Raw genomic sequence first — 99,131 nt, 5'->3', positions numbered from 1 at the left:
TGGCGGCTTTAGCGCGGTGGTCCCACCTGACCCCATGCCGAACTCAGAAGTGAAACGCCGTAGCGCCGATGGTAGTGTGGGGTCTCCCCATGTGAGAGTAGGGAACTGCCAGGCATCAATTAAGTGAAGAGGCCATCCGAAAGGATGGCCTTTTTGCGTTTCCAGACTGCACAAACTATTCCCCCACAACCCGCTGCTTATACGGTAAACTACCTGCGTTTTTGCATCAGGATAGCGCCTATGAACCACTCCCTTAAGCCCTGGAATACCTTTGGTATTCAACGGAATGCTAATCAAATTGTACGCGCCGATACGGCCCAGCAACTGCTGGATGCATGGCAAAGCGCAACAGAAAACAACGAACCCGTACTGATTCTGGGCGAAGGCAGTAATGTCCTGTTTCTCGATGATTTTGCCGGGACGGTCATTATTAACCGCATCATGGGAATTGATGTCGAAGAGTGTGCCGATAGCTGGCGTTTGCACGTAGGTGCTGGCGAAAACTGGCATCAACTGGTGCAATATACCCTCGAAAACGGGATGCCGGGGCTGGAAAACCTGGCTCTCATCCCGGGCTGCGCGGGATCATCACCTATTCAAAATATCGGTGCGTATGGCATCGAACTCAAACACGTGTGTGACTATGTCGACTGCGTTGAGCTGGCGACCGGTACGGCCCAGCGTTTAACGGCAGAGCAGTGCCGTTTTGGCTATCGTGACAGCATTTTCAAACACGAATATCAGGATCGCTACGTTATTGTCGCCGTAGGCCTGCGTTTGTCTAAAACCTGGCAGCCGGTGCTGACCTATGGTGATTTAACGCGCCTCGATCCGGCAACCGTCACCCCTCGCGATGTGTTTGACTCGGTTTGCCACATGCGAATGACCAAACTGCCCGATCCCAAAGTAAACGGAAATGCTGGCAGTTTCTTCAAAAACCCCGTGATAAGCAGCGAAAATGCAAAAGCATTGCTGGCGGGATGGCCTTCAGCACCCCATTACCCGCAGGCGGATGGCAACGTCAAGCTGGCCGCAGGGTGGCTTATCGATCAATGCCAGCTAAAAGGCACAGCTGTAGGTGGCGCTGCAGTTCACCGCCAACAGGCACTGGTGCTGATTAATCAACACGATGCGACCAGTGACGACGTCGTGCAACTGGCGCATCAGGTGCGTCAGAAAGTAGGAGAAAAATTTAACGTCTGGCTGGAGCCGGAAGTCCGCTTCATAGGTCGTACGGGTGAAGTGAATGCCGTGGAGGTCATCGCGTGAAGGACAATACCATCCCGTTAACCCTGATTGGCATCCTTGCCGATGGTGAGTTTCATTCAGGGGAACAATTAGGCGAGCAGCTGGGTATGAGCCGTGCTGCCATTAATAAACATATTCAGACCCTCCGCGACTGGGGGGTTGATGTCTTCACCGTGCCCGGAAAAGGCTACAGTCTGCCGGAGCCCATTCAGCTTCTGAATGAAGAGCTCATCCGCAGCCAGATAGGGCATGGCAACGTGGCCGTATTGCCAGTAATCGATTCGACAAACCAGTACCTTCTGGAACGGATAAGCGAACTGGCATCAGGGGATGCCTGCGTTGCAGAGTACCAGCAGGCCGGGCGTGGTCGCCGTGGGCGCAAGTGGTTTTCACCGTTTGGCGCTAATCTCTATCTTTCCATGTACTGGCGCCTTGATCAGGGCCCTGCTGCCGCCGTAGGCCTCAGTCTGGTGATCGGGATTGTGATGGCGGAAGTTCTGCACGAACTTGGCGCGGATAAAGTACGGGTTAAATGGCCGAACGACCTCTACCTGAACGATCGTAAGCTTGCTGGTATCCTGGTCGAACTGACGGGAAAAACAGGCGATGCTGCGCAAATTGTCATTGGTGCCGGTCTCAACATGGTGATGCGAAATGTGCAAAGCGATGTGGTGAATCAGGCGTGGACCAATCTTCAGGAAGCGGGGATCACCATCGACCGCAATACGCTTGCCGTGCGTATGATTAAAGAGCTGCGTACCTCTCTGTCTCTCTTTGAACAAGAAGGGCTGGCATCGTTTCTGTCTCGTTGGGAAAAACTCGATAACTTTATCAACCGACCGGTGAAACTGCTGATTGGCGATAAAGAGATCTACGGTATCTCCCGCGGCATTGATGCGCAGGGCGCCCTGCTTCTGGAGCAGGATGGCGTCATCAAGCCCTGGGTAGGCGGTGAGATCTCCCTGCGCAGCGCGGAATAACCGGACTGAGTGAATGATGCGAAAATCTGTCTGCGCCACACTGGTCGTGATGAGTCTGCTGGTCTCTCCACTCTCTCATGCCGGTCAGGCCTGGGAGAGTTATAAAGCACGCTTCTTCAAACCGGAAGGACGCATTGTCGATACCGGCAATGGCAGCGTTTCGCATACCGAAGGTCAGGGATTCGCCATGCTGATGGCGGTGGCCAACGACGATAAAACCACGTTCGATACGCTCTGGAAGTGGACCGACAACACCCTTAAGAATAAACACAACGGTCTTTATTACTGGCGCTATAACCCCGCGGAAACTGACCCGGTCGCTGACAAAAATAACGCTTCCGATGGCGATGTACTGATTGCCTGGGCACTGTTAAAAGCGAACGCGCGCTGGCATGACCAACGCTACATCCGTGCGTCGGATGCCATCACGAAGGCGCTGGTTTCCCACAACGTCATCCGGTATGCGGGTTATCGCGTCATGTTGCCGGGCGTTCAGGGATTTAAGCTGGACAACGAGGTGGTGCTCAACCCCTCTTATTTCATTTTCCCGGCCTGGCAGGCGTTTGCCGAACGCAGTCATTTGCCGGTCTGGCGTGAATTGATGAAGGACGGGCAACAGCTACTGGCCCAAATGGGGTCGGGTAAAGCCGGGTTGCCCACGGACTGGGTCTCGCTGGACGCGAAAGGGAAGCTGGTACCCGCCAGTGCCTGGCCGCCACGTATGAGCTATGACGCCATCCGCATTCCGCTGTACGTCGCCTGGGCTGATAAAAAAAGCCCGCTGCTGACACCGTGGCGGACCTGGTTCGGCCAGTTCCCACGGGAACACACTCCCGCGTGGGTTAACGTCACCACGAATGAATATGCCCCCTATATGATGGCAGGCGGTCTGCTGGCTGTAAGGGATTTAACGATGGGGCAGTCAACCGGCGAACCCGAAATTACCCCCGAAGATGACTATTATTCCGCGAGCCTGAAGATGCTCGTCTGGCTCGCGGAACAATAATTCCCCCTCCCCAATGGGAAGAGGGTCGGTAGAACTTACTGCGGATAAGGGACCCAGTCTCCGCCGTTCAGGCGAACGTACGGTTTGTTCTGGTACTGAATCACGACCGCGTTAGCGTTCTCAGAGACTTCAGCGGTTTGCGGCAGATTACTGGTGAGCTGATCCCAGTTCACGCTATCTTCCACAAACAGCTTACCATCGACCGCGCGGGCCACAAGTTCTGAGATCGCCAGATAGCTGGTTGGCTGAGTGATCTCAATTGGCGCGCCCTGATGCGGTGCCTTCATGCCAAAGAATTTAATCCCGGCAGGCACGTTGGTAATGGACGGGCTGGGGATATCACGCAGACCGGATACCTGCATTCTGTCGCCTTTCAGCGCCCCACCGTGTTCTGGAACGACAACCACCATCACTTTACGGCCAGATTTTTCCAGTTCAGTGAAGAACGCATCCAGCTCATCAAAGAACTTTTGCGCACGCACTTTGTAATCTGCGGTTTTGCTCACGCCAGGGAAGTGGTTACCGTCGTGAAGCGGCAGGGTGTTATAGAACGTCGCGCTGCGCGGATTGCTGTCTTTTTCGATGGTTTGCAGCCAGCGCTGTAGCACGGCGGTATCGTCATAGACGGGTGAACCGTCGAAGCCCAACAGCGTAACCGGCAGACCGGTTTGATCCATCAGCGGTGCCTGCATACCCCCTTGTTCACGTACCTCTTTCAGGAAGTTACCGAACTGGCCGTTATGCCCCAGCATCAGGTGCTGCGTAAAGCCCAGTTTTGCCAGGTTATCGAACAGATAACACTGGTTGCCAGCGGGCTGATACAGATTCTTATGCGATGGCTGACCGCAGCTTGCACGCAGCAGACGAATTGCCGCCGGGCCGCTGTACGAGGTGGCAGAGTTAAAGTCTTTAAACTGGATATCGAAATGCGACCAGAGCGGGTGCGACATTAAACCAGCCGCGTCAACATCAGCCCAGGAGAGGGAACAGATGTTGATCACCAGCAGTTCAAACGGCTGGGCATCCGCCGGGAGCGCATCCGGGAATTTAGTCTGACGCTTATCTTCCGCCGTGTAGAAGCTGGAAAGCCAGGCGTTCAGGTTGGTTGAGGTTGGCGGCGCGGTCTGCGCTGGAATATCACCCACCACCGGCGTATCGCCTGCCGTGGTGACGGTTGCTGCCGCACTCCCGCCGGTAGTGGTCACCGTGCTGGTCGGTTGACCGGCTGGCCACAGGGAGAAACTTGGTCCTGCCAGCGTCAGAACGTTCAGCCAGATCATAATGGCGACGACAAACACCGTGACGCGGATCCACTGTGACAGAAACAGCCAGGCAACCAGCAGCACGAAGATCGCGCCAATCATCTGCCAGTTAATAAAGCGCTCGGTCAGGTCCAGCATATAGCTGGCGCTAAATCCCGCCACCTGAGAACCCTGGCTCATGATGCTGTCCGGCCCCGGTAGCCAGGTATCATGCCAGAACAGCGCAAAGCCCACGGGGATGGCAATCCAGTGACGTAAGCGATGCAGCCTGATGTTCGGCAGCGGCATCAACAGGAAGGCCATAAACACCAGGTTGAGCAGGGGATGGAAGTTGAGATAGCCAGCCCACAGCAGACCAAACTTCACCAGAAAGTAGAAGTTCCAGCCAGAAAGGCCGCGCCAGTATTGCCAGAGCGGCGATGGTGACGAAGCGGTATAAGTAGAATTAGTCATGTTTTCGGTCTGCCTTGACGTGTGATGCCCGTGTCAGTGTTCCGGCTGGTTTGACATAGCGAGGTTTGCCAAATACCACTCTGGACGTATCGCGAATACGGCGCAGTGAATGGCGTGCATAGTAACCAAGCGGGAAAAAGATCAGCGCACAGAATACGACCAGTTGAATGATATCGCTGATATTCATGATGGTGCGTTCTCCCCATTCTCAGTTAATAAGCGAAGGGGTTCCGGAACCCGACGCCAGACATGGCCGTCATGCCTTGCATTGAGGATCGGTTTTAAATCGCTTGCCGCAGGGAGCGGTTTAACCCAGTTTTCAGGCGCAAGGGTGCGCATCTGCACCAGCTCAGCGCTGATCAGATTGTCTTCGAACCAAATCATACGGTTCGAGAAAATATCCCCGGTAGGCAGGGGGAAGATATGGTTCAGCGCGGTATCGAGATCGTTCACCCGACAAAAGGACAAAAACAGCACCAGACGGTTGTCGCCAATCGTCATGATGTCCCCGGTACGGTTAGGACGACATAAAGTGAGCGCCTGTTCAACGCGGATCCCCGGCACAGGACGCAGGGCAACCATTACCCCTTTCCCGTCTGCAGGAAGCAGCGTGTTGTTCATCATGTTACCAACGGCATCACAGAAGGTATCCCATTTCTGGTAACCGCGCAGTTTCATTGGCTGGGTCATGGAAAGCAGCGTGGAAATATCTTCCGGTACGTGGCGGTTGAACTGCTGACCCTGCACACTTTCGATGAGCGTCAGGCAGCGTGAGAGTGGGGCATTCCACGGGATCACCATGTTTGCGCCACAGCCCAAAAGCAGACGCTCATCGGTGGCACGCAGGCTGGTATTGTTTTCGCGTACCACTATTTTTAACGCACTGCCGCGCTGACGACGTAAGGTATGAATTTGTCTTGCCAGCGTTTCAATCTGGTTATTCTGCATCAGCGAGAAAACCAGGGTGGCCGCCTGCGTCGTGCGGGCTTCATGAAAAAGCGCTTCATTGGAGTCAAACAGCGACCAGTTTTCAGACAGCGCGGGCGCGCCTTCCAGCACCGCGATATGGCTCAGGATCCGTTTTTCATCGCTGCGCGGTTGCACCACGGTTTCTTCTTGCTGGGCAAGGTGCCACTCACCGTCAATATGGTTAAGCGTTAGCTGTTGTCGGGCGCTCACCCCTTTTTCATTACACCAGAATGCAATATCGTAGAGATAGCTCCCCGCCTGGTCGCGAAGACTTGCCAGGCCGAAAAGAGATCGATATTCACCCATTAAAAGTGAGAACAGCTTATCGTTATTACTGCCGGGATTGATTATCAATAGCGTGCAATTTTGAAATCTTGCCCATTTATTGATTTTTTCCAGCCACTGCAGCAGTTTTTCAGCAGGGATATTTTGCAGGGCGTTATGTGAACATTTAAGAATCAATAAATAGTGATCCGGATCGATGGAGCACTGAATGTCGCGGGACAAAAAGTATAGACTATCTGCTTCTGAGGGCATGGAAAATAATCGCACCGTCTGTGGACCGCGGTCACGTTCCAGGGTGATAATTTTGTTGGGATCGTCGCCCATGCTAATGACCGCCACCCGGGCATCCTTGTTCTGGGCGGAAATTGTCTGGTTTACCAGACTGATAGCATCTTCATTGCGATCCGAATTAATCCACCAGACCCCTCCGACTGGCATGTGGCGCAATTCGTCCCATAATGACTGGATGCCAATAGAAAATATGGAGTCCACGGTGTCCCTCTTTTCGTCTAATTTATCTGTATATCAGTTTACTAGCGAAAGCGTAGAAATAAACCTAACATTGAAATTAAAGAGCATCAGATTTAGCATGTAAATGAAATTTCACCGGGCAGGAAGCCTCGCTACTTCTGAACGTGCGAAGATACTCAAAGGGATGGAAAAAAATGGATAATAATGAACCCGGAACCCCAGTCGATTCGACCCTGGGTTACACATTCCAAAACGATTTTCTGGCGCTGACGCAGGCCTTTTCTTTACCTGAAATAGATTACACCGATATTTCCCAGCGGGAACAGTTGGCCGCGGCTATTAAACGTTGGCCGTTATTAGCTGAATTTACCCAACAACAATAAGGGAGCCATTGATGGCCATACTCGGATTACAGGGCGTCCGTGGTGGAGTGGGTACAACATCCGTTACCGCGGCGCTGGCGTGGTCATTACAGCTTTTAGGTGAATCGGTGCTGGTAATTGATGCCTGCTCCGACAATTTGCTACGTATGTCATTTAACGTCGACTTTACCCGTACCGAGGGTTGGGCCCGCGCGTTGCTTGATGATAAAGACTGGCGTGATGCGGGTCTGCGTTACACCTCCCAGCTTGATTTACTGCCGTTTGGTCAACTGACCACGACGGAACGTGAAAACGAAGCAGCGTATCAACGCTTATTTTCACAATTCACGCTCGCGCTGCAGAGTCTGAAAGAAAAAGGCCATTATCAGTGGATCCTGCTGGATCTGCCACACGGCGCCGGCACGCTGACCCGACAGTTGATTGCACAATGTGACCATGTACTCTCCATTGTGAATGTCGATGCAAATTGCCATATCCGTTTGCATCAGCAAGGGTTGCCGCAGAATAGCCATATCCTGATCAACGATTTACGTATTGGCAGCCAGATCCAGGACGATCTGTATCAGGTTTGGCTGCAAAGCCAGCGCCGCCTGTTGCCGATTGTGATCCATCGTGATGAAGGCATGGCGGAATGTCTCGCCTCCAAACAGCCACTCGGCGAGTACCGCAGCGATTCACTGGCGGCAGAAGAGATCCTGACGCTGGCAAACTGGTGTCTGCTGCACTTCGCCAATGGGGCGGAACCTGCCAGGAGTACGGTATGAGCCGACTCTCCAGCTGGTTACTCATCCCACCGGTCAGTTCGCGCTTAAGCGACCATTACCGGCATTTTCGCCGACATGGCGCGTCGGCGTTTAGCGCCGCGTTCGGCTGTTTCTGGATGATTCTGGCCTGGATGTTCATTCCCCTGGAGCACCCTCGCTGGCAGCGCATTCGTGCGCGACACAGTGAATTGTATCCGCACATTAATCCTGACCGGCCCCGGCCTTTAGATCCGGCACGTTACATTATTCAGGCGATCTGGCTGGTGGTCACCTCTGCGCGTCATGAAAAAAAGACCCCGCACTGGCGTAGTTTCAGCCGGGTCCAGCTTTTACGTGAACGCTATCATCAGTGGCTGGACAGACTGCCTGACCGCGTGGGCGATAAGACCAGCCATCTGGATAACCATAAGGAGCTCGGGCATCTGCACCCGGGCTTACGGCGTTTTATTTTGGGCGTGATCGTTGTCTTCTCGCTCATTCTGGCGCTGGTCTGTATCACGCAACCCTTTAACCCGCTGGCGCAGTTCACCTTCCTGATCCTGCTGTGGGGCGTGGCGCTGCTGGTGCGGCGTATACCGGGGCGTTTCTCCGCTCTGATGCTGATTGTGTTGTCGCTGACCGTCTCCTGCCGCTATATCTGGTGGCGTTATACCTCAACGCTGAACTGGGACGACCCGGTTAGTCTGATATGCGGTCTGGTGCTGCTGTTTGCAGAAACCTACGCCTGGATCGTGCTGGTGCTGGGCTATTTCCAGGTGATCTGGCCGCTCAACCGCCAACCAGTTCCGCTGCCAAAAGATACGTCGACGTGGCCGACTGTCGATCTCTTTGTGCCGACCTATAACGAAGACCTGAGCGTGGTGAAAAATACCATTTATGCCGCGCTGGGCATCGACTGGCCCAAAGATAAGCTCAAAATCTGGATCCTGGATGACGGCGGTCGCGCCGCGTTCCGTCAGTTCGCAGAAGAGGTGGGCGTTGAGTATATCGCCCGTACCTCGCACGAGCATGCCAAAGCCGGGAACATCAACAACGCGCTGAAGTATGCAACAGGGGAGTTTGTCTCTATCTTTGACTGCGACCACGTGCCGACGCGCTCGTTCCTGCAGATGACGATGGGCTGGTTCCTGAAAGAGAAGGAGCTGGCGATGATGCAGACGCCGCACCATTTCTTCTCACCGGATCCGTTTGAACGTAACCTTGGTCGTTTCCGTAAAACCCCGAACGAAGGCACCCTGTTCTATGGTCTGGTGCAGGATGGCAACGACATGTGGGATGCGACCTTCTTCTGCGGTTCCTGTGCGGTTATCCGCCGTAAACCGCTGGATGAAATTGGCGGCATCGCGGTTGAAACGGTCACTGAAGATGCGCACACCTCGCTGCGCTTGCATCGCCGCGGCTATACCTCGGCCTATATGCGTATCCCTCAGGCGGCCGGTCTGGCGACGGAGTCACTGTCGGCGCATATCGGCCAGCGTATTCGCTGGGCGCGCGGCATGGTGCAGATTTTCCGTCTTGATAACCCGCTGCTGGGTAAAGGCCTCAAGCTGGCGCAACGTCTGTGCTACGTCAACGCCATGTTCCACTTCTTATCCGGTATCCCGCGGCTCATCTTCCTGACCGCGCCGCTGGCGTTCCTGCTCCTTCACGCCTATATCATCTACGCACCGGCCCTGATGATTGCGCTGTTTGTGCTGCCGCACATGATCCACGCGAGCCTGACGAACTCGAAGATTCAGGGGAAGTATCGCCATTCGTTCTGGAGTGAAATCTACGAAACGGTGCTGGCCTGGTATATCGCGCCGCCGACAATGGTGGCGCTGATTAACCCGCATAAAGGCAAATTCAACGTCACTGCGAAGGGTGGCCTGGTGGAAGAAGAGTATGTCGACTGGGTGATCTCCCGTCCGTACATCTTCCTGGTGCTGCTGAACATTGTGGGCGTGATTGCCGGTATCTGGCGCTACTTCTACGGTCCGGAAAACGAGATCCTGACGGTGTTCGTCAGTATGGCATGGGTATTCTACAACCTGATTATTCTCGGCGGTGCGGTGGCAGTATCGGTGGAGAGCAAGCAGGTACGTCGCGCACATCGCGTTGAAATCAGCATGCCTGCGGCGATAGCCCGTGAAGATGGCCATCTCTTCTCCTGTACCGTACACGACTTCTCCGACGGTGGTCTGGGTATCAAAATCAACGGTCAGGCGAAGGTGCTGGAAGGGCAGAAGGTCAACCTGCTGCTTAAGCGCGGCCAGCAGGAGTATGTCTTCCCGACACAGGTTGTGCGTGTGGCAGGCAATGAAGTGGGTCTGCAGCTGATGCCGCTGACCAGGAAGCAACATATTGATTTTGTGCAGTGTACGTTTGCCCGCGCGGATACGTGGGCTCTCTGGCAGGACAGCTTCCCGGAAGATAAACCTCTGGAAAGCCTGCTGGATATTCTGAAGCTGGGGTTCCGTGGCTATCGTCACCTTGCAGAATTTGCCCCGTCGTCGGTGAAAATAATTTTCCGGTCACTTACTTCGCTGGTTTCCTGGGTCGTGTCGTTCATTCCTCGTCGTCCTGAGCGGGATGAGGCGAAGCAGGCGGACCCGGTTATGGCTCAACAATGATGATAACGCGATGAAAACAAAACTTTCCTGGTTATGTGCAGTGGCAATGGGGATGAGTACGCTCCCCGCAACAATGGCTAACGCAGCGCCTGATAACGTCGCGGCCACGCCAGCTCCTACGGTGCCTGTGGTTGCGCAAGCGACCGAACCGGTTGTCACGGCGGCACCCGGGCAGACAGAAAACCTGGTGCCCAACCAGCCGACAGCGGGCAACACCTTGCCGGCAGATACGCAGGTTGTGGGGCAGGTGATGCCGGGCGTGCGGGGCGCTAACGCGCCGGTTGTCGCGGAGAATGCGCCGTCACGAGACGTGAAGCTCACCTTTGCGCAGATTGCGCCGCCTCCGGGCAGCATGGTGCTGCGCGGCGTTAACCCTGACGGCGGTATCGAGTTTGGCATGCGCAGCGATGAGGTTGTCTCTAACGCAGTGCTGAATCTCGAGTATACCCCGTCGCCATCGCTGTTGCCGACGCAGTCTCAGCTGAAGGTCTACCTCAATGATGAGCTGATGGACGTTCTGCCGGTCACCAAAGAGCAGTTGGGCAAGAAAACCCTGGCGCAGGTGCCGATCAACCCGCTGTTTATCACCGACTTTAACCGTATCCGTCTGGAATTTGTGGGCCACTACCGTGACGTCTGCGAAAACCCGGCCAGCAACACGCTGTGGATGGATATCGGGCGTAACTCATCGCTGCAGATGACCTACCAGTCTCTGGCGCTGAAAAACGATCTCTCAGCGTTCCCGGTGCCGTTCTTCGATCCGCGCGATAACCGTCCGCTCACCCTGCCGATGGTCTTTGCCTCCTCTCCGGATGTGACGGAACAACGCGCGGCGACCATTGTGGCCTCCTGGTTCGGCTCCCGTTCCGGCTGGCGCGGGCAGAACTTCCCGGTCATGTACGACAAAATCCCTGACAGAAATGCCATCATCTTCGCCACCAATGCGAAGCGTCCTGCATTCCTGCGCGAGCACCCGGACGTCAAAGCCCCGACCATTGAGATGATTAGCCACCCGGACAACCCGTATGTGAAGCTGCTGGTGGTCTTTGGCCGTGACGAAAAAGACCTGGTGCAGGCGGCAAAAGCGATTGCGCAGGGGAATATCCTGTTCCGCGGCAGCAGCGTGGTGGTCGATGAGGTCAAGCCGCTGCTGGCACGTAAACCGTATGACGCGCCAAACTGGGTGCGTACCGACCGGGCAGTGACCTTCGGTGAGCTGAAAACCTACGAAGAGCAGCTGCAGGCGACGGGGCTTGAGCCATCGCCTATCAGCCTGTCGCTGAACCTGCCGCCGGACCTGTATCTGCTGCGGACCAACGGCATTGATATCAACCTGAACTACCGTTACACCGCGCCGTCAACCAAAGACAGCTCGCGCATGGATATCAGCCTGAACAACCAGTTCCTGCAATCCTTTAGCCTGACCAGCACCCAGGACACTAACCGGCTGATGCTCCGTCTGCCGGTATTGCAGGGGCTGCTGGATGGTAAGACCGATGTCTCTATCCCGGCGCTGAAGCTCGGGGCGATAAACCAGCTGCGCTTTAATTTCCAGTACATGAACCCACTGCCTGGCGGTTCGGTGGACAACTGCATCACCTTCCAGCAGGTGCAGAACCACGTCGTGATTGGCGATGAGTCGACCATCGACTTCTCGAAGTACTATCACTTCCTCGCGATGCCGGATCTGCGGGCATTTGCCAACGCGGGCTTCCCGTTCAGCCGCATGGCGGACCTGTCTGAATCCATTGTTGTGATGCCAAAAGCGCCAAACGAAGAGCAGGTGACCACCCTGCTGGACACCATGGCGACCGTGGGCGCGCAAACGGGCCTGCCGGCGATTAACGTCACGTTGACTGACGATGGTGCGCAAATCCAGAACAAAGATGCAGACATCATGGTGATCGGGACCATCCCGGATAAGCTCAAAGATGAGAAGCGTGTCGATCTGCTGGTTCAGGCTGCTCAGTCCTGGGTTAACACGCCGCTGCGTCAGACCCAGTTCCCGAGCATCATGCCGGATATCAACGATCGTAAAGCCAGCGCGCAAACGGCGGTAACGTCTCAGGGCGCGATGGCGGCCGTGGTCGGTTTCCAGTCACCGTACAACGATCAGCGTAGCGTCATTGCCCTGCTGGCAGACAGCCCGCGCGGCTATGAACTGCTCAACAGCGCGATGAACGACAGCGGTAAACGTGCCTCCATGTTCGGTTCTGTCTCGGTGATCCGTGAGTCGGGCGTCAACAGCCTGCGCGTGGGCGATGTGTACTATGTAGGCCATCTGCCATGGTTCGAACGTCTGTGGTATGCGCTCTCTAACCATCCGGTTCTGCTGGCTATCCTGGCCGCCGTCAGCGTGGTGTTGCTGGCCTGGGTGCTGTGGCGTCTGCTGCGAATCATCAGCCGTCGTCGCCTGAATCCGGATCATGAGTAAGATGTGATGAAAGCCTTTCGCTGGTGTGTAGTCGGATTGATGCTGGCGGCGACGCCTCTTCGTGCCGCCTGCACCTGGCCTGCCTGGGAGCAGTTTAAACAGGATTACATCAGCGAGGGCGGGCGGGTCATTGACCCCAGTGACACGCGTAAAATCACCACCTCGGAAGGGCAAAGTTACGCGCTGTTCTTTGCCCTGGCCGCGAATGACCGTAAAGCGTTCGACCAGGTGCTGGCATGGACGCGGGATAATCTTGCCGGTGGGCATCTCGACGACATGCTCCCCGCCTGGCTATGGGGACAGAAAGACAAAGAGAACTGGGCGGTCATCGACACCAATTCCGCCTCGGATGCCGATGTCTGGATTGCCTGGTCACTGCTTGAAGCGGGCCGGTTATGGAAAGACGCCGACTACACCCGCACGGGTAAGGCGCTACTCAAACGCATTGCCCGCGAGGAAATGGTGAAAGTACCCGGTCTCGGCCTGATGTTGCTCCCGGGTAAAGTGGGTTTTGCCGATGAAAACGCCTGGCGTTTTAACCCCAGCTATCTTCCGCCTCAGCTGGCGAGCTATTTCACGCGTTTTGGTGCCCCGTGGACTACCCTGCGTGAAACCAACCTGCGCTTGCTGCAGGAGAGTGCGCCAAAAGGCTTTTCGCCGGACTGGGTGCAATACCAGAAAAACAAAGGCTGGCGGTTAAAGCAGGATCCGCCGCTGGTGGGAGGATACGATGCTATCCGCGTCTATCTTTGGGTGGGGATGATGAGCGATAACGATCCCCAGAAAGCCCGGCTACTGGCACGTTTCCAGCCGATGGCCGCCACGACAATAAAACAGGGTGTTCCGCCGGAGAAAGTGGATGTGGCGAGCGGGAAACGCACGGGCAATGGCCCGGTCGGCTTCTCTGCTGCCATGCTGCCTTTTTTACAGCAGCGTGACGCGCAGGCCGTTCAGCGTCAGCGTGTGGCTGACCATTTTCCCGGTAACAATGCCTATTACAGTTATGTACTGACTCTCTTTGGACAAGGATGGGATCAGCATCGTTTTCGCTTCACCACAAAAGGTGAATTAATACCGGATTGGGGCCAGGAATGCGCAAGTTCACAGTAAATCTACTCAGTTTATCGCTTGGCCTGGCGCTGATGCCGCTGGCTCAGGCCGTCAACTCCCCGCAGCAGCAACAACTGCTGGAACAGGTGCGCCTGGGGGAATCGACGCAGCGTGAGGATTTGGTGCGTCAGTCGCTCTATCGTCTTGAGCTGATTGATCCCAACAACCCTGACGTTATTGCCGCGCGTTTCCGCTATCTGCTTCGTCAGGGCGATAATGCCGGTGCGCAAAAAGAGCTGGATCGACTGAAAGGGATCGCACCCGGTTCCAGTGCGTATCAGTCCTCACGCAATACCATGCTGCTTTCCACGCCGGATGGCCGCCAGCAGTTACAGCAGGCCCGCTTACTCGCCACGACGGGTCACACCCAGGAGGCGATTGCCGCCTATGACAAGCTGTTCGACGGCAACCCGCCGGGCGGCGATGTGGCGACGGAATACTGGAATGTGGTGGCGAAAGATCCTGCCCGCCGCAATGCGGCCATTAATCAGCTGAAGAAGATTAACAGCAGCAGTCCTGGCAATACGCAACTGCAGTCGACGCTGGCCCAGCTGCTGTTCCAGACCGGACGCCGTGATGAAGGGTTTGCGGTGCTGCAGGAGATGGCCAAATCCAGCAATGGCCGCAGCCAGGCGTCGGATATGTGGTATGAGCAGATCAAAGACCAGCCGGTCAGCAGCGCCAGCGTCTCTGCGCTGCAAAAATACCTGAGCGTATTCAGTGACGGCGAGAACGTAGCGGCAGCGCGTTCACAGCTTGAAGCGCAGCAGAAACAGCTCGCCGACCCCACCTTCCGTGCCAAAGCGCAAGGCCTGGCGGCGGTAAATGCCGGGCAGGGTGATAAGGCGGTGGCCGAGCTGCAAAAGGCGGTCAGCGCAAACCACGCTGACAGCGAAGCCGTTGGCGCGCTGGGTCAGGCTTATTCCCAGAAAGGCGACCGCGCTCGCGCGGTGGCACAGTTTGAAAAGGCGATCGCCCTCGATCCGCAGAGCGATAATCGCGGTAAATGGGACAGTTTGCTGAAGGTGAACCGCTACTGGCTGCTGATCCAGCAGGGGGATGCGGCGCTGAAAGCGAATAATCCGGCGCAGGCGGAACGCTACTATCAGCAGGCGCGCAATATCGACAATAGCGACAGTTATGCGGTGCTGGGGCTGGGTGATGCCGCAGCGGCGCGTAAAGATAACGAAGCGGCCGAGCGCTATTATCGCCAGGCGTTGCGTATGGACAGCGGTAACAGCAACGCGGTTCGCGGGCTGGCCAATATTTATCGTGCCCAGTCGCCAGAGAAAGCCTCGCAGTTTATCCAGTCGCTCTCCGCCAGCCAGCGTCGCAGCATCGATGATATTGAACGTAGCCTGACCAACGAACAGCTCTCCGCGCAGGCTGAGCAGCTGGAGAACCAGGGCAAATACGCTCAGGCCGCCGGGATTCAGCGCCGTCGTCTGGCGCTCTCCCCAGGCGACGTGTGGATCACCTATCGTCTGTCGCGCGATCTCTACAGCGCAGGCCAGCGCAGCCAGGCGGATACCCTGATGCGTCAGCTTGCCAGCCAGAAACCGACCGACCCGGACCAGGTGTATGCTAACGGGCTCTATCTTTCCGGAAACGATCAGGATCGCGCCGCGCTGGCCCATCTGGAGACGCTGCCGCGTAGCCAGTGGAACGGCAATATTCAGGAGCTCGCCGATCGTCTGCAAAGCAATCAGGTGCTTGAAACCGCCAACCGCCTGCGCGACAGCGGCAAAGAGCAGGAGGCGGAAAATCTTCTGCGTCAGCAACCTGCCTCCACCCGTATCGACTTAACCCTGGCGGACTGGGCGCAGCAGCGTGGCGATCTCAACGCGGCGAAAACGGCTTACAGCGGCGTGCTGCAGCGTGAGCCACAAAACGAAGATGCGATCCTCGGTCTGACTGAAATCTACAGCGCGCAGGGCGACAAGGCCGCTGCACGCGCCGAGCTGGCGAAACTGCCTGCGGCGCAAAACGGTCAGCCGTTGTCGCTCAATATGCAGCGCCGCATCGCGATGGCGCAGGCGGGGCTGGGTGATTCTGCTGCCGCCGCGCAGACGTTTAACAAGATCATTCCGCAGGCTAAATCGCAGCCTGCGTCGATGGAAAACGCGCTGGTGCTGCGTGATGCGGCCCGTTTTCAGGCGCAAAACGGCCAGCCTCAGCAGGCGCTGGAGACCTATAAAGATGCGATGGTCTCCTCGGGTATCACCACCACCCGTCCGGCCGATAATGACAGCTTTACGCGTCTGACGCGTAACGATGAAAAAGATGACTGGCTGAAACGCGGCGTGCGTAGCGATGCCGGTGATTTATACCGCCAGCAGGATGTTAACGTCACGCTGCAGCACGATTACTGGGGCTCCAGCGGCACGGGCGGCTACTCCGATCTGAAAGCCCACACCACCATGCTGCAGGTGGATGCGCCGCTCTCTGATGGGCGGATGTTCTTCCGCAGCGATCTGGTCAATATGGATGCCGGTTCGTTTGCCACCAACAACGGCACCTACGATCCCAAATGGGGTACCTGTGCCGAAACGCCGTGTCGCGGCAACACCAACCAGACGTCAAATGGCGCAAGCGTGGCCGTGGGCTGGCAGAATAAAACCTGGGCATGGGATATCGGCACCACGCCGATGGGCTTTGACGTCGTCGACGTGGTGGGCGGCGTCAGTTACAGCAGCGATCTCGGTCCTATCGGCTATACCGTTAACGCTCATCGTCGTCCGATCTCCAGCTCGCTGCTGGCCTTCGCCGGGCAAAAAGATACCAACACCGGCACCACCTGGGGCGGCGTGCGCGCCACCGGTGGTGGCGTGAGCATAAGCTATGACAAAGGTGAGGCGAACGGCATCTGGTCAAGCCTGAACGCGGAATCGCTGACGGGCAAAAATGTGGAAGATAACTGGCGCGTCCGCTGGATGACCGGTTACTACTACAAGCTCATTAATAAAAACAACGAGCGCCTGACGGTCGGCGTCTCCAATATGCTCTGGCACTACGACAAAGATCTGAGTGGCTATACCCTGGGTCAGGGGGGGTATTACAGTCCGCAGGAGTATGTCTCCTTCGCGCTGCCGGTGACCTGGCGTAAACGCACGGAGAACTGGTCCTGGGAGCTGGGCGGGTCTGTATCCTGGTCTCACTCTAAAACCAACGATGTGCTGCGCTATCCGATTCAGGGACTTATCCCTGTCGATGAGCCAGGCCGCTATACCGACAGAGGCGATATGGAAACCGGCAGCAGTTCTTCCGGTACCGGTTATACCGCGCGGGCCATTATCGAGCGCCGGGTGACGTCCAACTGGTTTGTTGGGCTGGGTGTGGACATTCAGGAAGCGAAAGACTATACCCCAAGCCATGCGCTGCTTTATGTTCGCTACTCCGCCGCAGGCTGGCAGGGCGATATGGACTTACCGCCGCAGCCGCTTATTCCGTATGCGGACTGGTAATCGGATTTAACTTAATCCATTTGTAAGTCTCTCTTAAAAGTGCAGCGATCGGGTATACTCAGGCGCGCCAGGTTTACACCCTGGTGCGCCCTGCGCTTCGAGTTCTGTGGAGAGTCATTTTGCGTGTCAGCCGTTCCTTAACGATCAAACAGATGGCGATGGTTTCTGCCGTCACAATGCTGTTTGTACTGCTATTTTGCGTAATTTTGCTGTTTCATTCCGTGCAGCAGAATCGCTATAACACGGCTACACAATTAGAAAGTATTGCCCGCTCGGTGCGTGGCCCGCTCTCTGCTTCGATTCTGAAAGGCGATATTCCCGAAGCGGAAACCATTTTAAAACGCATTCAGCCTGCGGGCGTCGTCAGCCGCGCAGACGTGGTGCTGCCTAACCAGTTCCAGGCGCTGCGGATGAGTTTTATCCCTGAACGTCCCGTCCCGATGATGGTGATGCGTCTGTTTGAGCTGCCGGTACAAATTTCGCTCCCCATCTACTCGCTTGAACGCCCTGCGAATCCGCAGCCGCTGGCTTATCTTGTCCTGCAGGCGGACTCGTATCGCATGTATAAGTTCGTCATGAGCTGGTTTATCACGTTAGTGACCACTTGCTTACTTATGACGCTGATCCTCAGCGTGGCGCTGACCTGGTGCATTAACCGGCTGATTGTTCATCCGCTGCGCCGTATCGCCCGGGAGCTAAACTCGCTTTCTCCCCAGGACCAGATGGGACATCAGCTTGAGCTCCCGCGCCTTCATCATGACGATGAGATCGGCATGCTGGTGCGCAGCTACAACCTCAACCAGCAGCGCATTCAGCGTCAGCAGGATGAACTGAACAGTAGCGCCACCCGTTTCCCGGTGTCGGAGCTCCCCAATAAAGCGTTTCTGATGGCGATGCTGGAGCAGACCGTGGCCCGCCAGCAGACCACCGCGTTGATGGTCATCGCCTGTGAGACCCTGCAGGACACCGCTGGCGTGCTCAAGGAGAGCCAGCGTGAAATGCTGCTGCTGACGCTGGTGGAAAAGGTCAAATCTGTTCTTGCGCCGCGCATGGTGCTGACCCAGGTCAGCGGTTATGACCTGGTGGTGATTGCAAACGGCGTGAAAGAGCCGTGGCATGCCATCACACTAGGTCAGCAAGTACTCACTGTCATTAATGAGCGGCTGCCCATTCAGGGGATCCAGCTTCGCCCCAGCGCCAGTATTGGCATTGCGATGTTCTACGGCGATCTGACCGCAGAACAGCTTTATCGCCGCGCCTTCTCGGCGGCCTTTACCGCCCGCCGCAAAGGGAAAAACCAGATCCAGTTCTTCGACCCGGAACAGATGGAAAAGGCGCAGCAGCGTCTGACGGAAGAGAGCGACATTCTCACTGCGTTGGATAACCACCAGTTTGCCCTCTGGCTGCAACCGCAGGTCAACTTGCTGACGGGTGAAGTGAAAAGCGCGGAAGCGTTGCTGCGTGTGCAACAGCCGGATGGCTCCTGGGAGCTACCGGAAGGGTTGATCGACCGCATCGAATCCTGCGGCCTGATGGTCACCGTCGGCTACTGGGTGCTTGAGGAGTCCTGCCGCCAGCTCGCCGCCTGGCAGGAGCGTGGCGTGAACCTGCCGCTGTCGGTCAATCTCTCTGCCCTGCAGCTGATGCATCCGACCATGGTCTCGGAGATGCTGGAGCTCATCAATCGCTACCGGATCCAGCCGGATACGCTGATTCTGGAAGTAACGGAAAGCCGCCGTATCGACGACCCGAATGAGGCGGTCGCGATACTGAAACCGCTGCGTAACGCCGGTATTCGCATTGCGCTGGATGATTTTGGGATGGGCTATGCCGGACTGCGTCAGCTCCAGCACATGAAAACGCTGCCGGTGGATGTTCTGAAAATCGACAAAGCGTTTGTGGAAGGGTTGCCGGAAGACAGCAGCATGGTGCAGGCCATTATCCAGATGGCGCGCAGCCTCAACCTGAATCTGATTGCCGAGGGCATCGAGACGGAAGCACAGCGCCGCTGGCTGGCTGACGCGGGTGTCGAGAAGGGCCAGGGCTTCCTGTTTGCCCGCGCCGTCCCGTCGGATGTCTTTGAACAGCGATACCTTTCAGGCGCTGGCAATAACGCAAAAGTGTAATTTTGTTGCTGGCTTGTGCGAGCCAGCTCAAAGTTCTTAACATTTGTGTTTCAAATTTGAACTGAGTTTATTTCTGTCCTGTTATGCGGGTGTTATTTTAGAGCCGCAGGTTAACCATAACCTTACAAAGCCTGTGGTTTTTCTTCCCAAGGACATTCTATGAAAACCTCACTCTTCAAAAGTCTTTACTTTCAGGTCCTGACAGCCATCGCAATCGGTATTTTACTGGGGCACTACTACCCTGAACTGGGCGCGCAGATGAAACCGCTTGGCGACGCGTTCGTTAAGCTCATTAAAATGGTTATCGCCCCGGTGATCTTCTGTACGGTAGTGACCGGTATCGCTGGCATGGAAAGCATGAAGGCGGTAGGGCGTACCGGTGCTGTGGCGCTTCTCTATTTCGAAGTGGTCAGTACCCTGGCTCTGATTATCGGTCTGATCATTGTTAACGTGGTGCAGCCTGGCGCAGGTATGAACGTCGACCCGTCGACGCTGGATGCCAAAGCGGTGGCGGTCTACGCCGAGCAGGCGAAAGATCAGGGCGTGGTCGCCTTCCTGCTGGATGTCATTCCCGGCAGCGTGATCGGGGCGTTTGCCAGCGGCAACATCCTGCAGGTGCTGCTGTTCGCCGTCATGTTTGGTTTTGCCCTGCATCGTCTGGGCAGCAAAGGCCAGCTGATCTTTAACGTTATTGAAAGCTTCTCGCAGGTCATCTTCGGCATCATCAACATGATCATGCGTCTGGCGCCGATTGGTGCCTTCGGGGCAATGGCGTTCACCATCGGGAAATACGGCGTCGGCACGCTGGTACAGCTCGGCCAGCTGATCATCTGCTTCTATATCACCTGTATTCTGTTTGTGGTGGTGGTGCTGGGTTCTATTGCCCGCGCGGCCGGTTTCAGCATCTTCAAATTTATCCGCTATATCCGCGAAGAGCTGCTGATTGTGCTGGGGACCTCCTCCTCTGAGTCGGCGTTGCCGCGTATGCTCGATAAGATGGAGAAGCTGGGCTGTCGTAAATCAGTGGTGGGGCTGGTGATCCCGACGGGTTACTCCTTTAACCTCGACGGCACCTCGATATACCTGACCATGGCGGCAGTGTTTATCGCGCAGGCGACCAACAGCCATATGGATATCTTCCATCAGATCACCCTGCTGGTGGTGCTGTTGCTCTCATCGAAAGGGGCGGCGGGCGTAACGGGCAGTGGCTTTATCGTGCTGGCGGCAACCATTTCCGCGGTAGGGCATCTGCCGGTGGCGGGTCTGGCGTTGATTCTCGGTATTGACCGCTTTATGTCTGAGGCGCGTGCGTTAACCAACCTGGTGGGTAACGGCGTGGCGACGGTTGTGGTGGCAAAATGGGTTAAAGAGCTGGATCACAAAAAGCTCGACGATACGCTGAATAATCGCTCTTCTGATAGTAAAAACCCGGGTTTATCCTCCTGATTTTCCGCTAAATACCCGCATTCCCTTGTCGGAATGCGGGCTCCTGCGCATAATAACTGTTCGTACCTGTCATAATTCGACAAGATTTTTTTTGGGTATATTGCACTTCTCACCGTGACGTTTTGCCGAACGCGCGGTCTAATCGACGTGTTTTCATCGTCATCTTTTAGAGTGAAGCGCGTCGCGAGACACTCTTTTTAACCAGGAATGTTGATCAGGGGTTCACATGCAGGGCACAAAAATTCGACTCTTAACCGGCGGTTTGCTGATGATGGCAGCAGCCAGTTATGTGCAGGCAGATGCGCTCCAGCCAGACCCGGCCTGGCAACAAGGGACCCTGGCGAATGGTTTTCAGTGGCAGGTGTTAGCCACACCGCAGCGTCCCAGCGATCGTATTGAAATCCGTCTGTCTGTGAATACCGGCTCCCTCACTGAAAGCACCCAGCAGACCGGCTTTAGCCATTTTATTCCCCGACTGGCGCTCACCCAGAGCGGCAGTTTACAGGCTGTTCAGGTGCGTTCGCTCTGGCAGCAGGGCATCGACCCGAAGCGTCCATTGCCGCCGGCCGTTGTGTCATATGACTACACCATGTTTAACCTGAGCCTGCCGAATAACCGCAACGATCTGCTTAAAGAAGCGCTTACGTATCTCTCCGATGCCACCGGCAATCTGGCGATTACGCCGGAAACCGTCAATTATGCGTTGCGCAACAGCGATATGGTCGCGACCTGGCCGACAGACACCAAAGAGGGCTGGTGGCGCTATCGCCTGAAAGGCTCAGCGCTGCTTGGACACGATCCGGCAGAGCCACTGAAACAGCCGGTGGATGCCGAACAGGTAAAATCGTTCTATCAGAAATGGTACACCCCGGACGCGATGACGTTGATCGTGGTCGGGAATGTGGACAGCCGCGCGGTGGTAGAGCAGATTAACAAAGCCTTTGGCGAGCTGAAAGGCAAGCGTGAAACGCCAGCCCCCGTCCCGACGCTCTCTCCGCTGCGTACCGAGCCTGTCAGCATCACCACTGACGCCGTGCGTCAGGATCGACTCTCCATGATGTGGGATACCGCCTGGCAGCCTATCCGTGAATCCGCCGCGCTGTTGCGCTACTGGCGTGCCGATCTGACGCGTGAAGCGCTGTTCTGGCACGTTCAGCAGACCCTCAGTAAGAACGGTGTGAAGAATATTGCTCTGGGCTTTGACTGTCGTGTGCTGTTCCAGCGCGCGCAGTGCGCCATTAATATCGAATCGCCCGGCGATAAGCTGAATGCCAATCTGGGCGTGGTGGCGAAAGAGCTGGCAAAAGTGCGCAAAGAGGGGCTGTCAGAAGATGAGTTCAACGCGCTGGTGGCGCAGAAAAAACTCGAACTGCAGAAGCTGTTTGCCACCTATGCCCGCGCCGATACGGATATCCTGATCAGCCAGCGTATTCGCTCGTTGCAGAATCAGGTGGTGGACATCGCGCCGGAGCAGTACCAGAAGCTCCGTCAGGACTTCCTGAATGGGCTGACCGTCGATATGTTAAATCAGGATTTACGTCAGCAGCTGTCGCAGGATATGGGATTAGTCCTTCTGCAGCCGAAAGGCGAGCCGGAATACAACATGAAGGAGCTGCAGGCGACATGGGATTCAATCATGACCGCCGCGCCGCAACCAACCCAGGCGGCAACGTCTGATGATCTGCATCAGGACGCGACGGATATTCCGCAGGGGTAGTAATCCTAAAAATTTCCCTCTCCCGGTGGGAGAGGGTCAGGGTGAGGGCATCAGCCCGCACCCTATTTAAGCAGGCATCGCCTCACGCGGAATAATCGCCCCGCGATACTGGATCACCTTACTGGCTGTCAGGTGTCCGCGCTGTGCTGCCGCTTCAGGCGTTCCGCCCGTCAGACGCACTGCCAGATACCCCGCGCTGAAGGAATCCCCCGCTGCTGTAGTATCTACCACTTTGTCCTTCGCCAGTTTCACCGCCGGGACGTCAATCACCGCGTCACCTGCCACCGCCACCAGGCACGACGCCGCACCACGCTTAATCACCACTTCGCTCACGCCAGCGGCCTGGGTGCGTGCGATCACCTCATCAACCGGCTTCTCGCCCCACAGAGCATCTTCATCGTCGAGCGTCAGGAACGCGATATCGGTGCACTGCAGCATCTGCTGATAAACCTGCTGCGTCTCTTCCCGGCTGGCCCACAGGCGCGGACGGTAGTTGTTATCAAAAATGACCTTGCCGCCATTGGCGCGGCATTCGCGCAGCAGCGACAGCAGCTTTTCACGACTGGTCGGGCTTAAGATGGCGAGGCTAATCCCGCTCAGATAGAGATAATCAAACGTCGCCAGCGTTTCGCAAATGGCGTCTGCGCCGTCGCTCTCCAGCCAGTATTTGGCCGCGGCTTCGTTGCGCCAGTAGTAGAAGGTGCGCTCGCCGGTGTCATCGGTCTCGATGTAATACAAACCCGGCAGGCGGTTTTCCATGCGCTGAATCAGCGAGGTATCAATGTGTTCGCTCTGCCAGGCATCCAGCATTTGCTGGCTGAAACTGTCCGTACCCAGCGCGGTCACGTAATTCACGGTGAGCGCCTCAGGCGGCACCTGGCGGGCAATATAAACGGAGGTGTTTAGGGTATCGCCACCAAAACCGCGGCTAACGTCCGCGCCTTTTTGTGACAGCTCAATCATGCATTCGCCAATGACGGCAATTTTTTTGGACATAATCATGAACCTGAACAGAGTAATTAAAGGTAGTGTGCGCTGTGTGAATTATGCGGTCAACTATATTAAAACGACGTTCCATTATTTTTTTTGAGCCAGCGCGGGTTCCTGTTAATTTCTGTCATCTTAATTTCATTTTCCCGGTGAATTGAACATAAAGTTCTCAATTGTTGCGCCGATAACCCAGTGACGAGTCCAGAAAGGCCATCCCAACAACAGGACATCTGAAATGAAGTCAGAGCAGGTTATCCAGCGGCTGAGCACTACGCCTGAGGCAAGTATTGAGAACTTGCAGGAGCATCGCTACTGGCTGCAATGTGAGCGTGCGTACACCTATCAGCCAATCTATCGTACCGACGGTCGACTGATGGCGATTGAAATTTTGACGGTCGTTACGCACCCCTCAAACCCTTCACAGCGTATCGCGCCGGACCGCTATTTCGCCGAAGTTGCCGTTCGCCAGCGTCTGGACGTGCTGGAAGAGCAGTTGCGTATGCTGGCAACGAAACAGGCTTTTTTCGAACAGCACGATATTCTGGCCTCGGTCAACGTGGATGGCCCAACCCTGCTGGCGCTGCGCCAGAATGCGAACCTGCAGGAGCTTATCGCCACCCTGCCGTGGATGCGCTTTGAACTGGTGGAGCATGTCCGCCTGCCGCAGGAATCTTCTTTTGCCTCGATGTGTGAATTTGGCCCCCTGTGGCTGGATGACTTTGGCACCGGCATGGCGAACTTCTCCGCCCTCAGCGAGGTGCGATACGACTACATCAAAGTGGCCCGCGATCTGTTCATTATGCTGCGCCAGACCCCGGAAGGGCGGAATCTGTTTACGCTGTTATTGCAGCTGATGAACCGCTACTGCAAAGGGGTCATTGTGGAAGGTGTGGAAACGCTGGAAGAGTGGCGCGATGTGCAAAACTCACCTGCCGCCGCCGCGCAAGGCTATTACCTCTCGCGTCCGGTTCCCATGGATACCCTCGACACCGTGATAACACACCTCTGAACCGCCCGTTTCCCTTTGTCTGGACTATAGTTTTACAGGACAGGTCATCAGGAAAAGGGGATCAAAATGACTAAAACAACCAGGGTAATCTCCTGGACAGCAGGGATTTTCTTGTTGTTGATCGTGGTCGCTATCATCGTTATTGCGACATTCGACTGGAACCGCCTTAAGCCGACCATCAACCAGAAAGTCTCAACCGAACTGAACCGCCCCTTCGCGATACGCGGTGATTTAGGCGTGGTGTGGGAACGTCAGAAGGAGGAGACCGGCTGGCGAAGCTGGATCCCGTGGCCGCACGTTCACGCCGACGACATCATTCTGGGTAACCCGCCGGATATTCCTGCCGTCACCATGGTGCATCTCCCGCGGGTTGAAGCCACGCTGGCGCCGTTAGCGCTGCTTACGAAAACGGTCTACCTGCCGTGGATCAAGCTTCAGCAGCCCGATGCTCGCCTGATCCGCCTCTCGGAAAAAAACAACAACTGGACATTTAACCTCGCCAGCAGCGGCGAGAAAGATCCCAACGCCCAGCCCTCTTCGTGGTCATTCCGTCTCGATAACATTCTTTTCGATCGCGGACGGATCGCCATCGACGATAAGGTTAGCAAGGCTGATGTGGAGATCCTGGTCGATCCGCTGGGCAAACCGCTGCCGTTTAGCGAAGTGACCGGCACTAAAGCGAAAGGGGATAACGCCAGCGCGGGCGATTACGTTTTTGGCCTGCGGGCTAGCGGACGCTACAACGGACAACCGTTAACCGGCACCGGTAAAATTGGCGGCATGCTGGCGCTGCGAAGCGCAGGTACCCCGTTCCCGGTGCAGGCGGACTTCCGCTCCGGCAACACGCGAGTCGCCTTTACCGGTACGGTCAACGACCCCATGAACATGGGCGGGGTTGATTTGCAGCTCAAGTTTGCCGGAGATTCGCTGGGCGAACTGTATGAACTCACCGGCGTGCTGCTGCCGGATACGCCGCCGTTTGAGACGGACGGGCATCTGGTGGCCAAAATCGATACGGAAAAATCGTCTGTCTTTGACTATCGGGATTTCAACGGCCGTATCGGCGACAGCGATATCCACGGTACGCTGACTTACACCACCGGCAAACCGCGCCCGAAACTGGAAGGGGATGTGGAGTCCCGCCAGCTCAGGCTTGCCGATCTGGGCCCCCTGATCGGCGTTGATTCCGGCAAAGGCACGAAGTCGAAAGAGGTGAAAAAAGACCTGCAGCCCGCGGGGAAAGTGCTGCCCTACGATCGCTTTGAAACCGACAAGTGGGATGTAATGGATGCGGATGTGCGCTTCAAGGGGCGTAAAATCGAGCATGGCAGCACGCTACCCATCAGCAATCTCTCAACCCATATTCTGCTTAAAAATGCCGACCTGCGTCTGCAGCCGCTGAAATTTGGTATGGCGGGCGGAACCATCTCCTCGAACATTCATCTGGAAGGCGATAAAAAGCCGATGCAGGGCCGGGCTGATATTCAGGCACGCAGGCTCAAACTGAAAGAGCTGATGCCCAACGTGGAGCTGATGCAGAAAACCCTCGGTGAAATGAACGGCGATGCGGACATTCGCGGGGTGGGGAACTCCGTGGCGGCGCTGCTCGGGAGCAGTAACGGCAACCTCAAGCTGCTGATGAACGACGGGCTGGTGAGCCGCAACCTGATGGAGATCCTGGGACTGAACGTCGGGAACTATATCATCGGGCAGATCTTTGGTGATGATGAAGTGCGGGTGAACTGCGCGGCGGCGAATCTGGATCTGGTCAACGGCGTGGCGCGGCCGCAGATTTTTGCCTTCGACACGGAAAATGCGGTGATCAACGTGACCGGGACCGCCAGCATGGCCTCTGAGCAGCTTGATTTAACCATCGACCCGGAAAGCAAGGGGATCCGTATCATCACCCTGCGTTCGCCACTTTATGTGCGTGGCACCTTCAAAAATCCTCAGGCGGGGGTAAAACCCGGGCCGCTGATTGCGCGCGGTGCGGTGGCGGCAGCGCTCGCGACGCTGGTCACGCCAGCTGCGGCGCTGCTGGCGCTGATTTCGCCATCAGAAGGGGAAGCCAATCAGTGCCGGAACATTTTGTCGCAGATGAAGAAGTAGCTCCCTTTCTCCCTCTCCCTGTGGGAGAGGGCCGGGGTGAGGGCATCAGGCTGCAGTAAATTACAGAGCCTGATGCTTAGTCTCGTGCGTCAGCAGCAGCGCAATCAGCGTCAGTGCCGCCATGGCCGCCAGATACACGCCCACGTAGAACAGGCCATAATTTGCCTGCAGCCAGGTGGCGATGTATGGCGCAACGGAGGCACCCAGAATAGAAGAGACGTTATAGGAGAATGACGCGCCGGTATAACGCACTTCCGTCGGGAACAGCTCTGGCAGCAGCGCGCCCATCGGACCGAAGGTTAACCCCATCAGGCTCAGGCCAATCAGCAGATACGCCATCACCAGCGCCGGGCTACCCGAACCGAGCAGCGGCGGGAAGACAAACAGGGCGAACAGAATGATAAGCGTCGTGATGGTAATCATGCTGGAGCGACGGCCAAATTTATCCGCCAGCAGGCCAGCAATCGGCACCATGACGCCAAACCCAATCACCGCCATCATCAGCATCCACAGCACTTCATTACGCGGCAGGCCCAGCCCAACCGGCGCGGCAGCGGTGCTGTACGTCATGGAGTAGACGGTCATGATATAGAACAGCGTATAGGTGGCCAGCATGATAAACGTGCCCAGCACGGTCACGCGGACATGTTTGGTCAGCAGCGTGCCCAGCGGCACTTTTACCTGTTTTTTCGCCGCCGCCACTTTCGCGAACACCGGGGTTTCGTGCAGAGAAACGCGAACATACAGGCCAATCAGCACCAGTACGGCAGAGAAGACGAACGGAATACGCCAGCCCCAGCTCATGAACTGTTCATCCGTCAGCAGCCAGGAGAGCAGCAGGAAGGTGCCGTTCGCAAAGAAGAAGCCAATCGGTGCGCCAAGCTGCGGGAAGGAACCATACAGCGCACGCTTACGCGCCGGTGCGTTCTCGGTCGCCAACAGCGCCGCGCCGCCCCATTCGCCGCCCAGACCCAGACCCTGGCCAAAACGTGCCAGCGCCAGCAGCACCGGTGCCAGAATGCCAATACTCTCGTAGGTAGGCAGCAGGCCGATGGCGACGGTGGAAATGCCCATCGTCAGCAACGAAGCCACCAGCGTCACTTTACGCCCGATGCGATCGCCAAAATGACCAAACAGCGCCGAGCCAATCGGACGCGCGACGAAGGCGATAGCAAAGGTTGCCAGAGACTGCAGTGTGGCCGCCGTCGGGTCGCCCTGCGGGAAGAAGATATGCGGGAAGACAATAACCGCTGCGGTGGCGTAAATGTAAAAGTCGAAGAACTCGATGGCGGTGCCAATCAGCGAGGCGACGACGACTTTATTGCGTGAGTTGACCGGAACGTTTTCGCTCCCGGAATCGAGTGTTGTGGCGGTTGCTTGCATAATATTTTCTTATTTTTTGTCGGACGAAAGGCCATATTACGCACAGCAAAAGCGACATTTCAATCTGTAACAAAACGGCGAACCGGTGATAAAAGCAACAAAAAGCGGATAATGTTCAGCCCAGCCAAAACACTTCTATGAAATGCTTCACGGATTTTAAATATTAGTGGATAAAACTGGTTTTCAGTTAAATAAAAGTTACGGACTGGATATATATGCTGAAATGATGAATCGGGCTGAAACTTTCAGCCCGAAAGGGGGGTTAGCGGTGTGTTTTCCCCGGCATGCGCGTGTCGCCTTTGTATTCGGCGGTGGCGATCCACGCCGCACAGAACAGGGTCAGGCGGGCGAAGAAGTAGAAGAACGCCATCAGCCCCAGAACCGAGCCAAACGCGGCGCCAGAAGGGGATTTCACCAGTGACGGCAGGGTATACGTCATCACGATTTTAATCACCTCAAAGCCTATCGCCGCGAGCAGTGTTCCTCGGATCAGTGCTTTCTTGCGCGGGCGATGACGCGGCAAGCGCCAGAAGATCCAGAAGAACAGCAGGTAGTTGGCGAAAATGGAGATCGCCAGCCCGATGCCGCGCCACGCAGGCTTGAGCCAGTCGATGTAATCAAGATAGAGCGCGGAGATAATCATCTGCTGCGCGGAACCGGCGACCGAGGTAATGGAGAGCGTGACGACCAGCGCCACCAGCAGACCAATCAGCGAAACAAAATCGCGGAAATACTTAACCCAAATTTTCTCCTGATCCTGAGGCTTACGCTCCCACACCTCGCGCGACTGGGCGCGAATGGCCTCGCGCAGGTTACCCATCCAGTTCACGCCGGAATAGAGCGCAATCAGCAAACCGACAATACCCACCGTGGTGCGCTGCTGCACGGCAGTATTGATGGTGCTTTTTAGCGTGGTGGCGAGGGTCGGGTCACTGACGTTATTCAGGATCTTATTGAAAATATCCTGCAGCAGCGTCGGGTGAGACGCGAGCACAAAACCGGCTGCCGCGAACGAGACCATCAGGATCGGGATCATCGACAAAAAGGAAAAATAGGTAATCGCTGCACCAAACTGATTCCCCATCCGGTCGTTGAAACGTTCCGCGGCGCGTATCAGGTGCGCAATCACGGGGATCTGCTGAATTTTCTCCGCCAGCGTGGTGACCGTCCCCAGCGCTTTGCTGGCTTTGCCGGGTGTGCCGGGCTCTTCGGGCCCGGTCTCCATCTTCTTGATGGGATCGTAATCTAATTGTTGAGTGGGTCGTTGCGGGTTATTTTCCGGCGTCACGCGTTTTTTCCTTTTCGTTTGGCTGGATGTCATTGAATTATAGCTTGCGACTAATCCACGTAAGCTTTTGTGATTTCCGTAAGCCACTCCATAAACAGGTGCACCCGGCGGGAGAGGTTACGGCGGTGGGGGTAGATCAGGGAAACCGGCATGGGTTCCGCCCGGTACTGCGGCAGCACTTCAATCAGCTTTTTCGTGCGTAGAGAATCACGTACGCCCACGCGGGGAACCTGAATAATACCCAGCCCGGCGATACAGGCGGCATGGTAGGTCTCTGTACTGTTGACCGTCAAGACCCCGCCCGTTTTAACCCACTGGGTCGCGCTGCCGTTATAAAACTCAAAGCCTTGCGGGCGCGAACCCAGCATCGCGGCGTAGTGGATCACCGCGTGTGAGGCCAGGTCGTCGAGCGTTTCCGGATAACCAAACCGCGTCAGATAATCCGGGCTGGCACAGTTAATCACCGAAAGCTTGCCCAGCGGGCGGGCGATAAGCCCTGAATCCTTCAACGTGCCGACGCGCACCACGCAGTCAAACCCTTCGCGGATCACATCCACCAGACGATCGCTGCTGCTGAGCTCCAGTTCAATACCCGGATACTGCTGCAGAAACGCAGGCAGTTTTGGGATGACTAAATTTCGTGCAACGCCCACCGGCATATCGACGCGTAGCCGCCCGCTGATGCTGGAGGGATCGTGCTGGAACATGCCGTCCAGTTCATCGAGGTTCGACAGCAGATCTTTTGCCCGTTCGTAATAGACCATGCCGTCCTGGGTGAGGCTGACGCGGCGCGTGGTGCGGTGCAACAGCTGGGTGCCCAGCCGGTTTTCCAGCGCCTGAATCTGGCGCGAAACGCTGCCTCTCGGCAGGGTCAGCGTCTCCGCTGCCCGGGAAAAGCTCTCCAGTTCCGCGACACGAACAAACAGCTGCATTGCGTGAATTTTATCCATCGGTATCGCTCATTGTTGTTGAGAATGAAACAGTGAAGCGCGCTAGCCTGTCTTTATTGATCTTCTATCAGCTAATAAGCTCTTTCTCAATCTCCCTGATAACCGAAATGAGGTTTCTTATGACTGAACGTATCGCATTAGTGACCGGTGGCAGCCGTGGTCTGGGTAAAAACGCGGCTCTGAAGCTGGCAGCAGCGGGAACAGGAATCATCCTGACTTATCATCACAATCAGCAGGACGCGCTGGATGTGGTGCGTGAAATTCAGGAAAAAGGCATTAACGCGGCGGCATTACAGCTCAACGTCGGTGATATCACAGGTTTTGAGCATTTTGCCCAACAGCTGCAGGAAACCCTGAGAACCGTCTGGCAGCGTGATACCTTTGATTATTTATTGAACAATGCCGGAACGGGTTTATACGCCCCCTATACCGGGACGACAGAAGCGCAGTTCGATGAGGTAATGAATGTTCATTTCAAAGGGCCATTTTTCCTGACCCAGCGCCTGCTGCCTTTGCTGAATGATGGCGGACGGATCCTCAACGTCTCCAGCGGACTGGCCCGTTTTACTCAGCCAGGCTCCGCGACCTACGCGGCAATGAAGGGGGCGATGGAAGTGCTGACCCGCTATCAGGCCAAAGAGCTGGGCGCGCGCGGGATCTCCGTCAATATCATCGCGCCGGGGGCAATTGAAACCGATTTTGGCGGCGGACACGTACGCGATGACGCGCAGCTTAATCAGATGCTGGCGTCGCAAACGGCGCTGGGACGGGTTGGCCTGCCGGATGATATTGGTGATGCCATCGCGGCGCTGCTCAGCGATAAACTGGGCTGGATGAATGCGCAACGTATTGAAGTGTCTGGTGGGATGTTCCTGTAATGCATCTTCCTGAGGGGACGGAACCCCTTAAGGAAATCCTTAAGCAGAGTGTGTCCGGATACGGGCAGATATAAACATCGGCGGTGAATTTGTAACGTCTCCATTCATTGAGTTTTTTCTCAAATAACGCCTCTATACAATCCCCCCTCGCGATTCTCAGAGGGAGAAAAACGATGCGAGTAATCATGTTTGACAGGCAGTCGATATTTATTCATGGAGCGATAAACAGTCTGCGGAAGGTAATGCCGGAAATAAATATGACAGGGACCCGTCAGGCAGATGAATTACGGGCGCAGTTGTCCGCGTCACCGTCCGCTATCGTCATGATTGACGGAGAGTTAATTCATCACGAGGGCATCACATTTCTGGAAGACATTATCACGCGTTTCCCTGCGATACGTGTGGTGATGGTACTGGCGAAAAAAGAGCCCCGGTGGGCAAAACAGCTGTTGCAGTGCAACGTAATGGCAATTGTTCCCCGCAACGCGTCTGCAGAGCGGTTTTGCGCGGTGCTGGATTCGGTCTCCAGAGGGATGGTCTGTTTTCCCGGCGAGTGGCTGACGCAGCAGGCGTCTCACCAGACGTTGTTATCCTTAAGCGAGCGCCAGCGTGAAGTGCTGAAGTTACTCGCCGCCGGGGAGTCGAATAAAGAAATTGGCCGCACGCTGAATATCAGTGCGGCAACGGTGAAGGCCCATCTGGAGTTGCTCTTCCGGCGGCTGGATGTAAAAAATCGCACGCAGGCCGCGATGTGCTATACCCGGCTCACCGCCTGAGCGATGGCATTTATCGGGCAAGGTGTGTGACTAAAACTGAACATCAACAACACCAGCGCATCATGCTGGTGTTGTGTTAATGGCTGAGTAATATTTTCCTGAATTAACATCTCATAGATCTGAATATCGTTATCTAACAAGCGCTCTGCTTCAGCAACGGTAATAAGGCGATGGAATTTCTCCCATTGCTGAATGACATGACCATATCCAATGACCCCTGTACCGCGCTCGTCACGATATTTTTCCAGGGACAGTCCTTGCTGTTTTTTAATTAATTCAACGGCAGCAGAAGATAGCTTTAACATGGTATTTTCCTCTTTCAGACATCACTGTAGAGGAAATGCGCCACGAGACATATCCGCCAAATGGCCGTTGCTCAACCGTTATTTTCCAGATAGTCGCGCTGCAATAAACCAAACAGCCAGTCATTATGCCAGTGGCCGCCAAGGTAATAGCTCTCACGCAGCTCACCCTCCAGCCGGAAGCGGGCTTTTTCCAGCAGACGCCGGGAGGCGATATTCCCTGCCGTGACGGTGGCGGTGAGGCGGCGGATCCCCCCCTGGTGGAAGGCATAATCACAGAGTGCCTGCAGGGATTCATAGCCGTAACCTTTCCCCTGAGCCGCGGGGGCGAAAAGGAAACCGACTTCGACGCAATCCGCTTCGTGGTGTTGGTAGCCGGTCACCCCCAGCGGAGTCTGGCTGGCGTTATCGCGAACCACGAGGCAGAGCCAGTGCGCGCTGCCGGGTGTCCACGGCGTCAGCCGGGAATCAAAGGCGTCACGAATGTCCGCCACAGTGCGATCCTGCGCGACAAAACGCATCACATCCGGGTCTTGCTGTAGCGCCAGGAAAAAGGGCCAGTCATCTTCCTGTAACGGTGAGCAGGTAAGACGCGATGTTGTTAACTGAGGCATTCAGATTCTCCTGAAACAATGTCAATGATTTTGGTGCTGTCACTTTATTTCAACAGAAAGTCAGGTATGGTTAACCTCGTATAAATAAAAAGAAAAACGGCCGTTCCGGGCCCCTTTTGGATGTCTTCGTGGTCTTTTAAGGAAAACAATGACGCTCAGCACATCACACCATATCCGCGAACAGTTTGAACACTGTCTGGCGGTCATTCGTCAGGCCTCAGTGGAAATATTGCTTCTCCTGAATGTACATGTTTCTGAGGGAAAAGATCCACGCTGGTTCCTGGAGCAGCTGGACAGCGCGCGTTTAGGCCTGGGCGGGTGGGGCGCCGTGGCGAAGAAGCTCAACCTGAACGATGCTGAGATGTCGGAATTTACCCTGCAACTGCGCCTGCTGCAGCAGCGCGTTCCTCAGTACGAAAGCGGGCAGGATGTCAGTGAAAATCAGCTCATTGCGGCGATGCGGTTTGTCACCGCGCTGGAGCATCTTCGTCTGCAACAACCGCTCCTGACATACAGTACCGAACTGGCGCCCGGCAGTGAGCTTCAACAGCAGCAGGCACACAAGCAGGTGCGTGCGATTGAGCTGATGATTAAAGGGCTTATTCAGCAGGCGTGGCCCGATCAGGTGCGGCTGAATAACCATCTTAAGACCCTGTTTAACGCGGACCGCGTGCGGCGCTGGCTGAAGCTGGGTGACATCAACGACGTGCTGAGCGGAATGATGTTCAGCGAGCTGGCCCAGATGCTGGTGGATAAAAAAGAGTACAGCCGCTATTACGCGTCGCTGTTCAGCGATGCGTCCATGCTGACGCTGCTGGTAGAACCGCGCAAAACGCTGCAAACCTTCCTTGATGATATCCGCCAAATCCGCAACAACCTTACCGTCCAGAAAGCATTAACCTCGGCGCAAATCCAGCTGCTGGATAACTACTACACCCAGATCACCCGTCCCGTTCAGCGTGCGTTTGAAGAGGGGCGCACTCGCGTCAACCCGGCCGGGTTAATGGCGGTGGATGCCAGCGAGCTGCATGCTTTCTGGGAGAAAGCGCAGAAAATGGATCGGGTCACCGGCGGGGATCTGTTTGAAGTGCGTGACACGATTGAAAAACCGACCCAGCGCGCGCCGCGCACGCCTGAACAACGCGAGCAGCTCATCTCCGGCGTGTTATGGGGCGCGGTGGGCGTGATGGTCATTGCGATTGTCGCGGGAGGGTTCTGGCTGGTGACCAGCAGTTCGCCAGCAGAGACAGCGGTGGCCGCCACCGAAACGCCTGCGCCGCAGGAGATGCGGGAAACGCCCTCCTCGCGGGAGACGCTGACGCGCATGGGCATCACCTGGGACGAGAATAATTTCCGCTCGGCCATCAACCGCAACGACACCCGTATCGCGCAGCTCTTTTTACAGGGCGGAATGGACTGGAAGCTCTCATGGACCGAAGAGGCGATGTCATCCAACCATGACGACGTGCTGGAGCTAATGTTGCGCTACCGGCAAAACATGGTGGAAGAGAAGCCGTGCCGGCGGTTTATCAATACGCTCACCCACGCCATGGCGAATGGCGAATCGCTGACCGCCGTACGTAAACAGTACCTGAAAGCCTTTTGCACCGTCCCTGCCGTGGTAAAACGCCAGCAGCACGATTTGGATATGGCGACGCGCCGCGCCGAGTCACAGCCGAATGCCAGCACAAAAAAATGGCAGGCTATTCAGTCTGCCATTTATGAGGTGATCCGCTGATCGTATCTCCCTCTTCATGTGGGTTGAGGGCTCCCCGGTAATTCATAAACAGAAGCAATAACGTTGCTCTCAGAATGACTGAGGGCGTTCAGCGATGCCCTGGTCCGGCTGTAAATCGCTGAGGCGTTTCCTGCAGGCCGGGGCGAGGCGCATGGATGCGCCGAGAGGGCGGCCTTACAGGGACGTTACATCCGCCCGTCCCCGATAAGCCGGAAGGAATAAGCCGAGGGCACCGCGAAGCGGCGATTTACCGCCGGGAGCCCGGGTCGCCAGGGCGGTGGCGATTGAGCCGCCCTGGCACGTTCACGGGTCATGTTGTTACAGAGTAGCAAGGAACATAAAGTGAACGGAATGACCTCCACAGCCGTATGTTCCCCCTCACCCCAGCCCTCTCCCTCAAGGGAGAGGGGGCCGTCTGTGCAGGAATTATTTTATGGGGATCCCTCAACCGTTTGGGAGAGGGCCGGGGTGAGGGCACCAGACCGCACCCCACTCAAGGCTCCCCATACAACCCAATCAACCGCCGCACTACGCCATTCGTCCAGCCAAAGCCATCCTGCAATGGATACTCACCGCCGCCCCCTTCGCGTGGAGTACTGCTGGCGATGTGATACTTCTCAATCAGCTTATGGTGAGTCTGATAAAAATGGTTCACCGTGTGCAGCCAGCTCCAGGCGATCTCATCGCCCAGCGAGTCGTTGCCGTACTGCTTGAAGCCCTGAATGGCCATCCACTGCAGCGGCGCCCAGCCGTTGGGTTTATCCCACTGCTCGCCGGTTTCGTACTCGGTCGCGAGGATACCGCCTGGGGTGAGCAGACGTGATTTAACCGCATCAGACAAGCGTTCTGCCTGCTCATGGGTCGCCATTCCGACATACAGGGGCACGATGCTCGCCGCAGAGAACAGCGCCATAACTTCGCGTCGCCAGTCGTAATCCCGGTAGCAGCCATTCTCTTCATCCCACAGGTAGCGGTTTACCGCCGCCCGGCGATCGCTGGCTTTCTGGCGGAACAGGTCTGCCGTCTCTTTATCCCCTTTCGACGCCGAGATATTGGCGATAGCGCTTTCCAGCTTGAACAGGAAGGCGTTCAGGTCGATGGGGATAAACTGCGTGGTGCGAATGCTGGCCAGTCGGCCCGGTTCGCGCAGCCAGCGGGAGGAGTAATCCCAGCCGGAGGCCGCCCCCGCGCGCAGATCGCGATACACCTCATTGGGGGGGCGACCGGAATGGCGGGCCGTCTCCACGTCCTCAATCCACGATTCGTCGCGCGGGGTGTCACGGTCGTCCCAGTAGCGGTTCAGCAATGAGCCATCCGGCATACGCACCGCGCTGCGATAGGCCTGATTCAGCAGCAGCGACTCCGCGCCGTCCATCCAGAAGGCGTGCTCCATTTTGAGGTGCTCAAGGTAGCGCTTCGCACCGCGCACCCCGTCCTCTTCAAACAGCTCCACCATCAGGGCAAACACCGGCGGCTGGGAGCGGCTGAGGTAGTAGGTACGGTTGCCGTTCGGGATATGGCCGTAACGCTCGATAAGCCAGGCGAAGTTATCCGCCATACACTTCAGCAGGTCGTTACGACCACTCTCGGCCAGCCCCAGCATCGAGAAGTAGGAATCCCAGTAGTAGGTCTCGCTGAATCGCCCGCCGGGGACGATATAGGCCTGCGGCAGCGCCAGCAGGGAGGACCAGGGAATATGGTCCTGCGGCTCGCGCGTCAGCACGGGCCACAGGCTGTCGATATGCTCTTTAAGCGTCAGCCCCGGGTCGGACACATATTCCGTGCTGTAGGTTTCGGGCAGCCAGAAGTGATTCTCTACGAACTGGCGCAGGTCGAAATCCCGGTGGCGTCTTACCTTGCGATAGCGGATCAGAATATCCAGCGGATCCATCTTCGGTGCGCAGTCGGGAAAGGTTTTGCTGTCCGCAAACAGCCTTGTTGACTGCACATGTTCGAACAGCTCAAGGTAACGGTCAGCGGGCGTCAGGGCGTCGGAGGCGGGCAGCCCCTCGATCATTTCGGGCTCCGGCTCCGCCTCAATCATCTCATCCAGTTTCAACTCGCAGGGATCGGTCTCGTAGCGCAGCTCTTCTTCGATCCCGAACGCGATGTTCTCGGTAGCCTGTATCTTCTGGTTGAACATGGTGATAAGGACCTCCGGTTGTGTGTTCAAAAGACAGGTTTTTCCGGGCGTCCTATAAGCGTAGACACTCGCTTCGGTAGATGGGGAGGAATATGTGCGGTAGATCACTCTTTTCGGAGCATTCGTTTTGCAACGAATGATGTCATCAGGCCCGGACATGCCGTCGTCCGGGCGTCTTGCGGCGTTCAGTACAGATAATTCCGTTTTGCCAGATCCACCAGTTCCGCCAGGCGAGTCATATTGAATTTTGCCATGATGCGCTGCTTATACGCGCTGACCTTTTTGTTATTCATATTAAGCATCGAGGCGATAATCTGGTTGCTGTAGCCCGCGGAAATATAGCGCAAAATACAGATATCAATATGCGACAGCGATAATAACAGCGATGCATCCCGGGGATACCGGGCATGGTGTTGCCATAGCTCCGAGCCATAGCAATATCCCCCGGAGAGAATCTTGTCGACGGTGGTAATAATTTTATCCAGTGAGCTGTTTTTATTTAAATAACCAGCCGCACCGGCCCGTCGGCTCAACTGAATATGAAAGTCGCTGGAGGACGAAGAAAAAATGAGAACCTGAATATCAGGGTAGGCTTTTCTTATTTGCACCAGTTGAGAGAAAACGTCGGGGCTCTGTTGCAAATGTTCCATAATAATCAGGTCAGCATTTAACATCGGCAACGCGCTGTGCATTGCCTCAATCGTGAGGAATTGTGCCGCCGTCTGATAACCGTGTTCTGCTAATAACCCCTGGATGCCTGTCCGGAGTAATGAACTGGCATCCATGAGAATGACTTTTTTATCTGACATTCCTGATTGTCCTGATTGGGTGACAAAAATCTCATTTTCCATCCGCGCTAAAAAAAGTTGGCTAAGACTTGTCTTTATCTTCGCCATTATTTTCTGTCGTCTAAATACCGCCAGATGACGGTGCCTCTGCCCCCTTTTATCCGCACTCGGGACATATAAGACCGGTTTGCGACAGGTCTTATTAAGCCAAAACTTGCCAGCCGGGAAGATAGCGTCAGCCAGGGAATGTATCCCGTATGGAAGTGCGTCTGGCGCGTTGCGCAGACACAGATCGATTATTTACACGAGAATTTAAACATGACTCTCAAGCCAGTAAATATTGCAGTCGTAGATAAAGATACGATTGTCAAAGCTGACGTTCTGCGCAGTGAAAAGGTTGGCAGTGCTGTCAAAATTAAGGCCATCCCGAATGCAAAATACATTCTTGCTGAAGGGGAAAATGGCGTCGCGCCAGAAAACATTACGCTGAAACGCGTAGGCAAAGACCTGTTCGTCATGCTGGAAGGCACTGATGAGGATCAGCCACAGCTGATCATTGAAGACTATTTCGATAACCCAGGTGAGCTGGTGGGTAAGGGCGAAGACGGTCAGTGGCACGAGTACATCGCCACCGACGGTGACGACGACCACAAAGCCGCGTTCCTGCTGGACGGCGAATCCTCCGCCCAGGCGCTGGGTGCGGGTGCCATTGCGGGTCTCGACGGTCTGGCCGTTGCGGGCACCGCGTTCTCTCCTGCTCTGCTGGCGCTGGGTGCGTTAGCCGGGATTGGTGCGCTGGTAGGTCTGGGCGCCATTATTCGTCATAACCGTGACGATGGCGGTGACAAAAAAGGCACCGTTGCGCCTGTTACTACCCCTGTGCTGACCGACGTGCACGACGACTATGGCACAAAAACTGGCTCGATCCCGCAAAACGGCGTGACCGATGACGCGACACCAACGTTTAGCGGTACAGGCCGACCGGGCGACATTGTTGAACTCTGGGAAAATAACAAAAAGCTGGGTGAAGCTCGCGTGGGTGCTGATGGCAAATGGACCTGGACGCCGGAAACCCCGCTGGCGCACGGCGACCACAGCATTGTGCTGATCGGTAAAGGCCCGGATGGCCGCACCAGCGCGCCGAGCGACTCTTTTGATTTCACCGTCGATCTGGAAGCCCCTGTTAAGCCGATTATTGGCGAAGTGGAAGACGATGTTGGCGCGAAAACAGGCCCAATCCACAACGGCGATGCGACTGACGATAAACAGCCGGTCTTCCGCGGTGAAGGTGCTACGCCTGGCGATACCGTACGCCTGATCGTTGACGACGAAGTGGTCGGTACTGCGATCGTCGGTGAAGACGGTAAATGGCAAGTGACGCCTGAGAAACCGCTGCCGGAAGGCAGTCACACCGGGAAGGTGATCATCACCGATCCGGCCGGAAACGACAGCGAACCGTCTGATGACTTCAAATTTATCGTTACGCCAGAAAAACCGATCATCGGCGAAGTAGAAGATGATGCCGGTACCGTGGTGGGCCCAATCCAGAACGGCGGCGCGACTGACGATACGCAGCCGACGTTCCGCGGTGAAAACGGCACGCCTGGCGATACCGTCAGACTGATCGTGGACGATGAACTGGTGGGGACGGCGATCGTCGGTGACGACGGCAAGTGGGCAGTGACCCCTGAGAAACCGTTGCCGGAAGGTAGCCACACCGGGAAAGTGATCATTACCGATCCGGAAGGCAACGCCAGCGAACCGTCTGATGATTTCGAATTTATCGTGGATCTGCAGGGCCCTGACAAGCCGGTCATTGGCCACGTTGAAGACGACCAGGGACCGTCCGTAGGGCCAATTCACAATGGTGACACCACCGACGACACCCAGCCGGTGTTCAGTGGCGACAAAGGTACACCTGGCGACACCGTGCGTCTGATTATTGACGACGAAGTTGTGGGTACCGCAATTGTCGGTGATGACGGCAAGTGGGAAGTGACCCCTGAGAAACCGCTGCCGGAAGGCGAACATGAAGCGGTCGTGGTGATCACCGATCCGGTGGGTAACGACAGCGATCCGTCCGATCCGATCGGTTTCATCGTAGACACCACGCCGCCGGTAAAACCGACGATCGATAGCGTGTTTGATGATGCGGGCCTGAAAACAGGCAACCTGACCAACGGCGAGGTCACCGATGACAGCACCCCGGCCTTTACCGGTACCGCTGAGAAAAACAGTCTGGTGCACATCATTGTTAACGGTAAGGAAGTGGATTCCGTTACCGCTGACCCGACAGGTAAATGGACCTGGACGCCGTCTCCGGCGCTGACGAACGGGCACTACGATGTGAAAGTGGTTGCCGAAGACAAAGCGGGTCTGCGTTCTGAACCGTCTGACGCGTTCTCGTTTGAGCTGGTAGCAGGCGGCATTCCTCCGGCACCGGCAATCACGGACGTAATCGATGATGTCGATGCCCATGTTGGCACCGTACAGCAGGGTGGCATCACCAACGATGACAAACCGACCATCACCGGTACGGGTCAGGACGGGACGACTATTTACCTGTATGACGGCACTAACCCGACACCTGTCGGTAGCGCTGTGGTGACAGGTGGCACCTGGACCATTGATTTCGACACTGCACTTTCGCAGGGTGAGCACCGCTTCCGCGCGGTGGCGGAAAACGCCGTGGGCAACCGCAGCCCGGAAACCGGGGAGTGGGTGATTATTGTGGACTCCGTTAAACCGCTGGCACCTACGGACATTGAACTGTGGGACGACTTCGGCACGCCGGGCATTATTGCGGATAACGGTACCACCGACGATAACACCCCAACCTACCGTGGTAAGGGTGACGCGAACGGTACCGCGATCATCGATCTGGGTAATGGCACCACCGTGCGCGTGCCGGTAGATGGCAGCGGTAACTGGAGCTACACCCCGGCACCGGCTCTGGCGGACGGTGACTACACCTGGAAAGTCGCGATTGAAGATAAAGCGGGTAACGTTGGACCAGAGTCTGCGCCGATCCACTTCACCGTGGACACCAGCCACAACGGTGTGTCTATCAGCCACGTGGAAGACGATGAAGGCGAACTGAAGAGCAATCTGGCCAGCGGCAGCCATACCGATGACACGACACCCACCGTTGTGGGCCGCGCGACGCCTGGTGCCGAAGTGAAAGTGTATCTGGACGGCAACTTTGTCGACAGCGTGATCGCTGACCCGGCGACCGGTGTGTGGAAATACACCTTCAACCCGGCGCTGACCACTGACAAGACGTACCAGATCACCGCCAGTGAAAATACCGGCACCGGTGATAGCGCGCAGACGGCGCCATTTGAACTGACGCTGGATACCCGCGTACCGGTTGGCTCATTCGATAGCGTATCGGATGACGTCGGTCTGATACAGGACGACCTGGCGAACCCGGCGGTGACCGACGACACCACGCCAACCCTGCACGGGACCGGCGTCGCGGGTGATGTCGTGTTTATTTATGACGGTGACACGCTGATCGACACCGTGACCGTAGGGCCGGGCAACACCTGGAACTTTACGCTGCCTGCACAGAACAACGGCACGGAACTGGCCCTGAAGACGGTGTTCCAGAGCCCGACCGGCGTGAGAAGCGCCCCGTCCGCGGAGTGGAAAATCACCATTGATACCGACGCGCCGACAAGCAGCGCGGTGGTGGATGCGATGACCCAGGACTCCGGTGTCAGCGGCAGCGACTTTATTACTAACAATGGTCAGGCCGGTAGCCTGGTCAGCGGTCATCTCTCGGCTCCGCTGGAAGCGGGCGGGAAAGTGCTGGTCTCCACCGACGGTGGGAAAACCTGGCTTGAAGCGATGGTCGACGGCGACAAATGGGCGTTTGTTGACGGACAGGGACACAGTGCTGACTGGACTGTACTGACGCGCGTGGTCGATATCGCCGGGAACTACACCGAATCCTCGCAGAAAGTGGTGCTGGATCAGGTGGCACCGGATGCACCGACCGACGTGGTGCGCAGTGGCAACGACGTGACGGTGACGCTGCCAGGCAGCGGGATTGTCGAAGGTGACACCGTGCTGGTGAAGAGCGGCGACATTACCGTGACCCATACGCTGACGGCCGCCGACATTGCTAACGGCAACGTGACCCTGAGTCTGCCACCGGGCGGCTACACCGATATTCCGGTGGGCGCGGCGATTGTTGACGCAGCGGGTAACAGCTCCAGCTACCGCACCAGCGCGTTCACCAGTACCAACAGCTTCGAAGACGATACGGAGTTCGCAGACATTAATGCGGGCGCATGGGTGCACGGGATGCGTTTCTCCCACACACCGGATACCGGCACGGCGGATTATGAATTCGACAAACAGGTCATCGGGACGGGAAGCACCAACAGCCTGTATTTGTACAGCACCTCAACGGATGCCGGGATGCAGGCCAGCATGTTTGTCGACTTCCAGTATGGCGCCAAAACGATCGATTTCGTTTTCAACCCACGCTTTGCTGGCCCGTCGACGGTGGTGACGTTCTACGACGTCAACGGCGATGTGATTAGCTCGCAGCCGGTGAGCGCTTTCATCGGCAACCGTAACGTCCCGGTGTCGTTTACCAGCCCGGATGATACGCCGGTTTACCGGATGGAGATCCATCACGAGGAACTGGCGACCAGTACCGGGTTTGGCTTCAGCATCGATAACCTGGTGGTGAGCGGAACGGCGAAAACCGTCACCCCGGGTGAGTTCCTGGCGGATAACCAGGGCGATGTCTGGTACGGCGACGCAGCAGACAACCTGTATCAGGTTGCGGATGTCACCAGCCTGACCAACGCGGTGATTCAGGGTGGCGAAGGCACCGACACGCTGAAACTGCTGGGGGCGGATCAGCACCTCGACCTGAGCGCGCTGACCCACCCTGTCCAGTCAGTGGAAGTGTTCGACATTACGGGAACAGGCAATAACACCCTGACACTGAGTGCGGGGGATGTGCTGGAAAACGCCACGCAGAATCTGTTCCACGACAACGACTTCAACCAAATGATGGTGAAGGGCGACGCGGGCGACACGGTGAATCTGAGCGACCTGCTGCCGAACGGTATGGACCCGGGTAACTGGACCGATGGCGGGACGGTGAATGTTGGGGGAGTGGAGTATCAGTCTTATCAGATGGATAGCCTGAATACCGAGATCCTCGTTCAGATGGGAGTCACGGTCACGCTACAGAACCATTAATTGATGCCAGGAAAGTGAGGCTCCTGCACCGGAGCCTCCGCAAAGTTTTAGACCAGAACATAAACAGAATTCATTTGGAAAATTGTATGAAAAAGACCATTACTACGAACAACAATACCGAAAATATCGCTGCAATGGCGACCTTACCACCGCTGCCGAGTGACGTTTTACTGTGGAACGACTACCAGTTCCCGCGTGAAATTCACAACGGCGATCCGAGCGAAGATAACACCCCAACCTTTAGCGGTAAGGGTGAGGCGGGCATGACGGCGGTGATCGACCTCGGTGGCGGTCAGAGCGTTCGCGTACCGGTCAGTTCAGAAGGTATCTGGAGCTGGACGCCTGCGCCTGCGCTGGCGGACGGGTCTTATACCTGGTCTGTGGCACTGGAAGACGCGCAGGGCAACCGCGGTCCGTCTACCCCGCCAATCAGCTTCACCATCGATACGGTGGGTAATGCGGTGTCCATCAGCCACGCTGAAGATAACACCGGTACGCTGACCAACCCGCTGGCAAGCGGCAGCAGCACGGATGACGTTAACCCGGTTATCGTGGGGACGGCGACGCCGGGCTCCCTGGTGACCCTGTACGTTGATGGCGAACCTGTTGGCTCGATGACCGCTGATCCGGTCACCGGCGAGTGGGCGATTGAGATCAACCCGGCGCTGGAATCGGGTAAAACCTACGAAATCACCGCGGGCGAGTATAGCGGCCCGGGTGAAATCCCTGCGCCGACGCGTCCGTTCCTGTTGACGGTGGACACCGTTGTGCCAACCGGCACCTTCGATCGTATTGAAGACAACGAAGGCCGTTATAAGGGTGATGTGGCCAACCCGGGCGTGACCGATGACACCACCCCAACCCTGCACGGTACCGGCCGTCCGGGGGATATCGTGTTCGTGCGCAACGGCAGCGACATCATTGATTCAGTCACTGTTCGCCCTGACGGCAGCTGGGAATACACCCTGCCTGAGCAGACGAACGGCACTTCGCTGGACGTGAGCGTGGTCTTCCGTGGCCCGACCGGGGTGGAAAGCGCACCGACTGCACCGTGGAAGCTGGTGATCGATACTGAAGCACCAAACAAACCGATTATTGGCGACGTCGAGGACGACCAGGGTCCGGATGTCGGCCCTATTCACAACGGTGACACCACGGATGACACGCAGCCGGTATTCAGCGGCGAAGGCGCCGTGCCTGGCGATACCGTTGAACTGATTGTTGACGACGAAGTCGTGGGGACCGCGATTGTCGGTGACGACGGTAAATGGGAAGTGACCCCGGAGAAACCGCTGCCGGAAGGCGAACATGAAGCGGTCGTGGTGATCACCGATCCTGCGGGCAACGCCAGCGAGCCGTCCGATCCGATCGACTTTATCGTCGACACGCAGCCGCCGGCAAAACCGACGATCGATACCGTTTATGATGACGCAGGTCAGCAGACCGGCAATATCGCTAACGGTGGTATTACGGACGACAGCACCCCGGACTTTACCGGTACGGCCGAGAAGGGCAGCCTGGTGTTTATCATTGTGAACGGGAAAACCGTTGACTCTGTGACCGCTGACGCCTCAACCGGGATCTGGACCTGGACGCCAGCACTGGGCATGGCCAACGGCCATTACGATGTCACCGTTGTGGCGCAGGACAAAGCGGGGCTGCGTTCCGAGCCGTCTGACGCGTTCTCGTTTGATCTGCTGGCCGGCGGTATTCCAACGGCACCGGCAATCACTGACGTGATTGACGACGTCGACGCACATGTGGGTACGGTACAAAACGGCGGCATCACGAACGACGCACGCCCGACCATTACCGGTACCGCACAGGATGGCACCACGGTCTATCTGTACGATGGTACTAACCCGGATCCGATCGGCAGTGCCGTGGTAACAGCTGGCCGCTGGACCATTGACTTTGATTCTGATCTGCCGCAGGGCGAGCACCGCTTCCGTGCCGTGGCCGAAGACAGAACCGGTAACCGCAGTCCGGAAACCGGCGAGTGGGTGATTATTGTCGATTCCGTTGATCCGCTGGCACCTACGGACATTGAGCTGTGGGACGACTTCGGCACGCCGGGTCTCATCGCCAATGACGGCACCACCGACGATAACACCCCAACCTACCGTGGTAAGGGTGAGGCGAACGGTACCGCGATTATCGATCTGGGTAACGGTACTACCGTGCGCGTCCCGGTAGACGATAAGGGTAACTGGAGCTATACCCCAGCCCCGGCGCTGGCGGATGGCGACTATACCTGGAAAGTCTCTATCGAAGACAAAGCCGGTAACGTGGGTCCGGCTTCTGACCCTATCCACTTTATCGTGGATACCAGCCGTAACGGTGTTTCCATCAGCCACGTTGTGGACGATCAGGGTGACATCGTCGGTAATCTGGGCAGCGGTAGCCACACTGACGACACGACCCCAACAGTGGTAGGCCGTGCGACGGCGGGTGCCCTGGTGAACGTGTACGTTGATGGCAAATACATCGACAGCGTACGTGCTGACGCCATTACCGGTGCATGGCAGTACACCCTCAGCCCGGCACTGACGGCGGATGCAACCTATAAGATCACCGCCAGCGAAGACGCAGGCGCAGGTGAGAGTGCACAAACCGCACCGTTCGAACTGACGCTGGATACGCGAGTGCCGACAGGTTCTCTGGATCGCGTCGCGGATGACGTGGGTCTGGTTCAGGGCGATCTGGCGAACCCGGCCGTGACCGATGACACCACCCCAACCCTGTACGGTAAAGGTGTGGCAGGTGATGTGGTGTTTATCTACGACGGTACCCGACTGCTTGACTCCGTCACCGTAGGGCCAGCAAATACCTGGAACTACACGCTGCCACAGCAGAACAACGGCACTGAGCTGTCTCTGACGGCGGTATTCCAGAGCCCGACCGGCGTGAAGAGCGCGCCAACGGCAGCGTGGAACCTGACCATTGATACCGAAGCGCCAAACGCGCCGGTCATTACCGGCTCCTGGGATGATGTCCAGGGCGGTGTATATAACGGTCTGGTGGGTAATGGTGGTGTCACCAACGACAGAACGCTGGATTTACGCGGAACGGCGGAAGCAAATAGTGTTGTTTACATTGTGATCGATAACTATGGCACTGTTGCGGGTTCCGTGACGGCGGATGCGAAAGGTAACTGGGCATTCCCTGTCACGACTAACTACAACCAGCAGTACGACTTCCATGCGTACTCTGTCGATCCGGCGGGCAACCGTTCAGTGGACTCTGCGAAGTTCTCGATTACGGTTGATACGGTCAATAACGCACCTGTCATTACCGGCTCCTGGGATGACGTTCAGGGCGGTGTGTATAACGGTCTGGTGGGTAACGGTGGCGTAACCAACGACAGAACGCTGGATTTACGCGGCACGGCGGAAGCGGGCAGCGTGGTGTATATCATCAACCCGGCAAACGGTGGGGTGCATGGTTCAACCACGGCGGGTGCAAATGGACAATGGTCTTTCCCGCTGACCACCAACTATAACCAGACGTATAACTTCCAGGCTTACTCTGTTGATAAAGCCGGGAACCGTTCGGTGAACTCGACCAACTTCGCGATTACCGTGGATACCGTAGTGGCTGCACCGAACGTAACGGTTATCACTGATAACGTGAACGGCGGTAAAGTCGGTAACCTGGTTGACGGAGATCGTACTAACGACAACCGTCCGACCATTACCGGTAATGGTGCCGAAGCGGGTGCGAAGATTGAGATCGTGCTGGCGCTGGGTAACCAGGGATGGACGAGCGGTACAAACCTCGTCTACACCACCACGGCCAAAGCCGATGGTACCTGGAGCCTTGAAATTCCGAAGGCATTGCAGGATGGCACCTGGTACTTCCGTGCTAATCAGACTGACCTGGCGGGCAACAAGAGCGCTCTGGGGAACCAGCACTATGTTGTTGTCGATACCGTGGCTGCCGCGCCGAACGTAACGGTTATTACTGATAACGTGGCGGGCGGTAAAGTCGGTAACCTGGTTGACGGTGAGCGTACTAACGACAACCGGCCGACCATCACCGGTAACGGTGCGGAAGCGGGCGCGAAGATCGAAATCGTTCTGGCGCTGGGTAATCAGGGGTGGAGTAATAACAACCTCGTGTATACCACCACCGCCAAAGCGGACGGTACCTGGAGCCTGGAAATTCCGAAGGCATTGCAGGATGGCACCTGGTACTTCCGTGCCAATCAGACTGACCAGGCGGGCAACAAGAGCGCTCTGGGTAACCAGCACTATGTTGTGGTTGATACGGTTAACGCAGCACCGACCATTACCAGCGTGATGGATAACGTCGGGAATGAAACCGGCAATGTTGCCAACCTGGGTAAAACGGATGACAGCACGCCAACGTTGAACGGTACGGCGGAGGCAGGCAGTACGGTCTATATCGCCGTGAATGGTGGCACCTACTCGACCACCGCCTCGGCGACGGGTAGCTGGAGCTTTACACCGTCTGCACTGCCGCTGGGTAACCATACCTTTAGCGTCTTCTCGATTGATCAGGCGGGTAACAGGAGTGCGGGTGTTTCCCGTAGCCTGACGGTAATCTCACCGAAAACAAGTGGCTTTGAGGACTTTAATGCGCTGACCCCACAGAGCTATGGGAAGGGGCTGGTTACACTGGCGAGTGGTCTGAAATTTACGTTAAGCGATAACTATTATCCGGGTTACGGTGGTGCAATTTATCAGTGGGGTGTAGGGAATAGCCGTAAACTGGCACTGACCGGTGATATCACCATGCATTTTGATGGTGTGAATGCGGTAAGCATGAAGCTTTCCGGTGCAAACGACTCAATTCAATCAAGTGTCGTGAAATCCACCTTCATTGTCTACGATACTGCAGGCAAGGTGATTTCATCCGGGTATCTGCCTTCTGGGGAAGCGACCTTCTCCGCCACCGCACCAGCGGGACGCGAGATTGGCAATATTGTCTTCCATATGGGGCGAGGGGCCAGCAGTGGTCTGTCGGGCGGTGGTAATACCATCAACACCGATCAGTACATGATTGATGATGTTCGCTGGACGGTTAATACCACCCGCACTGCCTCCAGAAGCATGATGATGAGCACGGAAGAGCAGCATGACGACAACACCCATGCCGTCAGCACGCTGAACGGTCATGAGATCAATCTGGATAACCTCCAGCACAAGACCATTGATCTGACCAACAGCAAGCAGGACAAGCTGAATATCAGTCTGAACGACGTGCTGACCCACGCGGAGAAAGATCTGTTTATCGCCGATGGCAACAAACAGATGATGGTTCAGGGTAACAAAGGTGATGTTGTGAACCTGAGCGATCTGCTGCCAGACAATACCGATCCGGGCAACTGGACCAACGCAGGTAACGTCAAGGTGTCTGGCGTCGAATACCAGGTGTACCAGATGGAAAATCTGGACGTGGAACTGCTGGTGCAGAACGGCGTCACCGTCAACGTGAATAATCACTAACTTAAACTTTTCCAGGCCCCCGGGAGGGGGCCTGTGGAGGATTTATGACTTTTTTCAAGACCTCTTTATTCGCGGCGCTGTTTACTACCTCCGCATTTGTTATCCACCCGGCGCTGGCGGCGGAGAATTTTGGTAAGACGTATCAGCCTGTCGCTCCCGTCGGCCAGACCCAGACGCAGGTGGTTTACTACCGTGATGCCAGCAACACCTCAGGTGGCGCGGCACATATTTATGTCGATAACGAATTCCACGACGCACTGCTGCCGGGCGGCTATACCGTTTTCTGTCTGGCGCCGGGCAAGCACAATCTGGGCGCGTACCAGAATGATGCACCGCAGTATCGTGGCAAAGAGCAGGGCTACAACGTCGAGATGAGCGGCGGCCAGACCTATTTCGTGCGCGTCAGCTCAACCATGAATGCGGTGCCGGAAGCCCGTACGCGCGAGCAGGCGGAAAAGGATCTCGCTGGTCTGCGTGAGCAGACACACGTGCTGTCCCGTGCCTCAAGCGTAGAGGCCTGTAAGAACCTTGCGCCACAGTATAAAGATTACACCCTCTCGGGCGATGTGATGTTCCGCTTCGGTAAGGGAAATGAGAAGGGCGTTTCCGCTCAGGGTCGCCAGGCCGTAAAAGATCTGGTTGCGACGATCAAACGTGAAAACGTTGAACTGAAGCAGATCCAGGTGATCGGCCACACGGATGCCATTGGCAGCGATCGCAGCAACTATGCCCTTGGCCTGAAGCGCGCGCAGACTGTCCGCACCATGCTGGCTGAGAACGGCCTTCCGGCACGCCTGATGACGGCGACCAGCGTGGGCAGCAATGAGCCTGTAGTCAATGACTGTGACGCCTCGAACAAGAGCGCGTTGATCTCCTGTCTGTCGCCTAACCGCCGTGTTGTGGTACGCGTAAGCGGCGATCAGAACGTGACTGCTCCTGCGCAGAAATAATCGCTAAACCCTGCCTTCCCGTAACGGGAGGGCACCATCTTTTCCCCCTGTTTCCTCTCTAAAACCTCTTTCGTATCAAAAAATAACCAGTTCCATTGAGACAGGTCTCATTAAGGCAAGACCATTCCGCGTGACAGAATATTCCTAATTCATCTCAAAAAGTCTTTTTATCTTTTTGATTTAACTGTCTTTTAACAACCAGGAACACGCGAAATATGGAATCCTCAATGGCCAATACCCAGGAGGAACAGCTGCACACTATCGCCCGTGATACCCGACTTAATGACGACACTCTGCTCAGAAGCATTGCCTGGCTGTCCGATCATTATGGTCTGGGTAAGAGTGACGATGTCTTGCTGGCTGGTCTGCCTGTTGAACAAACTCTCACACCCTCTTTAGCGCTTGATGCGCTCAAAAACGCCGGTATCACCGGGGGGCTCATCAAGCGTAACAGCGCTGAACTGCCCGAGCAGGTTTTCCCCATGATTCTGCTGCGCAAAGGTGCGGGCGGCATGGTGCTGCTTGCGCGTGAGCGTCGTAAAAATGCCGACGATAAATGGGATCTCTTCTACTCCCTGATCATGCCGGAAGTGGGCGATGAGCCGGTTGAGCTGAACCATGAGGCGCTGAGCGAACTGTATGTCGGTTATGCCATTGCGGCGAAACCAACAGCGCGCATTGACAGCCGGGTCAGCGATATCGCGCCGCCGCAACCAAAAGGTCACTGGCTGTTCAGTACCCTGTGGCGCTATCGCAGCTACTACCGCAGCGCCGCGCTGGCGTCGGTGCTGGTGAACGTGCTCGCGCTGGCCACGGTATTCTTTACCATGAACGTGTATGACCGCGTTATCCCTAACCAGGCCTTTACCACGCTCTGGTCGCTGGCAATTGGCGTCCTGGTGGCGATGGTCTTTGAAGCCATCACCCGTACGGTGCGTGCGCATCTGCTTGATACCGCCGGAAAGAAAGCGGATTTGATTGTCGGTAGCATTCTGTTTCGTCAGTCGCTGGCGGTCAAAATGGAGCATAAACCGGCCTCGTCTGGCTCGTTTGCCAACCAGTTGCGCGAGTTTGAATCCGTGCGTGACTTCGTCTCTTCCGCCACCCTGGCGACCATTGCCGATCTGCCTTTTGTGCTGCTGTTTATCGGCATTATTTTTGCCATCGGCGGTTCGCTGGCCATTATTCCGCTGCTGATGTTGCCGATGATCCTGATTGTCAGCCTGCTGATCCAGTGGCCGCTGGCGAAGGTGATGAAAGCCAGCCTGCAGGAGGCCTCGTTAAAGCAGGGCGTGCTGATTGAATCCATTGAAGGCATGGAAACCCTGAAATCGGTTGGCGGTGAATCCTGGATGCAGAGCCGCTGGCAGAAATTCAGCGCCATGCAATCTTCCAGCGCGGCGGCGTCAAAACATTACTCGACGCTGGCAATGAACTCGGTGAGTTTTCTGCAGCAGTTGCAGACGGTGATGCTGATTGTCACCGGCGTATACCTGATCGATGCCGGTAACCTGACCCAGGGTGCGCTGATCGGGACCGTGATGCTGGCGGGTCGCGTGACCGCGCCATTAAGCCAGGTGATTGGTTTAGCGGTGCGTTACCAGCAGGCGAAAGCTGCGCTGAGCTCGCTGAACAGACTGATGGAACACCCGACCGATCGCAGCAGCGACATTGATTACATCAAACAGCCTGAGCTGAATGGCGATATTGAGCTGAAAGGCGTGACCTTCTCCTATCCGGCACCGCCGATGCAGCCGAACCCGGAGATCCTCAAAGGGGTCAACCTGACGATCAAACCGGGCGAGCGCGTGGCGATTGTCGGCAAAATCGGCAGCGGTAAATCGACCCTGCTGCGCATCATTGCGCGTCTCTATACCCCGGTGAAAGGGCAGCTCTTCAGCAGTGGTCTGGATGTGAACCAGATTGAGCCCTCCGACTGGCGTAACAACGTGGGCTTTGTCGGCCAGGAAGCGCGTCTGTTTTACGGCACCCTGCGTGAAAACATCATGATTGGTCGTCAGAACGCCTCCTCCGATGAATTCCTGCACGTGCTGCGTCTCACGGGGCTGGATCAGATTGCCGCGCGTCATCCGCGCGGGATCCACATGCCGGTGGGCGAGCAGGGGAACAGTCTCTCCGGTGGGCAGCGTCAGCTGGTGTCACTGGCCCGTACGCTGCTGGCGAGACCGAATCTGTTACTGCTGGATGAACCGACCAGTGCGATGGACTCCCAGACGGAAGCCCTGTTCTTACAACACCTGAAAGTCGCGACCGCCGGGCACACGCTGGTGGTGGTGACCCATCGCCCGTCGCTGCTGGCGCTGGTGGATCGCATGGTGATTATTGATAACGGCAAAATTGTGGCCGATGGTCCTAAACAGCAGGTGTTGGCCGCACTGAACGGCACACCGGCAAACGACAGTGCCCCTGCAAAAGCCGCTACTGGAAAACAGCCCGTGGAGGCCAGCGCATGAAATTCTTAAAGCGTAACAATAACAAGGCATTGTCCGCGCGTGATGCCGCCTGGATGAGCGATATCCAGGAAGCGCTATTCTCGCAGACCACGCCAAAGTCACGCCTGGTGTTATGGCTGATTCTGCTGGTGTTCGCCGGGTTTTTAACCTGGGCGCATTTCGCCAAAGTGGAAGAGATCACCAAAGGCGACGCGAAAATCGTCTCGAAAAGCCGCGAGCAAATTATCCAGAGCCTGGAAGGCGGTATTCTCGAAGAGCTGCACGTCCGTGAGGGCGACATTGTCGAGCCGGGGCAGGTACTGCTGAAAATCGACCCGACTCGCGCCCAGTCCAGCTATCAGGAGACGCTGCGTAAAGTGGTGGCGCTGGAAGCAACCGTTAACCGCCTGCGTGCAGAGGCCTACGGCCTGCCGCTGACCTTTAGCGACCGGGTGAAACAGTACCCTTCCGAAGTGGACCTGGAAACCCGCGCCTATAACAGCCGCAAACAGGCGCTGGAAGAGGGCGTGGCTTCGCTCGAGAAAAGCTACCGCCTGGCGCAAAACGAAATTGCCATGTCCGAGCCGCTGGCCGCGCGCGGCCTGCTCTCGGAAGTGGAGTTGCTGCGTATGCGTCGTCAGGCGAATGACCTGCAATCGCAGATTGTCGAGCGCCGCAACCGCTATCAGGCGGATGCCAACGCCGAGCTGATTCGCCAGGAGCTGGATCTGGTGCAGGCTGAAGAGAGCCTGACAGGACGTGCCGACGTGGTGAGCCGAACCACCATCACCGCGCTGGTAAAAGGCACCGTGAAAAACGTGCGTGTCACCACCATCGGTGGCGTTATCCAGCCGGGTGAACACATTATGGAAATCGTGCCGCTGGAAGACCAGCTGCTGGTGGAAGGGAAAATCAAACCGTCAGACGTCGCTTTCCTGCATGCGGGATTACCGGCGATGGTGAAGATCACCGCCTACGATTTCGGCATTTACGGTGGCCTGAAAGGGCACGTGTCTCTGGTCAGCCCGGACACGCTGAAGGATGACGCCAAAGCCGCCGCCGGTCGCCCTGACGACACCTACTACCGGGTGATGGTCCTGACCGACAGCAGCACGCTGACGGCGGGCGGTAAATCCCTGCCGATTATTCCCGGCATGATTGCCACGGTTGAAATCCGCACCGGTGAAAAAACCATTCTCGATTACCTGTTGAAACCTATCTTCAAAGCGAAGGAAGCGTTCCGCGAGCGTTAATATGAAAAGTAACTCTATTTTTATGCAGCGCCGTCTGGCGGCGCTGTTGACGGCCGCGGCTTGCCTGGCATCGGCTAAAAGTGCAGCAAATAGTGACGGCTTATTAGCCTTTGCGCCTGTAGACCCTGTGGTAAAATCTCGCATGGTGATGGCCTCCACACCGCCCGCACCCGCTGCGCCGTTAGTGGAGCAGGCGCCGGTGACACACGTGGCCGCCGCGCCGAAACGTGATAATAAGGCCCACGCACCCAGCGAAAGGGAAATTCGCGCCCTGTTTAATGATGCGGTGAATACCGCGCTGAGTATCAGCCCCGAAGTGCGTGGCGCGAATTATAATACTGAAGCGGCAGAAGCGAATGTTGACGAAGCGAAAGGTCAGCGCTGGCCGCAAATTGATGTCGGTACCCGTTCCAAAAGTTATCAGTTTGGTGGTGGTGAGCGTCGCTACAGCGACAGCCGACCGGCGGTCACCGTGAATATGGCGACCACACTGCTCGATTTTGGCCGTACCAGTAACACCATTAAAAGCCGTGAAGCCCTGCATGACGCGGCGAAAAATAACGTCGATGCCCAGGCGGAAGATATCGCCTGGCAGGTCAGCAGCGCGCTCGTCGAACTGAGCAAGCAGCGCCAGATTATCAGTCTGAGCCAAAAGTATGTGGCGCGGATGAACGAGCTGGTTGAGATGCTGGACGGGATCGTGAAGGTTGATCAGGGCCGTCGCAGCGAGCTGACTCAGGCCCGGGGGCGGCTGCTCCAGGCGCAATCGTCGCTGGACACGGCCGTCTCACGAGCGCGTGATACTGAAATTACCCTTAACCGCCTGCTGGGGGACAAAAAAGTGCCCCTGCCTGCGGCGACGACCTGGAACCTGAAACCGGGTGAACTGACGACACAGCTTTCAGCCATCGACACGCATCCGACGATTCGCCAGGCTCAGGCGGAGACCGCGTCGGCGCTGGCGGATGCGGATGTCGCGCGCTCGGCCTCTTACCCGACAGTGACCTGGAACGTGGGCAAAAGCACCGGGCGCGACGAACTCGGACGTGAACAGTCCTGGGAGACAGGCGTGAACGTGAGCTGGCCGATTTTCCGCGGCGGTTCTCAGCGAGCCGCTGCACTCTCTGCCGCGCGTCGTGCGGACGCCAGCAGAGAAACCATTGAAAAACAGTTACGCGATCTGGATAACCGCGTACGGGCGGCCGATCAGGATGCCCGTAGCATGCTGGAGCGTGCTGAGTTGTACCATGACTTAGCGTTTGAATCCGATCGCATTCGCCATGATTTCTTCGATCAGTGGTACCACCTTGGCAGACGAACCCTGCTGGATGTGCTGAGTGCAGAAAGTGATTATTACGGTAACCAGGTTGCGGAAGCGACCAACCGCTTTGACGCTTACGCTGCTATTTTTCGTAGTTATGCCAGTGCGGGAACATTATTGCAGTGGCTGAGTAAGCCCTAATCAGCCATTTTTATAATGAACCACACAGCAGGCACAGAAAGAGAGTGCAGATGAATCACTATTCAGGAAAGAAAATTTATATCGCCTTACTCGACGATCATCCGATTGTCCGCAAAGGGCTGGAGATTATTTTCAGCCAGGAGCCGGATTTCGAACTGAAGGGCAGTTTTGCCAGCCGTATCGACCTGATTAATTTTTTACGTACCAACCGGATTGATGTGCTGATCCTCGACTATTTACTCGGGGATGAAGACATCGACGGATTACCGATGATTAAGCAGCTGATGAGCAATTTTCCCTGGCTGAAAATTTTGATCTCATCGACGCTGGAAAATACCGCTATTGTCCGTATGGCCCTGAAGGCCGGTGTGCGCGGGCATATCGGTAAAAGTCGTGATGCCTCGGAAGTGGTGGAGGCGGTGCGCCGCGTGGCGGCAGGGCATATCTGCCTTTCCGAAAGCATGGAGAAGGAGTTTTATCTTATCTCCGAGCCGTCTGCACCCGGTGACGCTGAAGATGAGCAGCATGTGATTGACGGCATTGGCCGTCTGGATCAGCTCTCTGCGCGGGAGCTGGAGGTGTTACGCCTTTTCCTTTCCGGTATGTCGGTGCTGCAAATTTCTGAGAAGTTCAGCCGGAGCCGTAAAACGGTTAGCGGCCAGAAGAAATCCGCAATGAAAAAGCTGGGCGTGAAGACCGACCCGGAGCTGTTCCTCTGGCACGACCAACTGCTGTGAGTATTGCCCGGCGGCGCTACGCTTGCACGGGCCTACAATAAATCGTGCAATTAATTGATATTATTGTCGATTGTAGGCCGGGTCAGCGCAGCGCCACCCGGCAAGAAGTACTGTTACGCAGTGCCGTCGCCAGGTCGCTAATCGAGCACGGCTTAAACAGACAATCGTTCATGCCCGCCTGTACACACCGTTCCTTAATCTCATGCATCGCATTGGCGGTAAAACCAATAATCCATGTCGGTGCCCGACCCTGCTCACGCTCAGCGTTACGCATCATTCCCGTTAGCTGATAACCGTTGATGCCTGGCATATTGCAGTCGGTGATCACCACATCAAACGCGGTGTCGGTCCAGATTTTAAGTGCCTCATCGCCACCGGAAGCCAGATGCGCGTGCTGCCCCAGCCAGGCAAGCTGTTTGGCCAGCAGGATCCGGTTTGCGGGATTGTCATCCACCACCAGCACGTTAAGCGCCGGTAACGTTTCCTCTTCCTCATCACGCCGGGCAGGCGGCGTAACGGCACGGGTGACTTTAGGCAGGGAGAAGGTGGCCCTGACGGTGGTGCCAACATGCTTTTCGCTGGCCAGCGTGAGCGTGCCATTCATGCTTTCACAGATGGTTCGGCTGATATATAGCCCAAGGCCGGTGCCCGCCCGACGATTGTCCGCCTGGCTGAACGGCTTAAAGAGCGCGGCCTGCTGGCTGGCATCAATACCCACACCGCTGTCCTGCACCTCGATAACAAACATCACGTTATCGGTGCCGGGCTCCTCGCGTTGCGATAAAGTCAGGGTCACGCTGCCGCGGTCGGTAAATTTAATGGCGTTGCTCAGCAGGTTGGAGAGCACCTGCTTAATACGCAGCGGGTCGGCGTAGACCTCGTACAGCGCGTCCGTCGGGAAGACTTTATTCAACTGGATATTCTTTTCAATCGCCACCCCCTGGAACACCCGCATCATGTTGTCGATGAGTTTGCCAAACTGCACGGGTTCCGGGTTGAAATCGAGATGCCCGCCCTCGATACGGGAGATATCCAGGATATCGCCAATCAACCCCACCAGACCCTCTGCTGAGTCGTAGGCGACTTCCAGCGCCTGAAGATCGTGCTCGCCCTTGCGCCCTTTTTTCAGGACGATGTCCAGCATGCCGATAATGGCGTTCATCGGGGTGCGGATCTCATGGCTCATGGTTGACAGGAACACCGATTTTGCCCGGTTAGAGTCTTCGGCGCGATCTTTCGCCTCGCTCAGCTCCGCCAGCAACGACTCACGTTCGGTAAGCATCTCGCGCAGCTGGGTGAGTTGCTCGTTCAGTTGCCTGCGCAGCGCTGCTTTGCGCACAATCTGTCGACGTAAATAGAGCGCCCATCCCAGCGCTAACAGCACCAGAACGGCGCTGAAGACACCCGTGGCAATCAGCACTTCGCGATAGCGATACCAGAAGCTGTCGACCACCACCAGCTCGTTGGGCCGCCAGCGGTTTGCCAGATTTTCCATCTCAATGGGTGAGATACTCAGCAGGACTTTATCCAGAATGCTCTGCAGCTCAGGGCTTGCCAGGCCTACGCCAAAGGAGATCCAGGCGGGGGAGTCGCCAACAATCGAAACCACCTTCAGCTTATCCTGAAAGTTGGTATAGATCTGATAATCCGTCATCACCAGAATGCCGATTGCCGCGTCGGCATCGCCGTTGGTGATGCTGGCGAGCAGCTGCGATTCATTGCCCACGTGGACAATCTTGATCTCCGGGTATCGCTCGCGCACCTGTTGTTCCACGCCGATGTTTTTCACCAGCGCCAGGCGTTTGCCGCGCAGGTCGGCCAGCGTGTTAATGTCGTTACGTGAGGTGGATGTCGCAAGGGCAAACGCGCTGCGTAAGTAGGGCCGCGTGAAGAGGATCTGACCCTTGCGCGCCTCGCTCGGCGTCACTGACGCGAGCATGTCAGCCTGCCCGTGGTTGACCTGGGCTATCAAATCATCGGTGGTATTGCCAGTCTCAAAGCTAAAGCGCAAGCCGGTGCGCAGCGACACCACGGAGAAGAGATCCGCCACCACCCCGCGCAGCATCCCCTTGTTGTCGATAAAGGAGACCGGCGCGGCATTATCCTGGCTGTAGATCAGCACGTTCACCACCGGATGGTGGGCGATCCACGCTTTCTCCTGGTCGGTAAAGACCAGCGACTTGGTTCCCTGCGCAATATCGACCCGATCGGGCTGCCAGCGGCGATAGAGATCCAGCTTTTCCTCTTCGGGTACCGCGCGGATGGTGGCGTTAATCAACTGGTTGAGCTGCGGGTTATTCTGGCTCAGGGCGAACCCCACTTCACGGTTGGGCAGCCGCGAGAAGCGCTCGATATGAATATTGTTTAAATAGTTTCGGCTCAGCGAATAGCTGTTTCCCAGATAGGCGCGTGAATGCCCAAAGGCCACGGCGCTCAGCGCTTCCTGATAGCTGTCAAACAGACGAAAGCGCGCGTTGGGATAGGCCGCTTTCACCTGTGCCAGAGGCAGGTAGTCCCGGACCATCGCGACGTCGGTATTCGCCAGATCGTCGGCGAGAGGCTGGGTATCCCGGTCGTTCGCCCCCAGCACCGGTTTATCGCTGGCATAGGGCGTTGAGAAGACAAAGGCGTCGTTGGCGTCAAAGGCGGAGACCGAGGGGATAAGATCGATATCACCGCGCGCCAGCGCCTGCCACAGATCTTCCTGCGAGTCGTACATTTTAACCTGCACCGGCAGATTAAGCTGCCAGGACACCAGGCCGAGATAGTCGGCGCTCAGCCCCTCATATTCATGGCGCATATTGCGCATACCGAAAGGGGGCGCGTCATAGCGTGTGATGCCCACCGTCAAATGTTGTACATGCTTTAGCAGCGTTGCCTGCTCTTCGGTAAGCGGCAGACGATTCATGCCCTCAATCGGGGTGCGCATCAGAATCTTATATTCTTCGCTGTGTGCCGCGGGCATCACGAATAAAAATAAAACCAGAAGCAAAAAACGGCAAAGGTAGTGGCGCATAACTTTTATAACGCTCCTGAGAATAAGATACTGATAGTGATATTCTGATTAAACGGTAAATGTATTGTTATAAGACAAGGCTTGGTTATTATTCTGGTAGTCGTTAATAACGAAAAGCGCAATGTCAGGTCAGGAACAGTATTATTTCTACGCGATCCTCTCAATACTAATATAAGCCTGCATTTCTGCCTGCTTTTTGCTCCTTACATGTTACGCCATTACGGATTGCCGGGCACATCAAGACCGGTCTTGTCGCTAACGTGACCGGCGACCGGGAAAATAATACGCACGTTTATTTAATTATTGAGCCTGGACGATGCGCCGATCCTTTCATCCTCATTCCTCTGCTGCAAAACACGAAGCAATGCGTCAGACATTTACTGCGCTGGCGGAACAGTACCGTCATGCAATGGCCGTGGCGGACTATGCAACGGCGTCCCGCTGCTGCGAAAAAGCGCTGGCCGTTCTGCCGCATAATATGTCGGTACAGAGCGATTACGCCCTGAGCCTGATGCGTGAGGGGAAACATGACAAGGCGTATAAGGTCTATCGCAAAATTTATCAGTCGCCGCGCCGTCATGAAGCGTCAGAAACCTGGCTCGATGGCCTGGCGGAATTATGCGGTCATATGGGCAAAACGGATGAAATGCGCGCCTGTGGTCTGGAGTCATTAACCCTCTCTGACCGGCGTTTTCGTCAGGGTACCGTCTGGCCACTGCCCCAGACGCCACCGCCACCTTTCCGGGCAGATTGCCCGGAAAAGAACATCATCGCGTTCAGTTTGTACGGCGATCAGCCGCGCTACTGCGAAACCTTAATTAAAAACATTGAGGCCGCCGCAGCGCTGTTTCCGGCCTGGCGCTGTCGCGTGTATCTGGATGACTCCGTGCCGCAGCACGTCTGGCAGCGGCTGACGCAGGCGGGGGCCTCGCTGGTGGATATGAGCCAGGAAAAGCACATCTACCCAACGCTGTGGCGTTTTCTGGTAATGGATGACCCGCAGGTCGAGCGTTTTTTAGTGCGTGATGCGGACTCCCTGCTCTCTGAACGGGAGCAGGTTTGCGTGGACGCCTGGCTGCGCTCGCCGTTTTATTTCCACCATATGCGCGACTACTTCACCCATACCGAACTGTTGCTGGCCGGGATGTGGGGCGGCTGTGGCGGCACGATCCCGAACGTGGAAGGTATGATGCGTCAGTTTGTGGCGAACTACCGGGGGAGCGCCCGTTTCACCGACCAGTATTTCCTCAAGGTGGCGCTCTGGCCCACGGTGCGGCAGAGCATTCTGAATCATGATGAGATCTTCGCGTTTCACCATGCTCAACCCTGGCCTGCTCATCCGCCTGTTCGCTGGCAGACTGAGCACTTCCACGTGGGCAGCAACGCCGGGTTTACCGTACTGGCGGGGCCGAGCGAGAAAGCCGGCGGTGAAAAGCAGGCTGTCGCATTACGCATTAAGGGAGAGCGCTATCGCTATACGGCGGTGGTGCGTAATGGACAATGGCGATTGCCCATCCCATTCTTCCTCGCCGACGGTTTTCGCGCAGGCGAGGTGCAGGTTGAGGTTATCCGGGATAATGGCGTCTGAGCCGGGCAACGCGCCCGGCACGGTGTGGTTAGAAAAGGTACTTCAGGCCGACGGTGGTCATGACGTTCCAGTTTTCAATACCACCGCTATTGTCTGCACGCTGTGTTTCGCCGGTGCTGTAATCATAGGCGGACAAGCTGCCTTTTTTGTTGGTGGTACGGTTCCAGGTTCCCTCAATGTACACTTTGGCATTGGGCGTCACGTAATAACCGGCGTTCCCGGCAATTGAGTAATAGTTCTGGTTTTTAACCTTCGATCTGAAGGTGATATCGGTCAGATAATGTTCATCATTATCTGACGAGCGTACCCACCCGCTGTATTTAAAGCTGCCACCAAACTCAAAACGTTCGTAACGGTAATGACCGACAAGGCCAATGTACGGCATTTTGTAACGCTGTTTGTAACCGATGACGGTCACCCCGGCCGGAAAATCACCGATGTCAGGTAATCCCGTATCCTCATCGGTATAGTGGTAAGAACCACCGGAGGCCTTAAAGCTATAGCGGCTCTCCTGATAACCGGCCATCACCCCGACCCGATAAGCGGGTTCGTTTAGCAGCCATCCCTTGATATTTACATCAAATTCGTTTGCGTAGTTCAGGCGGGTGTCAGGGTGTTTACTCTGATCGGTCCAGGCATCCTGATCGAGGTCCTGCCAGTCCGTATCATCCATATAACCGCCGCGGCTGGCGAGGGTAGTCCAGCCTGAAGCGCCGAGCGATACCCATGGCAGAAGATCCCAGTCAATGGAGCCTTTAATTATGGCCGCATTATTGTATTTCCAGTTGAGCTGGCTGTTTTTATGGCCGCTGGAGTCCGGCTCGTAAACCCGTTCTTTTGTCTTGCCGCTCAGGCTGCCCAGACCTATTTCACTGCTGACTTTTTCCGGGGTAAACAGAGCCTCTCCGGAATCTGCGAGGGCAGAAAAGGAAATGGGTATTGCAAGAGTCAGAGCCAGAATTGAACGCCTCATCATAAATCCTTCAATTATGTTGTGGGTTTACCTTTGGATGACGATTACGCGAGCTGCGTGACCTGCACCCCTGTCTGTACCAGCAGCTCTGTTTCCGTCCCCGGATGGTGATAAACCTCATACTGCACGCCGTCCAGGGTGACGGAGCCTCTCGCTTTCATCCACTCTCCTGGGTCGGCATCTGCCGGTAACAGGTCGGAAAGATTGAACTGCTCCTCCGGTGTTCCTTTGATCAGCAGTTGCTTACTGCTGTGGTCAGGAAAAAGGTTCTCCTCTCCCTGGATCAGAATATCTCCGGGTGTGATCTCCACCAGCGCCGGAAATTGACCGTTAATTGCCTCATCCGTTCTGGCGTCAGCGTTATTATTGCTGCGGTCATCTATCATTTTACTCATCACGGATTAACCTGTTTATATATAGCAAATCCCGGGCATTTTTACCGGGGGAAAACAGACTCGCAACAAGTCCGGTCTTATATTCGGGCCCGGGCGTTAATTTTTTAAAAACAAGACCGACCTTAGTCCGGGCTGACCCGCCTATTGCTAAAATTCCCGCACATTATGACGGGTATCCAGACAATGCAGAACGACGCGCGGTTGCTAAAATTAAGGCTGCACCCGTCTGCCTATTTCCAGCTCTCATCTTTCAGGGAACGACTCAAACGATGCGTTTTATCACTGCCCGGTTAATTAGCCTTTTTTTGCTGCTTTGCAGTATCGGGCAGATTCAGGCCCAGGACCTGACCCTGCAGCGCCGCGTACAGGTCAATGCGCCGCATGTCCAGTTCAGCGATGATGTTCAGCAATGGCTGAATAACAATCAGACGCTTCATGTGGGCGTCTGGGGGCAGCCGCATCCGCCTCTCAGCGAAGGGATGGGGCACGGGATTTTCAACGGGATTGCGGCTGATTATCTGGCGCTGCTGGAAGATAGCCTGAAGATCAACGTTAAACTCCACTATTACAGCCAGAGTCGTGATGCGTTCCAGGCGCTGCGTCGCCATGAAATTCAGATGGTGGCGATGTGGAACCCGGAGCTGTGGCCAAACCCCGATCTGGTGACCACACCGCCATGGCTGCTGGATAAGGCAGTCTTAATGACCCCCCGCGAGCGGGCCGACGACGCGCCCGAAGAGAGCCCAAAAACGTTAGGTCTGATGGCTGATACCAACGCCAGTCCGGCCCTGCGGCGTTACTATCCCGGCAGCACGCTCCGCTTCCAGTCCTGGTATCCTTCGGCCGTCAGCGCGCTGGCGTTTAAGCAGATAGACGCGCTGTGGATTAACCGGGCCAGCGCGGAGTACCTCACCCAGTATCATCAGGCTCAGGGGCTACGCTGGCGTTACAGTCCGGCGCTGCCCAATCTGAACATGAGCTTTGGTGTGGATCGCCAGTTGCCGCAGCTGGCGGAAGCCATCGACACGGTGTTTAAACATATCCCGTTAGCCAGCCGTTTGCGTATCACCACCAGTTGGGGGCTTAACCGGAGCTTCGTGATCACCACCAATCCGCTGGCGCTGGATCAGGAGGAAGAGAACTGGCTGCGGGAGCACAGTCAGATTCAGGTGATCCTGGACAGCCGCCAGCGTCCGCTGTCGTTTCTGGAGGAGGGATCGCCAGCGGGTCTGGTGGTTGACCTGCTCAACCAGTTCAGCGAGCAGTATGATATTCACTTCACAATATTGACCGCTAATAGCGACGCCGAACTTAACGCGCTAAAGCGGGACAACCCGGATGCACTGGTGCTCAGACAACTGGCTGAGGTATCGCAAAAAACAGCCGCCGCCACAGCGATGACCCCGCCGTTACTTACTACACCCGCCGTGGTGGTGATGGATCAGGAGATCAAACGACCGGACGATTTTTCCCAGCTAAAGGGCGAAAAGCTGGCAATTATGGCCGACGACCCGCTGCTACCATGGCTGGAAACCTGGTATCCCACAATCAAACTGGTGTCGTTGACGGACATGGACGATGCGCTCGCACGGCTGAAAAAAGGCGATGTGCGCGGGGTAATTGCGCCGCAGTTTATCGCCAACTATCTGGTGACGCGCCACCATCCCACCCGTTTTCATCTGGCAGTGACGGTACCCGTGCCTCCCATTGATGTGGTTATTGCCGCGCAGACCGACACCAGCCAGCCGATTAATATCCTCAATAAAGCGCTGGCGGATATGCAACCGCAGGGATTGATGCAGCTGGCGGGAGACTGGCGACAAGCGGCCATCGACAATAGCGAAACCTGGGCCCAAAGTTCATTACTCAATTCCCTGGTGTGGGGCGTGTTGCTTCTGCTGGTGGTGACCGGGTGCTGGCTGTGGATACAGTATCTGCGCGCCGCGCTGCGCCGTGGCAACGTCCTGCAGCACCAGCTTACCGAGCAGTTACGTTTTACCCAGGCGCTGATCGACGCCTCGCCCGTGGCGCTCTACGTTCGCGATCGCAACGGCCATCTGCTGCGCTACAACCAGGCCTGGGCGGATGCCATCGGTCAGCCGGGCGATGCCTTCCAGGGGCAGCCAGTAACGGCGATCGACATTGCCGAACCCACGGTGCTGGCGAACCTGGACGCAAAATACCAGCAGGCGCTGCAGGATGGTCAACCGCAGAACTGGTCTGACAGCTTTACGATCAACGATCAGACACGCTACCTGCAGGGCTGGGTGGTGCCGTGGCACGACAGTCAGGGGGAGATTGGCGGTCTGATTGGCGGCTGGCTGGATGTCACCGAGAAAGAGCAACTGATTGCTCAGCTCTCGGAGACCAAAAGTAATCTGGAGCAGGCGATAGGCAGCAAAAACGCGTTTATGCAGACGATGGGGCATGAAGTGCGTACGCCGCTCAGCGTGATCACCGGCCTGCTGGAGATGGAGCTTCAGGCGCTGGATGCGCGGCATGAGCATAATGAAAACCTGAATCTGATTTGGGAATCCTCCCTCAATCTGCTTTCGCTTATCGGCGATATGTTCGATGTCTTCCGCGCCGATAACCCGCAGCTGAACGGAACGACGCGCAACACGCATCTGCCGCAGTTAATCCACAGTACCGTGGCGCTTTACCGGCAACAGGCAGAAGCGAAAGGCATCACCCTGAATGTACTGATCGAGCTTTCTACCGAGCGCTTTACCACCGATCCGCTGCTGATTATTCGTATTCTCTCCAGTCTGCTGCGTAACGCCATTAAGCATGCAAATTGCCAGGAGATTGACGTTGAGGTGTACGAGGGCAGCAGAGATCCAAATGCCACGGCCATTCCGCTGGTCATCGAGGTATGCGATCAGGGCGAGGGCATAGATGGGGAGATGCTGGAGGAGATTGCCGGACGTGCGCATCACGTGACGCTGAAATCAGAGTGGACCGACACCGGATTCAGTTTACCGGCCTGTCTGTATATGGCGCAGGCCGCGGGTGCGCAGGTGCGTATCGACAGTGAACCGCATGAGGGCTGCGTGGTGAGCCTTCACTTTAACGCCGTGCCAGCGGCCAGCAAAGTATTGACCCCTGCGCCGGTCGAACAGATGCGCAGCCTGCATATTCTTGGCGTGGACGACTATCCGCCAGCACGCCGGGCGCTGCAGCAGCGGCTGGAGTCCTGGGGGCACCGGGTGTCGCTGGCGACACAGGGGGCGGAGGCGCTGTCGATGTGGCAGCAACATCCTGACCGCTACGATGTGATTATCACCGACTGTACCATGCCGGAGATGGACGGCTATGAGCTGGCACAGCAGATCCGCCATACCGAGCAGCTTTCCGGCCTGCCGCCTGTGCCGATCTTTGGCCTGACGGCGATCAGCGGTGCCGAAGCGGCAGAGCGCTGTATCGCTGCCGGTATGAATGAATATCTGGAAAAACCGCTGACGGCGGAGAAACTGCAGACGCTGCTGGATCGTTATTTTGCCGTCGGCAGCGCAAAACCTGATCTTGTCAGTGATGCTACGCGGGCGCTGCAGGCCGAAATGGTGGAGGTCAACCGCCAGGATGCCAGCCAGCTGACGCAGTGGCTCGCACAGAAAAATCGCGATAAGGTGGGGCGTATGGCGCACCGTATCAACGGCGGCGCGCGCATGATGAACATGACAGCGTTGCAGCAAGCCTGTGAAGCCCTGGAAACAGCCTGTCACGACGAACGAACCTGGCAGGAGATTGAGATCCTCGTCGGGCGCGTGCTGGAAGAGATGACCCGGTTTAATCAGCAGTTGTCCTCAGACTAAGAGGTAAGATGAACGTGCTCCCCTGTGCACAAAAACAGATCCAGACCGCCTGCGCCCTTATCGAAAGCATTCTCGGGCGCGAGCTGATGGCGATTCATTTATACGGTTCGGCGATGGACGGTGGTCTGAAACCGCTGAGCGATATTGATCTGCTGGTCACGGTGCGTTCGCCGCTGCGGGATGAACAACGGCATACCTTAATGCAGAAGCTGCTGGCCATTTCGGCCTGGCCCGGGACGTCGGAAATTTATCGGGCGCTGGAGGTGACGGTGGTTGTCTGGTCGCAGATTGTGCCATGGCAATTTCCGCCCATGCGGGAACTGCAGTTTGGGGAGTGGCTACGGGACGAGATTGCAAACGGTGAATACGAACCGGCGCAGCCCGACCCCGATCTGGCGATTTTACTGACCAAAGCGCGTCAAAACAGCCTCCCCCTGCGGGGAGAAGCGGCCAGCACGCTGTTTGAGGCGGTTCCTGAACGCGATCTGCAGCATACGTTTCGCCAGACCCTCGCGCTGTGGAACAGGGCCGACGATCTGGAGGGTGACGAGAGGCATATCCTTCTGACGCTGGCGCGTATCGGGTATAGCGTTGAAACCGGTCAGATCGCCTCCAAAGACGAGGCGGCGGCCTGGCTGCTGCCGCAACTGCCTGAAGCCCATGCGAAACTGCTGGCGGAGGCGCGTGCTGAGTATCTCGGGTTGGTCACCGTGGATTGGGCAGAAAAAATGCCTCAGATTGAGGCATTTGTACGCGACGTCAAAAAAACGATCCTGGAAAAAATGGCGTAACGCCGTCCGGCATTATCGCATCGTCACAAACTCTTCCGCCGCCGTCGGGTGGATCGCCACGGTGTTGTCGAAGTCTTTCTTCGTCGCGCCCATCTTCAGCGCCACCGCGAAGCCCTGCAGGATCTCATCCATGCCAAAGCCAATGCCGTGGATACCGACAATCTTCTCGTCCGGGCCGACGCAGACCAGCTTCATGCGGCACGGCTGACGGTGCGAGGTGACGGCGGTATACATCGCGGTAAACGCCGATTTATACACTTTCACCTGGTCGTCGCCATACTGCTCGCGCGCCTGCGGCTCGGTCAAGCCGACGGTGCCGATTGGCGGGTGGCTGAAGACCACGGTCGGGATGTTGCTGTAGTCCAGATGCTCGTCCGGCTTGTTGTTGAACAGGCGCTCGGAAAGGCGACGGCCTGCCGCAACGGCTACTGGGGTCAGCTCAACCGCGCCGGTGTTATCCCCGACGGCGTAAATGCCCGGGACGCTGGTGTTCTGGAATTTATCGACGACGATATAGCCTTTTTCGTCGGTTTTCACGCCGGTCACGCCGAGGTTGAAGTTATCGTTCGCCGGTTCACGGCCAATCGCCCAGATCAGGCAGTCGACGGTCTGGCTGCGACCATCTTCCAGCTCCAGGGTCAGGCTGCCGTCTGCATTTTTAATCACCGCTTTTGGCACGGCATTGGTATGCAGGGTTGGACCTTCGGTGTTCATCACTTCCACTAAGGTGTCGACGATCAACGGGTCAAAGCTGCGCAGCGGCGCGTGTTTACGCACGAACAGGTGCGCTTCAGCGCCCAGACCGTTAATCACGCCAGCCAGCTCGACCGCGATATAGCCCGCGCCCACCACGGCAACGCGCTCAGGCAGGGCAGGCAGCTCGAAGAACCCGTCGGAGTCGATGCCGTATTGGGCACCCGGAATGTTCGGGTGGCTCGGACGGCCGCCGGTGGCGATCAGGATATGATCGGCAGTGATCGTCTCCCCGTTCACTTCGATCGTTTTGGCATCGACGAAGCGGGCAAAACCGTGGATCACGTCAACGTTGTTCTTACCCAGCACGTTGTCGTACGAGGTGTGAATGCGGTCGATGTAGGCGGTACGGCTGGCGATCAGCTTCTCCCAGTCGAAGTGGTTGATCGTGGTGTCAAAGCCGTAATCCGGGCCATACATATGGATGGCTTCACGGATTTGCGCCGCATGCCACATCACCTTTTTCGGTACACAACCCACGTTGACGCAGGTGCCGCCCAGCGCTTTGGCTTCAATCAGCGCACACTTCTGGCCATACATGGCCGCACGGTTGATGGAGGCGATGCCGCCGCTACCGCCGCCGATTGCGATGTAGTCATAATGCTTAGTCATAGCTTTTATCCTTAATCGTGAATTGCCGCGATTGTATACCTGAAATCAATAGTTTCCACCGATGGCTGCGATTACTCTGGCACGATCCAGCTGACGGTGGCGTGACCTGTCCCGGCAGGTACCAGGGTTTTATGCAGCCACGGCAGAACGTTGTTCATCTGCGCTTCGAGCTTCCATGGCGGGTTAATGACAATCATGCCGGAGGCGGTCATGCCGCGCTGGTCGCTGTCCGGACGGACGGCCAGCTCAATCTGCAGGATTTTGCGGATGCCGGTCGCTTCCAGATCTTTGATCATGCGCTTGATCTGCGCGCGCAGAACCACCGGGTACCACAGGGCGTAGGTGCCGGTCGCAAAACGTTTGTAACCTTCGTTAATGCCGGTGACCACCGCCTGATAGTCGGTTTTGATTTCGTATGGCGGGTCGATCAGCACCAGGCCGCGACGGGAGACCGGCGGCAGCTTGGCTTTCAGCTGCAGGTAGCCATCGGCTTTGTCCACGCGGGCGCGGCTGTCTTTCTGAAACTCAGAACGCAGCAGCGGGAAATCGCTTGGGTGCAGCTCTGTTAACTGCAGGCTGTCCTGCTCACGCAGCAGCTGACGGGCAATCAATGGCGAGCCCGGGTAGTAGCGCAGCTGGCCGTTGCGGTTGAAATGATTCACCACACCAATGTATGGCTCCAGTTCGGCAGGCAGATCGTCCTGCTGCCAGATACGGGCGATCCCTTCCAGATATTCACCGGTACGCTCGGCGTGTTCGCCGCTCAGCTGATAGCGGCCCGCGCCCGCGTGGGTGTCCAGATAGAGAAACGGCTTCTCTTTCTCTTTGAGTGATTCGATGATCAGGCTCTGAACGGTGTGTTTGAGGACGTCGGCGTGGTTGCCTGCGTGAAAGCTGTGGCGATAACTGAGCATGGATGAATGTGTTCCGGGTAGTCAACGTAGGCCCGATAAGCGTAGCGCCATCGGGCAAAAATAGAGCGTATCGCCACAGTATACAGAAAAGTTTCCACGGCCGCGAAAGCGCAACGCCCGGCATTGAAATCCTCTACACTTAACCCCATTACTGAACCATATGCACAGCGCCGGATGCGCGCTTCATTCATCAAATTCAACAGGACAGCGTTTATGACCAATCCATTACTGACGCCTTTTTCGTTGCCACCGTTTTCTAAAATCCTCCCTGAGCATGTGGTTCCAGCCGTTACGCAAGCGCTGGACAACTGCCGCGCGGCGGTAGAAAGCGTGGTCGCGCAGGGCGGGCCGTACACCTGGGAAAATCTGTGTCAGCCGCTGGCCGAAGTGGATGACGTGCTGGGGCGTATCTTCTCCCCGGTAAGCCACCTCAACTCGGTAAAAAACAGCCCGGAGCTGCGTGAAGCCTATGAACAAACCCTGCCGCTGCTCTCTGAGTACAGCACCTGGGTCGGCCAGCACGAGGGGCTTTACAAGGCGTATCGCGATCTGCGCGACGGCGACCACTATGCCGAACTGAACACCGCGCAGAAAAAATCCGTCGATAACGCCCTGCGTGATTTTGAACTGTCCGGGATTGGCCTGCCAAAAGAGAAGCAGGTTCGCTATGGCGAAATCGCAGCGCGCCTGTCTGAGCTGGGTAACCAGTACAGCAATAATGTGCTCGACGCCACGATGGGCTGGACGAAGCTGATCACCGATGAAGCAGAGCTGGCGGGTATGCCGGAAAGCGCACTGGCGGCGGCAAAAGCCCAGGCCGAAGCGAAAGAGCAGGACGGTTTCCTGTTAACCCTGGATATCCCAAGCTATCTGCCGGTGATGACCTACTGCGACAACCAGGCATTGCGTGAAGAAATGTACCGCGCCTACAGCACCCGCGCCTCCGATCAGGGGCCGAATGCCGGGAAGTGGGATAACAGCCCGGTGATGGCGGAAATCCTCGCCCTGCGTCACGAGCTGGCACAACTGCTGGGCTTTGACAGCTACGCGGACAAATCCCTCGCTACCAAAATGGCCGAGAACCCGCAGCAGGTGCTCGATTTCCTGACGGATCTGGCGAAACGCGCCCGTCCTCAGGGTGAAAAAGAGCTGGCCCAGCTGCGCGCCTTCGCCAAAGCGGAGTTCGGCGTGGATGAGCTGCAGCCGTGGGACATCGCGTATTACAGCGAAAAACAAAAGCAGCACCTCTACAGCATCAGCGACGAGCAGCTGCGCCCGTACTTCCCGGAAAACAAAGCCGTTAACGGCCTGTTCGAAGTGGTGAAACGCATCTACGGCATCACCGCCAAAGAGCGTACCGATATCGACGTCTGGCACCCGGACGTGCGTTTCTTCGAGCTGTATGACGAGAAAAACGAACTGCGCGGCAGCTTCTACCTCGACCTCTACGCCCGTGAGAACAAGCGCGGCGGGGCGTGGATGGATGACTGCGTCGGCCAGATGCGTAAAGCGGACGGTTCCCTGCAGAAGCCTGTCGCTTACCTGACCTGTAACTTCAACCGCCCGGTAAACGGCAAGCCTGCGCTGTTCACCCACGATGAAGTGATCACCCTGTTCCATGAGTTCGGTCACGGTCTGCACCATATGCTGACCCGCATCGAAACTGCAGGCGTGGCCGGTATCAGCGGTGTGCCGTGGGATGCGGTCGAGCTGCCAAGCCAGTTTATGGAAAACTGGTGCTGGGAGCCGGACGCGCTGGCGTTTATCTCCGGCCACTACGAGACCGGTGAACCGCTGCCGAAAGAACTGCTGGATAAAATGCTGGCTGCCAAGAACTACCAGGCGGCAATGTTTATTCTGCGCCAGCTGGAGTTCGGCCTGTTCGACTTCCGCCTGCACGCCGAGTTTAGCCCGGCGCAGGGGGCAAAAATCCTCGAAACCCTGGCTGAGATTAAAAAGCAGGTCGCTGTTATTCCAGGGCCAACCTGGGGTCGCTTCCCGCACGCGTTCAGCCATATCTTCGCGGGCGGCTATGCGGCAGGTTATTACAGCTACCTGTGGGCCGATGTCCTGGCGGCGGATGCCTTCTCTCGCTTCGAAGAGGAAGGGATCTTCAACCGTGAAACCGGTCAGTCGTTCCTCGATAACATCCTGACCCGCGGCGGTTCAGAAGAGCCGATGGAGCTGTTCAAACGCTTCCGTGGCCGCGAGCCGCAGCTGGATGCGATGCTGGAGCATTACGGGATCAAAGGCTGATTGCTACGTGAAGATCTGCTTAGTGGATGAAACAGGCGCCGGAGACGGCGCCTTATCTGTTCTGGCGGCCCGCTGGGGGCTGGAGCACGATGAAGAAAACCTGATGGCGCTGGTGATGACGCCAGAGCATCTCGAATTACGTAAGCGCGACGAACCGAAACTCGGCGGGATTTTTGTCGACTTTGTCGGGGGCGCGATGGCACACCGGCGCAAGTTTGGCGGTGGCCGCGGTGAAGCGGTGGCCAAAGCGGTCGGTATCAAGGGAAGCTATCTTCCGGACGTGGTGGATGCCACGGCAGGGCTGGGGCGTGATGCGTTTGTGCTGGCCTCGGTGGGCTGTCATGTGCGAATGCTGGAGCGCAATCCGGTGGTGGCCGCGTTGCTGGATGACGGCCTGACCCGTGGCTACGCGGACCCGGAAATCGGCCCGTGGTTGCAGGAACGTTTACAGCTGATCCACGTCTCCAGCCTGACGGCGTTGACCGATATCACCCCGCGCCCGCAGGTGGTCTATCTCGACCCGATGTTCCCGCATAAGCAGAAAAGCGCGCTGGTGAAAAAAGAGATGCGGGTGTTTCAGTCGCTGGTGGGGCCGGATCTGGATGCGGACGGCCTGCTGGAGCCTGCTCGTCAGCTCGCGACGAAGCGGGTGGTGGTGAAGCGCCCGGACTACGCGCCGCCGCTGGCGGACGTTGCGACGACCAACGCGGTGACCACCAAAGGGCACCGGTTTGATATTTATATCCCCTCACCCCAACCCCTCTCCCCATAGGGGCGAGGGGCTCGATCCTTCCCTCTCCCTGTGGGAGAGGGTTAGGGTGAGGGGAATTTAATGCACTTACTCGTCTTCTTCATCACGCAGTGGAACAATCAGCATATCCACATGAACGGTGTTGATCAGCTGACGCGCTGAGGACATCAGCTTGCTCCAGAAGTCCTGATGGTGACCGCAAACCACCAGATCCATATCGTATTTCTTGATCGCATCGACCAGCACCTGGCCCAGATCGCCGCTACCGCTTAAGGTTTCAGTGATCGGGTAACCCGCGTTGGTGGACAGTTCGCTCAGGGCGTGGTGAGTTTCTTCGGAGATGCGCTTCTGCATATCGCCGAGATTAACGTCGATCAGACCGGTGTAAAGGTCGGAGTAATTCACATCAACGTGAATCAGCGAAACTTTCGCGTTGTAGGGACGTGCCATGGATACTGCTTTATCAACCAGCACTTTGCTCTCCGGAGAGAGGTCTACCGCGATGAGAATGTGTTTGTAAGCCATAGTGTTACTCCTTCCTTAAGTTATCGATGACTAAACAGAAAGCCGTCGTCTGATGCTTTCATTACGGCCCAGTTAAACAAAATTTTCAAGCTTTGGTGTTGATAACGATTAACCTTGTGGCAAAAAAATTAACGGATCTCCTACACTATTTAATGAGCCGTTCGGATATTAAAACGCGAACCGGATCGACTTTTGGTCATTCTTTCACTGAACTGTCTGTCAGGGCATTGGGGTGCGGTAGCTCAGAAGCCTTGCTTCGTGGGCGGACGCCGGGGAGGATGTATGATTAGCACCGTCGCATTGTTTTGGGCGTTATGCGTAGTTTGCATAGTGAATATGGCGCGCTACTTCTCATCGTTACGTGCGCTGTTAGTGGTACTTCGTGGTTGCGATCCGTTGCTTTATCAGTATGTGGACGGTGGAGGGTTCTTCACCTCGCATGGACAGCCCAGCAAGCAGATGCGTCTGGTGGGATATATCTACTACCAGCGTTACCGGGATCATCACGATGAAGAGTTTATCCGCCGCTGCGAGCGCCTGCGTCGCCAGTTCATTTTGACCAGCGCCCTGTGTGGCCTGGTCGTCGTCAGTATGATTGCCTTAATGATTTGGCACTGAGTATTACAGCAGGCGGGGTAAGCCCCGCCTTCTTTCATCTGGCTCAGGGCTTAACTGAGAACCGGAGATCGGTGATATTGTTCTCAATAGAAATAACCTTCCCGCTATAGGCAATTTTCACTTCCCCGCTTGTATCAATACTGGCTGAGGTAATCGTGCCTGTACCTTCGATGACCGGATACTTCATAGCAAGCTGATGGATAATGTCAGCATCTTTCCCTGAGAGCGCCCCCGAGAGATAGTAACGGTAGATTGTTGGTACGGTTGTACCACCCTGATTGTTCACGGTCATATAGAGCCAGACGCTATCGGATAATTTATAAACGCGCTGTAGCTCATCGCTTTTTCGCTGATTGGGCTGATGGTTTAACCAGAGAAATCCAATGACCATTGCCAGAAGCGAAACGGTAACAAGGCGATGAATCCATTTAATAGCCGTTTTGAATGGCATACTCGATTCCTTCTCTGATGTTGCGTTGGTCCGTTGGGTCGTCTCCGTAAGGCGGCTTTTCGTACCATTTTCCCCATTTCGGTTTTGAGGTACCTGCCCGGCCTTGAGCCCAGCCTGCTCCCATAAGAAGGATGGTTGCAGGGATACCTGCCGCAGTACCGGCGGCTCCGAAGTTGAAGTTACCAAATGCAGCAAAATATGGGTCGAATTTTTTATAATCCCAGGGCCCGCCATTCCGGACTTTTTGATAGAACCAATAATACGTTGAGGGCGTGGCCATATTGCGTGACATTCCATTAAGGCGTGCCTCACGCATATTGTTCGCTATAACGATTGAACCCGGTCCTGAAATAGGGACAGAAGCCATACATTCTCCTTTGTCTGGATGTTTCTTCTGGTCGCCATGATAGTTTTTTTTGTGTTTTGAACTTGAGCAAAAAATGTTCAGAAAATCCTCATGTTATCAAATACCTCATGACAAATAGCAGCCATAAAAAAAGCGGGTCAGTTTCCTGACCCGCTTTTTTGTCGCATCTCACCGATTAAATCAGCTTCAGCGCAATCCAGTACAACCCACCCGAGAGCAGGATAGACGCCGGAAGCGTAAATACCCAGGCCATCAGAATGTTGGTCACGGTTTTGCGTTGCAGACCGCCGCCATCAACAATCATGGTACCTGCCACGGACGAAGAGAGTACGTGGGTGGTGGAGACCGGCATACCGGTGTAGCTTGCCAGACCGATAGAGACCGCCGCCGTCATCTGCGCGGACATGCCCTGCGCATAGGTCATGCCTTTCTTACCGATCTTCTCGCCGATGGTGGTTGCCACACGACGCCAGCCAATCATCGTACCGATACCCAGTGCCAGCGCGACAGCCATGATGATCCAGATTGGCGCGTACTCAATGGTGTTGAGCATATCGCTTTTCAGTTTCTTCAGCAGACGCTTGTCGTCAGCATTCACGTCTGGCAGCTTCGCGACTTTGTCGGTCACGTCAGAGATGCAGAGCATAATGCGACGCAGCTGACCACGCTGTTCAACGGCCAGTTTGTCGTAGCTTTCGATATCGCCCAGCATGCCCTTGGCACGTTCCAGTGCGTTAATCGCGTTAGCCGGATGGCAGTGGAACTCACCTGGTGCGGTGGTCGCACCCGCTTCAGGAGACGGGATCAGCTGGTCAACGCCGGTTGCTTTCTTCAGCAGATCGGGATGCTGCTGGAAGTAAACTTCAACGTTGTTGATGGCATCACGGGTACGGGTGATTTCGTATCCGGAAGCATTCATGTTGACCACGAAGCCCGCTGGCGCAACACCAATCAGTACCAGCATCACCAGACCAATGCCTTTCTGGCCGTCGTTCGCACCGTGAGAGAAGGCCACGCCGATGGCGGAGATGATCAGGGCGATACGTGTCCAGAATGGCGGCTTTTTCTTGCCGTCTTTCTTCTCACGCTCTGCTGGCGTCAGGTGGATACGCGCACGTTTTTTCGTGTTGCTCCAGTAGCGACGCAGGATAAAGATTAACCCACCTGCAACCACCAGACCGACGATAGGCGAGATGATCAGAGAGCCGAAAATGCCCAATACTTTCGGGATATTCAGCGCATCAACGACGGAAGTGCCGGTCATCAGGGCGTTGGTTAACCCGATACCGATAATGGCGCCGATGAGGGTGTGAGAACTGGATGCAGGCAGGCCGAAATACCAGGTACCGAGGTTCCAGATAATTGCAGCAAGCAGCATTGAGAACACCATAGCGAGGCCATGGCCAGAACTTACGTTAAGCAGCAGATCCGTTGGCAGCATATGCACAATGGCATACGCAACGCTCAGTCCACCCAGAAGGACACCAAAAAAGTTAAATACCGCCGCCATCACGACCGCCAGTTGCGATCGCATTGCGCGAGTGTAGATAACCGTTGCTACTGCGTTTGCAGTGTCGTGGAAGCCGTTGATCGCTTCGTAAAACAGTACAAAAACCAGAGCAAGCAATAATAAAAGCCCGGTATGTAAATCCAGGCCGGCAAACAAATGTAGCATAGGACGTTACGCCATTTTGAGGACATGAACGCGGCGCATTATCCAGGACAAATGCGCGGCGGGCAAAGTGAAATATAGACTTTTTTTGACATACCACCTGATTTGGGAAAAGTGCCTGAAAGGATATTCTTTAAATTTCAATGAAATGGCTTTGTAATATCTTTTTACGCTGGTGTGACCACAGAGGAAACTTTACAATCCGCGGCAGTGAACAAAGAGGGGTTTGACGTGGAAAGGTTTGATGCCGTGGTAATTGGCGCCGGTGCGGCGGGTATGTTTTGTGCGGCGATGGCCGGACAGGCGGGTCGTCGCGTGCTGCTGCTGGATAACGGTAAAAAGCCCGGGCGCAAGATCCTGATGTCTGGCGGCGGTCGCTGCAACTTTACGAACCTGTATGTCGAACCTGCGGCCTATCTGAGCCAGAACCGCCATTTTTGTAAATCTGCGCTGGCGCGTTATACCCAGTGGGACTTTATCGAGCTGGTGGGTAAGCACGGCATCGCGTGGCATGAGAAGACGCTGGGACAGCTGTTCTGCGACGACTCCGCGCAGCAGATTGTCGATATGCTGGTGACCGAGTGCGAGAAGGGCGGCGTGGTGATGCGCCTGCGCACGGAAGTGCTGGAGGTGGCGCGCGACGAGCAGGGCTATACGCTGCAGCTCAACGGTGAAACCGTCAGCGCCGATAACCTGGTCATTGCCAGCGGCGGTCTGTCGATGCCGGGGCTGGGCGCCTCGCCATTCGGCTACAAAATTGCCGAGCAGTTTGGCCTGAAGGTGCTGCCAACGCGTGCGGGACTGGTTCCTTTTACTCTGCACAAACCGCTTCTGGAACAGCTTCAGACGCTTTCTGGCGTTTCTGTACCTTCCGTTATTACCGCCGAAGACGGAACGGTGTTCCGCGAAAACCTGCTCTTTACCCATCGTGGCCTCTCGGGGCCGGCGGTGCTGCAAATCTCCAGCTACTGGCAGCCGGGCGAGTTCGTCACGGTTAACCTGCTGCCGGAGTGCGATCTGGATGCGTTCCTCAATGAACAACGTGCGGCGCACCCGAATCAGAGCCTGAAAAATACCCTGGCGATGCAGTTGCCAAAGCGTCTGGTGGAGTGTTTGCAGGGGTTAGGGCAGATCCCTGATGTTTCCCTTAAGCAGCTTAACAGCCGCGAGCAGGAGACGCTGGTAGAGACCCTGACAAACTGGCGTGTGCAGCCCAACGGCACCGAAGGCTACCGCACGGCGGAGGTCACGCTGGGCGGCGTCGACACGAATGAGCTCTCCTCTCGCACCATGGAAGCGCGCAATGTGCCGGGGCTCTACTTCATCGGTGAAGTGATGGATGTGACCGGCTGGCTCGGCGGGTATAATTTCCAGTGGGCGTGGGCCAGTGCCTGGGCGTGTGCGCAGGCGCTGGCAGAGAAGCCCTGAGGGAGTCCATTTTTGGATTAGCGGCTCGCGGTAAGCGTTGTTTCTTCAGCTTCACGCACAACGTCTACAATATTGCTGGCCGCCACAGTACCCATTTTGATATACGACGCTGCGCTGACGCCGCCAATATGAGGGGAGATAATGACGTTCTCGACCCCCTGCCAGAGGTGCGGAGCGGTCAGGGGTTCGCTGGTAAAGCTGTCCAGCCCCGCGCTGTGCAAGGTTCGATTCTTTAGCGCCGCGAGCAATGAACGATCGTCAATCAAGCCGCCGCGTGCCGTATTCACCAGAATAGCGTTTCGCTTAACGTATGCGAGCGTCTCTGCATTGATCATGCCCCGATTTTCGTCGGTGAGCGGACAATGCAACGAAATCACATCGGAACGGGAAAGAAGGTCGGTCAGGGTGTCAGCGCGCTGGCACACGTCAGGCATTGTTTTAGCGAAGGGATCGTAAGCCAGAACCCGCATACCAAAGACGTGCCCTATCTTCGCCACCCGCGAGCCAATCGCCCCCAGCCCGATCAGCCCCAGCGTTTGCCCCTCCAGTTCGATGGATTTATGCGTGGCTTTGTCCCAGTGCCCTTCGCGCAGTCGCGTGTCCAGGGACACCACGGATTTGGCGCAGGCGAGAATCAACGCCCAGGTGTGTTCAGCCACCGCCGCCGCGTTAGCTCCCGGTGCAGAGCGGACGGCGATATTACGCTCAGCCGCTGCCACCTGGTCTATCACATCGATCCCGCTTCCGTGCTTGGAAATAACCTGCAGGGCTGGTGCTGCATCCATGATTTTCGCGCTAATCTTGCCGTAACGTACCAGTATTGCCACCGGATTATACTGTTCACACAGTGCAATCAGCTCATCCTCCGTGGGCTGACGACCCGCAAATACCACCTCAAAGTCGTGCAATATCGCCATGGCTTGCTCTGCCAGGTCGCTCCCGGTTACCAGGACTACCTTCTTATTAGTCATTACAGCGTCTCCCCGTCTGCCAGCATGCCCGCCTTACGCAGCGCGTCATTGAGCCAGTGTGGGCGTAAATCGCCCTCACGGATAGCAGCAAGACGTTTGGTCTCCATCTCGAGCTTCTCTTTTGCCAGACGGATTATCTGCTTAACGTCCTCGCGTGGGATCACCACCACGCCGTCGATATCGGCCACGACCAAATCTCCGGCCTGCACTGTCGCCCCGGCAACGGAAATGGGATGGTTCACCCGGCCAGAAATGGACTTTGTCGGGCCGCAGGGATTCAGACCCGCAGAGAAAACGGGATAGTTACCCTTGCTCAGTGTGTCGGCGTCACGTACCGCTCCGTCGATAATGATCCCTGCAATACCGCTCGCCTGAGCCTGGGTTGCCATGATTTCACCCAGTAGCGCGCAGCTCAGATCGCCTTTGCCATCGACGACCAGCACATCGCCGGGCTGGGCAACGGCCATCGCGGCATGAATGGCCAGATTATCCCCGGGACGCACCTCAACGGTAACTGCCGGACCCGCAACGGCCATGTGCGATGCCAACGGTTTGATTCGTCCATGCAGCGTACCGCGGCGCCCGGCGACATCCGCCAGTATGGCAGCCTGATATTCGGCGGCCTGGCGGACCTCTTCAGCTGAAACGCGTTCGAACTGGCGATTGATCAATGATTTTTCAGAAACGGACATGACGCTCTCCATATTGTTTTACTGTGTACAATGCAGGTGTACAATACAAAACAACTATAGCGGTGTTGCTTTCCTTTTAGCCAGACCTGAGAAGGGGTTTGTGATGTAAACACGAAGTGACTCACAAAATTTGAGGTACACTCTCTGCCGGGCTGAAAAGGAGATAATGATGGGGAATGAAGGCGTTGTAGCGGTTGAAAAAGCGCTGGCTTTACTGGATTGCTTCCGTCCTGGCGATGAAAGCCTGACGTTAACCGCCCTGGCGCAGCTATCGGGTTACCACAAAACCACGGTTTACCGCTTAATGAACTCTCTTGAACGGATGAACTATGTCGTCAGGCATGATGACGGCAATTATGCGCTTGGCCCTCGTCTGCTTTATCTCGGTAAGCTGTATGAACAATCTTTCCATCTTTCCCGGGTGGTTCAGCCGGAACTTCAGGCCTTGTCTCTGGCTTCCCAGGAGAGCGCCAGCTGGTATGTATTAGAAGGCGGGCAACGTCTGTGCCTGTTTAGGGCAGAAGCGTCACATGGGCTCCGTCACAGCAATCTCCCCGGCACCCAGTTCCCGCTGGACGATTCTGCTATCAGTAAGGTTCTACGCCATTGGGGCCTCAATGAGCCCCTGCCGGGCGGTGAGCCTGCGCTTCCGCTCTACACGGCAGGTGCCCGCGATCCCCATACCGCTGCGTTTGCGATGCCCGTCTTCGGCGTTCATGACAAACTGATTGCGGCGCTGGCACTGACCGGTCCCATCTCACGACTGACGGAAGATCGCAGGGAGCAAGGTATTCGTCAGTTGATGCACGACACCGCCAGCCGCCTGTCACAGAAAATGGGGGCCAGTAAGCCCTTCTGTCAGCAGTTCTACGGGGAAACGAGCGATACCGCGGAAGAAAACCGTTAACGAAAAGCGGGACACGCGTCCCGCTTTTGTCATTGCTAATGCGTGACCTGATTTTCGTGTAGCTGAGCGTTACGGGCCTGTCGTCCCATAATGAGTACTGCGATACCTCCCGCCACACACAGCGCCGCCAGCGGAAGCATCGCCAGCGTGTAGCTGCCCGTCCGCTCATTAATAATACCGTATGCATTGACCATGACCGCGCCGCCGATCAGGTTAGCAATAGCGCCAATTGCGGCGAGTCCTGCAGCCGCCGAGGTACTGCTCATCCAGCCGGACGCCAGCGCCCAGAAAGGCCCTTTCATTGAATAAGCGCCGATGAGCATGATGCTGAGAATAACAATGGTGGCAGCAAGGGAGACGCTGACAAATGCGGCAAATACGCCTGCGGCAATCATGAAAAGCGTCAGCGCAGTATGCCAGCGGCGTTCGTTGGTTCGGTCAGAACTTCGTCCCCATACAATCATGAGTACGGATGCCAGACCGTACGGGATGGCGTTGAACAGGCCTGTCTCAAGATTATTGAGATGGAAGGATTTCAGCAGTTGAGGAGACCATACGCTGATGGTGGTGCCAGCAGACGATGCGCCAGCGTAAATCAGCGCCAGCAGCCAGATTTGGCGATGTTTCAATAACTGCCACGTCGTTTGATGTCCAATATTCTTTTGCTGATTGCGCTCGTTTTCCAGCGTGGTTTCCAGCCATTGCTTTTGTTCACTGCTGAGCCAGTTCGCCTGATGAGGGCGATCGCGGAGAATAAACCAGGCGGCAATGCCGAGCAGTACGGCGGGCAAACCTTCAATGATAAACAGCAGGTGCCAGCCACGCAGACCCAGCCAGCCGTCCATCGACAGTATCAACCCGGAAAGCGGGGAGCCGATGAAGTTGGCGAGTGGGATGGCGACCATAAAGGAGGCAATAATGCGTGCGCGATAGCGGGAAGGGATCCACCAGGTCAGATAAAGCACGACGCCAGGGAAGAAGCCCGCCTCTGCGGCGCCGAGAAGAAAACGGACGATATAGAGCGACGTGGTGTTCTGGACCAGCGACATACACATGGACACAATGCCCCAGCTAATCATGATGCGCGGGATCCACAGTCGTGCGCCGACTTTTTGCATCGCCAGGTTGCTTGGCACTTCAAACAAAAAATAGGCCACAAAGTAGAGACTGCTGGCGAAACCAAATGCCGCTTTGCTGAGACCGAGATCCTCATTCATCTGCAGCGATGCCATGCCGATGTTCCCGCGATCGATAATGGAGATCAGATAGCTGACGATGAGAAACGGCAGGATACGCCAGATGACCTTCCGCATCGTCTCCTTTTCTATCCCCTCACTGGTGGTAGCGCCATAACGCGTTTGTTCTGTCATTGTGTCCTCGCAGGGTCTGTTCTTGGTTTTATCAGGTACAACTCAGTTTTATTTAACAAAACCACTATAGCGACGTTGCGTTATTTTTATCCAGTGAATGGAAGGTTTAAATTATGTAAATAAGAGGTGACTCACATATCAGGCGCGTTACGCAAAGCGCCTAAACGGCAGATGCGTCACCCCACATTGTGAGGTAAAGTACACGCCTTGCGCAGCCACAGCGCTGCGGTTTGAAGGGGGGAACCGGTGTAAAACCGTTCCATCTTTTTCTCTGCTGGCATATGCCAGTCTGCATGGTTTTTGTGTTTTGCCTCTAAAAAAGGGTTGTGTATGTCTGCTGCTCATCTCGGTTTCCCGACGGAAACCGTTGTTGTCTTTGTGGTGATGGCTGTCGGGGCGATGTTTATCGACCTCTTCATGCACCGTCACGATAAGCCTGTCTCGCTGAAAAGTGCCGCGATGTGGTCCGTTTTCTGGTTCTCGATGGCGATGGCGTTTGCCGGGTTCCTGTATGTTCATCACGGCGCCGAGATGGCGAGCCTGTTCCTCACCGGCTATGCGCTGGAAGAGGTGCTCTCGGTCGATAACCTGTTTGTGATGATGGCGATTTTCGCCTGGTTCGGTGTACCAGATAAGTACCGTCACCGCGTGCTTTACTGGGGCGTACTGGGGGCCATTGTCTTCCGCGGTATCTTCGTGGCCATTGGGACCAGCCTGCTGAGTCTGGGGCCGTACGTGGAGGTTATTTTCGCGCTGGTTGTTGGCTGGACGGCGGTGATGATGCTCAGGCGCAACGAAGAGAGCGACGAGGTTGAAGATTACTCCGGGCATCTGGCCTATCGGCTGGTGAAGCGTTTTTATCCTGTCTGGCCGAAAATCAGCAGCCACGCCTTCATTCTGACGCAGAAAGAGGTGGATGCGGAGCTGGAAAAACCGGAAAACCAGGACGTGATGGTTGGGCGCGTCAAAAAAGCGAAGCGTTACGCGACGCCATTATTGCTTTGCGTGGCGGTCGTGGAGCTGTCCGATGTGATGTTCGCGTTTGACTCCGTACCGGCTATTATCGCCGTCAGCCGCGAGCCGCTGATTATCTACAGCGCGATGATGTTTGCCATCCTCGGCCTGCGTACGCTCTATTTCGTACTGGAAGCGCTGAAGCAATATCTGGTTCATCTGGAGAAAGCGGTGGTCCTGCTGCTGTTCTTCGTGGCGTTCAAGCTCGGTTTGAATGCGACGGACCACTTCTGGCACCACGGCTACAGCATTGGCGCGACGACCAGTCTGTTCGTGGTATTAGGCGTGCTGGCGCTGGGGATTATTGCGAGCGTGATGTTCCCTGGGAAACGTGAGGCCTGATGCACCGCTCTTCTCCCTCTCCCTGTGGGCTGAGGGTTCCCCAGTAATTTTTTACCAAAAGCGACGAATGTTATTTCAGGAAAATGAATGATTTACAGCGACGCCCTGGTCCGGCTGTAAATCGCTGAGGCGTTCCCTGCAGGCCGGGGCGAGGCGCATGGATGCGCCGAGAGGGCGGCTTTACAGGGACGTTACATCCGCCCGTCCCCGATAAGCCGGAAGGAATAAGCCGAAGGCACCGCGAAGCGGCGATTTACCGCCGGGAGCCCGGGTCGCCAGGGCGGCGGCGATTGAGCCGCCCTGGCACGTTCACAAGTCATGCCGTTACAGAGTAGCAAGGAACATAAAGTGAACGGAATGACCTCTACAGCCATATGTTCCCCCTCACCCCAGCCCTCTCCCTCAAGGGAGAGGGAGTTCTCCGTGCAGGCATTATTTTGTGGGGAACCCTCAGCCCTGTGGGAGAGGGCCGGGGTGAGGGCACCAGACCGCACCTAACCCTTAATCGGTGAGTTGCGGCGCTTGCGCGGATGATGGAAGTGCCGCCAGTGTGGATCCTGCGCAGCCGCCAGCAGTTCATGGTCGCCACGGGTATCACCCCAGGCGCGCAGGTGGTACGCGTTCAGATTGCCATACACCTTTTCCAGTCTGGCGACTTTCTGGGCGCAGCGGCAGTTGTTGCCGGTAATGCGCCCGGTCAGCTTGCCGTTTTTCACTTCCAGTTGCGTGCCAATCAGCTTGATGCCGAGTTTGTCAGCCCACGGCTGGAGCACCAGAGCAGGAGAGGCGGAGCAGATCGTCACTTCCGCACCGGAGTTCACTTCAGCCGCCACCGCCAGCACCCCTTCGGGGCGCATCAGCTTGTCCCAGTATTTTTCGCAAAACGCTTCCGCCTGCTGTCGTAGCCAGTGCTCATCCACGCCCGTCAGGAAGGTCTTAATCAGTACCTCTTTCAGCTCATCGCGCGTTAGCTTGCGGCGCACGCAGTGCAGCGTCGGTAGCGCCATACGCACCAGACGGCCTGCGAAATAACGTTTGCCGAAGGCAAAACGCAGGAAAGGGATGAAGCTGTCGTGGTGCGTTAACGTTCCATCAAAGTCGAAGACAGAGAGCACGTTGGATTTGGCCACGGCCTCGTCGGCAATCATATTGGTCATAAATACGTCTTAGCTGAAATACACATTCTGCTCATTAGTTTACCTGCTTTGGCGCCACAGTCCTTAAACCATGTGCTTTTTTTTCTCATTCTTGCGACCCAACCGAGGAGTCCAAAAACAGACCCGATAATGATTGGGTAAAAAGTGAGCTGTCTATATTATCGCCGCATCGAAAGATATTTGGGAGGAACGTTGGCCTCCACCGGTAAGGAAAAATTCACTCACTTTTTCTCTCTTGATATGACGTTCAGATCGCTTATTTCAATACTCTCGTTAAGTTTTGCCTCGTTTTCCGCGTTCAGTTTTCAGCTGCCCGCATCCATGCTATCGATGAACCACGACCTCGCGGGAACGCCGGCGAAATCGGCGTTGCTTCACCCGCAAGCGGCTCCGCTGCGCTCACGTATTCTTGACCAGTATCAGAAATGGAAAGGCACGCACTATCAGTGGGGCGGCTCCACGCATCGCGGGGTGGACTGTTCCGCGCTGATGCAACATCTGTTCAGCGATGCCGCACATCTCAGCCTGCCGCGTACGACAAGCGAGCAGATCCATCGTGGCGTGAAGGTCGCACAGTACCGGCTTCGGGCCGGGGATCTGGTGTTCTTCCGGACCGGCCCGAACCAAAAGCACGTGGGCGTCTATATTGGCGGTAGCCAGTTTATTCATGCCTCAAGCAGTCAGGGCGTGACGGTGTCCACCCTGAACGATAGCTACTGGCAGGCGCGCTATATTACTGCCCGCCGGGTTGCAGGCAGTGAGACCTGACCACTCAGATAATGTCATCCACCACGCCACCGTCGACGCGTAACGCCGCGCCCGAGGTGGCGGAGGCCTGCGCTGAGCAGACATACACCACCATATTGGCCACCTCTTCAACCGTGGCCGCACGCTGGATCACCGAGCTGGGGCGGTTGGCCATCACAAACTCTTTTGCCAGTTGTTCCAGCGATTTACCGGTTTTTTCGATCTCGTCTTTCATCATCTCCGCGAATCCGTCAGACATCGTCGGCCCCGGCAATACGCTGTTGACCGTCACGCCGCTGCCCGCCACGAACTTCGCCAGTCCGCGTGCCAGCGAGAGCTGCGCCGTTTTGGTCACGCCGTAGTGGATCATGTCCGCCGGGATATTGCAGGCCGACTCGGAGGAGATAAATACCACGCGGCCCCAGCCTTTCTGCACCATACCGGGCAGCAGCGCGCGTGAGAGACGCACGCCGGACATCACGTTGGTCTGCCAGTAACGCTCCCAGGTGTCATCGTCGGTGGCGTAAAAATCCTGCGGCCCGTAAATCCCGGCATTGTTGACCAGAATGTCGACGTTGCTCGCCACCTTCAGCAGCGACTCGACCCCTTCCGGCGTGCTGAGATCGGCTATCGCGGCACGCACCTGCACGCCCGGCACCACCTGCTGCAGCTGCTGAATACCTTTATTCACCGACTCCGTACTGCGGCCATTGACGATCACTTCCGCACCGCTTTCGGCCAGCCCTCTGGCAATGGCGAAGCCGATCCCGCCGGTGGAGGCGGTAACCAGCGCCACTTTTCCCGTAAAGTCGATTTTCATCCTCTGCTCCTTATCGTTTTAACGTTCGGACCTTAAAGCGTAGCAGGTGACGATGACGGCTCCTGGCTAAAAAGGCGCAACAGGGTCTCAACCTGTTCGTCCAGCGGGTGAAGGGAGCGCTTAACGATCAGGTGCAGCGGCGTGGCCCGACGCACGCCGTGACTGAGCGGCAGCATCTTCAGCACCCCTTGATCCAGCTGAGCCTGGATGCGCTCCTCCGGCAGCCAGCCGTAACCCACCTGCGACATCACCGCCTCAATGGCGGCGTCAATGGTGGAGAAGGTCCATGAGCCTCCGGCAGCGCGCGCGGAAGAGTGGTTGTCTGCAATCTGGATCAGCGGCCACGGGCGGAGCATGTCGTCATTAAGCGGTGCGTCGAGCTGAAAGAGGGGATGCTGGTGATGGGCCACCGCGATAAAGTCGATATTCATCAGCCATTCGCCCAGCCCGGTAATATCCTGGCGGCGGGTGAGGATCATCACATCGGCTTCATCGTTAATGGCATCGGCGCGGGTATTTTCCAGCACTTCGGTGAGGCGCACCTGCGTTTGCGGGTACTGCTGCTGGAACTGACGCAGGATGGCGAACAGACGTCGGCGGGGGAAGATATTGTCCACCACCAGATCCAGTCGCGTGCGCATTCCGTTGCGCAGGGTAGCCGCCCGCGTCTCAACGTAGGCAAAGGCTTTCAGCAGCGGTTTGACCTGGTTGAGAAGCAGTTCCCCGGCAGGGGTCAACACCGCCCGGCGCCCTTCCTGCACCAGAAGCGCCACCCCCAGCCGTTCCTGCAACAGCGACAGGTTATAGCTGACGGAAGACTGGCTGCGGTGCGTCTCTTCCGCTGCTCTGGCAAAGCTGCCCGCGTCCACCACTCTCTCCAGCAAAGACCATTGTTCGAGCGTCGTCTTGTGCATAATTAATCTAAAATTTGGATGAATTTGATTCAAAAATAGCGTTATTCATTCATTTTTTGAAGGGGTACGATCGTCTCATCAAAACAAAGGAGACATCTTATGAGCACCTTCGACAAACATGACTTAAGCGGCTTCATCGGCAAACATCTGGTTTATACCTACGATAACGGCTGGAACTACGAGATTTATATCAAGAATGAAAAGACCATCGACTACCGTATTCACAGCGGTCTGGTGGGTAATCGTTGGGTAAAAGATCAGCGGGTATACATTGTTCGCGTAGGTGAGAGTATTTATAAAATCTCCTGGACCGAACCCACCGGCACCGATGTTAGCCTCATTGTGAACCTGGGCGACAAACTGTTCCATGGCACCATCTTCTTCCCACGTTGGGTCATGAACAACCCGGAAAAAACCGTCTGTTTCCAGAACGATCACATTCCGCTGATGAACAGCTATCGCGATGCGGGCCCGGCCTATCCAACGGAAGTGATTGATGAGTTTGCCACTATTACTTTTGTGCGCGACTGCGGAGCCAACGATGACAGCGTAATTGCGTGTGCTGCCAGTGAATTGCCAAAAGACTTCCCGAATAATTTAAAATAAGCGCGACAATTAACTAAAAAGAAAAGTTCCCGGTTGTTTCTGCTTTTACAGAAATAACCGGGATTTTTTTTGTTTGTTGAGGGTTGGTTTAAACGTTACATTTTGCAAAAATTGAATGTGATCACAAAATAAAAAATTCATAATTATGTAACCTCTTGTTTATAAAGTTATTTAAATACACTCCTTAACACTTTAAATACGCATCTTAATTTTTCCCTAAGAAATGCGCGTTACCTTGATATGAGTTTATGAACCGTTGAAATAAACGAACCGGTAATTGGTTAATATCAAAAGCGTGCCATTCTTATTGCAAGGAAATTAATGATGAGCGATTTTTTGCCTTTTTCCCGCCCTTCCATGGGCAATGAGGAAATAACGGCGTTGCAGGAGGTATTAACCTCTGGCTGGATCACGACCGGGCCGAAAAATCAGGCGCTTGAAGAGGCATTCTGCCAACTGACCGGGAATCACCACGCCATTGCCGTCAGTTCGGCCACCGCCGGGATGCACGTCACCCTGATGGCGCTGGGTATTGGCCCTGGCGATGAAGTAATTACCCCCTCCCTGACCTGGGTCTCCACGCTGAATATGATTGTTCTGCTGGGAGCAACCCCGGTGATGATCGATGTGGACAAAGACACGCTGATGGTCACCCCGGACGCGGTTGACGCCGCCATTACGCCGCGCACCAAAGCCATTATCCCGGTGCATTACGCCGGCGCGCCGTGTGACATCGACGCCATTCGCGCCGTGGGGGAGCGTCACGGTATTCCGGTGATTGAAGATGCGGCACACGCCGCGGGCACGTACTACAAAGATCGCCACGTGGGCTGGCAGGGCACGGCAATTTTCTCCTTCCACGCCATTAAAAACATGACCTGCGCCGAGGGCGGTCTGGTGGTGACGGATGACGAACAGCTGGCACAAAAAATCCGCAGCCTGAAATTCCACGGTCTGGGCGTCGATGCCTATGACCGCCAGACCCACGGCCGCGCGCCGCAGGCCGAGGTGATCGCGCCCGGCTTTAAATACAACCTCGCGGACATCAACGCCGCGCTGGCGCTGGTGCAGTTGGGCAAACTGAAACAGGCCAACAAACGCCGTCAGGACATCGCCGAACGCTACCTGCGCGAGCTGGCCGACACGCCGTTCCAGCCGCTAACGCTTCCGTCATGGCCGCATGTGCACGCCTGGCATCTGTTTATTATCCGCGTGGATGAAGCCCGCTGCGGGATCTCCCGAGACAACCTGATGGCGGCCCTGAAAGAGCAGGGCATCGGCACTGGCCTGCATTTCCGCGCGGCACACACGCAAAAATACTACCGCGAGCGTTTTCCTGATGTATCGCTCCCGCATTCTGAATGGAACAGCGCGCGTATTTGTTCTCTCCCACTTTTCCCGGACATGACTCATGACGACACAACCCGCGTCATTACCGCGCTCCATCAGCTTGCAGGACATTGATATGTTCAGTGCACCACCTGTACAAAAAGTTTCTGTGGTGATCCCGGTTTATAACGAGCAGGAGAGCCTGCCCGAACTGATCCGCCGCACCACCGCCGCCTGTGAGACGCTGGGCAAAGCCTATGAAATCCTGCTGGTGGATGATGGCAGCAGCGATAACTCCGCCCTGATGTTGACCGAGGCTGCGCAGGCCGAAGGCAGCCATGTCGTTGCGGTGCTGCTTAACCGCAACTACGGCCAGCACTCGGCCATTATGGCCGGGTTCAGCCACGTGACGGGCGATCTGGTCATCACCCTGGATGCCGATCTGCAAAACCCGCCGGAGGAGATCCCCCGGCTGGTCGCCAAAGCCGATGAAGGGTACGACGTGGTGGGTACGGTACGGCAGAATCGTCAGGATAGCCTGTTCCGCAAGCTGGCTTCCCGCACCATCAACCGCCTGATCCAGCGCACCACCGGCAAAGCGATGGGCGATTACGGCTGCATGCTGCGCGCCTATCGCCGCCATATTGTCGACGCCATGCTGCACTGCCATGAACGCAGCACCTTCATTCCGATTCTGGCGAATACCTTTGCCCGTAAGGCGACGGAGATCCCGGTGCTGCACGCCGAGCGTGAGCACGGGGAATCGAAGTACAGCTTTATGCGTCTTATCAACCTGATGTACGACCTCATCACCTGCCTGACCACCACGCCGCTGCGCCTGCTGAGCGTCTTCGGCAGCATTATCGCGCTGGCCGGGTTTGCGCTTTCCGTTTTGCTGGTCGTCCTGCGTCTGGTCTTTGGCCCCCAGTGGGCGGCGGAAGGGGTCTTCATGCTCTTTGCCGTGCTGTTCATGTTCATCGGCGCCCAGTTTGTCGGGATGGGGCTGCTCGGTGAGTACATTGGCCGTATCTATAACGATGTTCGCGCACGTCCGCGCTACTTTATTCAACGTGTTGTCCGCCAGGAACACAAAGTCTCTCAAGAGGAAAAACACCCATGAAAGCTGTTGTCTTTGCCTATCACGATATGGGGTGCGCGGGCCTGCTTGCCCTGCTTGAAGCGGGTTATGATATCGCTGCCATCTTCACGCATCCGGATGCCGCGGGAGAGAATAATTTCTTTGGCTCCGTGGCGCGTATCGCCGCCGAGCGCGGCATTCCGGTCTATGCGCCGGACGATATCAACCACCCGCTGTGGGTGGATCGCATTCGCGCCGTCGCGCCGGATGTCATCTTCTCGTTCTACTACCGCAATTTGATCTGTGACGAGATCTTAAGCCTGGCGAAAACAGGGGCATTTAACCTTCACGGCTCTTTGCTGCCCGCCTACCGTGGCCGCGCGCCGCTGAACTGGGTGCTGGTGAATGGTGAAACTGAAACCGGTGTGACCCTGCACCGCATGGTGCACCGCGCGGATGCGGGTGCCATCATTGCGCAGCAGCGTGTGGCCATCGGCGCGGATGAGACGGCGCTGCAGCTTCATCAGAAACTCTGCTCCGTGGCGCAAAGCCTGCTGCGTGATGCACTGCCGACCATCCTGAACGGCACCTTCAGCGAGACCGCTCAGGACGAGAGCAAGGCGAGTTGTTTTGGCCGCCGCACGCCGGAAGACGGCCGTCTGGACTGGAACAAGCCCGCCCGCCAGCTGCACAACCTGGTGCGCGCAGTGACCGACCCCTGGCCGGGGGCGTATAGCTTCGCCGGTGTAAGCAAATTTATCGTCTGGAAATCCCGCGTGCGCGATGACGTCCCGGCCGCGAAACCGGGCACCATCGTCTCTGTCTCGCCGCTGATTGTCAGCTGCGGCGAGCAGGCGCTGGAGATCGTGACCGGTCAGACCGACAACGGCGTTTATGTGCAGGGCGCGCAGCTGGCGCAGTCTCTGGGGCTGGTTCCCGGCGCCTTGATCACCAGCGCTCCAGTGGTGGCAATTAAGCGCCGTACCCGCGTGCTGATCCTCGGCGTGAACGGTTTTATTGGTAACCACCTGACCGAGCGTCTGCTGAAAGACGATAACTACGAAATTTATGGCCTCGACATTGGCTCCGATGCCATCAGCCGTTTCCTTGACTGCCCGCGCTTCCATTTCGTGGAAGGGGATATCAGCATCCACTCCGAGTGGATTGAGTACCATATTAAAAAATGCGACGTGGTGCTGCCGCTGGTCGCCATTGCCACGCCGATTGAGTACACCCGCAACCCGCTGCGCGTATTCGAGCTGGACTTTGAAGAGAACCTGAAGATTATCCGCGACTGCGTGAAATACGATAAGCGCATCATCTTCCCGTCCACCTCCGAAGTGTACGGCATGTGTACCGATAAAAACTTCGATGAAGATACCTCTAACCTGGTGGTCGGGCCGATCAACAAGCAGCGCTGGATTTACTCCGTCTCCAAACAGCTGCTGGACCGCGTGATTTGGGCCTACGGCGAGAAAGAAGGGCTGCGTTTTACCCTGTTCCGGCCGTTTAACTGGATGGGGCCACGTCTGGATAACCTGAACGCGGCGCGCATTGGCAGCTCCCGCGCCATTACCCAGCTGATCCTGAACCTGGTGGAAGGCTCGCCCATTAAGCTCATTGAAGGCGGTAAACAAAAACGCTGCTTCACCGACATCAGCGATGGCATCGAAGCTCTGTTCCGCATCATCGAAAACAAGGATGGCCGCTGCAACGGGGAGATCATCAACATCGGCAACCCGGATAACGAAGCGAGCATTCGTGAACTGGCCGAAATGCTGTTGGCCAGCTTTGAGCGCCATCCGCTGCGTAACCAGTTCCCGCCGTTTGCAGGATTCCGCGAAGTGGAAAGCAGCAGCTACTATGGCAAAGGCTACCAGGACGTTGAGCACCGAAAACCGAGCATTCGCAATGCGAAGCGCTGCCTGAACTGGACGCCAACGGTGAAGATGGAGCAGACCATTGATGAGACGCTCGATTTCTTCCTGCGCACCGTGGAGCTGTCGGAACAGGCCTCATGAAAAAAGTCGGTTTACGCATTGATGTCGATACCTTCAGGGGAACGCGTGACGGCGTTCCCGGACTGCTGACGCTGCTGAGCAAGCACGATGTGCGTGCCAGCATCTTCTTCAGCGTGGGGCCAGACAACATGGGACGTCATTTATGGCGTCTGGTTAAACCGGCATTTCTGTTCAAAATGCTGCGCTCGCGCGCAGCATCGCTCTACGGCTGGGATATTTTGCTGGCCGGTACCGCATGGCCCGGCAGGCGTATCGGCGCGGGTAACGAAGCCATCATCCGTGAAGCGGCGCAACACCATGAGGTCGGCCTGCATGCCTGGGATCACCATGCCTGGCAGGCCTGGGCGGGCGTCTGGGATATTCCTCGCCTGGCCCGGGAAATCGAGCGTGGTCTGCGGGAGCTGGAGGCCATTATCGGTCAACCGGTGCGCTGCTCCGCCGTGGCGGGATGGCGTGCGGATCAACGCGTCGTGAAAGCCAAAGAGACGTTCGCGTTTCGCTACAACAGCGATTGCCGGGGTAGCGGACCGTTTTTACCGCAGCTCGGTGAAAACCGCGTTGGCACGGTGCAAATCCCGGTCACGCTTCCCACCTGGGATGAAGTGGTGGGGCGCGAGGTGACTGCCGACGGCTTCAACCGCTACATTCTGGACTGCATGCATCGCGACACCGGCACCCCGGTCTACACCATCCACGCCGAGGTGGAGGGGATTGCGTATCAGCATGATTTCGATGCGCTGTTGACGCTGGCGGCGCAGGAGGGGATTCAGTTCTGCCCGTTGATCGACCTGCTGCCAGACGATCTCAGTACGCTGCCCGTCGGCAAAATTGTGCGTAATGACATGGCTGGCCGGGAAGGCTGGCTTGGCTATCAACAAACCGTGAGTCCGGTACCATGAAAGTCGCCCGTTATGGCTTAGTGCTGTTCGCCCTGTTTATTGTTTACTACCTCATTCCGGTCGATATCCGTCTGTTATGGCAGCCTGATGAAACGCGCTATGCGGAAATCAGCCGTGAAATGCTCGCCTCCGGCGACTGGATTGTGCCCCATTTTCTGGGGCTGCGTTACTTTGAAAAGCCGATTGCCGGTTACTGGGTCAACAGCCTCGGGCAACTGCTGTTTGGCCACACGAACTTTGCCGTGCGCGCCGGGGCCATCTTTTCTAACGGCCTGACGGCGCTGCTGGTCATCTGGATGGCCTGGCAACTCTGGCGTGATAAACGCGTTGCCCTGTTCTCCGGCCTTATCTTCCTGACGCTGTTTCTGGTGTATGGCATTGGCACCTATGCCGTGCTCGATCCCATCATCACCCTGTGGCTGGTGGCGGCGATGTGCAGTTTCTGGCTGGCCTCGCAGGCGCAGACCCTGGCTGGCAAAGTGGGGGGCTACATATTGCTGGGGCTGGCCTGCGGCATGGGGGTGATGACCAAAGGTTTCCTCGCCCTGGCGGTGCCGGTGCTTGGCGTCCTGCCGTGGGTGATAGCCCAAAAGCGCTGGAAAGAGGTGCTGATTTTTGGCGGGCTCGCCATCCTGAGCTGCGTGCTCATTGTCCTGCCCTGGGGGCTGGCGATTGCCTGGCGTGAACCCGATTTCTGGCGCTACTTCTTCTGGGTTGAACACGTTCAGCGTTTCGCCCAAAGCGACGCCCAGCACAAAGCCCCGTTCTGGTATTATCTGCCATTCCTGGTCGCGGGCAGTCTGCCGTGGCTGGCACTGTTGCCCGGTGCGCTGCGTCTGGGCTGGCGTGAAAAACATCCTGCAGGCGGCGGGCTTTATCTGCTCGGTTGGGTGGTGATGCCGCTTTTATTCTTCAGCATTGCCAAAGGCAAGCTGCCGACCTACATCCTGCCGTGTTTTGCCCCGCTGGCTATCCTGATGGCGCGCTATGCCTGCCTTGCGGCGGAAAAAGGTGCCAGGGCGTTACGCATTAACGGCGGGATTAACCTGGCGTTTGGCGTCATCGGCGTGGTGGCGGCGCTGGTGGTCTCTCCGTGGGGGCTGGCTAAGCATCCGGTCTGGACGTCGGTCGAACTGTATAAAGTCTTCTGCGCGGTGGTGGCCTTCCTCGTCTGGGCCGTGGTGGGCTGGTTTAGCTTCAGACGGAGCCAGCAGCGCTGGTGGCTGGCGGCGCTGTGCCCTGCCGGGCTGGCGTTGCTGATTGGCTTTGCCATTCCCAACCTGGTGGTGGATTCCAAACAGCCGCAGTCGCTGGTGGATACCGTGCGCGACCCGCTCCAGCAGAGCCGGTTCGTGCTGGCCGATAACGTCGGCGTGGCGGCAGGGCTGGCGTGGGAGCTGAAGCGTAACGACATCATCCTGTTTGGTCAGAGCGGTGAGCTGCGCTACGGGCTGGATTACCCGGATGTGAAAGACCGCTTTATCAATAAAGATGACTTTGCGCAGTGGCTGGCGACGCATCGCCAGCAGGGGAGCGTGTCGCTGGTGATCCTGCTGTCGAAGAACGACGATCTGAAACGAGCCAACCTGCCAGCGCCTGACCACCTGTATATCCAGGGGCGGCTGGCTTACCTGCAGTATCTGCCGCAATGATGACCTGGTGGTGGCTGGTGCTGGCAAGTCTGCTGACCTGCGCGGGGCAGCTCTGCCAGAAGCAGGCGACCCGTCCGGCGACAACCGGGCGGCGTGGCGCGCATATTATGCTGTGGATGGGGCTCGCCTTGCTGGCACTGGGCTGCGGCATGCTGGTCTGGCTGGGGGTGTTGCAGCGTCTTCCCGTCGGGGTGGCCTATCCGATGCTGAGCCTTAATTTTGTCTGGGTGACACTGGCGGCGAAGGGACTCTGGCATGAAAAGGTGGCCTGGCATCACTGGCTGGGCGTTGGGTTGATCATCACCGGGATAGTGTTGCTGGGAGGAAGCCTGTGAAAGGGGTGTTCTGGGCCTTATGCAGCGTGGTGTTAGTCAGCGTGGCGCAGCTGCTGCTGCGCAGTGCCATGCAGGCGCTTCCCTCTGTCGGCGAGGCGTTCGCAGTTCTCCGGGCCCTCTGGCATTTCTCGTCCGGTACCGCCGCGCTGCTGCTGGGGCTGATGGGCTATGTGGCCTCTATGGGCTGCTGGTATCTGGCGCTGCATCGCATGGCACTCAGCAAAGCGTATGCCTTGCTGAGCCTCAGTTATATTCTGGTGTGGGGCGCGGCGATCCTGCTGCCCGGCTGGGGCGAGTCGTTCTCGTGGCAGGGGCTGGCGGGCGTCGGGTTGATTATGCTGGGCGTGCTGGTGATATTTCTGCCCCGGACATCGGGTGGTGAAAAATCGCCCCGGGGGTAAGGGTAAACGGGGTGGGCGTGCAGACGGCGAGACTCAGGGAGCCAAACTGAAGCTGGCTGACCGAGTGGGTCTGTGAGGTGCTGTCGATGCTGACAATCTGCCAGGCGCTGCCGCCTCGCTGCTTCACAATCGCCTCCTTACGCGTCCAGATCCCCCAGAACGTGGAGAGCTTCGCCTCCTGCGCTTCGCGTTCCAGCTCTGCATGTTCCGCCACGCTGAACACGGCGTTCGCCAGTGCCTGCCAGTTTTCACGCGGGCGTATCACTTCGATATCGCAGCCCACTTCACCTTCATCGCTCACCAGCAGGGCAATGTCGTCCCCGCTGTGGCTCAGGTTAAACCAGAGCCGATGATCTTTTGCAAAGGCGGGTTTCCCCTGTTCGCCGTACACAATGTCGGGCAGCGGAGAAGGGGACAATGCCCGGGCGAGCAGCGTCCTGCCTGCCAGCCAGGAACGGTGTCGCGCACCCTGAGGTGCCATATCTGCGAGCGTTGACGCCAGCGGGTCCGCGCTAAGGGTGGAGATTTTTCCCAGTATAAACTGGTACATAGTTACGCCCAGCGTTTGATAATGATTGAGGTATTGATGCCGCCAAACGCGAAGTTATTGCTTTGCAGATACTCGCAGTCAATCTGACGGGCTTCCCCCATAATATAATCTAAAGCACCGCATTGCTCATCCGGTTGTCTTAAATTGAGCGTCGGGGCAAACCAGCCTTCACGCATCATCTGCACGCTCATCCACGCTTCCAGCGCACCGCAGGCGCCTAACGTATGACCAAAATAGCTTTTTAGCGAGGAGATGGGGACGTTGTCGCCAAAGATGGCCGCAGTGGCCTGGCTTTCGGCGATATCACCGCGATCGGTGGCGGTGCCGTGGGCGGAGATATACCCGATGTCCGATGCGCGTAAGCCTGCTATCGCCAGTGATTGCGCCATGCAAATCTGCATGGTTTCACGCTGCGGCTGGGTGATGTGTGCCGCATCGCAGTTGGTGGCAAAGCCCACGATTTCGCCGTAGATGGTCGCCCCGCGTGCTTTGGCGTGCTCCAGCTCTTCCAGAATCAGCGTGCCTGCCCCTTCGCCGATGACCAGCCCATCGCGCGCGGTATCGAAGGGCGACGGCGTGGTTTTCGGCGCGTCGTTGCGCTGGCTGGTGGCGAACAGCGTATCAAATACCGCCGCTTCTGACGGACAAAGCTCCTCGGCGCCCCCGGCGACCATCACGGTCTGATAACCATGGCGAATGGCTTCCCAGGCGTAACCAATCGCCTGGCTGCCGGAAGTACAGGCACTCGAGGTGGGAATGACGCGCCCACGCAGACCAAAGAACAGGCCGGTATTGACCGCGGTGGTGTGCGGCATCATCTGCACATAGGTGGTGCCGGTGATGTTATTGGTGTGTTTTTCCATCAGCATGGAGGCGAAGTCGCTGACCGGTCCTGTGCTACCCGTGGACGACCCATAGGCGATGCCGGTTTGCCCCTGCGTCAGTACCGGGTCATCGATCAGGCCCGCCTGCTCAAGTGCCAGTTCGGTGGCGCGGGTAGAGAGCAGCGACACGCGACCCATGGCGCGAATGCGCTTGCGGGTATAGTGTGCCGGGAGGGTGAAATCCTCGATGGGGGCGGCCAGCAGGGTTTGCAGACCGGCATACTCTTGCCACTCCGTCATGGTGCGGACGGCATTTTCGTAGCCGAGCAGCCGCTGGGCAATGGTCGGCCAGTCCTCGCCAAAGGCGGTCACGCCCCCCATCCCCGTAATCACCACCCGACGCGTCATAACATCCCCCCGTTGATCGAGATCACCTGGCGTGTCACATAGCCTGCCCGGTCCGACATCAGATAACTTGCCAGACCGGCCACCTCGTCGGCCTGTCCCATGCGCTGCATCGGGATCATGGACATGGCCTCTTTCAGCGCGGCCTCTTCCATCTCGATCATGCCGGTATCAATCAGCCCTGGCGCGATGCAGTTGACGGTAATTTTGCGCTTTGCCAGTTCAATGGCCAGCGCCTTGGTGGCGCCGATAATACCGGCCTTGGCGGCACTGTAGTTCACCTGCCCACGGTTGCCCATCACGCCTGACACGGACGACAGGGTAATAATTCGTCCGCCCTTGCGGGTTGCGATCATCGGCATGATGCAGGGATGAATGACGTTATAAAAACTGTCGAGGTTGGTGTGGATGACGCTGTCCCAGTCCTCGTCGCTGAGCGCCGGAAACGCGCCATCGCGGGCGATTCCGGCATTGCTGACCACGCCATACCATGCGCCAGAGGTGCTGATTTCCTGTTCCAGAACCTCGCGGCACTGCTCGCGGTTACCCACGTCAAAGGTCAGTAAACGGCCCGTTCCGCCAGCCTGAACAATGCTCTCCAGCGTCTCGCGCGCACCGTCAGCATCACGATGGTAATGCACGCCCACGGTGAAACCGTCAGCCGCAAGCTGACGGGCGATGGCGCGGCCAATGCCTTTGCTGGCGCCCGTGACCAGTACGGAACGTGTCATGATGAAGCTCCCTGGGTGAAAAGTGAGGTTAATTCGTCTTCGCTGGGCTGGAACGTATTCACGCGGCCCGTGGCAAGAGGGGCGTTATCTGCCTGAATCGTGCATTCAAAGCTGCCAAAGCGTTCGTCCTGCATCAGGCGCTCGATGGTAATGGTTAACGTGGTGCCGGCGGCAAAGCGGCCCGTGCTACACACCAGCTCGCGTGCACCCAGCACCATGCCCAGCGGACTGTGGGGCAGCCCTTTTTGCAGACGGTGCCATTCAGACCAGACGCCCACGGTCTGGGCCATCAGTTCCAGCGCAAACCAGCCCGGCAGATCGCCGTCAACGTTCAGGAACGGCGCAAGCACACCGTGCCCGTCGACCGTGACGCTGCACACCGCGCTGCTGTCGGTGACACGCTCAACGCGCTCCAGCAACATCATCGGTGCGTCGTGAGGCAGGTAGTCGGCGGGGGATAAATAACTCATGACACTCTCCCCAGCAGCAGGCTGGCGTTGTTACCGCCAAAGGCGAATGAGTTCGATAAAATCACCGGTTTTGTCAGGGGCGCACGCTGATGCAGCAGGCCGCAGGGCGGCAGCGTGTCGTCCGGCGCGTAGCGGGAAAAATCCTGCGGCGGCAGCGGCAGGTCACGGGTCAGGATCAGCCAGCTTAATGCGGCTTCAGTGATCCCGGCCGCGCCAAGCGTATGGCCGGTGAGGTGTTTGGTGGAGCTGCACGGTACCCGGTCGCCAAAGAGGGTGTTAATCACGTGCGCCTCAATCCGATCGTTGAGGGGAGTGGCGGTGCCGTGCAAATTAATATAGCCCACCTCGTCTGCCGTCATGCCTGCCGCCTTCAGCGCCTGAGTAATAGCGCGAATGGCGCCTTCCCCCTCGGGATGTGGGGCAGAGATATGGTACGCATCGCTCGATTCGCCCGCCCCCAGCAGCGCCACCTGATCCGCTTCGCGGGTCAGCACCATGAGGGCCGCCGCTTCACCGATGGTGATCCCCCGGCGGTCGCGGCCAAACGGTTCGCACTGCGTGGGCGAGAGCGATTCAAGGCTGTTAAAACCATTGACCGGCATACGGCTTAAGCTGTCTGCTCCGCCCACAAGGGCGACGTCCACCAGTCCGGCCTCAATCAGACGCTGCCCGCTGATGATCGCCCGGGCGCTGGAGGAGCAGGCGGTCGAAATGGTATACGCCGGGCCATCCAGCTGCAGCCAGTTGGCGAGGAAGCGGGAGGGGTCGCCCAGCTCCTGCTGCGGGTACTGCCATTGCGGGCTGCGTTCGCCGTTCAGGGAGAGGCGCACGTACTCATCACCTTCATCCAGCCCTGAGGTGCTGGTGCCCAGCACTACCGCCACGCGGTCGCGGCCCACGCGGGCGATGGCGGCCTCAACGGCAGGCTGAATCTGTGCCAGCGCCGCCAGCAACAGCTGATTGTTACGGCTGCGGTGTGCTGCCAGGCTATCCGGTATCGGCGGCAGTTCACCCTCAACGCCACCGAGCATGGCATCGGGTAAGCCTTGCAGCCATCCGGCGCGGTGACGCATCCCCGGCGCTACCCCGGCGTTCAGGTTGGCCGCGATCTCATCGGCCGAGTTGCCCAGCGCGTTGACCATGCCAACAGCGGAAATGTAAATCATCTCAGTCACCCAGATATTGAATGGTGATGTGGTATTTGAAGACGTGCTGCGCAATGCTGATCGGCTCACGCTTACCGTTGCGTTGCAGGTAAACAATCTCGGTGACCAGCTTGCCGTCAGGGTTACGCAGTTCGCGTCGGGTGCCAGTATCCTTTAGCGTCCAGCCTTTCGGCAACTGCGGCTGCCAGGCGCTGAGCGGCCAGTGGCTGAGCATCACATCCGCCAGCACCTGGCTGGCGGGCGGCAGCTGGGGCATAACAACTGACTGCTCGGTATGGATCCCGGTGTTGTCATAGGTCGCGAGAAACAGGCGGATCCCCACCGACGAGAGCCCGGCAAGCGTCATTTTTTGCCCGTCAGCGTTCAGCAGAACCAGCAGCGACTGGGTCTGGCCGTTAAACCGGCCGGTCAGCAACTGCTGAGAACGGATGGCTGGCGTAATGCCCGGCGGTGGCAGCGTCACCTGCGTGCCCGGCTGCAGCCAGGCCTGCGGGCGAGTTTCTTCAGTATCGGTCGAATGGCTGCAGCCTGCCAGCAGCAGCGTCGCAGCCAGCGCGGCGGCGCGGTAAAAAGCGTTCATCAGGGTTTTCTCTCGTTCCTGGCCGGCATCGCCAGCGGGGCCAGCAGGAAGGCGGTAAAAATACCGCTTACCAGCACGATACCAAAGCTGCTGATGGCCTGCGTCGCGCTGAACACCAGCATGCCCAGCGTCAGCAGCGTGGTCATCATCGCCAGGGTGATGGCCAGCATCGACGTCAGCGGCGTGCCGCGCGGGTTGCTGAAAAACAGCGTGTAGTTGATGCCAATGCCGAGCACCAGCACCAGCGCCAGCAGTGAAAACAGATTGACGGAATGCCCGGCGATGGCCAGCGCCGCCAGCCCGCAGCTGAGCGATAGCACTGACGGCACCAGGCTGATAAGCCCCTGGCGCCAGCCAAGACGGAGCATCGCGCCGCAGGCGATCACCGCCAGCGCCACGCACAGTAGCCCCGTCAGCAGCGTGCGGTAGAGGGCAAACAGGCTGTCAAAACGGGCCTTGCGATCGACCCAGACAACCCCTTCATGTTGCGCCGCCCGTTCACTCAGTGCCGCGCTGTTTTTGACGCCGTCCACCGGGACGAGCACGCCGCTTTGGCCGTCCGGCAGGGTCAGCCAGAGCAGACGCCAGCCTTCGCTGGCCGGGCTGGCAAGCCAGGCCTCCACGCTGACAGGCATCGGCGTCAGATTCGGTGAGACAGCGTTAAGGCCCGCGCTGTGCAGCACGTTCGTTACCGCAGGCGCAGCGTGGTGCAGCAGCGCAAGATCGCTTTTTTGCCGCTTCATGGAGTTCAGCGGCAGGGTTCGCCAGCTTGCCAGCTCACCCGCTTTTTGCGCCTGCGCCAGCGCCGGGGTAAAGGCCTCCAGCCGCTCCAGCGTCTGCTGGGCTGACGCGCCGTAAACCACAAACCATTTCTGATCGACGCGCTGGCCGGTCAGGGCGGTGATGGTTTTCTCCTGCGCCAGAATCGTTTTTGGCAGCGCCTGCAGCTGAGCAATATCGTCGTCCACCTTCAGG

Annotated in this window: 75 protein-coding genes and 1 rRNA gene (1 of these 76 running past the window's edge); 43 read left to right on the top strand and 33 right to left on the bottom strand. The window is 56.8% G+C overall.

The features are described from left to right. From rrf to ACTJJI_RS20160, 4 genes are all read left to right on the top strand, one after another. Positions 1 to 114, top strand: a 5S ribosomal RNA gene (gene rrf, locus ACTJJI_RS20175); the annotation flags it as partial. Between the two features lie 126 nt (positions 115 to 240). Then, complete coding sequence (gene murB / locus ACTJJI_RS20170; RefSeq protein WP_046889681.1) at positions 241 to 1,269, top strand: UDP-N-acetylmuramate dehydrogenase; 1,029 nt, start codon at positions 241 to 243, stop codon at positions 1,267 to 1,269. Then, positions 1,266 to 2,228: a bifunctional biotin--[acetyl-CoA-carboxylase] ligase/biotin operon repressor BirA gene (gene birA / locus ACTJJI_RS20165; RefSeq protein ID WP_014833681.1), complete on the top strand. Its 963-nt coding sequence runs from the start codon at positions 1,266 to 1,268 to the stop codon at positions 2,226 to 2,228. The genes murB and birA overlap by 4 nt, the downstream gene beginning before the upstream one ends. Positions 2,229 to 2,241: 13 nt before the next feature. Further along, positions 2,242 to 3,234 carry a glycosyl hydrolase family 8 gene (locus ACTJJI_RS20160; RefSeq protein WP_014833680.1) on the top strand — a complete coding sequence of 331 codons (993 nt, stop codon included), beginning with the start codon at positions 2,242 to 2,244 and terminating at the stop codon, positions 3,232 to 3,234. 35 nt (positions 3,235 to 3,269) lie between these two features. Here the strand turns inward: ACTJJI_RS20160 and bcsG are convergent, their stop codons facing one another. From bcsG to bcsE, 3 genes are read right to left on the bottom strand one after another with little or no spacing between them, the layout of a single operon-like run. Further along, positions 3,270 to 4,949, bottom strand: coding sequence for a cellulose biosynthesis protein BcsG (gene bcsG / locus ACTJJI_RS20155; RefSeq protein ID WP_014833679.1), 1,680 nt, complete (start codon positions 4,947 to 4,949; stop codon positions 3,270 to 3,272). Beyond that, the gene (gene bcsF, locus ACTJJI_RS20150) at positions 4,942 to 5,139 is read right to left on the bottom strand and encodes a cellulose biosynthesis protein BcsF (protein ID WP_046889679.1); all 198 of its coding nucleotides are present in this window, start codon (positions 5,137 to 5,139) and stop codon (positions 4,942 to 4,944) included. Before bcsF ends, bcsG begins: the two co-directional genes overlap by 8 nt. Next, entirely contained in the window at positions 5,133 to 6,695 is a 1,563-nt protein-coding gene (gene bcsE / locus ACTJJI_RS20145; RefSeq protein WP_014833677.1) for a cellulose biosynthesis c-di-GMP-binding protein BcsE, read from the bottom strand. The genes bcsF and bcsE overlap by 7 nt, the downstream gene beginning before the upstream one ends. Positions 6,696 to 6,868: 173 nt before the next feature. Between bcsE and bcsR the strand changes: the two genes are divergently transcribed. From bcsR to ACTJJI_RS20100, 9 genes are all read left to right on the top strand, one after another. Next, positions 6,869 to 7,057 (top strand): cellulose biosynthesis protein BcsR, encoded by a 189-nt coding sequence (gene bcsR, locus ACTJJI_RS20140; protein WP_013099220.1) that lies wholly within the window; start codon positions 6,869 to 6,871, stop codon positions 7,055 to 7,057. Between the two features lie 11 nt (positions 7,058 to 7,068). Beyond that, positions 7,069 to 7,821: a cellulose biosynthesis protein BcsQ gene (gene bcsQ / locus ACTJJI_RS20135; RefSeq protein WP_014833676.1), complete on the top strand. Its 753-nt coding sequence runs from the start codon at positions 7,069 to 7,071 to the stop codon at positions 7,819 to 7,821. Continuing rightward, positions 7,818 to 10,433, top strand: a complete 2,616-nt coding sequence (bcsA, locus tag ACTJJI_RS20130; protein WP_047360433.1) for a UDP-forming cellulose synthase catalytic subunit — start codon at positions 7,818 to 7,820, stop codon at positions 10,431 to 10,433. The genes bcsQ and bcsA overlap by 4 nt, the downstream gene beginning before the upstream one ends. Before the next feature lie 10 nt (positions 10,434 to 10,443). Beyond that, the gene (bcsB, locus tag ACTJJI_RS20125) at positions 10,444 to 12,867 is read left to right on the top strand and encodes a cellulose biosynthesis cyclic di-GMP-binding regulatory protein BcsB (protein WP_257256450.1); all 2,424 of its coding nucleotides are present in this window, start codon (positions 10,444 to 10,446) and stop codon (positions 12,865 to 12,867) included. A gap of 6 nt (positions 12,868 to 12,873) precedes the next feature. Beyond that, the gene (gene bcsZ, locus ACTJJI_RS20120; protein ID WP_428184543.1) at positions 12,874 to 13,977 is read left to right on the top strand and encodes a cellulose synthase complex periplasmic endoglucanase BcsZ; all 1,104 of its coding nucleotides are present in this window, start codon (positions 12,874 to 12,876) and stop codon (positions 13,975 to 13,977) included. Then, a complete protein-coding gene (gene bcsC / locus ACTJJI_RS20115; RefSeq protein ID WP_248063598.1) occupies positions 13,959 to 17,441 on the top strand; it encodes a cellulose synthase complex outer membrane protein BcsC in 3,483 nt (1,160 codons plus the stop codon). Before bcsZ ends, bcsC begins: the two co-directional genes overlap by 19 nt. Before the next feature lie 119 nt (positions 17,442 to 17,560). Further along, on the top strand, positions 17,561 to 19,567 hold the full coding sequence (gene hmsP / locus ACTJJI_RS20110) for a biofilm formation regulator HmsP (protein ID WP_014833671.1): 2,007 nt from the start codon (positions 17,561 to 17,563) through the stop codon (positions 19,565 to 19,567). Positions 19,568 to 19,726: 159 nt separating this feature from the next. Further along, a complete protein-coding gene (locus ACTJJI_RS20105; RefSeq protein ID WP_013099213.1) occupies positions 19,727 to 21,013 on the top strand; it encodes a dicarboxylate/amino acid:cation symporter in 1,287 nt (428 codons plus the stop codon). Between the two features lie 226 nt (positions 21,014 to 21,239). Next, positions 21,240 to 22,730: a M16 family metallopeptidase gene (locus ACTJJI_RS20100; RefSeq protein WP_440655323.1), complete on the top strand. Its 1,491-nt coding sequence runs from the start codon at positions 21,240 to 21,242 to the stop codon at positions 22,728 to 22,730. A gap of 66 nt (positions 22,731 to 22,796) precedes the next feature. On the opposite strand, the gene ACTJJI_RS20095 is transcribed toward ACTJJI_RS20100, so the two are convergent. Then, the gene (locus tag ACTJJI_RS20095; protein ID WP_440655321.1) at positions 22,797 to 23,726 is read right to left on the bottom strand and encodes a sugar kinase; all 930 of its coding nucleotides are present in this window, start codon (positions 23,724 to 23,726) and stop codon (positions 22,797 to 22,799) included. A gap of 229 nt (positions 23,727 to 23,955) precedes the next feature. Here ACTJJI_RS20095 and pdeH point away from each other — a divergent pair, with 229 nt between their 5' ends. Together pdeH and ACTJJI_RS20085 are read left to right on the top strand one after the other, a co-directional pair. After that, a complete protein-coding gene (pdeH, locus tag ACTJJI_RS20090; RefSeq protein ID WP_014833668.1) occupies positions 23,956 to 24,729 on the top strand; it encodes a cyclic-guanylate-specific phosphodiesterase in 774 nt (257 codons plus the stop codon). Between the two features lie 66 nt (positions 24,730 to 24,795). Continuing rightward, positions 24,796 to 26,838: an AsmA family protein gene (locus ACTJJI_RS20085; RefSeq protein ID WP_063412846.1), complete on the top strand. Its 2,043-nt coding sequence runs from the start codon at positions 24,796 to 24,798 to the stop codon at positions 26,836 to 26,838. A 60-nt stretch (positions 26,839 to 26,898) separates the two neighbouring features. On the opposite strand, the gene ACTJJI_RS20080 is transcribed toward ACTJJI_RS20085, so the two are convergent. The 3 genes from ACTJJI_RS20080 to ACTJJI_RS20070 form a co-directional block, all read right to left on the bottom strand. Then, on the bottom strand, positions 26,899 to 28,221 hold the full coding sequence (locus ACTJJI_RS20080) for an MFS transporter (RefSeq protein ID WP_014833666.1): 1,323 nt from the start codon (positions 28,219 to 28,221) through the stop codon (positions 26,899 to 26,901). Between the two features lie 262 nt (positions 28,222 to 28,483). Continuing rightward, on the bottom strand, positions 28,484 to 29,509 hold the full coding sequence (gene yhjD, locus ACTJJI_RS20075) for an inner membrane protein YhjD (RefSeq protein WP_014833665.1): 1,026 nt from the start codon (positions 29,507 to 29,509) through the stop codon (positions 28,484 to 28,486). 50 nt (positions 29,510 to 29,559) lie between these two features. Continuing rightward, entirely contained in the window at positions 29,560 to 30,459 is a 900-nt protein-coding gene (locus tag ACTJJI_RS20070) for a LysR family transcriptional regulator (RefSeq protein ID WP_014833664.1), read from the bottom strand. 119 nt (positions 30,460 to 30,578) lie between these two features. Here ACTJJI_RS20070 and ACTJJI_RS20065 point away from each other — a divergent pair, with 119 nt between their 5' ends. Beyond that, positions 30,579 to 31,337 carry an SDR family NAD(P)-dependent oxidoreductase gene (locus ACTJJI_RS20065; protein WP_182380966.1) on the top strand — a complete coding sequence of 253 codons (759 nt, stop codon included), beginning with the start codon at positions 30,579 to 30,581 and terminating at the stop codon, positions 31,335 to 31,337. 173 nt (positions 31,338 to 31,510) lie between these two features. Beyond that, positions 31,511 to 32,113, top strand: coding sequence for a response regulator transcription factor (locus ACTJJI_RS20060; protein ID WP_323282914.1), 603 nt, complete (start codon positions 31,511 to 31,513; stop codon positions 32,111 to 32,113). Here the strand turns inward: ACTJJI_RS20060 and ACTJJI_RS20055 are convergent. Further along, positions 32,092 to 32,418: a lysozyme gene (locus tag ACTJJI_RS20055; RefSeq protein ID WP_014833661.1), complete on the bottom strand. Its 327-nt coding sequence runs from the start codon at positions 32,416 to 32,418 to the stop codon at positions 32,092 to 32,094. The two genes, ACTJJI_RS20060 and ACTJJI_RS20055, sit on opposite strands and share 22 nt — an antisense overlap. Positions 32,419 to 32,489: 71 nt before the next feature. Beyond that, positions 32,490 to 33,029, bottom strand: a complete 540-nt coding sequence (locus ACTJJI_RS20050) for a GNAT family N-acetyltransferase (RefSeq protein WP_192544987.1) — start codon at positions 33,027 to 33,029, stop codon at positions 32,490 to 32,492. Between the two features lie 148 nt (positions 33,030 to 33,177). Here ACTJJI_RS20050 and ACTJJI_RS20045 point away from each other — a divergent pair, with 148 nt between their 5' ends. After that, entirely contained in the window at positions 33,178 to 34,767 is a 1,590-nt protein-coding gene (locus ACTJJI_RS20045; protein ID WP_014833659.1) for an STY4199 family HEPN domain-containing protein, read from the top strand. Positions 34,768 to 35,260: 493 nt separating this feature from the next. On the opposite strand, the gene ACTJJI_RS20040 is transcribed toward ACTJJI_RS20045, so the two are convergent. Both ACTJJI_RS20040 and ACTJJI_RS20035 read right to left on the bottom strand, forming a co-directional pair. Beyond that, positions 35,261 to 36,910, bottom strand: a complete 1,650-nt coding sequence (locus ACTJJI_RS20040; RefSeq protein WP_014833658.1) for an alpha,alpha-trehalase — start codon at positions 36,908 to 36,910, stop codon at positions 35,261 to 35,263. A gap of 185 nt (positions 36,911 to 37,095) precedes the next feature. Continuing rightward, positions 37,096 to 37,806: a response regulator transcription factor gene (locus ACTJJI_RS20035; RefSeq protein ID WP_225738759.1), complete on the bottom strand. Its 711-nt coding sequence runs from the start codon at positions 37,804 to 37,806 to the stop codon at positions 37,096 to 37,098. 210 nt (positions 37,807 to 38,016) lie between these two features. On the opposite strand from ACTJJI_RS20035, the gene ACTJJI_RS20030 reads away from it, so the two are divergent. The 7 genes from ACTJJI_RS20030 to ACTJJI_RS20000 all read left to right on the top strand — a co-directional run bounded on the left by ACTJJI_RS20030 (position 38,017) and on the right by ACTJJI_RS20000 (position 55,250). Next, a complete protein-coding gene (locus tag ACTJJI_RS20030; protein ID WP_440655315.1) occupies positions 38,017 to 42,924 on the top strand; it encodes an Ig-like domain-containing protein in 4,908 nt (1,635 codons plus the stop codon). A gap of 86 nt (positions 42,925 to 43,010) precedes the next feature. Next, on the top strand, positions 43,011 to 48,395 hold the full coding sequence (locus ACTJJI_RS20025) for an Ig-like domain-containing protein (protein WP_440655313.1): 5,385 nt from the start codon (positions 43,011 to 43,013) through the stop codon (positions 48,393 to 48,395). A gap of 44 nt (positions 48,396 to 48,439) precedes the next feature. Continuing rightward, positions 48,440 to 49,345, top strand: a complete 906-nt coding sequence (locus tag ACTJJI_RS20020) for an OmpA family protein (protein ID WP_440655311.1) — start codon at positions 48,440 to 48,442, stop codon at positions 49,343 to 49,345. Between the two features lie 215 nt (positions 49,346 to 49,560). Beyond that, positions 49,561 to 51,819 carry a type I secretion system permease/ATPase gene (locus ACTJJI_RS20015; RefSeq protein WP_440655309.1) on the top strand — a complete coding sequence of 753 codons (2,259 nt, stop codon included), beginning with the start codon at positions 49,561 to 49,563 and terminating at the stop codon, positions 51,817 to 51,819. Next, complete coding sequence (locus tag ACTJJI_RS20010) at positions 51,816 to 53,051, top strand: HlyD family type I secretion periplasmic adaptor subunit (protein WP_063412048.1); 1,236 nt, start codon at positions 51,816 to 51,818, stop codon at positions 53,049 to 53,051. The genes ACTJJI_RS20015 and ACTJJI_RS20010 overlap by 4 nt, the downstream gene beginning before the upstream one ends. A 1-nt stretch (position 53,052) precedes the next feature. Continuing rightward, on the top strand, positions 53,053 to 54,513 hold the full coding sequence (locus ACTJJI_RS20005) for a TolC family protein (protein ID WP_163281456.1): 1,461 nt from the start codon (positions 53,053 to 53,055) through the stop codon (positions 54,511 to 54,513). A gap of 50 nt (positions 54,514 to 54,563) precedes the next feature. Beyond that, complete coding sequence (locus ACTJJI_RS20000; RefSeq protein ID WP_014833650.1) at positions 54,564 to 55,250, top strand: response regulator transcription factor; 687 nt, start codon at positions 54,564 to 54,566, stop codon at positions 55,248 to 55,250. 82 nt (positions 55,251 to 55,332) lie between these two features. Here ACTJJI_RS20000 and ACTJJI_RS19995 read toward each other — a convergent pair whose 3' ends face one another. After that, positions 55,333 to 58,179, bottom strand: a complete 2,847-nt coding sequence (locus ACTJJI_RS19995) for a transporter substrate-binding domain-containing protein (protein ID WP_228485929.1) — start codon at positions 58,177 to 58,179, stop codon at positions 55,333 to 55,335. Positions 58,180 to 58,630: 451 nt separating this feature from the next. Between ACTJJI_RS19995 and ACTJJI_RS19990 the strand changes: the two genes are divergently transcribed. Further along, positions 58,631 to 59,854 (top strand): tetratricopeptide repeat protein, encoded by a 1,224-nt coding sequence (locus tag ACTJJI_RS19990; protein ID WP_440655305.1) that lies wholly within the window; start codon positions 58,631 to 58,633, stop codon positions 59,852 to 59,854. Positions 59,855 to 59,882: 28 nt separating this feature from the next. Here the strand turns inward: ACTJJI_RS19990 and ACTJJI_RS19985 are convergent, their stop codons facing one another. Beyond that, a complete protein-coding gene (locus ACTJJI_RS19985; protein WP_440655334.1) occupies positions 59,883 to 60,827 on the bottom strand; it encodes an omptin family outer membrane protease in 945 nt (314 codons plus the stop codon). A 44-nt stretch (positions 60,828 to 60,871) separates the two neighbouring features. Further along, positions 60,872 to 61,222 carry a hypothetical protein gene (locus ACTJJI_RS19980; RefSeq protein ID WP_014833646.1) on the bottom strand — a complete coding sequence of 117 codons (351 nt, stop codon included), beginning with the start codon at positions 61,220 to 61,222 and terminating at the stop codon, positions 60,872 to 60,874. 269 nt (positions 61,223 to 61,491) lie between these two features. On the opposite strand from ACTJJI_RS19980, the gene ACTJJI_RS19975 reads away from it, so the two are divergent. Together ACTJJI_RS19975 and ACTJJI_RS19970 are read left to right on the top strand one after the other, a co-directional pair. Then, complete coding sequence (locus ACTJJI_RS19975) at positions 61,492 to 65,037, top strand: response regulator (protein ID WP_440655303.1); 3,546 nt, start codon at positions 61,492 to 61,494, stop codon at positions 65,035 to 65,037. Positions 65,038 to 65,045: 8 nt separating this feature from the next. Further along, on the top strand, positions 65,046 to 65,828 hold the full coding sequence (locus ACTJJI_RS19970) for an aminoglycoside adenylyltransferase family protein (protein WP_014833644.1): 783 nt from the start codon (positions 65,046 to 65,048) through the stop codon (positions 65,826 to 65,828). Between the two features lie 12 nt (positions 65,829 to 65,840). On the opposite strand, the gene gorA is transcribed toward ACTJJI_RS19970, so the two are convergent. Beyond that, on the bottom strand, positions 65,841 to 67,193 hold the full coding sequence (gene gorA, locus ACTJJI_RS19965) for a glutathione-disulfide reductase (RefSeq protein WP_063412042.1): 1,353 nt from the start codon (positions 67,191 to 67,193) through the stop codon (positions 65,841 to 65,843). Positions 67,194 to 67,264: 71 nt separating this feature from the next. Further along, positions 67,265 to 68,107 (bottom strand): 23S rRNA (adenine(2030)-N(6))-methyltransferase RlmJ, encoded by an 843-nt coding sequence (locus tag ACTJJI_RS19960; RefSeq protein ID WP_029883697.1) that lies wholly within the window; start codon positions 68,105 to 68,107, stop codon positions 67,265 to 67,267. Between the two features lie 213 nt (positions 68,108 to 68,320). On the opposite strand from ACTJJI_RS19960, the gene prlC reads away from it, so the two are divergent. Further along, positions 68,321 to 70,363: an oligopeptidase A gene (gene prlC / locus ACTJJI_RS19955; protein WP_014833641.1), complete on the top strand. Its 2,043-nt coding sequence runs from the start codon at positions 68,321 to 68,323 to the stop codon at positions 70,361 to 70,363. Positions 70,364 to 70,370: 7 nt separating this feature from the next. Then, positions 70,371 to 71,135 (top strand): 16S rRNA (guanine(1516)-N(2))-methyltransferase RsmJ, encoded by a 765-nt coding sequence (gene rsmJ / locus ACTJJI_RS19950; protein WP_043951713.1) that lies wholly within the window; start codon positions 70,371 to 70,373, stop codon positions 71,133 to 71,135. 66 nt (positions 71,136 to 71,201) lie between these two features. Here the strand turns inward: rsmJ and uspA are convergent, their stop codons facing one another. Next, positions 71,202 to 71,639: a universal stress protein UspA gene (gene uspA / locus ACTJJI_RS19945; RefSeq protein ID WP_003861223.1), complete on the bottom strand. Its 438-nt coding sequence runs from the start codon at positions 71,637 to 71,639 to the stop codon at positions 71,202 to 71,204. Between the two features lie 282 nt (positions 71,640 to 71,921). Here uspA and uspB point away from each other — a divergent pair, with 282 nt between their 5' ends. Continuing rightward, a complete protein-coding gene (gene uspB / locus ACTJJI_RS19940; protein ID WP_003861224.1) occupies positions 71,922 to 72,257 on the top strand; it encodes a universal stress protein UspB in 336 nt (111 codons plus the stop codon). A gap of 43 nt (positions 72,258 to 72,300) precedes the next feature. On the opposite strand, the gene ACTJJI_RS19935 is transcribed toward uspB, so the two are convergent. The 3 genes from ACTJJI_RS19935 to pitA all read right to left on the bottom strand — a co-directional run bounded on the left by ACTJJI_RS19935 (position 72,301) and on the right by pitA (position 74,750). Continuing rightward, positions 72,301 to 72,708, bottom strand: a complete 408-nt coding sequence (locus ACTJJI_RS19935; protein ID WP_248042142.1) for a hypothetical protein — start codon at positions 72,706 to 72,708, stop codon at positions 72,301 to 72,303. Further along, positions 72,686 to 73,075, bottom strand: coding sequence for a polymorphic toxin type 44 domain-containing protein (locus ACTJJI_RS19930; RefSeq protein WP_048972534.1), 390 nt, complete (start codon positions 73,073 to 73,075; stop codon positions 72,686 to 72,688). The genes ACTJJI_RS19935 and ACTJJI_RS19930 overlap by 23 nt, the downstream gene beginning before the upstream one ends. Positions 73,076 to 73,250: 175 nt before the next feature. Then, on the bottom strand, positions 73,251 to 74,750 hold the full coding sequence (gene pitA / locus ACTJJI_RS19925; RefSeq protein WP_014833639.1) for an inorganic phosphate transporter PitA: 1,500 nt from the start codon (positions 74,748 to 74,750) through the stop codon (positions 73,251 to 73,253). Between the two features lie 228 nt (positions 74,751 to 74,978). On the opposite strand from pitA, the gene ACTJJI_RS19920 reads away from it, so the two are divergent. After that, positions 74,979 to 76,175, top strand: coding sequence for an NAD(P)/FAD-dependent oxidoreductase (locus ACTJJI_RS19920; RefSeq protein ID WP_440655298.1), 1,197 nt, complete (start codon positions 74,979 to 74,981; stop codon positions 76,173 to 76,175). A gap of 17 nt (positions 76,176 to 76,192) precedes the next feature. Here the strand turns inward: ACTJJI_RS19920 and ACTJJI_RS19915 are convergent, their stop codons facing one another. After that, on the bottom strand, positions 76,193 to 77,146 hold the full coding sequence (locus ACTJJI_RS19915) for a hydroxyacid dehydrogenase (RefSeq protein WP_440655296.1): 954 nt from the start codon (positions 77,144 to 77,146) through the stop codon (positions 76,193 to 76,195). Next, positions 77,146 to 77,838 (bottom strand): RraA family protein, encoded by a 693-nt coding sequence (locus tag ACTJJI_RS19910; RefSeq protein ID WP_014833636.1) that lies wholly within the window; start codon positions 77,836 to 77,838, stop codon positions 77,146 to 77,148. Before ACTJJI_RS19910 ends, ACTJJI_RS19915 begins: the two co-directional genes overlap by 1 nt. Positions 77,839 to 78,007: 169 nt before the next feature. On the opposite strand from ACTJJI_RS19910, the gene ACTJJI_RS19905 reads away from it, so the two are divergent. Beyond that, entirely contained in the window at positions 78,008 to 78,745 is a 738-nt protein-coding gene (locus ACTJJI_RS19905; protein WP_014833635.1) for an IclR family transcriptional regulator, read from the top strand. Between the two features lie 35 nt (positions 78,746 to 78,780). Here ACTJJI_RS19905 and ACTJJI_RS19900 read toward each other — a convergent pair whose 3' ends face one another. Then, positions 78,781 to 80,115 carry an MFS transporter gene (locus ACTJJI_RS19900; RefSeq protein WP_043951712.1) on the bottom strand — a complete coding sequence of 445 codons (1,335 nt, stop codon included), beginning with the start codon at positions 80,113 to 80,115 and terminating at the stop codon, positions 78,781 to 78,783. A gap of 330 nt (positions 80,116 to 80,445) precedes the next feature. Between ACTJJI_RS19900 and ACTJJI_RS19895 the strand changes: the two genes are divergently transcribed. After that, on the top strand, positions 80,446 to 81,471 hold the full coding sequence (locus ACTJJI_RS19895) for a TerC/Alx family metal homeostasis membrane protein (protein ID WP_014833633.1): 1,026 nt from the start codon (positions 80,446 to 80,448) through the stop codon (positions 81,469 to 81,471). 494 nt (positions 81,472 to 81,965) lie between these two features. Here ACTJJI_RS19895 and ACTJJI_RS19890 read toward each other — a convergent pair whose 3' ends face one another. After that, positions 81,966 to 82,628, bottom strand: a complete 663-nt coding sequence (locus tag ACTJJI_RS19890; RefSeq protein ID WP_014833632.1) for an HAD family hydrolase — start codon at positions 82,626 to 82,628, stop codon at positions 81,966 to 81,968. A 240-nt stretch (positions 82,629 to 82,868) separates the two neighbouring features. On the opposite strand from ACTJJI_RS19890, the gene ACTJJI_RS19885 reads away from it, so the two are divergent. Next, a complete protein-coding gene (locus ACTJJI_RS19885; RefSeq protein WP_043951711.1) occupies positions 82,869 to 83,396 on the top strand; it encodes an NlpC/P60 family protein in 528 nt (175 codons plus the stop codon). Positions 83,397 to 83,400: 4 nt separating this feature from the next. Here the strand turns inward: ACTJJI_RS19885 and ACTJJI_RS19880 are convergent, their stop codons facing one another. Together ACTJJI_RS19880 and ACTJJI_RS19875 are read right to left on the bottom strand one after the other, a co-directional pair. Beyond that, positions 83,401 to 84,195 (bottom strand): SDR family NAD(P)-dependent oxidoreductase, encoded by a 795-nt coding sequence (locus tag ACTJJI_RS19880; RefSeq protein ID WP_047360457.1) that lies wholly within the window; start codon positions 84,193 to 84,195, stop codon positions 83,401 to 83,403. Between the two features lie 32 nt (positions 84,196 to 84,227). Then, the gene (locus ACTJJI_RS19875) at positions 84,228 to 85,109 is read right to left on the bottom strand and encodes a LysR family transcriptional regulator (protein ID WP_440655292.1); all 882 of its coding nucleotides are present in this window, start codon (positions 85,107 to 85,109) and stop codon (positions 84,228 to 84,230) included. A 99-nt stretch (positions 85,110 to 85,208) separates the two neighbouring features. On the opposite strand from ACTJJI_RS19875, the gene ACTJJI_RS19870 reads away from it, so the two are divergent. From ACTJJI_RS19870 to arnF, 8 genes are all read left to right on the top strand, one after another. Next, positions 85,209 to 85,715 carry a phenolic acid decarboxylase gene (locus tag ACTJJI_RS19870; protein ID WP_014833628.1) on the top strand — a complete coding sequence of 169 codons (507 nt, stop codon included), beginning with the start codon at positions 85,209 to 85,211 and terminating at the stop codon, positions 85,713 to 85,715. A 324-nt stretch (positions 85,716 to 86,039) separates the two neighbouring features. Continuing rightward, the gene (gene arnB, locus ACTJJI_RS19865; RefSeq protein ID WP_192545035.1) at positions 86,040 to 87,179 is read left to right on the top strand and encodes a UDP-4-amino-4-deoxy-L-arabinose aminotransferase; all 1,140 of its coding nucleotides are present in this window, start codon (positions 86,040 to 86,042) and stop codon (positions 87,177 to 87,179) included. Between the two features lies 1 nt (position 87,180). Then, complete coding sequence (gene arnC, locus ACTJJI_RS19860) at positions 87,181 to 88,164, top strand: undecaprenyl-phosphate 4-deoxy-4-formamido-L-arabinose transferase (RefSeq protein ID WP_046889490.1); 984 nt, start codon at positions 87,181 to 87,183, stop codon at positions 88,162 to 88,164. Then, positions 88,161 to 90,143: a bifunctional UDP-4-amino-4-deoxy-L-arabinose formyltransferase/UDP-glucuronic acid oxidase ArnA gene (gene arnA, locus ACTJJI_RS19855; RefSeq protein WP_203461662.1), complete on the top strand. Its 1,983-nt coding sequence runs from the start codon at positions 88,161 to 88,163 to the stop codon at positions 90,141 to 90,143. The genes arnC and arnA overlap by 4 nt, the downstream gene beginning before the upstream one ends. Beyond that, complete coding sequence (gene arnD / locus ACTJJI_RS19850) at positions 90,140 to 91,042, top strand: 4-deoxy-4-formamido-L-arabinose-phosphoundecaprenol deformylase (protein ID WP_050860038.1); 903 nt, start codon at positions 90,140 to 90,142, stop codon at positions 91,040 to 91,042. The genes arnA and arnD overlap by 4 nt, the downstream gene beginning before the upstream one ends. Then, entirely contained in the window at positions 91,039 to 92,694 is a 1,656-nt protein-coding gene (gene arnT, locus ACTJJI_RS19845; protein WP_440655289.1) for a lipid IV(A) 4-amino-4-deoxy-L-arabinosyltransferase, read from the top strand. Before arnD ends, arnT begins: the two co-directional genes overlap by 4 nt. Then, positions 92,691 to 93,029 carry a 4-amino-4-deoxy-L-arabinose-phosphoundecaprenol flippase subunit ArnE gene (gene arnE / locus ACTJJI_RS19840; protein ID WP_221345851.1) on the top strand — a complete coding sequence of 113 codons (339 nt, stop codon included), beginning with the start codon at positions 92,691 to 92,693 and terminating at the stop codon, positions 93,027 to 93,029. Before arnT ends, arnE begins: the two co-directional genes overlap by 4 nt. After that, positions 93,026 to 93,430, top strand: a complete 405-nt coding sequence (arnF, locus tag ACTJJI_RS19835; RefSeq protein ID WP_047360464.1) for a 4-amino-4-deoxy-L-arabinose-phosphoundecaprenol flippase subunit ArnF — start codon at positions 93,026 to 93,028, stop codon at positions 93,428 to 93,430. Before arnE ends, arnF begins: the two co-directional genes overlap by 4 nt. Here arnF and acpT read toward each other — a convergent pair. The 7 genes in view from acpT to ACTJJI_RS19800 are tightly spaced (at most 2 nt apart) and all read right to left on the bottom strand, a layout consistent with a single transcriptional unit that may run on beyond the window. Further along, a complete protein-coding gene (gene acpT / locus ACTJJI_RS19830) occupies positions 93,363 to 93,980 on the bottom strand; it encodes a 4'-phosphopantetheinyl transferase AcpT (RefSeq protein ID WP_348567595.1) in 618 nt (205 codons plus the stop codon). The genes arnF and acpT overlap by 68 nt on opposite strands. A gap of 2 nt (positions 93,981 to 93,982) precedes the next feature. After that, the gene (locus ACTJJI_RS19825; protein ID WP_046889484.1) at positions 93,983 to 95,212 is read right to left on the bottom strand and encodes a beta-ketoacyl-ACP synthase; all 1,230 of its coding nucleotides are present in this window, start codon (positions 95,210 to 95,212) and stop codon (positions 93,983 to 93,985) included. Further along, on the bottom strand, positions 95,209 to 95,940 hold the full coding sequence (locus ACTJJI_RS19820) for a 3-ketoacyl-ACP reductase FabG2 (RefSeq protein WP_395523460.1): 732 nt from the start codon (positions 95,938 to 95,940) through the stop codon (positions 95,209 to 95,211). Before ACTJJI_RS19820 ends, ACTJJI_RS19825 begins: the two co-directional genes overlap by 4 nt. Beyond that, entirely contained in the window at positions 95,937 to 96,410 is a 474-nt protein-coding gene (locus tag ACTJJI_RS19815) for an ApeP family dehydratase (protein ID WP_083021840.1), read from the bottom strand. Before ACTJJI_RS19815 ends, ACTJJI_RS19820 begins: the two co-directional genes overlap by 4 nt. Beyond that, positions 96,407 to 97,576, bottom strand: a complete 1,170-nt coding sequence (locus ACTJJI_RS19810) for a beta-ketoacyl-[acyl-carrier-protein] synthase family protein (protein ID WP_153908116.1) — start codon at positions 97,574 to 97,576, stop codon at positions 96,407 to 96,409. The genes ACTJJI_RS19815 and ACTJJI_RS19810 overlap by 4 nt, the downstream gene beginning before the upstream one ends. Position 97,577: 1 nt before the next feature. Beyond that, positions 97,578 to 98,156, bottom strand: a complete 579-nt coding sequence (locus ACTJJI_RS19805; protein ID WP_182380996.1) for a DUF3261 domain-containing protein — start codon at positions 98,154 to 98,156, stop codon at positions 97,578 to 97,580. Then, on the bottom strand, positions 98,156 to 99,131 hold the 3' portion of the coding sequence (locus ACTJJI_RS19800; RefSeq protein WP_440655284.1) for an MMPL family transporter. 1,346 nt of this gene lie beyond the right edge of the window; only the last 976 of its 2,322 coding nucleotides appear in the window; its start codon lies off the right edge, out of view; it ends in the stop codon at positions 98,156 to 98,158. The genes ACTJJI_RS19805 and ACTJJI_RS19800 overlap by 1 nt, the downstream gene beginning before the upstream one ends.

It is taken from the genome of Enterobacter sp. 22466 (genome assembly GCF_052044775.1).
Classification (GTDB): Bacteria; Pseudomonadota; Gammaproteobacteria; order Enterobacterales; family Enterobacteriaceae; genus Enterobacter; species Enterobacter dissolvens.
Note: the sequence above shows the minus strand (reverse complement) of the source record. Positions and strands in the feature narration are given on the sequence as shown.

Bases quoted from the DNA above. Each gene is read 5' to 3' on its own strand.
- ACTJJI_RS19915 (WP_440655296.1), bottom strand. From the start codon at position 77,146: ATGACTAATAAGAAGGTAGTCCTGGTAACCGGGAGCGACCTGGCAGAG.
- ACTJJI_RS19890 (WP_014833632.1), bottom strand. From the start codon at position 82,628: ATGACCAATATGATTGCCGACGAGGCCGTGGCCAAATCCAACGTGCTC.
- ACTJJI_RS19910 (WP_014833636.1), bottom strand. From the start codon at position 77,838: ATGTCCGTTTCTGAAAAATCATTGATCAATCGCCAGTTCGAACGCGTT.
- ACTJJI_RS19995 (WP_228485929.1), bottom strand. From the start codon at position 58,179: ATGCGCACCCCGATTGAGGGCATGAATCGTCTGCCGCTTACCGAAGAG.
- gorA (WP_063412042.1), bottom strand. From the start codon at position 67,193: ATGACTAAGCATTATGACTACATCGCAATCGGCGGCGGTAGCGGCGGC.
- ACTJJI_RS20030 (WP_440655315.1), top strand. From the start codon at position 38,017: ATGACTCTCAAGCCAGTAAATATTGCAGTCGTAGATAAAGATACGATT.
- ACTJJI_RS20010 (WP_063412048.1), top strand. From the start codon at position 51,816: ATGAAATTCTTAAAGCGTAACAATAACAAGGCATTGTCCGCGCGTGAT.
- ACTJJI_RS20080 (WP_014833666.1), bottom strand. From the start codon at position 28,221: ATGCAAGCAACCGCCACAACACTCGATTCCGGGAGCGAAAACGTTCCG.
- bcsR (WP_013099220.1), top strand. From the start codon at position 6,869: ATGGATAATAATGAACCCGGAACCCCAGTCGATTCGACCCTGGGTTAC.
- ACTJJI_RS20045 (WP_014833659.1), top strand. From the start codon at position 33,178: ATGACGCTCAGCACATCACACCATATCCGCGAACAGTTTGAACACTGT.
- ACTJJI_RS19990 (WP_440655305.1), top strand. From the start codon at position 58,631: ATGCGTCAGACATTTACTGCGCTGGCGGAACAGTACCGTCATGCAATG.
- ACTJJI_RS20005 (WP_163281456.1), top strand. From the start codon at position 53,053: ATGAAAAGTAACTCTATTTTTATGCAGCGCCGTCTGGCGGCGCTGTTG.
- ACTJJI_RS19825 (WP_046889484.1), bottom strand. From the start codon at position 95,212: ATGACGCGTCGGGTGGTGATTACGGGGATGGGGGGCGTGACCGCCTTT.
- ACTJJI_RS19900 (WP_043951712.1), bottom strand. From the start codon at position 80,115: ATGACAGAACAAACGCGTTATGGCGCTACCACCAGTGAGGGGATAGAA.
- ACTJJI_RS19810 (WP_153908116.1), bottom strand. From the start codon at position 97,576: ATGATTTACATTTCCGCTGTTGGCATGGTCAACGCGCTGGGCAACTCG.
- bcsB (WP_257256450.1), top strand. From the start codon at position 10,444: ATGAAAACAAAACTTTCCTGGTTATGTGCAGTGGCAATGGGGATGAGT.
- bcsZ (WP_428184543.1), top strand. From the start codon at position 12,874: ATGAAAGCCTTTCGCTGGTGTGTAGTCGGATTGATGCTGGCGGCGACG.
- ACTJJI_RS19815 (WP_083021840.1), bottom strand. From the start codon at position 96,410: ATGAGTTATTTATCCCCCGCCGACTACCTGCCTCACGACGCACCGATG.
- ACTJJI_RS19880 (WP_047360457.1), bottom strand. From the start codon at position 84,195: ATGAAAATCGACTTTACGGGAAAAGTGGCGCTGGTTACCGCCTCCACC.
- ACTJJI_RS20060 (WP_323282914.1), top strand. From the start codon at position 31,511: ATGCGAGTAATCATGTTTGACAGGCAGTCGATATTTATTCATGGAGCG.
- ACTJJI_RS19885 (WP_043951711.1), top strand. From the start codon at position 82,869: ATGACGTTCAGATCGCTTATTTCAATACTCTCGTTAAGTTTTGCCTCG.
- ACTJJI_RS20025 (WP_440655313.1), top strand. From the start codon at position 43,011: ATGAAAAAGACCATTACTACGAACAACAATACCGAAAATATCGCTGCA.
- ACTJJI_RS19930 (WP_048972534.1), bottom strand. From the start codon at position 73,075: ATGGCTTCTGTCCCTATTTCAGGACCGGGTTCAATCGTTATAGCGAAC.
- ACTJJI_RS20050 (WP_192544987.1), bottom strand. From the start codon at position 33,029: ATGCCTCAGTTAACAACATCGCGTCTTACCTGCTCACCGTTACAGGAA.
- arnT (WP_440655289.1), top strand. From the start codon at position 91,039: ATGAAAGTCGCCCGTTATGGCTTAGTGCTGTTCGCCCTGTTTATTGTT.
- arnD (WP_050860038.1), top strand. From the start codon at position 90,140: ATGAAAAAAGTCGGTTTACGCATTGATGTCGATACCTTCAGGGGAACG.
- ACTJJI_RS20055 (WP_014833661.1), bottom strand. From the start codon at position 32,418: ATGTTAAAGCTATCTTCTGCTGCCGTTGAATTAATTAAAAAACAGCAA.
- ACTJJI_RS20065 (WP_182380966.1), top strand. From the start codon at position 30,579: ATGACTGAACGTATCGCATTAGTGACCGGTGGCAGCCGTGGTCTGGGT.
- arnC (WP_046889490.1), top strand. From the start codon at position 87,181: ATGTTCAGTGCACCACCTGTACAAAAAGTTTCTGTGGTGATCCCGGTT.
- ACTJJI_RS19985 (WP_440655334.1), bottom strand. From the start codon at position 60,827: ATGAGGCGTTCAATTCTGGCTCTGACTCTTGCAATACCCATTTCCTTT.
- arnA (WP_203461662.1), top strand. From the start codon at position 88,161: ATGAAAGCTGTTGTCTTTGCCTATCACGATATGGGGTGCGCGGGCCTG.
- ACTJJI_RS19895 (WP_014833633.1), top strand. From the start codon at position 80,446: ATGTCTGCTGCTCATCTCGGTTTCCCGACGGAAACCGTTGTTGTCTTT.
- prlC (WP_014833641.1), top strand. From the start codon at position 68,321: ATGACCAATCCATTACTGACGCCTTTTTCGTTGCCACCGTTTTCTAAA.
- bcsG (WP_014833679.1), bottom strand. From the start codon at position 4,949: ATGACTAATTCTACTTATACCGCTTCGTCACCATCGCCGCTCTGGCAA.
- ACTJJI_RS20020 (WP_440655311.1), top strand. From the start codon at position 48,440: ATGACTTTTTTCAAGACCTCTTTATTCGCGGCGCTGTTTACTACCTCC.
- arnE (WP_221345851.1), top strand. From the start codon at position 92,691: ATGATGACCTGGTGGTGGCTGGTGCTGGCAAGTCTGCTGACCTGCGCG.
- ACTJJI_RS20100 (WP_440655323.1), top strand. From the start codon at position 21,240: ATGCAGGGCACAAAAATTCGACTCTTAACCGGCGGTTTGCTGATGATG.
- uspA (WP_003861223.1), bottom strand. From the start codon at position 71,639: ATGGCTTACAAACACATTCTCATCGCGGTAGACCTCTCTCCGGAGAGC.
- bcsA (WP_047360433.1), top strand. From the start codon at position 7,818: ATGAGCCGACTCTCCAGCTGGTTACTCATCCCACCGGTCAGTTCGCGC.
- ACTJJI_RS19980 (WP_014833646.1), bottom strand. From the start codon at position 61,222: ATGAGTAAAATGATAGATGACCGCAGCAATAATAACGCTGACGCCAGA.
- ACTJJI_RS20015 (WP_440655309.1), top strand. From the start codon at position 49,561: ATGGAATCCTCAATGGCCAATACCCAGGAGGAACAGCTGCACACTATC.
- ACTJJI_RS20035 (WP_225738759.1), bottom strand. From the start codon at position 37,806: ATGGCGAAGATAAAGACAAGTCTTAGCCAACTTTTTTTAGCGCGGATG.
- murB (WP_046889681.1), top strand. From the start codon at position 241: ATGAACCACTCCCTTAAGCCCTGGAATACCTTTGGTATTCAACGGAAT.
- ACTJJI_RS19875 (WP_440655292.1), bottom strand. From the start codon at position 85,109: ATGCACAAGACGACGCTCGAACAATGGTCTTTGCTGGAGAGAGTGGTG.
- ACTJJI_RS19870 (WP_014833628.1), top strand. From the start codon at position 85,209: ATGAGCACCTTCGACAAACATGACTTAAGCGGCTTCATCGGCAAACAT.
- ACTJJI_RS20095 (WP_440655321.1), bottom strand. From the start codon at position 23,726: ATGTCCAAAAAAATTGCCGTCATTGGCGAATGCATGATTGAGCTGTCA.
- ACTJJI_RS20000 (WP_014833650.1), top strand. From the start codon at position 54,564: ATGAATCACTATTCAGGAAAGAAAATTTATATCGCCTTACTCGACGAT.
- ACTJJI_RS19960 (WP_029883697.1), bottom strand. From the start codon at position 68,107: ATGCTCAGTTATCGCCACAGCTTTCACGCAGGCAACCACGCCGACGTC.
- ACTJJI_RS19820 (WP_395523460.1), bottom strand. From the start codon at position 95,940: ATGACACGTTCCGTACTGGTCACGGGCGCCAGCAAAGGCATTGGCCGC.
- ACTJJI_RS19905 (WP_014833635.1), top strand. From the start codon at position 78,008: ATGGGGAATGAAGGCGTTGTAGCGGTTGAAAAAGCGCTGGCTTTACTG.
- ACTJJI_RS19970 (WP_014833644.1), top strand. From the start codon at position 65,046: ATGAACGTGCTCCCCTGTGCACAAAAACAGATCCAGACCGCCTGCGCC.
- bcsQ (WP_014833676.1), top strand. From the start codon at position 7,069: ATGGCCATACTCGGATTACAGGGCGTCCGTGGTGGAGTGGGTACAACA.
- ACTJJI_RS19975 (WP_440655303.1), top strand. From the start codon at position 61,492: ATGCGTTTTATCACTGCCCGGTTAATTAGCCTTTTTTTGCTGCTTTGC.
- ACTJJI_RS19935 (WP_248042142.1), bottom strand. From the start codon at position 72,708: ATGCCATTCAAAACGGCTATTAAATGGATTCATCGCCTTGTTACCGTT.
- ACTJJI_RS20070 (WP_014833664.1), bottom strand. From the start codon at position 30,459: ATGGATAAAATTCACGCAATGCAGCTGTTTGTTCGTGTCGCGGAACTG.
- pitA (WP_014833639.1), bottom strand. From the start codon at position 74,750: ATGCTACATTTGTTTGCCGGCCTGGATTTACATACCGGGCTTTTATTA.
- bcsC (WP_248063598.1), top strand. From the start codon at position 13,959: ATGCGCAAGTTCACAGTAAATCTACTCAGTTTATCGCTTGGCCTGGCG.
- ACTJJI_RS20040 (WP_014833658.1), bottom strand. From the start codon at position 36,910: ATGTTCAACCAGAAGATACAGGCTACCGAGAACATCGCGTTCGGGATC.
- arnB (WP_192545035.1), top strand. From the start codon at position 86,040: ATGAGCGATTTTTTGCCTTTTTCCCGCCCTTCCATGGGCAATGAGGAA.
- ACTJJI_RS19805 (WP_182380996.1), bottom strand. From the start codon at position 98,156: ATGAACGCTTTTTACCGCGCCGCCGCGCTGGCTGCGACGCTGCTGCTG.
- acpT (WP_348567595.1), bottom strand. From the start codon at position 93,980: ATGTACCAGTTTATACTGGGAAAAATCTCCACCCTTAGCGCGGACCCG.
- pdeH (WP_014833668.1), top strand. From the start codon at position 23,956: ATGAAGTCAGAGCAGGTTATCCAGCGGCTGAGCACTACGCCTGAGGCA.
- ACTJJI_RS20105 (WP_013099213.1), top strand. From the start codon at position 19,727: ATGAAAACCTCACTCTTCAAAAGTCTTTACTTTCAGGTCCTGACAGCC.
- uspB (WP_003861224.1), top strand. From the start codon at position 71,922: ATGATTAGCACCGTCGCATTGTTTTGGGCGTTATGCGTAGTTTGCATA.
- ACTJJI_RS20160 (WP_014833680.1), top strand. From the start codon at position 2,242: ATGATGCGAAAATCTGTCTGCGCCACACTGGTCGTGATGAGTCTGCTG.
- ACTJJI_RS20085 (WP_063412846.1), top strand. From the start codon at position 24,796: ATGACTAAAACAACCAGGGTAATCTCCTGGACAGCAGGGATTTTCTTG.